The organism is Metasolibacillus sp. FSL H7-0170 (assembly GCF_038593115.1).
Taxonomy (GTDB): Bacteria; Bacillota; Bacilli; order Bacillales_A; family Planococcaceae; genus Metasolibacillus; species Metasolibacillus fluoroglycofenilyticus.
Map to the genome: position 1 here is coordinate 2,076,174 of NZ_CP151964.1, position 115,343 is coordinate 2,191,516.

General features: G+C 37.8%; 104 protein-coding genes, 1 other RNA gene, 1 pseudogene and 2 riboswitches (2 of these 108 cut by a window edge). Of the genes and pseudogenes, 34 read left to right on the top strand and 72 right to left on the bottom strand.

Annotated elements, in window-relative coordinates; all coding sequences use genetic code 11:
* The 3 genes in view from MHH70_RS09590 to MHH70_RS09600 are tightly spaced (at most 11 nt apart) and all read right to left on the bottom strand, a layout consistent with a single transcriptional unit that may run on beyond the window.
* Positions 1–1,527, bottom strand: the 5' portion of a protein-coding gene (locus MHH70_RS09590; protein WP_235615991.1) for a HAMP domain-containing sensor histidine kinase. The gene continues 801 nt to the left of window position 1, outside the view; 1,527 of the gene's 2,328 nt are visible here — the first part of the coding sequence; it begins with the start codon at positions 1,525–1,527; the stop codon falls past the left edge of the window.
* Between the two features lie 11 nt (positions 1,528–1,538).
* Positions 1,539–1,691, bottom strand: a complete 153-nt coding sequence (locus tag MHH70_RS09595) for a hypothetical protein (RefSeq protein ID WP_161485093.1) — start codon at positions 1,689–1,691, stop codon at positions 1,539–1,541.
* Positions 1,669–2,355, bottom strand: coding sequence for a response regulator transcription factor (locus MHH70_RS09600; protein ID WP_066167847.1), 687 nt, complete (start codon positions 2,353–2,355; stop codon positions 1,669–1,671). The genes MHH70_RS09595 and MHH70_RS09600 overlap by 23 nt, the downstream gene beginning before the upstream one ends.
* A 111-nt stretch (positions 2,356–2,466) precedes the next feature.
* On the opposite strand from MHH70_RS09600, the gene MHH70_RS09605 reads away from it, so the two are divergent.
* Complete coding sequence (locus tag MHH70_RS09605; protein WP_066167844.1) at positions 2,467–2,697, top strand: excisionase; 231 nt, start codon at positions 2,467–2,469, stop codon at positions 2,695–2,697.
* Positions 2,698–2,784: 87 nt separating this feature from the next.
* On the opposite strand, the gene MHH70_RS09610 is transcribed toward MHH70_RS09605, so the two are convergent.
* From MHH70_RS09610 to MHH70_RS09620, 3 genes are all read right to left on the bottom strand, one after another.
* Positions 2,785–3,771 carry a homoserine dehydrogenase gene (locus tag MHH70_RS09610; protein WP_107941942.1) on the bottom strand — a complete coding sequence of 329 codons (987 nt, stop codon included), beginning with the start codon at positions 3,769–3,771 and terminating at the stop codon, positions 2,785–2,787.
* A 333-nt stretch (positions 3,772–4,104) separates the two neighbouring features.
* Complete coding sequence (locus tag MHH70_RS09615) at positions 4,105–4,491, bottom strand: hypothetical protein (protein ID WP_342471375.1); 387 nt, start codon at positions 4,489–4,491, stop codon at positions 4,105–4,107.
* A gap of 347 nt (positions 4,492–4,838) precedes the next feature.
* Complete coding sequence (locus MHH70_RS09620) at positions 4,839–6,125, bottom strand: O-acetylhomoserine aminocarboxypropyltransferase/cysteine synthase family protein (RefSeq protein WP_107941941.1); 1,287 nt, start codon at positions 6,123–6,125, stop codon at positions 4,839–4,841.
* A 108-nt stretch (positions 6,126–6,233) separates the two neighbouring features.
* A riboswitch (SAM riboswitch) is annotated at positions 6,234–6,348 on the bottom strand.
* Between the two features lie 319 nt (positions 6,349–6,667).
* Here MHH70_RS09620 and nfsA point away from each other — a divergent pair.
* The gene (gene nfsA / locus MHH70_RS09625; protein WP_342471376.1) at positions 6,668–7,402 is read left to right on the top strand and encodes an oxygen-insensitive NADPH nitroreductase; all 735 of its coding nucleotides are present in this window, start codon (positions 6,668–6,670) and stop codon (positions 7,400–7,402) included.
* Positions 7,403–7,585: 183 nt separating this feature from the next.
* Positions 7,586–8,008, top strand: a complete 423-nt coding sequence (locus MHH70_RS09630) for a hypothetical protein (protein ID WP_107941939.1) — start codon at positions 7,586–7,588, stop codon at positions 8,006–8,008.
* A gap of 291 nt (positions 8,009–8,299) precedes the next feature.
* Here MHH70_RS09630 and lepB read toward each other — a convergent pair whose 3' ends face one another.
* Together lepB and MHH70_RS09640 are read right to left on the bottom strand one after the other, a co-directional pair.
* A complete protein-coding gene (gene lepB, locus MHH70_RS09635) occupies positions 8,300–8,857 on the bottom strand; it encodes a signal peptidase I (protein ID WP_342471377.1) in 558 nt (185 codons plus the stop codon).
* Positions 8,858–9,169: 312 nt separating this feature from the next.
* Entirely contained in the window at positions 9,170–10,894 is a 1,725-nt protein-coding gene (locus tag MHH70_RS09640; protein WP_342471378.1) for a hypothetical protein, read from the bottom strand.
* A 76-nt stretch (positions 10,895–10,970) separates the two neighbouring features.
* Between MHH70_RS09640 and MHH70_RS09645 the strand changes: the two genes are divergently transcribed.
* The 4 genes from MHH70_RS09645 to MHH70_RS09660 all read left to right on the top strand — a co-directional run bounded on the left by MHH70_RS09645 (position 10,971) and on the right by MHH70_RS09660 (position 15,355).
* Complete coding sequence (locus MHH70_RS09645) at positions 10,971–11,615, top strand: lysoplasmalogenase (RefSeq protein WP_342471379.1); 645 nt, start codon at positions 10,971–10,973, stop codon at positions 11,613–11,615.
* A 33-nt stretch (positions 11,616–11,648) separates the two neighbouring features.
* Positions 11,649–12,878, top strand: coding sequence for a peptidase T (gene pepT / locus MHH70_RS09650; RefSeq protein WP_107941932.1), 1,230 nt, complete (start codon positions 11,649–11,651; stop codon positions 12,876–12,878).
* A gap of 413 nt (positions 12,879–13,291) precedes the next feature.
* Positions 13,292–14,245 (top strand): multidrug resistance efflux transporter family protein, encoded by a 954-nt coding sequence (locus tag MHH70_RS09655; protein WP_066167810.1) that lies wholly within the window; start codon positions 13,292–13,294, stop codon positions 14,243–14,245.
* Between the two features lie 399 nt (positions 14,246–14,644).
* A complete protein-coding gene (locus MHH70_RS09660) occupies positions 14,645–15,355 on the top strand; it encodes a Fe-S oxidoreductase (RefSeq protein WP_066167807.1) in 711 nt (236 codons plus the stop codon).
* A gap of 96 nt (positions 15,356–15,451) precedes the next feature.
* Here the strand turns inward: MHH70_RS09660 and MHH70_RS09665 are convergent, their stop codons facing one another.
* The 6 genes from MHH70_RS09665 to MHH70_RS09690 all read right to left on the bottom strand — a co-directional run bounded on the left by MHH70_RS09665 (position 15,452) and on the right by MHH70_RS09690 (position 21,565).
* Positions 15,452–16,165 (bottom strand): GNAT family N-acetyltransferase, encoded by a 714-nt coding sequence (locus MHH70_RS09665; RefSeq protein WP_342471380.1) that lies wholly within the window; start codon positions 16,163–16,165, stop codon positions 15,452–15,454.
* 493 nt (positions 16,166–16,658) lie between these two features.
* Positions 16,659–16,799 (bottom strand): hypothetical protein, encoded by a 141-nt coding sequence (locus MHH70_RS09670; protein WP_342471381.1) that lies wholly within the window; start codon positions 16,797–16,799, stop codon positions 16,659–16,661.
* 367 nt (positions 16,800–17,166) lie between these two features.
* On the bottom strand, positions 17,167–19,188 hold the full coding sequence (locus MHH70_RS09675; RefSeq protein ID WP_342471382.1) for a TRAP transporter permease: 2,022 nt from the start codon (positions 19,186–19,188) through the stop codon (positions 17,167–17,169).
* Positions 19,172–19,687 carry a DUF1850 domain-containing protein gene (locus MHH70_RS09680; protein WP_342471383.1) on the bottom strand — a complete coding sequence of 172 codons (516 nt, stop codon included), beginning with the start codon at positions 19,685–19,687 and terminating at the stop codon, positions 19,172–19,174. Before MHH70_RS09680 ends, MHH70_RS09675 begins: the two co-directional genes overlap by 17 nt.
* Positions 19,688–19,749: 62 nt before the next feature.
* Positions 19,750–20,742 (bottom strand): TAXI family TRAP transporter solute-binding subunit, encoded by a 993-nt coding sequence (locus tag MHH70_RS09685; RefSeq protein WP_107941925.1) that lies wholly within the window; start codon positions 20,740–20,742, stop codon positions 19,750–19,752.
* Positions 20,743–21,016: 274 nt separating this feature from the next.
* Entirely contained in the window at positions 21,017–21,565 is a 549-nt protein-coding gene (locus tag MHH70_RS09690) for a superoxide dismutase family protein (RefSeq protein WP_342471384.1), read from the bottom strand.
* Positions 21,566–21,666: 101 nt separating this feature from the next.
* Here MHH70_RS09690 and MHH70_RS09695 point away from each other — a divergent pair, with 101 nt between their 5' ends.
* Entirely contained in the window at positions 21,667–21,843 is a 177-nt protein-coding gene (locus tag MHH70_RS09695) for a putative motility protein (RefSeq protein WP_066167792.1), read from the top strand.
* A 73-nt stretch (positions 21,844–21,916) separates the two neighbouring features.
* Here the strand turns inward: MHH70_RS09695 and MHH70_RS09700 are convergent, their stop codons facing one another.
* Together MHH70_RS09700 and MHH70_RS09705 are read right to left on the bottom strand one after the other, a co-directional pair.
* Complete coding sequence (locus MHH70_RS09700) at positions 21,917–22,633, bottom strand: LytTR family DNA-binding domain-containing protein (protein WP_342473188.1); 717 nt, start codon at positions 22,631–22,633, stop codon at positions 21,917–21,919.
* Entirely contained in the window at positions 22,596–22,835 is a 240-nt protein-coding gene (locus MHH70_RS09705; RefSeq protein WP_342471385.1) for an accessory gene regulator B family protein, read from the bottom strand. Before MHH70_RS09705 ends, MHH70_RS09700 begins: the two co-directional genes overlap by 38 nt.
* Positions 22,836–23,475: 640 nt before the next feature.
* On the opposite strand from MHH70_RS09705, the gene MHH70_RS09710 reads away from it, so the two are divergent.
* From MHH70_RS09710 to MHH70_RS09725, 4 genes are all read left to right on the top strand, one after another.
* Entirely contained in the window at positions 23,476–23,631 is a 156-nt protein-coding gene (locus MHH70_RS09710) for a hypothetical protein (RefSeq protein ID WP_342471386.1), read from the top strand.
* 133 nt (positions 23,632–23,764) lie between these two features.
* On the top strand, positions 23,765–24,118 hold the full coding sequence (locus MHH70_RS09715; RefSeq protein WP_342471387.1) for a hypothetical protein: 354 nt from the start codon (positions 23,765–23,767) through the stop codon (positions 24,116–24,118).
* Between the two features lie 504 nt (positions 24,119–24,622).
* On the top strand, positions 24,623–25,171 hold the full coding sequence (locus MHH70_RS09720; RefSeq protein ID WP_342471388.1) for a hypothetical protein: 549 nt from the start codon (positions 24,623–24,625) through the stop codon (positions 25,169–25,171).
* Between the two features lie 492 nt (positions 25,172–25,663).
* Positions 25,664–26,212 carry a hypothetical protein gene (locus MHH70_RS09725; protein WP_342471389.1) on the top strand — a complete coding sequence of 183 codons (549 nt, stop codon included), beginning with the start codon at positions 25,664–25,666 and terminating at the stop codon, positions 26,210–26,212.
* A gap of 135 nt (positions 26,213–26,347) precedes the next feature.
* Here the strand turns inward: MHH70_RS09725 and MHH70_RS09730 are convergent, their stop codons facing one another.
* From MHH70_RS09730 to MHH70_RS09770, 9 genes are all read right to left on the bottom strand, one after another.
* Positions 26,348–26,947, bottom strand: a complete 600-nt coding sequence (locus MHH70_RS09730) for a hypothetical protein (protein WP_342471390.1) — start codon at positions 26,945–26,947, stop codon at positions 26,348–26,350.
* A gap of 26 nt (positions 26,948–26,973) precedes the next feature.
* Entirely contained in the window at positions 26,974–27,768 is a 795-nt protein-coding gene (locus MHH70_RS09735; RefSeq protein WP_342471391.1) for an ABC transporter ATP-binding protein, read from the bottom strand.
* Positions 27,769–27,778: 10 nt separating this feature from the next.
* Entirely contained in the window at positions 27,779–28,813 is a 1,035-nt protein-coding gene (locus tag MHH70_RS09740) for an iron ABC transporter permease (RefSeq protein ID WP_342471392.1), read from the bottom strand.
* On the bottom strand, positions 28,810–29,814 hold the full coding sequence (locus tag MHH70_RS09745) for an iron ABC transporter permease (RefSeq protein ID WP_342471393.1): 1,005 nt from the start codon (positions 29,812–29,814) through the stop codon (positions 28,810–28,812). Before MHH70_RS09745 ends, MHH70_RS09740 begins: the two co-directional genes overlap by 4 nt.
* Positions 29,815–29,964: 150 nt before the next feature.
* The gene (locus tag MHH70_RS09750; protein WP_342471394.1) at positions 29,965–30,957 is read right to left on the bottom strand and encodes an iron-siderophore ABC transporter substrate-binding protein; all 993 of its coding nucleotides are present in this window, start codon (positions 30,955–30,957) and stop codon (positions 29,965–29,967) included.
* Between the two features lie 178 nt (positions 30,958–31,135).
* The gene (locus MHH70_RS09755; protein WP_066167779.1) at positions 31,136–31,858 is read right to left on the bottom strand and encodes an amino acid ABC transporter ATP-binding protein; all 723 of its coding nucleotides are present in this window, start codon (positions 31,856–31,858) and stop codon (positions 31,136–31,138) included.
* Positions 31,855–32,559: an amino acid ABC transporter permease gene (locus MHH70_RS09760; RefSeq protein WP_066167776.1), complete on the bottom strand. Its 705-nt coding sequence runs from the start codon at positions 32,557–32,559 to the stop codon at positions 31,855–31,857. Before MHH70_RS09760 ends, MHH70_RS09755 begins: the two co-directional genes overlap by 4 nt.
* A gap of 248 nt (positions 32,560–32,807) precedes the next feature.
* On the bottom strand, positions 32,808–33,602 hold the full coding sequence (locus MHH70_RS09765; protein WP_107941917.1) for a basic amino acid ABC transporter substrate-binding protein: 795 nt from the start codon (positions 33,600–33,602) through the stop codon (positions 32,808–32,810).
* A 330-nt stretch (positions 33,603–33,932) separates the two neighbouring features.
* Positions 33,933–34,370 (bottom strand): hypothetical protein, encoded by a 438-nt coding sequence (locus MHH70_RS09770; protein WP_107941915.1) that lies wholly within the window; start codon positions 34,368–34,370, stop codon positions 33,933–33,935.
* Between the two features lie 189 nt (positions 34,371–34,559).
* On the opposite strand from MHH70_RS09770, the gene MHH70_RS09775 reads away from it, so the two are divergent.
* The 6 genes from MHH70_RS09775 (at position 34,560) to MHH70_RS09800 (ending at position 40,321) form a co-directional block, all read left to right on the top strand.
* On the top strand, positions 34,560–35,198 hold the full coding sequence (locus MHH70_RS09775; protein ID WP_201261879.1) for a YfbR-like 5'-deoxynucleotidase: 639 nt from the start codon (positions 34,560–34,562) through the stop codon (positions 35,196–35,198).
* 126 nt (positions 35,199–35,324) lie between these two features.
* Positions 35,325–36,803 (top strand): methyl-accepting chemotaxis protein, encoded by a 1,479-nt coding sequence (locus MHH70_RS09780; RefSeq protein ID WP_342471395.1) that lies wholly within the window; start codon positions 35,325–35,327, stop codon positions 36,801–36,803.
* Positions 36,804–37,065: 262 nt separating this feature from the next.
* The gene (locus MHH70_RS09785) at positions 37,066–37,593 is read left to right on the top strand and encodes a DUF402 domain-containing protein (protein WP_161956358.1); all 528 of its coding nucleotides are present in this window, start codon (positions 37,066–37,068) and stop codon (positions 37,591–37,593) included.
* 77 nt (positions 37,594–37,670) lie between these two features.
* A non-coding RNA gene (gene ssrS / locus MHH70_RS09790) (6S RNA) lies at positions 37,671–37,860 on the top strand.
* Positions 37,861–38,463: 603 nt separating this feature from the next.
* Positions 38,464–38,991 (top strand): spermidine N1-acetyltransferase, encoded by a 528-nt coding sequence (speG, locus tag MHH70_RS09795; RefSeq protein ID WP_107941910.1) that lies wholly within the window; start codon positions 38,464–38,466, stop codon positions 38,989–38,991.
* Positions 38,992–39,154: 163 nt separating this feature from the next.
* A complete protein-coding gene (locus MHH70_RS09800) occupies positions 39,155–40,321 on the top strand; it encodes a YbfB/YjiJ family MFS transporter (RefSeq protein ID WP_342471396.1) in 1,167 nt (388 codons plus the stop codon).
* 126 nt (positions 40,322–40,447) lie between these two features.
* On the opposite strand, the gene MHH70_RS09805 is transcribed toward MHH70_RS09800, so the two are convergent.
* Entirely contained in the window at positions 40,448–41,074 is a 627-nt protein-coding gene (locus MHH70_RS09805; RefSeq protein WP_342471397.1) for a histidine phosphatase family protein, read from the bottom strand.
* Positions 41,075–41,213: 139 nt separating this feature from the next.
* Here MHH70_RS09805 and norA point away from each other — a divergent pair, with 139 nt between their 5' ends.
* Positions 41,214–42,380, top strand: a complete 1,167-nt coding sequence (gene norA / locus MHH70_RS09810; protein WP_342471398.1) for a multidrug efflux MFS transporter NorA — start codon at positions 41,214–41,216, stop codon at positions 42,378–42,380.
* A 54-nt stretch (positions 42,381–42,434) separates the two neighbouring features.
* On the opposite strand, the gene MHH70_RS09815 is transcribed toward norA, so the two are convergent.
* From MHH70_RS09815 to MHH70_RS09830, 4 genes are all read right to left on the bottom strand, one after another.
* Complete coding sequence (locus tag MHH70_RS09815; RefSeq protein ID WP_342471399.1) at positions 42,435–43,256, bottom strand: basic amino acid ABC transporter substrate-binding protein; 822 nt, start codon at positions 43,254–43,256, stop codon at positions 42,435–42,437.
* Positions 43,257–43,458: 202 nt separating this feature from the next.
* Entirely contained in the window at positions 43,459–44,181 is a 723-nt protein-coding gene (locus MHH70_RS09820; RefSeq protein ID WP_342471400.1) for an amino acid ABC transporter ATP-binding protein, read from the bottom strand.
* Positions 44,168–44,836: an amino acid ABC transporter permease gene (locus MHH70_RS09825; protein WP_107941899.1), complete on the bottom strand. Its 669-nt coding sequence runs from the start codon at positions 44,834–44,836 to the stop codon at positions 44,168–44,170. The genes MHH70_RS09820 and MHH70_RS09825 overlap by 14 nt, the downstream gene beginning before the upstream one ends.
* Before the next feature lie 76 nt (positions 44,837–44,912).
* Positions 44,913–46,517: a M20/M25/M40 family metallo-hydrolase gene (locus tag MHH70_RS09830; RefSeq protein ID WP_342473189.1), complete on the bottom strand. Its 1,605-nt coding sequence runs from the start codon at positions 46,515–46,517 to the stop codon at positions 44,913–44,915.
* Between the two features lie 331 nt (positions 46,518–46,848).
* Here MHH70_RS09830 and MHH70_RS09835 point away from each other — a divergent pair, with 331 nt between their 5' ends.
* On the top strand, positions 46,849–47,592 hold the full coding sequence (locus tag MHH70_RS09835) for an IclR family transcriptional regulator (protein ID WP_107941895.1): 744 nt from the start codon (positions 46,849–46,851) through the stop codon (positions 47,590–47,592).
* A gap of 472 nt (positions 47,593–48,064) precedes the next feature.
* Entirely contained in the window at positions 48,065–49,252 is a 1,188-nt protein-coding gene (locus MHH70_RS09840; RefSeq protein ID WP_342471401.1) for an ornithine--oxo-acid transaminase, read from the top strand.
* Positions 49,253–49,361: 109 nt separating this feature from the next.
* Here MHH70_RS09840 and MHH70_RS09845 read toward each other — a convergent pair whose 3' ends face one another.
* Positions 49,362–50,858: a hypothetical protein gene (locus MHH70_RS09845; protein WP_342471402.1), complete on the bottom strand. Its 1,497-nt coding sequence runs from the start codon at positions 50,856–50,858 to the stop codon at positions 49,362–49,364.
* A 105-nt stretch (positions 50,859–50,963) separates the two neighbouring features.
* On the opposite strand from MHH70_RS09845, the gene MHH70_RS09850 reads away from it, so the two are divergent.
* On the top strand, positions 50,964–52,130 hold the full coding sequence (locus tag MHH70_RS09850) for an MFS transporter (RefSeq protein ID WP_342471403.1): 1,167 nt from the start codon (positions 50,964–50,966) through the stop codon (positions 52,128–52,130).
* Positions 52,131–52,150: 20 nt separating this feature from the next.
* Here MHH70_RS09850 and MHH70_RS09855 read toward each other — a convergent pair whose 3' ends face one another.
* Complete coding sequence (locus MHH70_RS09855; RefSeq protein WP_342471404.1) at positions 52,151–53,053, bottom strand: DMT family transporter; 903 nt, start codon at positions 53,051–53,053, stop codon at positions 52,151–52,153.
* Positions 53,054–53,142: 89 nt separating this feature from the next.
* Here MHH70_RS09855 and MHH70_RS09860 point away from each other — a divergent pair, with 89 nt between their 5' ends.
* Both MHH70_RS09860 and MHH70_RS09865 read left to right on the top strand, forming a co-directional pair.
* Positions 53,143–53,700 carry a DUF1273 domain-containing protein gene (locus MHH70_RS09860; protein WP_342471405.1) on the top strand — a complete coding sequence of 186 codons (558 nt, stop codon included), beginning with the start codon at positions 53,143–53,145 and terminating at the stop codon, positions 53,698–53,700.
* Between the two features lie 72 nt (positions 53,701–53,772).
* Positions 53,773–54,084 (top strand): hypothetical protein, encoded by a 312-nt coding sequence (locus tag MHH70_RS09865; RefSeq protein WP_342471406.1) that lies wholly within the window; start codon positions 53,773–53,775, stop codon positions 54,082–54,084.
* A gap of 51 nt (positions 54,085–54,135) precedes the next feature.
* Here MHH70_RS09865 and MHH70_RS09870 read toward each other — a convergent pair whose 3' ends face one another.
* The 3 genes from MHH70_RS09870 to MHH70_RS09880 form a co-directional block, all read right to left on the bottom strand.
* Positions 54,136–55,404 (bottom strand): nucleobase:cation symporter-2 family protein, encoded by a 1,269-nt coding sequence (locus tag MHH70_RS09870; RefSeq protein WP_107941886.1) that lies wholly within the window; start codon positions 55,402–55,404, stop codon positions 54,136–54,138.
* 23 nt (positions 55,405–55,427) lie between these two features.
* Positions 55,428–56,000 carry a xanthine phosphoribosyltransferase gene (locus MHH70_RS09875; protein WP_066170411.1) on the bottom strand — a complete coding sequence of 191 codons (573 nt, stop codon included), beginning with the start codon at positions 55,998–56,000 and terminating at the stop codon, positions 55,428–55,430.
* 312 nt (positions 56,001–56,312) lie between these two features.
* Positions 56,313–56,414: riboswitch (purine riboswitch) on the bottom strand.
* 87 nt (positions 56,415–56,501) lie between these two features.
* Complete coding sequence (locus tag MHH70_RS09880) at positions 56,502–57,245, bottom strand: hypothetical protein (protein WP_107941884.1); 744 nt, start codon at positions 57,243–57,245, stop codon at positions 56,502–56,504.
* An 89-nt stretch (positions 57,246–57,334) separates the two neighbouring features.
* Here MHH70_RS09880 and MHH70_RS09885 point away from each other — a divergent pair, with 89 nt between their 5' ends.
* Complete coding sequence (locus MHH70_RS09885; protein ID WP_066170415.1) at positions 57,335–58,531, top strand: MFS transporter; 1,197 nt, start codon at positions 57,335–57,337, stop codon at positions 58,529–58,531.
* Between the two features lie 63 nt (positions 58,532–58,594).
* A complete protein-coding gene (locus MHH70_RS09890) occupies positions 58,595–59,149 on the top strand; it encodes a restriction endonuclease (RefSeq protein ID WP_066170418.1) in 555 nt (184 codons plus the stop codon).
* Between the two features lie 89 nt (positions 59,150–59,238).
* Here the strand turns inward: MHH70_RS09890 and MHH70_RS09895 are convergent, their stop codons facing one another.
* The gene (locus tag MHH70_RS09895; protein WP_107941882.1) at positions 59,239–59,955 is read right to left on the bottom strand and encodes a toast rack family protein; all 717 of its coding nucleotides are present in this window, start codon (positions 59,953–59,955) and stop codon (positions 59,239–59,241) included.
* A 375-nt stretch (positions 59,956–60,330) separates the two neighbouring features.
* Positions 60,331–61,377, bottom strand: a complete 1,047-nt coding sequence (locus MHH70_RS09900) for a nitric oxide synthase oxygenase (protein ID WP_107941880.1) — start codon at positions 61,375–61,377, stop codon at positions 60,331–60,333.
* Between the two features lie 178 nt (positions 61,378–61,555).
* Between MHH70_RS09900 and MHH70_RS09905 the strand changes: the two genes are divergently transcribed.
* Positions 61,556–61,705 carry a hypothetical protein gene (locus MHH70_RS09905; RefSeq protein WP_161956356.1) on the top strand — a complete coding sequence of 50 codons (150 nt, stop codon included), beginning with the start codon at positions 61,556–61,558 and terminating at the stop codon, positions 61,703–61,705.
* A 413-nt stretch (positions 61,706–62,118) separates the two neighbouring features.
* Here MHH70_RS09905 and MHH70_RS09910 read toward each other — a convergent pair whose 3' ends face one another.
* The 4 genes and pseudogenes from MHH70_RS09910 to MHH70_RS09925 all read right to left on the bottom strand — a co-directional run.
* On the bottom strand, positions 62,119–63,081 hold the full coding sequence (locus MHH70_RS09910; RefSeq protein ID WP_342471407.1) for an agmatinase family protein: 963 nt from the start codon (positions 63,079–63,081) through the stop codon (positions 62,119–62,121).
* Complete coding sequence (hutI, locus tag MHH70_RS09915) at positions 63,078–64,346, bottom strand: imidazolonepropionase (RefSeq protein WP_066170432.1); 1,269 nt, start codon at positions 64,344–64,346, stop codon at positions 63,078–63,080. Before hutI ends, MHH70_RS09910 begins: the two co-directional genes overlap by 4 nt.
* A gap of 4 nt (positions 64,347–64,350) precedes the next feature.
* Positions 64,351–66,012, bottom strand: a complete 1,662-nt coding sequence (gene hutU / locus MHH70_RS09920) for a urocanate hydratase (RefSeq protein ID WP_342471408.1) — start codon at positions 66,010–66,012, stop codon at positions 64,351–64,353.
* Positions 66,013–66,027: 15 nt separating this feature from the next.
* Positions 66,028–66,327: pseudogene (locus MHH70_RS09925) on the bottom strand (YjiH family protein); the annotation flags it as partial.
* Between the two features lie 226 nt (positions 66,328–66,553).
* On the opposite strand from MHH70_RS09925, the gene MHH70_RS09930 reads away from it, so the two are divergent.
* Positions 66,554–68,023 carry a helix-turn-helix domain-containing protein gene (locus MHH70_RS09930; RefSeq protein ID WP_342471409.1) on the top strand — a complete coding sequence of 490 codons (1,470 nt, stop codon included), beginning with the start codon at positions 66,554–66,556 and terminating at the stop codon, positions 68,021–68,023.
* Positions 68,024–68,268: 245 nt separating this feature from the next.
* Here the strand turns inward: MHH70_RS09930 and MHH70_RS09935 are convergent, their stop codons facing one another.
* Genes MHH70_RS09935 through MHH70_RS09945 form a run of 3 tightly spaced genes read right to left on the bottom strand, consistent with a single transcriptional unit; the run spans position 68,269 to position 71,131 of the window.
* Complete coding sequence (locus tag MHH70_RS09935) at positions 68,269–69,348, bottom strand: S26 family signal peptidase (RefSeq protein ID WP_107941868.1); 1,080 nt, start codon at positions 69,346–69,348, stop codon at positions 68,269–68,271.
* Positions 69,345–69,842: a sigma-70 family RNA polymerase sigma factor gene (locus MHH70_RS09940; RefSeq protein ID WP_107941866.1), complete on the bottom strand. Its 498-nt coding sequence runs from the start codon at positions 69,840–69,842 to the stop codon at positions 69,345–69,347. The genes MHH70_RS09935 and MHH70_RS09940 overlap by 4 nt, the downstream gene beginning before the upstream one ends.
* Before the next feature lie 20 nt (positions 69,843–69,862).
* Positions 69,863–71,131, bottom strand: coding sequence for a polysaccharide deacetylase family protein (locus MHH70_RS09945; RefSeq protein WP_342471410.1), 1,269 nt, complete (start codon positions 71,129–71,131; stop codon positions 69,863–69,865).
* Between the two features lie 691 nt (positions 71,132–71,822).
* Here MHH70_RS09945 and ahpC point away from each other — a divergent pair.
* Together ahpC and ahpF are read left to right on the top strand one after the other, a co-directional pair.
* Positions 71,823–72,386 (top strand): alkyl hydroperoxide reductase subunit C, encoded by a 564-nt coding sequence (gene ahpC, locus MHH70_RS09950; protein ID WP_107941862.1) that lies wholly within the window; start codon positions 71,823–71,825, stop codon positions 72,384–72,386.
* A gap of 152 nt (positions 72,387–72,538) precedes the next feature.
* Complete coding sequence (gene ahpF, locus MHH70_RS09955) at positions 72,539–74,068, top strand: alkyl hydroperoxide reductase subunit F (protein WP_342471411.1); 1,530 nt, start codon at positions 72,539–72,541, stop codon at positions 74,066–74,068.
* Positions 74,069–74,234: 166 nt separating this feature from the next.
* Here the strand turns inward: ahpF and MHH70_RS09960 are convergent, their stop codons facing one another.
* The 4 genes from MHH70_RS09960 to MHH70_RS09975 form a co-directional block, all read right to left on the bottom strand.
* Positions 74,235–75,146, bottom strand: a complete 912-nt coding sequence (locus MHH70_RS09960; RefSeq protein ID WP_342471412.1) for an ATP-binding cassette domain-containing protein — start codon at positions 75,144–75,146, stop codon at positions 74,235–74,237.
* A 13-nt stretch (positions 75,147–75,159) separates the two neighbouring features.
* Entirely contained in the window at positions 75,160–76,371 is a 1,212-nt protein-coding gene (locus tag MHH70_RS09965; protein WP_342471413.1) for an ABC transporter permease, read from the bottom strand.
* Between the two features lie 12 nt (positions 76,372–76,383).
* Positions 76,384–77,502, bottom strand: coding sequence for an ABC transporter (locus MHH70_RS09970; protein WP_342471414.1), 1,119 nt, complete (start codon positions 77,500–77,502; stop codon positions 76,384–76,386).
* Between the two features lie 151 nt (positions 77,503–77,653).
* The gene (locus MHH70_RS09975; RefSeq protein ID WP_066170475.1) at positions 77,654–79,501 is read right to left on the bottom strand and encodes an SLC13 family permease; all 1,848 of its coding nucleotides are present in this window, start codon (positions 79,499–79,501) and stop codon (positions 77,654–77,656) included.
* Between the two features lie 1,004 nt (positions 79,502–80,505).
* Here MHH70_RS09975 and MHH70_RS09980 point away from each other — a divergent pair.
* Complete coding sequence (locus MHH70_RS09980) at positions 80,506–81,990, top strand: catalase (protein ID WP_107941854.1); 1,485 nt, start codon at positions 80,506–80,508, stop codon at positions 81,988–81,990.
* Positions 81,991–82,319: 329 nt separating this feature from the next.
* Here the strand turns inward: MHH70_RS09980 and MHH70_RS09985 are convergent, their stop codons facing one another.
* Entirely contained in the window at positions 82,320–83,249 is a 930-nt protein-coding gene (locus MHH70_RS09985; protein WP_342471415.1) for an AEC family transporter, read from the bottom strand.
* Between the two features lie 94 nt (positions 83,250–83,343).
* Entirely contained in the window at positions 83,344–85,116 is a 1,773-nt protein-coding gene (locus tag MHH70_RS09990) for an S-layer homology domain-containing protein (RefSeq protein ID WP_342471416.1), read from the bottom strand.
* Positions 85,117–85,303: 187 nt separating this feature from the next.
* Here MHH70_RS09990 and MHH70_RS09995 point away from each other — a divergent pair, with 187 nt between their 5' ends.
* Entirely contained in the window at positions 85,304–86,335 is a 1,032-nt protein-coding gene (locus tag MHH70_RS09995; protein ID WP_342471417.1) for an S-layer homology domain-containing protein, read from the top strand.
* A gap of 111 nt (positions 86,336–86,446) precedes the next feature.
* On the opposite strand, the gene MHH70_RS10000 is transcribed toward MHH70_RS09995, so the two are convergent.
* From MHH70_RS10000 to MHH70_RS10055, 12 genes are all read right to left on the bottom strand, one after another.
* Positions 86,447–87,292 (bottom strand): CoA ester lyase, encoded by an 846-nt coding sequence (locus MHH70_RS10000; RefSeq protein WP_342473190.1) that lies wholly within the window; start codon positions 87,290–87,292, stop codon positions 86,447–86,449.
* The gene (locus MHH70_RS10005; protein WP_107941843.1) at positions 87,264–88,415 is read right to left on the bottom strand and encodes a CaiB/BaiF CoA-transferase family protein; all 1,152 of its coding nucleotides are present in this window, start codon (positions 88,413–88,415) and stop codon (positions 87,264–87,266) included. Before MHH70_RS10005 ends, MHH70_RS10000 begins: the two co-directional genes overlap by 29 nt.
* Positions 88,416–88,428: 13 nt before the next feature.
* Entirely contained in the window at positions 88,429–89,538 is a 1,110-nt protein-coding gene (locus tag MHH70_RS10010) for a zinc-binding dehydrogenase (RefSeq protein WP_342471418.1), read from the bottom strand.
* A 12-nt stretch (positions 89,539–89,550) separates the two neighbouring features.
* Positions 89,551–90,990, bottom strand: coding sequence for an aldehyde dehydrogenase (locus MHH70_RS10015; protein WP_066170499.1), 1,440 nt, complete (start codon positions 90,988–90,990; stop codon positions 89,551–89,553).
* A 14-nt stretch (positions 90,991–91,004) separates the two neighbouring features.
* Positions 91,005–92,195 (bottom strand): iron-containing alcohol dehydrogenase, encoded by a 1,191-nt coding sequence (locus MHH70_RS10020; protein WP_342471419.1) that lies wholly within the window; start codon positions 92,193–92,195, stop codon positions 91,005–91,007.
* Positions 92,196–92,219: 24 nt separating this feature from the next.
* Positions 92,220–93,497, bottom strand: coding sequence for a TRAP transporter large permease (locus tag MHH70_RS10025; RefSeq protein WP_342471420.1), 1,278 nt, complete (start codon positions 93,495–93,497; stop codon positions 92,220–92,222).
* Entirely contained in the window at positions 93,497–93,994 is a 498-nt protein-coding gene (locus tag MHH70_RS10030; RefSeq protein WP_342471421.1) for a TRAP transporter small permease, read from the bottom strand. The genes MHH70_RS10025 and MHH70_RS10030 overlap by 1 nt, the downstream gene beginning before the upstream one ends.
* Positions 93,995–94,036: 42 nt before the next feature.
* The gene (locus MHH70_RS10035) at positions 94,037–95,074 is read right to left on the bottom strand and encodes a TRAP transporter substrate-binding protein (protein ID WP_342471422.1); all 1,038 of its coding nucleotides are present in this window, start codon (positions 95,072–95,074) and stop codon (positions 94,037–94,039) included.
* An 18-nt stretch (positions 95,075–95,092) separates the two neighbouring features.
* The gene (locus MHH70_RS10040) at positions 95,093–96,505 is read right to left on the bottom strand and encodes an aldehyde dehydrogenase family protein (RefSeq protein ID WP_342471423.1); all 1,413 of its coding nucleotides are present in this window, start codon (positions 96,503–96,505) and stop codon (positions 95,093–95,095) included.
* A 4-nt stretch (positions 96,506–96,509) separates the two neighbouring features.
* Positions 96,510–97,175, bottom strand: a complete 666-nt coding sequence (locus MHH70_RS10045) for a GntR family transcriptional regulator (protein WP_066170514.1) — start codon at positions 97,173–97,175, stop codon at positions 96,510–96,512.
* A gap of 350 nt (positions 97,176–97,525) precedes the next feature.
* The gene (locus MHH70_RS10050) at positions 97,526–98,308 is read right to left on the bottom strand and encodes a hypothetical protein (protein WP_342471424.1); all 783 of its coding nucleotides are present in this window, start codon (positions 98,306–98,308) and stop codon (positions 97,526–97,528) included.
* Between the two features lie 190 nt (positions 98,309–98,498).
* Complete coding sequence (locus MHH70_RS10055; protein WP_342471425.1) at positions 98,499–102,896, bottom strand: S-layer homology domain-containing protein; 4,398 nt, start codon at positions 102,894–102,896, stop codon at positions 98,499–98,501.
* A gap of 572 nt (positions 102,897–103,468) precedes the next feature.
* Here MHH70_RS10055 and MHH70_RS10060 point away from each other — a divergent pair.
* The gene (locus MHH70_RS10060; RefSeq protein WP_066170520.1) at positions 103,469–104,398 is read left to right on the top strand and encodes a CAP-associated domain-containing protein; all 930 of its coding nucleotides are present in this window, start codon (positions 103,469–103,471) and stop codon (positions 104,396–104,398) included.
* Between the two features lie 106 nt (positions 104,399–104,504).
* Here MHH70_RS10060 and MHH70_RS10065 read toward each other — a convergent pair whose 3' ends face one another.
* Genes MHH70_RS10065 through MHH70_RS10075 form a run of 3 tightly spaced genes read right to left on the bottom strand, consistent with a single transcriptional unit; the run spans position 104,505 to position 107,078 of the window.
* The gene (locus MHH70_RS10065; RefSeq protein WP_342471426.1) at positions 104,505–105,710 is read right to left on the bottom strand and encodes an acetyl-CoA C-acyltransferase; all 1,206 of its coding nucleotides are present in this window, start codon (positions 105,708–105,710) and stop codon (positions 104,505–104,507) included.
* A 44-nt stretch (positions 105,711–105,754) separates the two neighbouring features.
* Positions 105,755–106,393: a 3-oxoacid CoA-transferase subunit B gene (locus MHH70_RS10070; protein WP_066170526.1), complete on the bottom strand. Its 639-nt coding sequence runs from the start codon at positions 106,391–106,393 to the stop codon at positions 105,755–105,757.
* Between the two features lies 1 nt (position 106,394).
* The gene (locus tag MHH70_RS10075; protein WP_107941829.1) at positions 106,395–107,078 is read right to left on the bottom strand and encodes a CoA transferase subunit A; all 684 of its coding nucleotides are present in this window, start codon (positions 107,076–107,078) and stop codon (positions 106,395–106,397) included.
* A 90-nt stretch (positions 107,079–107,168) separates the two neighbouring features.
* On the opposite strand from MHH70_RS10075, the gene MHH70_RS10080 reads away from it, so the two are divergent.
* The gene (locus MHH70_RS10080; protein WP_066170532.1) at positions 107,169–107,960 is read left to right on the top strand and encodes an IclR family transcriptional regulator C-terminal domain-containing protein; all 792 of its coding nucleotides are present in this window, start codon (positions 107,169–107,171) and stop codon (positions 107,958–107,960) included.
* Between the two features lie 195 nt (positions 107,961–108,155).
* Here MHH70_RS10080 and MHH70_RS10085 read toward each other — a convergent pair whose 3' ends face one another.
* From MHH70_RS10085 to MHH70_RS10115, 7 genes are all read right to left on the bottom strand, one after another.
* Positions 108,156–109,430: a TRAP transporter large permease gene (locus MHH70_RS10085; protein ID WP_066170535.1), complete on the bottom strand. Its 1,275-nt coding sequence runs from the start codon at positions 109,428–109,430 to the stop codon at positions 108,156–108,158.
* On the bottom strand, positions 109,431–109,925 hold the full coding sequence (locus MHH70_RS10090; RefSeq protein ID WP_066170538.1) for a TRAP transporter small permease: 495 nt from the start codon (positions 109,923–109,925) through the stop codon (positions 109,431–109,433).
* Positions 109,926–110,046: 121 nt separating this feature from the next.
* Positions 110,047–111,054 (bottom strand): TRAP transporter substrate-binding protein DctP, encoded by a 1,008-nt coding sequence (dctP, locus tag MHH70_RS10095; protein ID WP_107941828.1) that lies wholly within the window; start codon positions 111,052–111,054, stop codon positions 110,047–110,049.
* Between the two features lie 291 nt (positions 111,055–111,345).
* The gene (locus MHH70_RS10100) at positions 111,346–112,404 is read right to left on the bottom strand and encodes a tartrate dehydrogenase (protein ID WP_342471427.1); all 1,059 of its coding nucleotides are present in this window, start codon (positions 112,402–112,404) and stop codon (positions 111,346–111,348) included.
* A gap of 14 nt (positions 112,405–112,418) precedes the next feature.
* Positions 112,419–113,483 carry an NAD(P)-dependent alcohol dehydrogenase gene (locus MHH70_RS10105; protein WP_107941824.1) on the bottom strand — a complete coding sequence of 355 codons (1,065 nt, stop codon included), beginning with the start codon at positions 113,481–113,483 and terminating at the stop codon, positions 112,419–112,421.
* A gap of 6 nt (positions 113,484–113,489) precedes the next feature.
* Positions 113,490–114,539: an alcohol dehydrogenase catalytic domain-containing protein gene (locus MHH70_RS10110; RefSeq protein ID WP_342471428.1), complete on the bottom strand. Its 1,050-nt coding sequence runs from the start codon at positions 114,537–114,539 to the stop codon at positions 113,490–113,492.
* 13 nt (positions 114,540–114,552) lie between these two features.
* Positions 114,553–115,343, bottom strand: partial view of an NAD-dependent succinate-semialdehyde dehydrogenase gene (locus tag MHH70_RS10115; protein ID WP_342471429.1) — the 3' portion only. The gene runs 643 nt beyond the window's last position; 791 of the gene's 1,434 nt are visible here — the last part of the coding sequence; the start codon falls outside the window, past its right edge; it ends in the stop codon at positions 114,553–114,555.

Below are 115,343 nucleotides of genomic sequence, written 5' to 3' on the forward strand. Positions count from 1 at the left end.
ATCTTCAGCTTGTTTCATCACACGATTTAGGTAGCCCATGCGGCGAAGATATATATATAGTGTAGGCACGAATACGAATAAGAAGAGTGGTATATAAATAAGGAACAGCCCGTTATCAATTAAAGCGCCTGTGAATCCTACCCCTGCAAGGAAAAATACAATAAGCATTGCAAATGTTTGCATACCAACCGAACGATTTAAAAAGACGTCCTGACCCGCTTGCCAAATGCGAAGAGAAATCGATTCTTTCCAGCGTTCAATATCGCGACTATCATCAATTAACCATAATATACTGATTACTAATGCCATGAATAAAGCAACGGCAAGCCCAAATAAGAAAATAAGCTCTATTATATTTACTAACTGATACATTTCAGCACTGTAATAGGCAATATTGTAAATGGACCTCACTAGCCCATCAACGATGTCAATGAATAGCATCCCACCTAATAATGTCAAAGCAATTGCCGCATCAATTGGTAGCTTGTTAAATAACGGCTTCACTTTTAGTAATAATGCCTCGATTTCTGCTCTTTTAGGTCGCATAAAAAAGAATAGTACGAATAATGTTAAAAGACCGGTTCCCCATATGATATAAGAAAGAATTTTAAAAGCTTCAAAACCCTCATAATTTCTTTTTAGCTCCGAATCCTTTAAAGCCGTCTTTGGCAATGTAATCGTGCCTGTAAACTTTGGTAGCTCAATAGTTATCGGAATCGTGTGCGATAATAACGCAAAATCCTCTTCAATATACTCGCCTGTGTAAACTTCCATCACTACTTCACTTCGAACATTTTCAGCAACCGTATCCGATGTTACTTCAGAAACACCTTCCCAGATTCCTTCAGAAGTGCTTTCCAAAATTACTTCGCCTATGCTTCTATTTAAAGGTGGTACAAAATACTCGGAGTTTTCCTCTAAAAAATGCTCCTCGAATATCGCCGTTGCGGCAATATTATTATTTGTAAAACGTTGCTTTGTATTCACATCTACTAAATCGTAGCTAAACATTTTATAACTATTGGATGATAGGAACTCTCGTTTTTGACGCTCCTTGCTAGCAGCATAATTATCAATAATTTGCTCCTTTATTGCACGGATTTTCGCCTCAACATGTGCATCGTCCGAGAAATTTTTCTTCACCTCCTCGATTTTACGATCACGCTCCTGCTTTAGCACTTCTTTCACTTCAACTGATGCTGACGCAGAGTCTGTGTTATCTTCTAGGCGGTCTTGATATTGCCTAATAAGATTTTCAACCTGTTCCTCTAATGAACCATAGTAATTACGATAATAATTAATTTCATTTTGTGTTACTTTTATTTGCTTTTTTGCCTTCTCCGCATCAAAAGACATTAACACATTGTTATATAAATCTTCATAATATTGCTGCAACTGCCACTCGAATTCTTGGGAAGTAATAAATGATTTACCGATAATCGTATTCGCATTTCCCAAAAAGGAAAATAACGAAAATATGGTCCAAAAAATGAGCAGTAGCGTTAGGGCGCCTCTTCCCTTCTTCATTTCGTTTCCTCCTAAAAAAGCTTTCGTAATAACTGCAATGTATTGATTAAATCCGCTCTTGTCGCCCATAGAAACATCCCGATATAAATAAGACCAATTAGACTAGCAATTGCACTAATTAGCGTACATACCAGTGCAATATTACTTTTCCATTTTGTAGCCAAGTCCCCAAACAACCTTTAAATAATGTGGATTTTTCGGATCTGTTTCAATTTTTTCGCGGATTTTTCGGATGTGTACTGCGACAATATTTTCAGCATTATACGCCTCTTCGTTCCAAACCATTTCGTAAATTTCTTGAATGGAAAAAACACGACCAGCATTTTTTAACAATAGTTCTGTTATTTTATATTCAATGGGCGTCAGCTTTATAGGCTCTCCGTCCTTTAAAACTTGGCGACCTGCTATATCTAACTCTAGCCCTTCAATTTGCGCTGCGCTATTTTGAAATGTTCCTAGCTCGACATAACGACGTAGCTGCGACTTTACCCGAGCCATTAACTCTAAAGGATGGAAGGGCTTTGTAATATAATCATCCGCCCCAACAGACAAACCATGAATCTTATCCGTATCCTCAGCCTTCGCACTAAGCATAATAATTGGGATATTTCGTTCAGCTCGGATTTTAAATGTCGCCGTAATACCATCCATATTCGGCATCATTATATCTAAAACAATCAAATGTACCTCATGCTGTGACAGCATTTCTAACGCCTCTACACCATCGCCAGCCTTCAAAACTTGATAGCCATCATTTTTTAAATAAATTTCTATACCATCGCGGATATCTTGGTCATCATCCACGACTAGTATCGTTAACTTCGTCATATCATTCACCTCGCTGCAAACTCTTATAATGTTATAATAAAGGATAAAAATGAAGTATTGCTTAACGTAAATCTTAAGATTTTCTGAAGAAATGGAAAGGGAATGTCGTTTATGTATAAAACTGTAGCTCAAACAGCCTTAGACTTAAATATGCCAGAAGAACAAATTTTATATTATATTCACAATGGGCGCATTAAAGCCGTGCATGATGGTGAGCAATTTTTAATCAACAGTGGACAGTTCGAGGCATACCACGAGCAAATCGAGCGTATCAAAGAGGAAATTGATATTTGGCGTAATACCCCCATCCCCGAAGATATTGATGTGAAGGATGAAGACTAAAGGGTGCCCAACCCCCAGAATTAAAGTGAAGAATTTCTATACTAAAAGAAAGGCGGTGCTGCCTTTGTAGACAACACCGCCCCTTACTTAAATCGGGATAACTTGACTTACACTTTTTGTCATTATTTCTGCATAATCCTCTACCATCACACTTGCAGTTGGATACATTCCCGCTCCAGGTCCAACAAGTGTAATTGTCCCAATATAATTTGTATCAACAGCCACAGCGTTATTAACATCATCAATAGCGTATAACGGATGCTCTTTGTTCACTAATAACGGTATTACTTTACCAACGATTTTTCCGTCTGCAAAGCGTTCTATTTCCGCAACATGACGATAACGTAGCCCTTTCGCCTGTGCCTCCTGCACATCTGCTTGGGAAATTGCATCAACACCGATTACTTCTACCTCCGACCAATTAGGCTGTTCACCAAATGCCAAGCTAGATAAAATCATTAACTTTTTGAAGGCATCCTGCCCCGACACATCATTGTATGGATCGGCTTCTGCATAGCCAAGTCGCTGCGCCTCCTTTAAAGCTTCCTCAAAGGATACATTTTCTATACGCATTTTCGTTAAAATATAGTTCGTTGTTCCATTTAAAATACCTTGAATTCGTTCGGCATCATTTACTAACAGCACATTTTTTAATGTCTTAATAACAGGTACGCCACCAGCTACAGAGGCTTCATACCCTACATATACACCATGCTCCTTAGCAAGTTGCTCAAGCTCCTGCCCACGCTTTGCAAACATCACCTTATTCGCCGTAATAACGTGGCATCTATGCTCGACTGCGCGCTTTAAATAGGAAAACGCTGGCTCCTCATTTACAATCGCTTCGAAAACAACTTGTAATCCAGGCTCTGCCAATACGTCCTCTATACTTTCCGTCATCAAATGCATTGTGTTAGCTACACGTTCTTTACTCGCATCAGTAACTAATATTTTTACAACCTCGAGCTCCACCCCTAATTTCTGTTGGAGCTCCTGCTGCCTTTCCTTTAGTATATGATAAATTCCTTGCCCCACGGTTCCAAAACCGAGAATGGCTGCCTTCACTTTTGACACTATACCTTCGCCTCCAAATTTCCTTTCACAACTAATCAAGTGAATCTTAGGCTTTTTACAAAATCAAATTGTGTATTTTATATATTTTCTGCAAAAAACCACGACTTATTTGTTATATCGTTCTCGTTATATATAGTGATTCTAGCTCAATACTTATGATATTACAAGAAAATTCTACCCTAAACAGACATTTGTTTTTTTAGAGAGGTCACCAAACATTCAAATAATATAGAAATGGGGCTGCCAAGAAAGAAATGACTTTCAAGACAGCCCCGTAGGTTATATATCAATAAAAGAAATGGGGGAATTTCTTCTATTATAATAAGGAAGATTTCAACTAACTTCTGTTAATTGTTGACGGCGATAGTTTTCCAAAATGGATTGCATAATCTTTTCCTCTAATGCTGTAAATGCAGGCACTGCATATGTGCGGTGAACAAGCTGAAACTCCCCATAGCGTAAAAACCATTCTTTCGCTGGCAATTTAATGTGGTCATTTCCATGCTCGATATACGCATCATATACTTCCTTTACAATGTACCCATTTAATAAATCATATGTTGATTCTGAAAACGCACTATGCCCAAACACTTTCATCCACATCATTTCAACATTTGCTAATAATAATTGAATTGCTTGTGAATTGATGAAGGTGTATGTCTCATTTAATTCATACACAATATAAGATGCTATGTTTTGTGCACTATATGTACGTCCCATATTCAACACTCCTTTGATTTATCCTATTTTATCAATTACGCTTCGGTTTACTACCACCCAGATTTCTCCAATATTTTTGGTGGAAGTTTACTTAAAATCGCAACATCCTGTAACATCCGTTGGAGATTGAAAGAATTTCAATTCCCTGCAAGTAGATTGGTTTTATTATAATTGAGAAAAATCAAGAAGTCAATAATTCTTATAAAAATACTAGGTATTAAGTTTTTATATTTTAGTAGGGGGCTGCGACTGCGAAATGATGCAGTCTACAGCCTATTTTTAGCAACAATCTAACAAAACCATATAGATACTTTATACAAATGAGTATTCAAGCGTTTGTCTATAGGTTAAGCATTTTTTGCTGCTAATGCTAACGCTTGGTCCAAATCTGCCACTATATCTTCCACTGCTTCTAAGCCGATTGATAAGCGAATGAGCTCTTCTGATACACCAGCGATTTTAAGTTCTTCTGCTGATAATTGTTGATGTGTTGTAGATGCTGGGTGAATAATAAGCGAGCGTGCATCGCCCACATTTGCTACATGCGAGAAGAGTTTAACACTATCAATAACAGTTCGCCCAGCCTCTCTACCACCTTTAATACCGAAAGTGATGATAGAGCCAAAACCATTTTTCAAATACTTTTTCGCCAATGAATGCGATACAGTATCTTCAAAGCCGTTATAGTTTACATATTCCACGAATGGGTGGTTACGTAAATGAGCCGCTACTTTTGCGGCATTTTCATTATGTCTTACTACACGCAAATGAAGCGTTTCTAACCCTTGTAAAAAGTTAAATGCTGAATCTGCACTTAATGTTGGCCCGAAATCTCGCAGCAATTGCACGCGCAATTTTGTAGCGAATGCCGCAGTTGCCGTATCAACTCCATAGCGGATGCCGTGATATGTTGTATCAGGCTCTGTGAAGCCTGGGAATTTCCCCTGTGTCCAGTCAAATTTCCCTGCATCGACAACAATACCACCGATTGTTGTGCCATGCCCACCAATCCATTTTGTTGCCGAATGAATGACAACATCCGCCCCGAATTCGATTGGATTAGAGCCATATGGTGATGGGAATGTATTATCAAGGATTAGTGGGATACCATGCTCATGTGCGATTTTAGCAACCGCTTCAATATCTAGCACATTTAAGCTTGGATTACCGATTGTTTCTGCAAAAATTGCTTTTGTATTTTCGTTAATTGCCGCTCGGAAGTTTTCCGGGTCACTCTCGTCTACAAATGTTGTCGTAATACCGTAACGTGGCAAAGTTGTAGCAAATAAATTATAAGTACCGCCGTACAAAGAGCCTGCTGATACGATATGGTCTCCTGCACCAGCAATGTTTAAAATAGAAAATGAGATAGCTGCCATTCCTGAAGAAAGTGCTACTGCTGCTGTTCCTTTTTCCAATAAAGCAACACGCTCTTCAAATGCCCCAACAGTCGGGTTCATAATACGAGAATAAATATTTCCCGCTTCCTCTAATGCAAATAATCGCTGCGCATGAGCAGTATCGTTAAATGCATAAGCAGTTGTACGATAAATTGGTACGGCAATTGCCCCTGTTACTGGATCGGGTTTTTGCCCACCATGTAATAACAATGTTTCTGGTCGTAGTGTTGACATGATGTTCCTCCTAAAATGTATTCGATGGCTAATGGATTTTTGAGGAGGGTAGAAAAACAAAAAACCCTCTTCCTAAGAAGAGGGTTCGCAAATGAGCAAGTTTTCCTCCCCTTATCTTTCAGATTCCAATCCGAATCTGTAGGAATTAGCACCTTTGTAAGCTCGTCGCTTACCGGTTGCCGGGCATCATAGGGCCTAGTCCCTCCGCCACTCTTGATAAGAGTATTTGATTCATGTTCCATCGTTGTGTTTGAGTATAAAGCATTGTAAACCAAGAAGTCAACTATTATTTTTTAATTTTTTTCAATAGATGTCACAAATTTTGAATGAAGGCCTACCAAACGTAGCGCAGGTCGCGAATATTTAGATTAATTCACATCAGTTAGCTCGAAAAAAATCTAAATGAGAGTTAGCCAAGGCGTAATTGTTTTTTAATTAATTCATACAAATCGCTAAAATAATAGCATTTAGTCAACTTGATTGGTTATTTAATATAAGTAGTATAAAATAATATACGAATACAGGTCATTAGGAGGATGAAAATGGATACTAGAGAACTTTTACGCAATCACGCATCCGTGCGTAAATATACAGGGGAACAAATTCCGCGCGAAACGGTAATGGATTTAATCGAAACAGCACAAATGGCAGCAAGTTCACATTTTGTGCAAGCATATAGCGTTATTTGGGTTACGGATGAAAATAAAAAGCAAAAGCTCGGCGAATTATCAAAAAATGAATTTCAATTTCAAACAGCGGGTGCATCATTCTTATTTTGTGTTGACTTTAAGCGTCTTCAAGCCGCGGGTCAAAAACACGGTGTAGATATCGTTACAGATTCTGCAGAAAATTTACTTGTTGGTGTAGTCGATGTATCTTTATTTGCACAAAATTTTGTTGTTGCGGCAGAGGCGAAGGGCTACGGCATTTGCTATATTGGCGGAGCACGTAATAACCCTGCTGAAATTAGCGAACTTTTCAACTTACCTAAAAGTGTATTTCCGTTATTTGCACTGACGATTGGTACTCCGACAAAGCGCAATGAAACAAAACCACGCTTGCCTGTCCCTGCAGTACTTCATGAAAATGCCTATGACGAGGCTAAGTATGATGCATTATTAGAAGAATATGATGCAACGATGGAAGGTTATTATGCAAGTCGTTCTTCAAATCAAAAAACAGCTACATGGACAAAACAAATGGCAGATTATTTAATCGAGCAAAAGCGTCCATACATCAAAGAATTCCTTGCACAGCAAGGGTTTACATGGAAATAACAGTGACCCATGCTCTTGCATTTAGTCTTTTGCGATTTTACTGTAGAAGTGGAAGTTTTTTGTACTCTTCATCTTGCTGTCGGTATAAAAAAATGCTCCTGCGGTTACTTGTTGCAAGAAACATGTCCTAAATCATGATAAAATGGACCTACAATACATGAAAGTATTCAGAGGTGTTTGCCTATGCAAATGAATAGACATGTTGCGAAATCGTTAGAGCGACAACAATTAAAATCAATGCGACGCTTTTATTATGCAATAGCTGAAATCAATTTAATACTTGCTGATATTCATAAAAAAATACAATCAAATATTGATGAAGAAAAATATCAATATGCTACTGCTTATGTAAATAAATATATTTCTTATACATCTGTATGGAATATTAAATTTGCTTATAATTTAGAAAACCCTGAGGTCGCAATGCTTCAGCTCTTCCATTTACGATATATTTTCCAGCATGAGCCTACCATTGCATTTACTCAAGAACGCCAAATCGTTCAGCAGCAACAACATGCCTTTGACAAGCTACAGCTCTTCAGAGCAGAGCAACTCGCTGCACGTTACGAAACAATGCTGGCATATATTGCGGAGCACCAGGGCTAATTGAACCAAATATTGAATGCAGCGATTAAAAACAAAAGTCCTCTCTCTTTAGTCAGCATTTCACAGTCATGTGACGCTAGATATTTAGGGCTGCCCTAAAAGGCAGCTCCTTCTTTCAGTTTGAGTTTCGGTTATGCACTTTCATTCAGAAGAAAACCCCATGAACCTAGTGTTTCTACTATTTTCAAAAAATTCTCTTGCATTGTACCCAAGTGAATTTTTTGAAGTAACACCAACGAAAGCGTGCAAAATACCGTGCAGTTGCTGGCATTTTGCACGCCTCGCCCTTTTTTACTCCTTAACCATACGCGCGTTTGATAGTGGCCAAACAACAGCTGGCACTGTACCTAATATTTTCTCCTGTGCGACAAAGCCAACCGTTATATCTCGACTATCCAAGCTTCTACGGCGATTATCTCCAAGCACAAAATATTGACCCTCAGGTACAACTTCCACTCCTAAAGCGTCCACCAAAGTAAAGTTCCCTGTTAAATTTCCGCTGTCTACTAATGCTTCCCTATTGCTCTTTAAGTAAGGCTCTTCGAATTTTTCGTCATTAATAAATAGCTCATCATCCCGATATTCTATACGGTCCCCGGGTAAACCAATAATACGCTTAATAAAATTTTCACCCGTTGGTGCTTCAAAAACGATAACATCAAAACGCTTATAATCAGATAAGGTTGGTCCAATAATATTGACAATCACTTTTTCCTCATTTTCAAATGTAGGCATCATTGAAGCACCTTCTACATTCACAGGTGTAAATAAAAAAATACGAATCCCAGCAGCTAATACTACTGCAAACACGATTGTTTTAATCCAGCTAATAATCTCCTTTTTCTCCAAACTCGCTCGCCTCCTTAAAAATTAAAACGTCTTTTAGTAAGCAAAGTTGCATAGGCCCATTTAATTTCCGCAAGACATTAAAAGCTTTCCGTCTCTACTCTTTCACTTAGAAGGAACACCATTAAATTCAATGTTTTGGACAGTAGCGATGATATTTCGCAAAATGTTTATATATATAAACAGAGAACACCTCTTTTAAAAATGGGATGAATATTGGCTTTAGCAGCGTTATTCTTCACTAAAAGGGAAGCGATGAAAACATTGATTTCAATACAAACAAAATAGACTTTTCGGACAACTCCTCTATCTATTCTATGCACAAACGAAGGCGTTCAAAATGCCGGCTACTGCACGGCATTTTTGAACGCCCCTAATTGTTAGTTGCTTAATTGGCTGGAATTGTTCGCCTGTAGCATAGTATGTCATTGTCACTTCGTCCCCCTGCTCTAAATAAATAGCAAGTGGTACTGCTTCAGAGCTGACTATGAAATTTTGCCCTGTATCTGTTAGTAATGAAACGATTGTAAAGTCACCAACGCGCTCTTTATAGACACGTAGCACCTTTGCTGTAAGCTGTGCTTCCTCAGCGCTAGAAGAACCATCTACTGTACTACCACCACGACTAAGCGCCGCTTTATAAAGCTTTAATGCCTCATTTGGTGTGAAAGCATATGCTGAAATTTCTGGATTAGCAGCAGATACGATAAAGTAATTTTGCAGGAAGCCATTTGAATCTAAAACTGCGGATAGCCAGCTTGCTTCACCGTAGAAGTTATACAAAATCGGCATCTCGCCTTCCCACTCTTTTTCAATAAACTTTTTCTCGATAATTTCAAGCGCACCTTGAGAATCCATATATGATTCTTCCAAATTACCTGTATAATAAGTAGCCTTGCCTGTACGCGCATGTGTCAAAGAGTAACCAAGCATCGAGTCAACACCCTCTTTCGGGCTGGAAAAATCAGTGAAGTAATACATTTCGCCATCCTCCATAAAGACTGGACTCACATTTGCCTCTGTTCCTTCATCCGATGGAATTTTCACATCTTTTTTACCGAATACGCTATTCCAAAAACCATGCACATAATTACCGTAATAGCTGTTTTGTAAGCTAACAGCCTCTGGGGAAATCGCACCATCAATAAATTCAGGTACATCTGCTAAGGCAATTTTTTCAGACTGCCCCGTTTTCGCATCGACCTTAACAATACCTTTTACATCAAAGCCATTACGCGCAGAAATAAAATCACCATATGTGCGAATATAGTATGGTACACCCTCATCATCAATTTCTAGCTGCACATCGCCATAGAAAATAAGTGTTGGGTATTGTAGACGAATATGACGCTCTAAATTTTTATTAAAGTAAGCTGATGGAATATATGCCATTTCATGAGCCATAAATTTTGGATTATCACTTGAATCTGTAGCGCTCATTATGAAATAACCCGGTGTCGTTTTACCATTAAACCACTTAAATAGTCCTGAAAACTCCACTGGTGCAATATAAACAAATTCACCATTGACCTTTTGAATTTGCAGATGTCCTAGCTCATAGTAGCTCGTATTTGGTACTTGACCGAAGGCTTTTCTCATTTTATTTTTCGCAAACTTTGGAGGCACACTTGCAGGTGTTTTCGTTTCGTCAAACGGTTGAATTTCAACTTGCTCCTCCATTTCGGAAGATTGATATTTTTGCTCGGCATTAAAAATTGGGGCTGCTAACAAATAAGCAAGGGCTAAAATTGAAATTAACGTCAACACAGATTTTAGCTTTTGCTCAGCACCTGCCGCAAATAGTGCGCCAACTAATGCAGCTACTGGCGCTACGTATAAAAATACCGTCCAATGTAAATCAACTTTTGAAATATATACCGTTAAAAATGTTAAAATTAAACTACCTAAAAAAACAGAAGTTAAAAGTATACTAAACTGCTTGCCTGTTAATTCGCCCTTTGGTATTTTTTTTGTTAAGGGCACGATTAGAATCGTCACCACAATAGCAGTAATAAGTACCGTTATAAATAATTGTCCCACTATCATCACCTCTAATTTATTTTTACGTATGGGATTGGATGAAAGTTTCATAAAATTACAAAGGGGGGTTTTTTAAATGGAAAGAAAAATTATTTTAACATTATTCTTAATCTTCGGTCTTTATTATGTTTTTTTCTTTGATGCCATTCCAGTTTCATGGCAGATGGTTTTTAAGCTAATTCCAATGATTTTACTCATTATTTTAGCGCTACGTTCCCATGGAGAAAAAAGCTACAAATCAATTATTATTGGTGGTCTTATTTTTTGTGCCATTGGGGATTACACATTGCAATGGTTTATCGTTGGCTTATGTAGCTTTTTGATTGGTCATTTATTTTATATTACCGCTTTTAGTAAAACGAATAATCGTCAAACACCCGTTAGTGCCAAAGTTGTGCTAATTATTTACGGCTTGTCGATGATGCTATGGCTTGCCAGCACGATTTTGCGCACAGGTGATGCTGTACTAACTATTGCGGTTTGCGCATATATAATTGTCATTTTATTAATGGGGTGGACTTCTTTCCGAACAGCTAGTAGCTTTGCTATTATCGGTGCATTTTTATTTATTGCGTCAGATTCCGTTTTAGCCATTAATCGCTTTATTACGGATATTCCTTATGCTCATATTTTAATTATGGCAACCTATTATGGTGCACAATTATTTATTGCACTGAGCATCGTTCAATATGCCGCATTACGAAATAAAATGTTACAATAACCTAGAAGCATGATAACAAGGGGGATTATTTCCATGAAAGAACAATTAATCGAACGCTTAATTCGCTATGCGAAAATCGACACACAATCTGATTTCGCAAGTACTACAACACCTTCTACCATGAAGCAATTTGATTTATTAAATATTTTAAAAGATGAGTTAGCAGAAATTGGCTTAACGGATATTACATTAGATGAATACGGCTATTTATTCGCAACATTACCTGCTAACACTGATAAGGATAATGTGCCAACATTGGGCTTCCTTGCACATGTTGACTCAACACCTGATTTCTCAGGTACAAATGTTAATCCACAACGCATTGATAATTACGACGGTGGCGATATTCAGTTAAATGAGCAGCTAGTCATGTCAACAAGCTACTTCCCTAACTTAAAAAACTATATCGGGCAAACATTAATTACAACAGATGGCACAACACTTCTCGGTGCAGATGATAAAGCAGGTATTGCAGAAATCGTGACAGCAATGGAATATTTAGTGCAACACCCTGAAATTAAACATGGAAAAATTCGCGTTGCCTTCACACCAGATGAGGAAATCGGTCGCGGTCCACATAAATTCGATGTAAAAGCATTTGATGCGCAATACGCATATACTTTAGATGGCGGTCCACTTGGCGAGCTTCAATATGAAAGCTTTAATGCGGCAGGCGTTAAAGTTACAACACGTGGCACAAGTGTGCACCCTGGCTCTGCAAAAAATAAAATGGTAAATGCTACGACGATGGCAATCAAATTCCAAAATGAAATGCCTGTAGACGAAGTGCCAGAAAAGACAGAAGGCTACGAAGGCTTTATCCACTTAATGAGCTTTAACGGGCATATTGAGGAAGCTACATTAACATATATTATTCGCGACCACGACCGCGAAAAATTCGAAGCAAAAAAAGCACACTTTATCGAGTCGGCGAAAAAAATCAAGGCTGAGTTTGGTGAAGATGCTATTACAGTAGAAATTGAAGATCAGTACTACAATATGAAGGAAAAAATCGAACCTGTAATGGAAATCGTTGACATCGCTAAAGACGCTATGATAAAGCTTGGCATTACGCCAATTATCGAGCCAGTACGCGGTGGCACTGATGGTTCACAACTATCTTATATGGGCTTACCAACACCGAATATTTTTGCTGGTGGCGAAAACATGCACGGTAAATTTGAATATGTATCAGCAGAAACGATGGAAAAAGCAACAGAAGTTATTTTAGAAATTATTCAGGCATTTGAAGTGCGTGCTTAATTGTAACTGTTAGCTTACTAGGGTGACCTTTAATCTGAGCATAAGGAGCTATCAGAACAGGAATACCTTTTCTGATAGCCTCAGCTAACTTTCATCCAGATTTTTCGAGCTAATTGGTAGAAATTAACCTAAAATCGTCACATCCTGTGACATTCGCAGAAACACGATATTGGTCAATCAGTCACCTGTGCACGTGTTGCGATAATATTAGACTGAGTTCTTCTTTATCAGCGGACGTCTAGCTATCCGTAGAGGTAAGAGATTTCTGTATCTGTCGCTACGCTTTCGGTACAAAAAATATTGCTAAAAACGTTAAATATCCGCTAAGGCGTGTCCCAAAATATCTTTTCAGACACGCCCTTTTTCTAAATTTTATATTCTGAATATTCAGTTACAGGGAGGTGCCTAGATTAATGAAGGAAATATTAATAGGTATTATTGCAGCACTATTTTTTGCTTTTACTTTTATTTTGAATCACTCGATGGAACTAGATGGTGGTAGCTGGCTATGGAGTGCTTCCTTGCGCTATTTTTTTATGCTGCCATTTTTAATTGCTATCGTCCTCTATCGCAGAAATTATCGGCAACTACATAATGAAATGAAGGCACATCCTCGCCAGTGGTTACTGTGGAGCTTTGTAGGCTTCGTATTATTTTATGCGCCTTTAACATTTGCTGCTGCATACGGACCGGGCTGGCTTGTTTCTGGCACTTGGCAATTTACAATTGTAGCAGGTGTATTACTAGCGCCACTTTTTGTTACAGTTATCGCAAATCAAAAGGTACGTCAAAAAATTCCGATGACAGCACTGCTTATTTCATGCATTATACTAATTGGCATATTATTAATACAAATTCCACACGCTAAATCTGTCTCTACAAGCGCCCTTATGCTCGGGATTTTCCCTGTATTAATTGCCGCCTTTGCTTATCCACTTGGTAACCGCAAAATGATGGATGTATGTGGTGGTCGCATTGATACATTCCAGCGTGTACTAGGTATGACAATTGCATCCTTGCCTGCTTGGATTATAATGGCGATATACGCGCTTATAACTGTCGGTCTGCCGTCAGGTAATCAAATTTTTCAATCACTGCTTGTTGGAGTAAGCTCAGGTGTTATCGCCACTACATTATTCTTTATCGCCACTGACCGTGTGCGTGACAATCAAGGAAAACTTGCTGCTGTAGAGGCAACACAATCAACTGAGGTTGTCTTTGTTATTATTGGTGAAATGCTACTTTTAGGTATTCCCCTTCCAACACCAATTGCGCTGATGGGGCTAGCTATTATTATTATCGGTATGCTGCTACATAGCTATCATACAATGCTCGTTGCAAAGCGCACGGGCATATCTGTAGAGTGAGGTTTTGTTAATACACTCAATTCGACTAAAATGGGAAACGATATGGGTATAAAGTAGACTTTCAGTTCACGGGGAATAAGGAATTTTATACTTTCCTAGACAAAAAAAAGCCGATCCTATGGCTAGGGATCGGCTCAAATTGGCTCTCACAAGAGAAGCTTTGAAGAAAATATAAAGGGTAAAAAAATTTACGTTCTAAAATGAGGGGGGTAGAACGTATTTTGAACTAGCGAACTTCTGGAGAAAAGTAGCTAAAGTTCAAGCTCATAAGCACTGTATTGCATATGAGTAATGCTTACAATGATAATGATAATCGTTTTCATTTAACTTGTCAACATTATTTATTGATTTTTATTTTCGTTGTAGAAAATGTTATGATATATGAAAAAAGGTGAGTCTATGCCCGCATTATCCTATGATCAAATACGACAATTAAATTCCTATAGTATTTATACAGAAAATCCTGAACGCCCCTTATTTACGCTTGCTAATTTACAAAAGGATTTTTATTTAACAGATTTCCGCAATTTAATGATGGGAATAACACAGGCGGCAACTGAAACAGCCGCTATTTCTCATTTCACTCGCCGCTATGGCATGTTTGTAGCTATGCAATTTTATATGCTTGCAACCTATGACGAGGTTTGGGATGGAAAACTAGAAGATATTCGCTTTGCACTTGTACATGAGTACGGTATCAATACACTTGGTACATTTATTACAGCAAATGATTTTCGCTATGTGGAAGACAACGAGCGTGAAGCCGTTATCCAAAAAATCTTATACAAACAAACTTTTGAAATTATACAGCAGTTGCGTAAAACAACTTCTATTTCTCCCCTTGTGATGTGGGAAAATATTTTTGGCTATCTCATATGGCATTATCACACATTACTTGAAAACCCAGCACTGGCTGACCGAGCATATGAGGACTTAGAAATACTTGAAGGAACAAAAGTATGGAGTTATATTGCAGATAAATCTCTCTTTTTAAATTATACAGGCGGCAAGCACCCTTCTCAGTTGCTAAATGTCCCCGTGCGCAAAAGCTGCTGCCAATCAAAGGACATTCCCGGTTTAATGGCTTGTGGATTTTGTCCATTGAAATAAATAAGGCGCCAGAAAAGCAGTGCTATGCACGCTTTTCTGGCGTTTTCCACTGAAATCAGCCTTTTTGGATAATTCTTATGAGCGAATCTGGTTATTTTATGAGCGAATTTCTCTCCTTTGTGAGCGAACCGGCTCTTTTAACCTACTAAATTGAACAAACCATTCCTCCCCACTCTTTTCAATCGCTATACCTATATAGCCATCACGTAAAGCTTGCTGCTGTGCCTCCACATCGCCCATTGCAATAACAAGCTCCCCGCCTGTAAATGACTGTTCTTTATGTAAAGGCTTCGCCATCACGTAGCGCAGTTTTCCACCATATTTATATTTCAGTGCACGAATATATATTTTTTGCACAAGTTTATCCTTTAAGCTTGCAATATTATAAGGCTTCACCGTAGCGCAAACCCAATCATACTTCGCCATATCCACCTGTGTCATTACGATAATTGCTAATGTTTGCTGCAAACCATACCCACGAAAATTGGGATGTATAAAAGAAATTTCCTGATAAAGCACACGCGCTAAATTTTTCGCACCAACATCCAGCCCCAAATGCTCCTTTTCCTCTACATCTGGCTCCAATAAAGCACGAACTGCAATAAGCTGGCTGTCAGCAAATGCCCCAATCATTATGCCATTGCCATTTAAAATATATAATAACTCTTCCTTACTAAGAGGCTGTAAAATTGTCTTATCCTCAAGCGCATCACAAACCATCTGCTGTAGCATCTCGATTTCAGCTAGTTGCTCTGCCGCCAGACGCTCTACATAAAATTCATGTTTTCCTAATTGCCCTTTATAAAGCATTATGTCACCACACCGTTCTGTTTTTCTAAACTTCTTTATCCTGCATTAACAAGCTAGTAAGCACGATTCGTTCGGCTAACAACCAGTGGAAATCATGCGAAAGCTTCCACAGATTGAAGTTTCATTTTATTATAGCGTAAACAAAAAGGTGCTGTCCAAAAAGCCGTGCATAGCCGGCATTTTGGACAGTAGCGATGATGTTTCACAAAATGTTGATTCATATAAACAGAAAATACCTCTTTTGAAATGAGATGAATATTGGCTTTAGCAGTGTACTCCTTCAGTAAAAGGGAAGCGATGAAAACATTTATTTCAATGTGGTGTCAAAATAAAATGGACTTTTTGGGAAGTTACTGAAAAAGTGAATTGTCTCGAAAAATTCTGATGTAATTCTGACTTTCATGTAGATTAAGTCCAAAAAAATCAAAGTTATTCACAATTTTTTTTGAGAATTACTAGTTTTTCAGTGCCCTCCTTTCGGACAACGCCTTTTTTATAAGCCCGTAAAGAAACCCGCTGGATAGTGCTCATAAGTATCGCATTCTTTAAAAGCGTCCATTTCCTCATTACGTTCTAGCTCTAACTCTTCGTCTAATAAATATGTTTCAAGATTAGAGGATAAGATTTTTCCCATCCATAACACCCTTCCTTTTAAAGAATTTTCTGATTATTGATATAATACTATGCTGCTTTTTCATGTGCAAGTCATTAATTCATTATATGCATAAAAAGTATAAGAGGCTGTCCAAAAAGCCGTGCATAGCCGGCATTTTGGACAGTAGCGATGATGTTTCGCAAAATGTTAATTCATATAAGCAGAGAACACCTCTTTTAAAAATGGGATGAACATTGGCTTTAGCAGCGTTATCCTTCAGTAAAAGGGAAGCGATGAAAACATTGATTTCAATGCGGTGGCAAAACAAAATGGACTTTTCGGACAACTCCTTATGCTTTTATACCTAGGTTTGCTTAATCAATTACGCCGAGGTTGCAATTAAAGTCTAAGCTTTAACTTGTGCTACTCCTCCACCTTTATTTTTTGTCATGATTTGAATAGCAACCATAATACCAAATACAACTAATCCAGAAATATCCGAAATTGATTCTGGGTAAACCATTGCTAGCCCAGCAACAATAGCAATGATTCTTTCAATCCAATATAATTTTCTATACCAATAGCCAATAACACCTGCACCGATTGCAATCATACCCATTATAGCTGTAAATACTACCCAAACAATTTGTAAAATTGTTACATCAATCATTAATAGCGCTGGTGAGAACACAATCATATATGGAATAATGAATGCCGCTATCGCTAGCTTCGCAGAGTTAACACCAGTTTTGATAGGGTCTCCTCCCGAAATACCTGATGCTGCAAAGGCAGCAAGGGCTACAGGTGGTGTAATATCCGCTATAATACCAAAATAAAACACAAAGAAATGCGCTGATAATAATATAACTACTGGCACTAACTCTTGTGGTGTATTTGGCGCTAATAATGCGATAATTGCTGGTGCCGCAATCGTTGATGTAATAACATAGTTAGCTGTTGTTGGTGCACCCATTCCTAAAATAAGCGATGCAATCATAACAAATATTAATGTCAGTAAAATACTACCACCAGCTAATTTTACTAAACTGTTTGCTAATGATAAGCCTAACCCTGTTTTTACAACAACGCCTACAATAATTCCCGCACAAGCTGTCGCTGCCACAACACCAAGCGCTGTACGCGCCCCATCAACTAAAGCATCTAAAATATCAAGAGGACCTAAGCGTGTATCTTTATTAAACATGCCAACTAGAATACAAGCAAGCACTCCATACAATGCTGCATGCATAACTGGTACGCCTACTAGCATTAGGACAATAATTAAAACGATTGGCAATAATAAATAAATTTTCTTGAATACTTCTTTACGATTAGGCAATTCATCGTCCGTAAGACCTCTCAGCCCTAATCGCTTTGCCTCAAAATGTGTCATAATCCAAATACCTGTAAAGTAAAGCAATGCAGGGATAGCTGCTGCTTTCGCAATATCCCAATATGTTACACCTCGTCCGATAAACTCAACCATTAAAAACGCTGCGGCTCCCATAATCGGTGGCATAAGTTGACCGCCAGTTGAAGCAGATGCCTCTACAGCACCAGCAAACTCCTTTTTATAGCCAAGTTTTTTCATCATTGGGATTGTATAAGACCCCGATGTAACTACGTTCGCTACAGAAGAGCCTGAAATTGTCCCCTGCAATGCAGATGAGAAAATTGCGACTTTTGCCGGACCACCTGTTAGCTTCCCTGCCAGCGACACAGCTAAATCGTTAAAATATTGACCTACTCCTGTTTTCACAAGAAAGGCTCCGAATAATAGGAAAACGAAAATAAATGTTGCCGATACACTAATTGGTGTACCTAAAATTCCATCAGTCGAATAAAACATTAAATTGACAATACTTTCGATGCTTTGCCCTCTGTGCGCCATAAAATTCGGCATATACGGTCCAAAATAAGCATACAACAAAAAAAGTGAGGCAATAATTGTGATTGGCAATCCTACTGCACGTCTAGCAGCCTCTAAAACTAGCAAAATCGCTAAAAGACCAACAATAAAATCCGTTTGCTCTAATCGACCTAAGCTTTGTACTAAACGCTCGTAATTAATCGTCCAATAAGAGCCTACTAAAATCGCAATAATTGCTAAAATATAATCATAATACGGTATTATATCCTTACGTGATTTACGCCTAGCTGGAAACAATAAGAAAATAAATGTTAGACCAAAGCCTAAGTGTATCGTACGTTGAATTTGAGCCGGAAACAAACCAAATATAGCTGTATATAATTGAAATAAAGAAAATATTAATAATCCTGCATAAATAACATATTTAAACATACTGGAAATATTGCGCGTGTTTGATTCAATATCGTATTTCTCTAGTAGCGCTTGTTGGTCCTCTGCCGAGAGTTGCTCAAAACCTTCATTTTGAACAACAGGCTCTTTATTATTTTCTTTCTCCATACAATCGTACTCCTTTCATTTTTTCATATAGTGAAAGTTTTTTAACTTCAAATAAATAAGATTTCCCTCTTACTAACTGTTGCTTCAAATCTACATAATTAGATTGATAAATTAGTTGTAACGAAGCATCTATATTCGCCACAAATAAATTAAAGTTAGGTAGTTTCGCATTATCATAGGAAAGAATATAAACACCATTATCGTATGTTAATGTTTGCCCCTCTTCCGCGTATCCGGGCATACCGATAGCCACATCCTCATATTGCATTGATAAAAGACGCAATTCATTATTAGATAATACTTCATATGATTCAATAACATCTGTTTTATGAATAGAATGTGTAAATAAAATTTGAAACTCTCGCTCCTGATACAATGGTAAATAATACATTTTAACCTTATCTACTTTTGTTTCGGTAAATATTAAAGCACTTTCGAATGGTATAAAAAAAATAATGAGCAGTATACCACCAATAATAAATAAGTACCATTTTTTCATAATAGATACCTTTCAATAAGAAAAAGGCTCTGAAGCACTACGCAACAGAGCCTTCTTTCAGATTAGTTGTTTACTTCATCAAAATATTTTTGAGCACCTGGGTGCACTTCAATTCCAATACCGTCTAATCCACTTTCAGCTTTGATAAACGCACCTTTTGCATGACTAATTTTATCTGTATTATCATAAATTGCTTTTGTCATTGCATACACTAAATCTTCCGGTAAATCTTTTTTAACTGCAAGCATTGCTCCTACTGATACCGCAGGGATTTCTTCTTTTAAGCCATATGTGCCGGCTGGGATTGCATCCTTTGCGTAATATGGATATTTCGCAATTAATTCATCAGCCTTATCAGCTGTTACAGGAATAATATATACACCATTTGTTGCATTTAAAGATTCTACAGCACCTGTTGGATAACCGGCTGTAATAAATGCTGCATCAATTTGCCCTGATTGAATACCATCTGTTGATTCACCAAAGTCTAAATTTTGTGGCTTAATATCAGCCATTGTTAGACCATGTATTTCAAGTAATTGCTCAGCATTTGCATAAGTACCTGAACCAGGTGCCCCTACTGATACTTTTTTACCTTTTAAATCTTCATATGATTTAATACCAGAGTTAGCCAATGTTACAAGCTGCACCGTTTCAGGATATAAAGCCCCTAAAGCAGATACAGAATCAATCTTTTGACCTTCGAACATTAGCGTACCTTCTGTTGCATAATAGGCAATATCAGTTTGTACGAAAGCGATTTCACCTTCACCATTTTGCAGTGCTGTCATATTCGCAGCAGACGCTTGAGAAACCTCTGCTGTTGTTTTTACACCTGTTTCAGTCGTAATCAAATCAGCAAACGTTCCACCTAGTGGATAGTAGGTACCTTGCGTACCACCTGTTAAAATAGATACAAAATCTACATCAAATGATGGCTTTTCCCCATTATTTGTCCCCGTACTTTCTTTGTTGCCTTCTTTATCAATGCCACACGCAGCTAACATAAGTAAAGTAAAGCTTATAATTGTTAATAATATACTCTTTTTCCTCATTATTAACATAACCCCCCTCTTTTGTTAATCACTATACATTTTACAGAGCGCAATGGGAGTTGTCAAACTAGTCTGTTAATATGTAAATAGGGGGCGTCCGAAAAGCCGTGGATAGTCGGCATTTTGGACGCCAATGATGGTGTTTCAGCAAAATGTTAGCTCCTCTAAAATAGAAAGAGCTTTCTTTGAAAATGCTAGAAACACAGGATTTAGCGGTGTTTCTCCAAAATGAAAGAGAAGAAGCGAAAAATCCCCCTTTTTAGACAGCTCCGCTTTATTGAATCACGCCACAAGCAATACGTGCTCCAGAATTACCCGAAGGATCTGTTTTATAGTCATCTGCATTTTCATGAATAATAATCGAGCTACCGTCTTTATCGAATAAGGAATTTTCATGCCCCTTCATTAATGTGACAAGCTTCGTTGTAAATTCTAATTGTGCTGTACCATCTTCCTCTACTTCTAAATTCGGTAAATCTCCTGCATGTGGTCCTTGTGGATTCTCGATACCATGTTTCTTATGCTCAGGATTAAAATGTGCACCTGCTGATTCGAAGGTTGGGGCATCGCATTTTCCTACCTCATGAATATGACTAGCATGTGTGCCCGGTGGTAAACCGTGCAATTCAGCAAATAGCTCTACCCCTTCCGCCACTTCCTTTAATGTGACCTTTCCAACACTTTCGCCTTTGCTATTCATCATTTCAGCAATAGCTGTAGCAGAGCTCGGTGCATGAACAGGTACTTCCTCCTCTTTCTTTGTTTGAAAAAGTGAACAACCTGACAATAGCAAAATCGTGCTAAGTATGATTATTTTATACATAGTTATCCCTCCTGCTTTTATTGTTACCAAAATAGCTGGTTCTTTATTCAAACTAAAACATATAATGTTCAGTCCGATATAAAAACAAAGGAGGGGTTATAATGGAAATTAATTCAATTATGTCAAGCCAACTCGCACAGTTACAGCAAACATTGCAAATGTCTATTTTAGACAAAACTCTGAATGCTGGTGCTGGCGTTGTTGAAATGCTAGCAGAAATGCCCGCCCCTGTTGCTGAACATCCGTATAAAGGTCAACTATTTGACGCACAGGTGTAAAGGCTAAAATTTTAAAAAGCGTAAGAAACCCATTGCAAAATGGTGATTTCTTACGCTTTTTTTAGGGGTGTTATTAATTGGACGTTTGTCGACTTTCACTTTTCAACGTTTCTAACTTTTTGCGTAAAGTGCGCATTGCCCGAAATGACACTTTGCATATACTTTCATCAGCCATCGTCACCGTGCGTTCTTTTGCATTGATTTCCACAACATGCTGTAAATTGATAATATAGCTCGTATGACAGCGATAAAAACGTTCATCTATCTTTTCTAATTCCTGCATCGAACCATAAAATTCATAATAATGATTTTTGGCATAAAGTTCGATTTTATGTACTTGACTAGACGTTGTAAAAAAATAAATATCAGCATATGGAATATTGATAATGCGTTTGTCTACCTTTAATTGATAGACATTCGCCTGCTCCTGCTGCCCTAGCTTCTGATATTTTTCAAAAGCTGCACGAATGACCTTTTGCAATTGCATAGCCATTTTCTCTTGCGTGTCTTTGACAATATAATCAAGTGCCTCTAGCTGATACTTAAAAACCAACCGCCACTGCTCCGCATCTGTCGTTACAAAAACGATGCTCGCCAAAGGATTGTCTTTACGAATTTCATAAGCAACATCTATCCCAGTTAGTTCATGCGATAAATCAATATCTAAAAAGTAGCAATCCACTGGATGGGTAGTTACATAAGCCAGTACCTCATCAGGATTTGCCGTTTCCAATACAATTTCCACACTTGGATTATGAAACATTGCATAGTTTTGCAGTTCCGTATAAATTAAATGTTAGCGTCAAATAAAAAACCATATGGATAATGAATGTTGGTAATAAACAGTCTAATAAAAACGCTACGCTGTACAGTAGCAATAACTTATAGAATTCTTTCAAAATTATACGGACACCATATCGTATTTTCTCCTGCTCTAGTCTCGTATATATTCGTTGTTTAATTAATATATTTGTAATCTTCGCCTCTATCATTTAACAAAATTCTCCCTAATTTTATTATAAACTACATATATCCATTTTTTGTGTGCTATGTTTACGACAATAATTTTAACAGTTTTGAATGGTATTATGTTATGCCATATCAAAAACGTCATAATTATCATCGTAAATGTATTGCAAATATTGGTAAATAACATTTTAAATTGAAATCCATGCGGTTTTGACAATGTTCACCTACTTTTAAAAATAGTGTGCTAGAGTAAAATCAATTTAATGATTCTGACATAATAATTTATTGGATTAATAAATTATTATAAATTGCCGGCATAACATTATTAAGCTATAAAGTAAAATAAAGATAATAATTCGAGGAGATAGTTATGAAATATACAAAAGGATTAATTTTATCTATTGTTTTTGCTATGATTTTTTAGACATAAAATCTGAACAATTAGAGACAAATAACTTACTTACCACTGAAGAAAAGATTCAAATTATTGACTCTCTAAATGACTACGAAAGTATTTACATTGATTCCACACAAGTAGAAGCATATGCACTCCCACTTATTCCTGTACTTGTTGGACTCTTAGGACGATCTGGGCTAAACTTTATAATTAAGCAATTCGGTAAAAAGGCAATTCAAGATGCCGTAAAAGATACTAGTAAAAAAATGGCGAAAAAATCTCTTGGGAAAGGTTCTACTGGTAGACAAGTTCCAAATGATTTAGTCGAAGAGATTTTTATGAACCATGTTTTAGATAACCCTCTTTTGGAAGCAGATGAACTTCCTCTTAAATTAAATGATAACCGTTGGCATCACTCATAAGGTTGGATTAAAATGGAAAGGAAATTAAGGACAAATGAAGGCCGAGTTGTCGTCATTCACTTTGTATATAATAAGAAAACTAAGAAGTTTGATGATTTTAAGTTTAAATAAAAACGAAAAGAGTGGTTTCATAGTGAAAAACGAGATAATTGATGAGATTTTAAATGATTGGGTAAGAAAGTTAAACGAAGATGAATTTTATTTTACTCATGCTTTTGAAACTTTAATTGAATCATTTACCTCATATGAAGCTTTTGATTTTATTGAGCTAATGGTTCAAACAATACTAAAGCTAGATAACCCATTCTTAGTAAATCAATTTATATTTTTCACAGGTTGTTTGTACAGCAAGGCTAAAACTACTGAACTTCACCCTGTAATGGAAAAGAATCTACCAGCTATTGAAAAGCACATACTACAATTACAAAATTCAGGCGTACATCGGGAGTGGCAAGAATTAAAAAGAGATTTAAGACTTCCTAGCTAAGTAATCTACTATAATTAAATCTGTAGGCAAACTGAATTTATAGGGAAGGTCCTTTTCTAGGATGGACTGTAATGACTTCATTCTACTAAGAAGGGGGCTTCTTTTTTAGTAGGAGATTTTTCATTTACACAAAAAATAAATTACTATTACCTGAGGAACTTTTAGAACAAATATATAAACAAAACTTTGCGAATATTACTCATCCAAATGGAGGAGATAAATCTTTTATTACACTTCATCCTCATGATTTCAGTCTAAATCAAATTATATTCAGCATATCCCTTGAAAGAGATACCACCTATCATGGAGCTAAAATTTTCACCCTATCTCGTGAGGAATTTCTAAAGACATTATATGATGCGCTATTTGTTTATTATCAATAGACAAAATAGTCAGCGTTTCAACATCTATAAATGTTCATTTAAGGAATCGGCATATTAGGCTGGTATATTACTTTCACTGTACCCCCGTTGTAAAATAATTCAATATGGAGGAGTGATTTCCTTGTTTACTATCCAAACATGGGTGTCCGATCAATGGCATAGCGATCCTGTACCTATTAAGGAAATTGACCGGCATTATTGCCTATTTGATGACCCTAAAAATCATGATTTTATTTGGGATGTATTAGTTGAACGACAGGCGATTCTATTTGGCTTTGTGCAAATTCATTACAATGGACAGGAACTTATCGGACAAGAGATGTTTTCGCAAATTCTTATTACTTGGCATTACTATGAAGAAATTCTAAAGCAAATGCATAAACAAAATTTTGCGAGCGCTACGCAACCCGAGGGAGGAGATGAGCCTGTTATTACGGTTCGTCCACATAATACAGACTCCAATCAAATTATACTTGAAGTATTTCCTGAAAGAGAGATATCACACAAATACTACAAAAACTTTATTTTACCTCGTAAAGAATTTTTAAAGGCACTTTACGATGCATTGATTGCTTATCATCAAACTGACCTTCAATTCTATGTTGTAGATGAGCATAAACAGGCAGCAAAAAGACATATTCACTCTTTACTGAATCAACGCCTATATTAGCCAAAATCTAACTGCTTTCTGAGTAGTTGGATTTTAGTTAATCTATTCGAAGATTGGCATTTTACTAAAAATGCTGTAATTATCAAATACATTATCTTTACTAAAAGGGGGAAATCATGGGATTACCAACTATAATTTTAATTTTAGTATTAAGCAACTTAATTATTTACTTCTTTTTATTAAGAAGATTTATTAATTTCCAATTAATTGATAAAGGGAATTTAAAAGTCATTAGAACCAATCGAATTTTAACACTCCTTTTTATGATAGCTTTAATCATTCAATATATCTATTTCGAGGTATTTGCAGAAACGCTATTTTTCTTTTTAATTGTTAGTTCCATTGTAAATTTACTTTTTTCGATTAAAATTAATAAAGCATCCAAAGAGTATCTATTTTTTATAAACAACCTTATCTTTGGTATAGTTAGTCTAATAATATTATTCATTTATTAACCTTGTATCACCTTTTTAAAAGGAAGGAGTGATTTCCTTGTTTACTATCCAAACATGGGTGTCCGATCAATGGCATAGCGATCCTGTACCTATTAAGGAAATTGACCGGCATTATTGCCTATTTGATGACCCTAAAAATCATGATTTTATTTGGGATGTATTAGTTGAACGACAGGCGATTCTGTTTGGCTTTGTTCAAATTCATTACAATGGACAGGAACTTATCGGACAAGAGATGTTTTCCCAAATTTTTATTACTTGGCATTATTATGGGGAAATTTTAAAAGAAATGCATAAACAAAATTTTGCGAGTGTAACACAACCTGAGGGAGGGGATGAACTTGTCATTGCGGTTCGTCCACATGATACGGATTCTAGTCAGATTATACTTGAGATATTCCCCGAGAGAGGAATATCTCACAAAGACTACAAAATCTTTATTCTACCTCGTAAGGAATTTTTAAAGGCGCTCTACGATGCATGGATTGCTTATCATCAAACCGACTATCTGTTCTGTTTTACAGAAGACCATAAACTGTCGAAAAAAGAGCGTATTGATTCATTATTAGCTAAGAAACTATATTAAAAATAGATAGAGCCGGTTTACTTTATCGTTCAACAGCTTGTGGAGAAAAGAATATTAAGTAAACTATCATTTTTAGAATAAGGGAGATTCATCAAAAAATGTGCTAAAAGCCAACTATGGCCTTTAACACATTCTCTATTTTTTCAATGGGCACACTAAACAGTAAGGCATGCCCTCTTCTTTTTTCTCCAGCTGATAGTAGCGACAGCATGTTTTGCGAACAGCTTTATTTATATGAATATATTCTCGAATTGGATTTGTTAAACCAGCAATCGGGCGTGAAAGCTCTTCAGCAATTTCCTCTAGGCGCTCTTGCTCATAAGAGACACTCTTTTTTTCAAGTGCCGCATTTATTCGCACCGCAATATTTTCCCACAATATACGACGGTTAATTTTATAGTCCATAGCTAAAATATCTACAATATTTGCTAGATGCTCCTGTAGCAAATATTTTTTCCAGCAGTTCATTTGTGATAGCTTCTCTCCCTCACTTATTTGCAATGTAAAGGTAGCTGTATCAAAATATGCCGCATCTAACCAATTGCTTTTCCCCTGCTGTAGCTCGTAATAATCTACACAGGCAGCTGCAGTCAGTACCGCATAGCGTTTAATAAATAAGGACGCTGAAATTGCCATGGAATCAGTTTGTAAATAGTCTGCATACTGCTTCACAATTTGCTCAAGCACCGCCTGATTTTCTAGCTCCTTTATTGGTAAGCCCTGTGCTTGTTCCACGAAGGCAACTCCATAAGCCTGTAAATTCATTTAATATGCCGACCTTTTCCATTTGGAATACATAAAGGTGTACCGAAATAAGGATCTTTTTGTATGATGGATTTCAATTGAAATATTTCCTCCACCATTTGCGAGGTCACAATTTCCTCTGGGGCACCTTCGATTGCCACTTTTTTATTATGGATAGCAACTAAATGGTCTGCATAGCGGCATGCTAAGTTTAAATCATGCAATACCATGACAACTGTTCGCTTTGATTCACGATTTAGCTCAAATAAAAAGTCTAACAGCTCGATTTGGTGCGTCATATCTAAATAAGTTGTTGGCTCATCTAATAATATAATGGGTGTTTCCTGCGCTAAAGTCATCGCAATCCACGCACGCTGTCTTTGTCCACCTGACAAAGCATCTACGGGTCTGTCCTTTAGAGCTAATAATTGTGTAGCCACTAATGCCTGCTCCACTAACGTTTCATCCTTCTTTGACCATTGCTGAAACCAGCTTTGATGTGGATAACGCCCCTGTTTAACTAGCTGCTGCACTGTAATACCTTCAGGGGCAACTGGACCTTGAGGTAAAATGGCAAGCTGTTTCGCAATTTGCTTTGTCGACATTGAATGAAGCTTTTGTGCATCAAGTAAAATTTCTCCCGAAGCTGGATTTAACAATCTTGCTAATGAGCGTAACAGTGTCGATTTACCACTTCCGTTTGCCCCAACTAACACCGTAATTTTTCCAAGTGGTATATCAAAATCTAAGCTATCAATAATTGTTTGATTGCCATACTGTAATGTAAGACCTTTCGTCTGAAGTCCTTGCATTGTAAACCTCCTATCGATTGTGCTTTCTGAATAACAAAAAGATGAAAAACGGTGCGCCAATTGCAGCGGTAAAAACACCAGCAGGAATATCGAGTGGCAAAAACACTGTTCGAGCAATCAAATCTGCTATGAGTACAAGCAATGCACCAATAATTGCTGTAATCGATATTAGACCGAGGAATGAACGACCTACTAATCGACGGGCAATATGTGGAGCCATAAGCCCTACAAATTCTATTCCCCCAACAAAAGCTGCCGCACTACCTGCTAGAAATACAGCACATGCTAAAAATAAAAAACGTTGGCTTTGCAGACGGATACCTGTACTAATTGCTACATCGTCACCTAACTCCGTAACATTCATACTGCGCCCAAGTAGGAAGATTACTGGAATTGGGATTAAGAGCCAAAGAATAAGCGATTGCACGTCCCCCCATGTCTTAGCATATAGGCTACCTGTTAACCAAATATACGCCTTTGATGCAATATATGTATTACTGTAAACGAGCAAAAACGTAATACCTGACTTTAAAATGGCTGAAATACCGATACCGATTAGTACTAGACGAATAGGTGTGACACCTTTATTCCATGATAACAAATAAATAATAATAGCTGTTACAAGTCCACCGCCAATCGCAGCTAACGGCAAAAAGGAAATGCTAATAACACCAGTCGCTAACGTCAAAAATAACACTGCACCGAATGAAGCTCCACTAGTTATCCCAATAATATCAGGTGAAGCTAGTGGGTTACGAACAATACTTTGCAATATGAGCCCTGATACACCAAGTGCACTTCCTACTAAAATAGCTAGCAGTACGCGAGGCAATCGCAATGATTCAATGACAAATTTGAATTCATCTGTTTGATTAAAAAGTTGACTTAGCACATTCATTGGAGAAATCCAATTGCTTCCCGCTGAAAGGCTTAGCATAAAAATAATAAATAATAGCAACAAACCAATAATAAATGTAACAAGCCATTTTTTAGACAGTTGAAAGGATATCTTATTTTGAAACAAACGCAAATTCCAATACTTCATTGTTTCGACACCCCTTTTTTAGCTAAGTAAATGAAAAATGGTCCGCCAATAAATGCTGTCATGACACCAATAGGCACTTCCATAGGGCTAATTAAAAATCGAGCTAAAACATCTGCAGCAATTAATAATCCAGCTCCGACGCAGGCTCCATATGGTATCACCCAGCGATAATCATTGCCGACTAAACCTTTCGCAATATGCGGGACAATTAAACCAATAAAGCCGATTGAACCGACAATCGCTATCGAACCACCTGCTAATACAATGATTAAAATACCTATTAATAGCTTTAAAATCGCAACATTTTGCCCAAGACTTTTCGCCACATCATCACCTGAGCTAAAAATATTCAGTGCCTTGCCCATAAAGCCACTAACAATAATTGCAGGAATCAGCAATGGTAGTACATCAAACAGCATGCTCAAATCTCTACCGGCTATTGAACCTGATAACCAAAATAACACAGTTTGAATGGATTGTTCATCAAGAACAAGCATCCCTTGTGTAAATGAAATAAAAAAAGCAGATAATGCAGTACCAGCCAATATTACTTTCATCGGTGTAACGCCTTCATGCCCAATATTACTTAAAAGGAACACCCCAACTGCTGCCACTGCTGCACCTAAAAATCCAAACCACATATATTGTGTGAGTGATTGCATATTTAACCAAGTTAATGCAAACACAATAAAGAAAATAGCGCCTGCATTAATACCTAATAAGTCTGGGGCTGCTAATGGATTGCGCGTTAAGGATTGAATTAAAATACCTGCAATCGCTAATGAAGCTCCTACTGTTAATGCGATTGTTGCACGGGCAAGTCTACTTGTCGCAATAATTAAATGCGCTTCATTATTCGGATCATAATTTGTGATAACCTCTAATGCAAGTGAAAACGATATGGAGGTTTGCCCCATAGCAAGACTACAATAATAAAGAATTCCTACTAATCCAATTAATATCAGTAAGCCAACGGTTTTAAGTTGTGTGGAATATAACATAGCATACCCTCTTCAAATAATGAAAAAATGGCGCTGCCTGCAAAAGTAATACCTTTTCAGGCGACGCCTACTTCTACATTAAATATTTGCTAAAAAATAAATTGCCACTATCCTCGTCGCAAAATTACTTTTTAGACGGCTCCTTCTCTATTATTTTTCAAGATCAAAATGTGTATATAATTCATCTAACATTAAATTAGCTGCCTTTAAACCACCCGCAAGGTTCCAGATGATTTCATTTACTGTAAACACTTGATTATTTTTTACTGCATCTAAGTTTGCATAAAGAGGATGCTTTGTCCATTCCTCATGTGTACTCTTTACAGCTGCATCATCCTCCATGAATTGGAAAATAACATCTGCATCCATACTTGAGATGGACTCCTTATCTGTAAGCTTTACAATTTCTAGGTTTTGTCCAACTAAATTTTTCGGCTCAGTAAAACCAAGCTGTGTTAAAATCGAGCCGGCAAAGCCTTGTACATAAATACGAGCATGATCAGCGCGATAGTTTGTTACTGCTACGCTAAGCGGGAAATTCCCTTTTGCTGTGATTTTTTCTTTGAAATCAGCAATACGTGCATCCCAAGCTGTCATTAATTCTTTTGCCTTTTCCTCTTCATTTAAAGCTTTCCCAATAAGCTCTGTTGTTTCACGAATATCGTATAAAGTCGTATTCACAATAGTTGGTGCTATTTGAGAAAGTTGCTCATAAATTTCCTCATGACGTACTTGTGTAGCAATAATTAAATCCGGTTGTAAAGCAGCAATTTCCTCTAGATTTGGCTGTGTTTCTTGACCAACAATCTTTACATCTCCAACCTCCGCTTTAATGTACTCATATATCGGCGGCTCTGCCCACGATTCAACAGCACCAACGGGCTTCACACCAAATTGTGTAAGTGTATCCGTTGCACCTTGGTATAGCGTAATAATTTTTTGCGGCTTACCTTTAATTTCTGTTGTACCTAGTACATGCTCAATTACACGCACAGACTCTTCGGCTGTTTCCTTCTCTGCAGATGTACCTTCTTCCTTCTCCGTAGACGCAGCCTCTTCCTTATTTTCTGTATTGCCACATGCCGCTAAAACTAGCAATGTAGCAATTATAGTTATTAATAAAAAGCCTAGATTTTTTTTCATTTCTTCATCTCCTAAATGATATTGAAACTCATTACTATTAAATAATAATCTAATTGATTATCATTTTCAATGAGAAATATTAATATTACTAAAACTTTTTATCTATTCCTTTTAAAAGATTAAAAACAGACATGAAAAAACCGTCTAGAAAATTTTCAACTTCTAGACGGTCTTACTTTTATAATACTTTTCCCAAAAACGCCTTCGTTCTGTCGCTTTTAGGATTACCAAAAAGCTCGTCTGGTGTGCCTTCCTCAACGATAAAGCCACCATCCATAAAGACAACACGGTCGCCTACTTCGCGTGCAAAGCCCATTTCATGTGTTACGACAACCATTGTCATTCCTTCTGCTGCTAGATTTTTCATTACATCCAACACTTCCTTTACCATTTCTGGGTCAAGGGCAGAGGTTGGCTCGTCAAATAGCATCGCCTTTGGCTTCATCGCAAGCGCGCGCGCAATCGCCACACGCTGCTGCTGACCGCCAGAAAGCTGCTCTGGATAGTTATAGGCTTTGCTGTCTAGCCCTACTTTCTTCAATAGCTCATGAGCTAGTTTTTCTGCATCTGCACGGCTCAGATTGCGGATTTGCATCGGTGCCATAATGACATTTTCGAGTATATTCATATGCGGGAATAGATTGAATTGCTGGAATACCATCCCTACTTCCGCGCGTATTTCATTAATATTCGTTTTTGGGTCATTGACTTTGACGCCTTCAATATAGACTGCCCCGTCTGTTATTTCTTCAAGTAAATTAATACAGCGCAAAAACGTACTTTTACCTGAGCCTGATGGGCCGATTACACAAACTACTTGTTTCTCTTGTACTTCATAGTCAATCCCTTTTAATACTTCAAGCTCACCGAAGGATTTATGCAAGTTCTCAATTTTAATCATCGTGCTAACCTCCCCTTTGCTTTCCGAGGAATATAGCTATTGCTGTAGCGCTTCTCGATAAATGCAATTCCTTTTGTTGCAGTATATGTGAGTACTAAGTATAAAAATGCTGCAAAAAGATATGGCTCCCATGGTCTAAATGTAGCCCCAGCGATTACTTTGCTCGCATACAAAATATCTGGCGCAGCAATAACCGTTACTAAAGAAGAATCTTTTAACAACGCGATAAACTCATTTCCTAATGGTGGAATCATGCGTCTAAATGCCTGAGGTAAAATCACCTTACGCATCGCCTGCCCCTGTGTTAAGCCAAGCGAACGAGCTGCCTCCATTTGCCCTTTGGCAATACTTTGGATTCCTGCACGGAAAATTTCCGCATTGTAGGCAGCACAGTTTAAAACAAGTGCTGTAATACCAGATACCATATATCCTAATGACTGTCCAAAAAGCGTAGGAAATAACGCTAAGTGAATAATTAAAATTTGCACAAGCATTGGGGTACCACGCACTAAATCAACATAAATTTTACATGGCCAATATAACCATTTTTTCGTCGATACTTGTCCAAGTCCTAATAGCAATCCGAAAATAATCCCGCCACAATAGCCTGCTAAAGTTAAAAGAAGAGTTATGCCGACCCCGCGAATAAACATATCGCGGTAATTCCAAATAACATCCCATTGTAAGTTTAATAAATCCATACCCCTACCTACTTCCTAATAGAAATTACATTTACAAAAGTATTAACTATATAACTCTACTCTCAAAATGACTTGTAACCCTTTTTTATACAAGAACTTTTGTAAGTAAAATTATAGAAACCCCTTATACTTTTTTAACATGATATAAAGCTACCTGAAACAGTTACTAAAAGCTTCATTACCTTGACAAAGGAGCTGTCTTAAAATAGCTTTTCAGACAGCTCCTTTCCCAATAGCCTCATCTCACACTACTCGTTCCAAAATTCTGAACCTGTAATTTCTTTTAGTTTCCCATTATCTTTAATTTTTTGTAAGCCTTCATTTAACTTATCTAATAACTCTGTATTTCCTTTACGGACCATAAAGCCGTAATATTCTTTTTCAAAAGCATCGTCTTCAACAACTTTTAACTTTTTATCTGGGTTTGCTTTAATATACTCATAGACAACCGCATTATCACCAATTGCTGCATCCGCATTGCCATTTAGCATTTCTTGAATGGCAAATGGTTGGCTTTCAAATGCCAAAATGTTTTTGCTTGTTTCACCTTGAAGCTTTTTAGCAGCAACATGTCCTGTCGCATTAATTTGTACAGCAATTTTCTTATCTTTTAACTCTTCTAATGAGCTAATTGTTGAATCTTCACGTACTGCGATTAATAGCTTTGACTCATAGTATGGCTCTGTGAAATCAAAAGTTTTTTGGCGGTCCTCTGTAATTGTAATACCTGATGCACCAATGTCTGTTTCTTTATTATTAATCGTTGAGAAAACAGCATCCCAGCCGATGTTTTTCCATTCTACTTGAATGCCTACTTCATCAGCAATTGCCTGTAATACATCTACATCGATACCGACAATGTTGCCGTTTGTATCAATTGATTCGAATGGTGCAAATGTAGCCTCTGTACCCACTACATATACCTTATTATCATCACTTGAGCCTGAGTCACTACCAGACTTCGTGTCATTCTTTGTTCCACAGGCTGCTAATACAAGCATTACTGCAACAACCATTAATAGTATTGAAAATCTTTGTTTCATAAACAATCTCCCCCTAAACTAAATAAGTCCCTTTATCATCCTTATCTCCACTCCGGCTAACTCTCGTCTAGATTTCCTCAAGCTTACTTGAAAAAATCATCTTCAAAATCTGTAACACCCGCAAAACGAATGCCTCTGAAGCATGCATTTTGCCATCTGTAAAGATGGGCATTTTTGTATCTGTCGCTACGGTTGCATGTCACAAAAAAACATCGCTAAACCGAAATAAAATAATTCAGAAAAGTAAAACTTGTGTTTATTATAGTAATACTACTAGGAGAAAAGCAATCGTTTTCAGAAAAAACTATTAATATAGAAAATTTACTCTTTTTACCACAAACTAGGCTTTGCTACCATAAACCAAAGCATAATCAACATTAATACAACATATAACCATGTAGAGCGTCTTAATTTAGTAATAAATTTTGTGCGCTCGAATTGCACTGTGCCGAATGTTTTCATCGTCGGCTTGAACGCAGATGCTAAAAAATAGGTAGAGCCGATAAGCAAAACAAATGTCATGATAAGCCACGATGTATGCCAAGGCCAGCCACCTCGCCACATTAAGAGAGCTCCCGACAATACAAGCACATGCCCGCCATGCTTAACTGCTGTTATACCCGCCTGGAATGACTGTACATAACCGATTAACATCGCTTCTTCTGCCGTTTCCATACGTTTTAAAATGGAGAATAATGCAAACAATGGACCTATTGATACAACTGCACTTGCTATATGTACATATAATAAAATATTAAAAAGTAACAAACCTCAACACCTCTTTAAGTTGGTTTCTGCTTTCAGTATAGCATCGTTGCGCTGTAAAGTTGTTGTTAATAATATGTTAAATGTTTTATAAAACATGCTTTTTGGGTATAAATTAAAGTATGCTGTAAGTGAGAATGCTTGTTCATTCCTCCCTTATGACAAGCCTTCTCAACATTAACTAGAAACGGAGTGATTGTTATAGGTATTCATCGTTTTTTCACAAGCTTAAATGATTTGGAGCGCATTATCCGCTGCCCTGGACGCTTTAAGTTCGAGGAACACAATGTAGCTGCACACTCTTGGAAGGTATCACAGTATGCAATGTTTTTCGCTACTTTAGAGGAACGCGCTGGCAATGTAATCGATTGGAAAGCTTTATATGAAAAAACAATTAATCATGACTTTGCAGAAGTATTCATCGGTGATATTAAAACACCCGTTAAACACGCCTCTCCCGAACTAAAAGAAATGCTTGCACATGTTGAAGAAAAGATGATGGAGAAATTTATTCGGGAAGAAATCCCCCCCGATTTCCAAGATGTCTTTTTCGAACGCATGAAGGAAGGAAAGGATGCAACAATCGAAGGTCGTTTATTGGAATTTGCAGATAAGCTTGATCAGTTTTATGAGGCCTTTGCCGAATTAAAGCGTGGTAATACAGATACCGAGTTTGTCCATATGTATCAAAATGCATTAGCGAAGCTACTTTTAATTCCATTAAATGCAACAGTGCAATATTTCCGCACAGAAATTTTAAAGGATGCAATGCAGGAGGATACGCATATTGATGTCGCTACGCTCACACATGAAATTTTAAATAAGCTTTAAACTAAAGTTTTCCTAAAATCATGAGGAAGACTTTTTATTTTGTATATATTCTATATTTGATGTAATGACATAGGCTAATTCTTTTAGTATAATCGAATGAATCATCATTCATTTTGGAGGGGTTTTATGGAGCTTAAAATTCAATATGATACACAAAAAGTACATCGTGTAAATTTAGCCATTATTACAGCTTTAGCCATCCTTATTTGTGGACCTCTAATCATTTCAAGAGGGATTTTGTTTTTAGTAGTCGGCCTAATCGTTATTGCATTGGCAGCTATTAATTATTTTTTACCAATAAAGCCCTATGTTAAAGGCTTTATTTTCGGTATGATCCCTACTGCAATTGTCTTTACATTATTTTTAGTTGACCAATTTTCACTAAATAAACATTATATTTTAATATGTACAGTCGCGATTATTGCACTTTATTTTAAAAGCAGTCTAATTGTCGCTTTTGGTATAATTGTTAACATTGCTATTATCGTCATTTATATTTTAAAGCCTGAAAATTTATTAGGGTCATTTAATTCATTTATCATTTTTATAACATTATTTTCAATTTTGAATGGGGTCATTATCGCTTTTTACTTAATTACTAGATGGGGCAATGCATTAATAAATCATGCGAAGCAGCAACAACAGGAAGTGCAACATTCCTTCCAACAGCTCCAAAGTACATTTCAGGAAATTGAGTCAAGCACACAAGTTCTTGATGAGCATGTAACACAGTTCCAGCAAACAATGGAGCAAATTGCACATAGCAGCCAGTACATACTTTCTGCTTCTGAATCCATTTCAGCAAGCACGCAACAGGAGGCCGCAAGCTTACAATTTATTCGTAATGCAATGAACGATTCTATGCATTTTGTAGGGGATACGCTGGAAATCTCTAAAGATACTGTTGCCCAATCAACAAATATACAACAAGAGGTCGTTATAGGCTGGGGGAAAATGCAAGATTCAATGGGGCAAATATCCATCATGAGCAGTGCCATGCATGCTACTGCTGATACGGTTAATGAGCTTCAAAGTAGCTTACAAATAGTTAATCAGCTCTTATTAGGAATTCAGCATATCGCCGAACAAACAAATCTACTCGCACTTAACGCAGCAATCGAGGCTGCACGTGCTGGTGAACATGGAAAAGGCTTTGCCATTGTCGCAGATGAAGTACGCAAGCTGGCGGAAGAAAGTGCTTCGATTACGATTAATATTACACAAGTAACAGAAAGTCTTTTCGCTAAATCAACTGAGGCACAGCAGCGCTCACGGGAAGGAGAACAGGCTTTACAACATGGAGAACAATCCCTAAAAGAAGTTGGCGAGTTTTTAAATCGTTTAAAAGACTCCTTCTCACAAAGCAATGAAGATTTAACGCGCGGTATGGGGGAATTAACAAGCGCCGTCGCGCAATTTAATACCATTCAGCAGCAGGTGGAAAAGCTCAATGAAATGACTACCCAAAATGCTATCTCAACGAGCGCGATTGTCCAAGCTGTCGAGGACGAAAATCAAATGCTGCAAACGATGAGCGATATTACAAATCGTGTACAAGCCTTAAATAGTGCATTGAAATCGCTTGTTACGGTGCAGAAGGGATAATTTTTGGGACGTTCCAGAAGCAAGCAATGCACTGCTTTTGGGACGTTTTCAATGTTGTTTCATCAGAGGAATAACTAATTAAAATAGAAATGGTTTCTTTGAAATTGAAATGAACAGTGTGTTTAGTAGCTTTCTTTTGAATTTAAAATAAGCGAGAAGCTTATTTTTCACTGTGCTGAGGAGAAATTCAATTTTGGGAACAGCCCACCTCAACTCTATAATTCATCTTTATACTAATATATAGAAAATGAGTGATACAAGTATGGAAAAAATGAAAGTGAAAACTTTTAAATACAACCAACAACTGCATTATGAATGGGAAGCAACAGTCATTGATTCAAACGACAACTATATTGCATTATTTTCAACTCCCGGTAGAAAATTAATTCATCATTCAAGAAATAAAATCTTTGAGTTTGATACTTATTCTTTGGACTTTTTCCCTTTTGATTGTTGCTATACCGCCCATGTAGATATACATAAAAATGGTGAATTTGAATACTATTGCAATATTGGCGAAACCCCAATGATTATTAATAATGAAATTCATTTTATTGATTTAGATATTGATATTGTGAAAAAACCAAATAGCGAGTGGATGGTCGTCGATCAAGATGAATTTGAAGAAAATTCAATAAAATATCGTTACTCCGTAGAAATAAAAGAAAAAGCTTTAAGCACTACTAAGGAGCTCTTAAAAGTGATTAGCAATCAAGAATTCCCATTTGATGGTTTTTTGACGAATAAAATTGCTGAGCTGTTAAAGTATCATTCAGAACATTTGTATTAATTTCCATACGTTATCATTTGACAAATTTGTGTAAACACACTTACTTGCACTCATTTAATAGTTGCACTACAATAAGAATCAAGCTACGTTGTACGTATTAATATTAAGTTTTAACCTTTATACAGTAACAGGGAGTTTTATATCCGAGCTGGAATGGCGAGCCTTAGCTCCTTTGACCTAAGGATAAACAGGAATGCTCATGCGGACACCCACTTTGAGAAGTGTGGTTTAAAACTTTCTATATATTTACGGCAATGTGGCTTTTCTTTCAAAACGTTGATACATCAGCGTTTTGAAGTACATAGAAGTTTTGAAAAATAACGATTTAAACTGCTCCAAGAGGTATTGGGATAAAAATTTGTAATAAATAATGTGTTACCACAAGACTACTCAATAACGGTGGTCTTTTTTGACGTGAAAAATGAAATCCAAGCGATTTTAGGTTCTATCAGTAAGCAGCTCTCAAAAATCTGATTTCTCTGAGGTTTGTCCCGATTCATATTCGCTACTGAAAACTAGGAATTTCCTGCTTAATCATGATAAACTAGTTAAAAAAGAATCTAAGCGTGTTGATTATATAAATATTGTCTATTAATTAGCGAGTATTATTTAGAGGAACCGCCATTTATTAAGCATGCATTCGTTGATTGGAGCGCAGGGGGCGATTCCATCGTGATTAAAGGTAGGGAGGCTAAGGTCACCACATCCTGTGGCAACGCCTCCGTGACCAACCTCGTGTTAACCTCGAGCTGAAATCAACGAATCCCTGGGCTTTCTTTGTAAAATAAAGACTAATCAACACGCTTGAAAAGAATTTTCATTATTGCAGACATGCTAAATAATTATTAGTTTTCGGAGGCGTATTATTTGATGGACAATCGTATTAAATTAAGACCATTAGAACGAGAGGATTTAAAATATGTGCACAAGCTTAATAACGACTCTAGAATTATGTCGTATTGGTTTGAGGAGCCTTATGAGTCATTTGTAGAGTTACAGGATTTATTCGAGAAGCATATTCATAAGCAAAGTGAAAGACGCTTCATTATCCAAAAGGATGAAGAAATACTTGGCTTAGTTGAATTGGTCGAAATTGACTTAATTCACCGCAATGCAGAATTTCAAATTATTATTGACCCTAATTGCCAAGGCAAGGGTTATGCATATTCAGTTACTGTATTAGCGATGCGCTATGCTTTCAACATCCTTAATTTGCATAAGCTCTATTTAATCGTCGACAAACAAAACGAAAAGGCCATTCATATTTACCAAAAGGCGGGCTTTGAAATTGAAGGCGAGCTGAAGGAGGAGTTTTTTACTGCTGGCTCTTATCACGATGCGTACCGTATGTATATTTTTCAACGTGACTTCCATCGTAATAGCAAAAAATATTTATAATCAATGACTGAAAAACACCTTTCAATATCTGTGATTCCTCTGAAATGATGAAATCATGGATTTTTTTATTAAGAAAAATTTAAAAATCCTATCGCTATTTATTAATATAAATTTTATCGGTATAATAAATTTATTTATTATTCAGACATTGTGAGGGGATTTTATGACGAGGCAGCATATTGGAATTGTATTTGGCGGGATTTTACTTTTAGTTGTCGCAATGGGAATTAGTCGCTTTGCTTTTACACCTATTTTGCCATTTATGCGTGAGGATGAAGGCTTCTCGCTAAAGATTGGTGGTTGGCTTGCATCGAGCAATTATATAGGCTATTTCCTTGGCTCACTTGGGGCAGGCTTTATTTATAAACGTAAAAGAGCCTTTTTAATGACAAATATCGTTTTAAACGTGCTTTCCATTATTGCTATGGGACTGACACAATCTTTAATCCCCTGGCTAATTTTACGCTTTATTGCGGGTTTAACAGGCGGCTTTATTTTCGTCCTAACCTCCAGTATTGTCATGGATTACTTGGCTGCACATGTTTTAACTCGCTGGTCAGGCTTCATCTTTAGTGGAATTGGGCTTGGCATTGCTATTTCTGGACTTGTCGTGCCCTATTTAGAAAGTATTGTTGCATGGCAAGGTACATGGGTCGGACTCGGCATTATATCAGCGTTGCTTGTGATAACAACGACTGTCTTATGGCGTAATTTAACTGTACATAATAATGAAAAGACGGCTAAAACAAATGATACAAATATATGGCGAGGTTTTATGCCCTGGCTCATTATTGCTTACGGTTTAGAAGGCTTAGGCTATATTATTACCGGGACGTTTCTAGTCGATATTATTTACAATATTGATAGCTTGCGTGCATATGCAGGCTATAGCTGGGTTGTTGCAGGATTAGCTGCCGTCCCATCTGCACCGCTTTGGGTTTCATTGATGTCAAGGCTTTCGCCAGTAAAGGCTATGGCAATTGCTTACATTTTGCAAATTTTCGGCATCATCCTACCTGTTCTTTCGCAAACAGTATGGAGTGTGCTACTATCTGCCTTCTTATTTGGGATGACTTTCGTGGGACTCGTTTCCATGTCAACAGGCTATGCACGTCAGCTATTCCCCTCACAAAGTGGCACAGTTGTTTCGGTGCTTACGACGTTTTATGCATTTGGACAAATTATTGGACCTATTTTAGCAAGCAAATTTGAGGCGCACTATGCTAGTTATAAAGCGCCCTTACTCTTTGCTGGAGCTGTTGTCACATTAGCCTTGCTTATCTTGTTATTTGGTCGTTGGTATAATAGAAGGAAATCTACCGTTGTTTAGGAATATCGGGAAAGACGCCCTCTTTCCCGACTCTGCTCAAAACCTGTGACATCCGCTGGAGGACACGATGTCGGTCACTCAGTCGTTATCGCAGGTGGCGATGTTCTTGGACTGAGTTCCTATGATTCAACGTGTGTTTGAACACCCACTGAAAGACGTTAAATGTGCCTGTGAATTCAAACAACTAACATACTTCTTGCCATCTCGTAATTCAATCACGTGGAGCCCTGTATCACCCGTATCGAAAAAGCATTGCTGCTCGAGCGTTTTGCCTAACAATACATTCAATAAATGCTGTAATGTACCACCATGTGCAACAATTGCAATTTGCTGTAAATGCCCATAATTATGTAAAATCGACTGCCATACGTACTCCATGCGATATCGAAATTGTAATTGCGATTCTCCACCTTCAATTGCTATATGCATTGGTCGTCCACCCTCTGGCAATGGATATTTTATTAAGGCCTCCTTGCGCGACATTCCTGCTAATACGCCATTATTATATTCCATTAAATGCTCTACTGTGATTAACTCGCAAGGACAATATTCTCTAATAATATCTGCTGTTTGATACGCCCTTTGCAACGGGCTTGTGATAATCGCTTCTATCTTATAATGCGCTGCGATATGATTAGCTAGCTTCGTTGCTTGTTCTATGCCTAGCTCTGTCAATGGAAAATCTGCCCTTCCTTCGTGAACTTCTAATAGATCTGCTTGAGATTGCCCATGCCTTATAAGCAATAATTTCATCACCATCACCCTTTCGAGATTATGTAACTAAAACTATTTTAATGTAAACAATTATTAAAATAAAACAAAATCATTGACCCTATAGTTACTATAGGGTTTACTCTGTATATAGCATAATTTTATAGTAGGAGAAGTTTTTATGTTTGAGAAAAATTCAAAAGTCACCTTAAGTATTTTATTAGCAAATCTTTTTATCGCATTCCTAGGTATAGGCCTCGTCATTCCCGTTCTTCCAACGATTATGAATGAATTAAATATAAACGGCAAAGTTGTCGGCTATATGGTTGCTGCCTTCGCTATTACACAACTCGTTATCTCACCTATCGCAGGTAAATGGGTAGACCGATACGGTCGTAAAATTATGATTGTTATCGGTTTATTTATTTTCGGATTCTCTGAGTTTTTATTCGGTATTGGAACAACTGTCTCCGTTCTTTTTATATCTCGTATGCTCGGCGGCGTTAGTGCAGCCTTTATTATGCCGGCTGTAACAGCATTTATTGCGGATATTACCACAATGGCTACACGCGCGAAAGCTTTAGGTTATATGTCAGCAGCTATTAGCACAGGATTTATTATTGGACCGGGTATCGGTGGATTTTTAGCTGAAATCAGTACAAGGATGCCTTTCTATGCTGCAGGTGTTTTAGGCGTAGTTGCAGCGATTTGCTCGATGTTATTATTAATGGAACCTACGCGAGCTGAGGAAGTGCAGGCAGAGGAAGTAGAGGAACAAAAATCAGGTTTACGCCGCATTTTCGTACCAATGTATTTAATCGCCTTTCTAATTATTTTTATTTCTTCATTCGGCTTAGCTGCTTTCGAGTCATTATTTAGCCTTTTTGTTGACCATAAGTTTAGCTTTACACCAAAGGATATTGCTATCGTTATTACAGGTGGTGCAATCGTTGGTGCAGTTGCGCAAGTAGCATTATTCGATCGGTTGACAAAGCGTTTAGGTGAGATTGCAGTTATTCGCTATTCGCTAGTTTTCTCGACAATTCTTGTATTCGTCATGACGACAGTCAGCTCTTATATGGCCATTTTAATCACAACGTTTTTAGTGTTTGTTGGATTTGATTTAATTCGACCTGCTGTCACTGCCTATTTATCAAAAATTGCGGGTAATGAACAAGGCTTTGTAGGTGGGATGAATTCTATGTTTACGAGCCTTGCAAATATTTTTGGCCCAATTATTGGCGGCCGTTTGTTTGATATTGATTTAAACTATCCATATTATTTTGCGGTATTAGTTCTAGGCATCGGGGTTATCATTACGATTTTCTGGAAAAAACCTCAGCATTAAGGTGCCAGGCACGCAAACAATTCTGAATTGTTTGCGTGCCTGGCACTTATATTTTTATTGAACTTTAATTACTACATCCTCAGGCTTTGCTACGCCTTCAATAAGGCCGTTCTTTTCACCATTTAAGTACTCATCAAACAGCTTTTCGTATTCGCCATTTTCTTGTAATTTAGCTAATCCTGCATTGATTTTTTCGATTAGCTCTGTTTTCTTCTTATTAATTGCAATACCGTAGTATTCACCTGCTAAAATATCACCTACGATTTCCGCATCTGTTGTTTGTGTCGTAATATAGTTAATATTAGAAGGGTTGTCATATAAAACTGCATCAATTCCACCTGTATCTAATGCGCTATACGTCGTGCTAATATCTGAATATTGCTTAATATTGTTGTCTTCAATACCATTTGCAATTAAATAATTATAAGATGACGTACCCTTTTGGATACCTACTAATTTTCCTTTTAAATCATCAAAGCCTGTAATGCCTGAACTTGGTTTTGCTAAAATAGATAATCCCGATTTATAGTATGCATTAGAAAAAGCAACGCTCTCTAAACGTTTATCTGTAATTGTAATTGCACCAACTACTACATCGATTTGACCTGCAATTAATGCTGGTACAAGCCCATCAAATTGCATTGTAGAAAACTCTACTTCGAACCCTTCTTCCTCAGCGATTTTTTTGATTAAGCCAATATCAAAACCAACTAGCTCGCCATTCACATCACTTTCAAAAGGTGGATAAGTAGGACTTGTCCCTACTTGTACCACAAGTTTATCAGAGCTACCTGTCCCGCCCTCTGATTTCTCCCCACCACATGCTGCTAATACACCAACAATTAAAACTGATAATAATAATGCTATCTTTCTCATAAATATCCCCCTATTATTAATAAAATTTTGACTTGCACAAATGCTTAACAATGTTTCAATTTTTAAAACGGTAAATACATGATTATGTTTTGCTAGCTACTCTTTGCTACTTTAAATTATTTAAGTACACACCTCCTTTTATAATAGAAATCATATAGTTATTGGATTTAACGATTTCTTCAACTAAAAAACTTTACATCTGTCACAAAACTTTTGATAAAAAGTCTTGTGTACGTTTTTCTCTCGGATTATTAAAAATCTCACTAGGTGTGCCTTCTTCAACTAAATAACCACCGTCCATAAACAATACGCGGTCCCCTACTTCACGTGCAAAGCCCATTTCATGTGTGACAATAACCATTGTCATTCCTTCACGCGCTAAGTCACCCATTACTTTTAATACTTCACCAACCATTTCTGGGTCTAGCGCGGATGTAGGCTCGTCAAATAGCATTACTTTTGGCTGCATCGCTAAAGATCTGGCAATTGCAACACGTTGTTGTTGCCCTCCTGACAATTGGTGTGGATAATGTTTCTCCTTATCAGGTAAGCCTACTTTTTTTAGTAATTCTCGCGCATGGCTCTCTGCTTCTGCTTTCGTTTTCTTCAATACTTGAATCGGACCTATTGTTATATTTTCCAATATCGTTAAATGCTCAAATAGATTAAATTGTTGAAAACACATGCCTACATGCTGTCTTAACTGCTGAATATTTGTTTTCGGGTTCGTTAACTCCATTCCAACAATTTCTATCTTTCCTTTATTCGATTTTTCTAAGCCATTGAGACATCTTAAAAATGTGCTTTTTCCACTTCCAGAAGGGCCAATTACTACGACTACTTCTTGAGGTTGGATATGTGCATCAATACCTTTTAAAATCTCCAAATCACCATATGATTTATATAAATTCTCAACGCGTATCAAGTTTCATTCTCCTCTCAAGGTAACCCGCAAACTGGGATACACTAAATATCACTACAAAATAAATGATTCCTATCGCTACCCAAATGGCAAAAGGCTCAAATGTTGTCGAAATAATAATTTGCCCTCTATACACTAAATCGATAATTCCGATTGGTGCTAATAACGAAGTATCTTTAATCGCTTGAGCAGATTGATTCACTAAAGGTGGAATCATTCGTTTGAAAGCTTGTGGTAAGATGATAAAACGCATAATTTGAAATTCGCTCATCCCTATACTTTCCGATGCTTCCCTTTGCCCCTTATTAACACTTAAAATCCCTGCGCGAATAATTTCGGAAATATAAGCTCCTTGATGCAAAGCAAGTGTTAACGTTGCAGCTACAACTGGATACGACCTTTGTCCAAACCACTCGCTCATTGGCAAAATACCTGCTAAACCAAAAACAATAAAAAATAATTGTACTAATAATGGTGTAGAACGAAAAATTTCTACATAAACTGAGGCACTTGTTTTTAACACTTTAGATTTTGATAGTTTCATTACGGCAACAACTAATCCGATAATGACCGCTAAAATAATTGAAACTACCGAATAATAAATTGTGTACTTTAATCCTTCTAAAAGCTTAGGTAGATTATCTATTACTGCATTCATAGCTTCCCCTCCGACTTACATACCCATATTACAAAATCAAATGAAACCGCTTACTTATATTCCTAACTTTCACAAACTAAATGAGGCTTTTTACTAATGTTTCAATAATTACAGGCATTTCTTTAAATGCGCTGTCAACATGCAATCTTTCCGTTTTTTGATGAGCATCCTTACCAAATGGTCCTACATTTAATACAGGGCTTTGTAAAGTCGCCATCTCTTCAAACGGAATACTGTATGTTTCTCCCCAAACCGGCGTATTCTTTTCAAACGCTGTCCAGTCCCCAGATATATCAGAATAATTAACGTAACTTAAATCACATATGCCATTAAAATAATGGATTTGTTCAATTTCAATGTCGAAAGTTTTCGCCGTTTTCTTCACTAACTGAATTGCATCCTTTACAAGTGGATGGTCCGATGAATTAATTGCTGGATAATAAGGCGGTGCATATAAAATAACAGTTGCCGGTGCTAGCTCTTGACAACGAATCATTAATTGGTCGACAATGCGAATTGATTTCTCTCGGTCATCTAACTGGTCATTTTTAACAACTTGTGCTTTAATAGAAGCGATTTCAGCTTCACCTAATTTTTGAATTGCGTATTGTAACAATGTTTCATAACGAAGTACTTTCACAGCGCCTACCCCGTTCACTTGCTCACGTTTACAAATGTTTTCATAATGTGCGTTACAAGCTGCCATTGCCTCATTAGCTACTTGCTCAAATAAGTCCATAATTTCCGTCGCTGTACGCTTTAATAAAAACACATTATAAAGAGCGGCTGCACGGTACGGTGTTTGTGTTGAATATTCCATCTTTAAATCCTTCAATTGAAGCGAAACAGGTAAAGGTGTTTGTTCCCCTAAATCACTCTCACGGAAAATAGGATTCCATTCCATATGCTGTGTCATATAGGAGGCTATAAAGCTTGCTGTCATACCTTTCAAAGGTTCACCTGCATGTGTTTCCTTACCATAGAATAAAGCGGCTGGCATAATTTTCCCAATCGTTCCTGAATACATATACTCTTTAATATCTGTAGGATTTTGTGAGAAGGATGGCTCACTATTCAAAAATAATTTATATGTTAAACCATATTGTTTACGTAATCTCACTAATTCCACTACGGCTGCTCGCATCCCAGCAGAGTTTACTTCCTCATCCGGTACAGCCGTTAAAAGTAGATTGATCGGCCAATTTTCATTGCTTGCTTTTTCAATTAATTGCATATGCAAAGCTAAGCCCATTTTCATATCCATCGTGCCGCGACCGAATAAATAATTACCTGATTGTAAATCCGCTTTAACCACTTCTGGCAAATCATTAAAGTATTTTGGTTCCTTTAGCTTTTCTGTCAGCTCCTCAGGGAAAAAGGCAAGTGGTTCTAATTCACCGTATTCCTCTGTATGCACTGTATCGAAATGGCTAATTAGTACGATTGTTTCTGTCGCTGTCGGATGCTTATAGAATGCAGTAACCGCATTACGACCGAGACCGGCATCATGTAACTCAATATATTCAGAATGCTCTTGAAAATAGGGCAACATCTGTAACTTATCACGCAGCTTATATGCAAATTTGTTCTCGCCCTCTGTTAACGTTCGACTATCCCATCCAACAACTTCACATAATAATGCGCGTAATTTCTCTGGTGTATTCCAAAAATACTGACTCATCATTTTTCTCCCTTTCCACTGCTACCATTCATCATTTCTTTTTTACCCACATCTACAGACAGTAACTATAATTACATATTCTAATGATGTATACATTACTAAATCATTTCACCCCTTTTTCCGCTTGACGGAAATCATTTCTGCTAAACGGAAATAATATACTATGAAATATAATCGTTAACGATTATAATGTCAATATATTCTGATTCTTTTAGATACGCTAAACGAATATTTTTTTACTGAAAGCTCACCGCAAAGCTTGTGGCGCCTTCCTATTCGTTAATGTAAAATTAATAGCAATCTAGTAAAACGAAAAGGTGTTGTTAATATTATGCAATTATTAGAAAGATGTGTAAAAATAGCCAAAGCACTTATGTCCTCTGATACACATAACGGTTTATCCATTTCTGATTTAGCTCAAAAATGTGATTTGCCAATTAGTACCTTGCACAGAATTTTACAAGCAATGATTCAGCAAGGTATGGTGGAACAAAATAAACAAACAAAACACTATCATATCGGGACAATTTGGATGGAAATCGGTTTGCAAATATATGATTCCCAGGATTTTATTAATGTCATCCGACCTGAGCTACAGCGTCTATCAAAGGAAGTTGGAGAAAGTGTATACTTAAGCAAAATGTCAGGCACAGATACAATAATCATCGAACGAATTGACAATATTACTAACCCTATTCGCATCTATGATCCATTAGGTATTCGGATTCCAATGCATATTGGTTCAGGTAATAAAGCTTTACTCGCTGCAATGTCAGATGAAGAAGTAACAGAGATTTTAAGCCAGCTTGTCACACCGAAAGAGATAGAACAACTTAAAAAACAGCTTATGCAAATAAAGGCAAAGGGCTTTGCTGTCAGTCATGGAGAATTTACAAAAGGAACATCAGCTGTTTCCGCTGTTGTTTATAATGGATTTAATGAAATTGAAGGTGTTGTAACCATTGACTTTGTAAGCTTCAATGTCTCCGATGAACATATTCAAACATTAGCAAACAGTGTCATCGACACAGCTAAGCGAATTTCTTTGAAGCTTGGCTATAAGGGAGGTGTCTGAAAGCGCGCGTTCACAGTGCTTTCGGACACTTTTTTTAATGAATAAATAACTTAGAATAATGTCTAGGCTAAACGGGCACCCTTCGGTCATTTCAAATCTTCATTCAAAATGCTGGAGCGTTTACTTTTACACCCGCACCCTTCTATACCTCTTGGAGCTGAACGGCGGCTTTATCTCTATTCTCTTTTCTAAAGATGCTTCCGTATTTTTCTGCACTCCTGCATTCTAAAGAATAGCAATAATGCACAAAAGTATAATTTTATAAATTATAGAGCTATACTAGTTATTAAATTGCGAAAAAACTTGAGCTACTTCCCCATTCGCAGCTCAAGCTTTTTGTGATGAAAAAATATTTAAAAATAAAACTTGAAAAATGCAAGATATTTCTGCATTATAATAAGTATAAGGTGCAATAAGACGCAAATTTTCTTTGCGCTCTATTCTATTACATTTAATAAGGGGGATTTTTATTATGACGAAAACAGCTCAACTTATTACACAAACTGAAAATTTCGGTGCAAATAACTACCATCCACTGCCGATTGTGATTTCTGAAGCAGAAGGTGTATGGGTAAAGGACCCTGAAGGCAATAAATATATGGATATGTTATCTGCTTATTCTGCAGTTAACCAAGGTCACCGCCATCCTAAAATCATTGAGGCATTAAAAAAACAAGCTGACCGCGTGACATTAACATCTCGTGCATTCCACTCTGATCAACTAGGTCCTTGGTATGAAAAAGTAAGTAAATTAACGAATAAAGAAATGGTTCTACCAATGAACACAGGTGCTGAGGCAGTTGAAACAGCGATTAAAACGGCTCGTCGTTGGGCATACGAGAAAAAAGGGGTAGCAGAAAACCAAGCACATATTATTGGCTGTATCGGCAACTTCCACGGTCGTACGATGGCAGCGGTTTCTTTATCCTCTGAGGCAGAGTATCAGCGTGGCTTCGGTCCATTATTACCGGGCTTCAGCTTAGTACCATATGGCGATATTGATGCATTAAAAAATGCTATTACGCCAAATACAGCGGCATTTATTGTTGAGCCAATTCAAGGGGAAGCAGGTATCCTTATTCCACCAGCAGGCTTCTTAAAAGCGGCGAAGCAATTATGTGAAGAAAACAATGTATTATTTATCGCAGACGAAATTCAAAGTGGTCTTGCACGCTCTGGAAAAATGTTTGCTTATGAATGGGAAGGTATTACACCAGATATTTTAATCCTTGGTAAAGCGCTAGGTGGCGGAGTTTTCCCAATTTCATGTGTTGTAGCTAACCGTGATGTTTTAGGCGTATTTAACCCAGGTTCACACGGCTCTACATTCGGTGGAAATCCACTTGCATGTGCGGTATCTATTGCGGCACTTGAAGTAATTGAAGAGGAAGACTTAGCAGCACGCTCATTAGGCTTGGGCGACTACTTCCAGGAAGCCCTTCGCCAAATCAACCACCCTGCGATTAAAGAAGTACGCGGACGCGGTTTATTTATCGGCTTAGAATTACACGAATCTGCTCGACCATACTGTGAGAAATTAATGGAGCGCGGCTTATTATGTAAAGAAACACACGATACAGTAATCCGCTTTGCACCACCATTAGTTATCACAAAAGAAGAATTAGATTGGGCAATCGACCAAATTAAAGCTGTGTTTTAAGAAGACGTCCGAAAAGCGTGCTAACGCACTGCTTTTCGGATGTTTCAGTTTATATAAGTGCCAGGCACAGAAACAATTCTGAATTGTTTCTGTGCATGGCACTTAATCATTAACATCCAAACCAACATGTCGTTAAATTAGGATAACCATAAATATTTTCTACACTTCTTCTGAAATTAGAGGGATAATAGATTTCACGGAAGGATTTATACAGGACAGCAAACCACGTGTTATCATTAACATTTTCTAAAATAATAGACAATGGGTGCTCTTTATCATTTTCTAAAATAAATGGTGGGGCGAGGTACTCTCCTATTATTATTAAATCTACTTGTGTAAATAATTTATTTAAAGGCAAATCATCAATCGTAAGCTTTATTACCTCTGCTTGTATACCTTGCTCTTCACAAAAATTATGCAAAGCTACAATAAATTTCGTTTGATTGACGATATAGCCAATACGCAATGCCGGCATACTTACCCGTTGTAGGCTAGTTAATGTTTCTTGAACACAGGATGACTTTAGAGAATCCACCTGCCCTATTTGTTGCGCAAATCGCTTTAAAATCCATAGCATATATAGACGTACCTCGCGCTTCTGCAAGTTGTTTGAAAAAGGATTAAAGTAAGTTGATACGATTCCCCCTAGCTCCACACAGCTCTGATACTGCGCTTCGTTTTGTTGCATTGACCATTCCAGCCTTCTTTGCAGCGTTGAAGGTATCGTTACAAATTGAATCTTATTAATAAGTGCTTGTGTGAGGTGATATTGAGAGCATGCTGTTAATTGCACTGCTCCATTAGAATCTTGAGCTATTTTATACGCCCCTGTTCCAATGCGGTAGTTTAATGGATGATACAAGCTAAAATCCAATTGAGAAAGAAGTGTTAGTAACTCCTCCTCTCCCCCCATATATTTGATTTCAAAAATAGCATTCGTTCGTTTTTCTATACTAATCACTTTTCTAAAAAAATGACTATATTTGTTTAGCATAAAAGTCGTTTTAATTGATTCCATGATTTCTTCTATTTTTACGGTTTCTCCATTATGCCAATAAAGAAATGGGCGAACGTAAAAAATAAAGCATTGTCCAAATTGCTCCCAATGATGGATTAAATCTCCTTTAAACGTATTATTATTTTGAATTACGATACGGCTATAAATATGGGATAACACCCAGCCACTTTCGGTATCGCTATAATTATGTGGGTGAAGGTTTAGATTTTTACTATAAATAGGTATTGTCAGCATTGACGCTGCTTTTCGTTCATCTGACACGATATTTTCCGTCAATAATGCTGCGACATTTTGCTGGAACTTCTCTGAAAAGTAAGACATATTTATATCTGTTAGGGCTTTGAAATTTTTCTGTTTGAATTCACTATTTAATACAATAAGTAATTGTTTCTCGATATCCTGCAACCACTGAATGCTTGATATATGTCCCCTTCCTTTACCTGCACAATAACGTATCCAGCCCTCTGTCTCCCATTTCTTGATTTTGCGAGTCACTTGCTTTGTACTTAACTGCATCATCTCACTTATCTTATGAATGGATAGTTGTTCATTACGCAGTGACCATAATAATTGCAATGCTAACTCCATTATTTATCCTCCCCCACTTTAAAAAGTAGACATAAACTTCAGTAATTGTCCCTTTTTCTTTTTCTACGTCCACTTTATTATAGCATTTGAAGGGATGTGTTTAGATTGGTTCGTTTAGCAAAAGTAATTTGGTTACAAGGATTATTGGATTTTTCCTTATCTGCTTATTTTATTTTTACTACATGGAGTCTTTATGAGCAAACAGAGAATGTGGTGTATACAGGACTATTTGTAGGGCTAGGATTTTTACCAAGCTTATTATGCATACCTTTTATCGGGGTATTTGTAGATCGTTATAACAAAAAGCATTTATTAATTTTGGCACTAACATTAATACTTCTAACAATATGTACAGTTCTAATAAGTTTCAAAAATATATCGCCTGTTCTGCTAATTTCGTCCAATATGGTACTGCAATTATGCGGGTCACTTATACGTCCAACTATGCAAGCATATCTAGCTACCATCTTTATTAAAGAGCAGCTTATTATCACTTTTCAAAAATCGGCTTCTTACACGATTATTGGTGGTATTTTAGGTACTGCTATTAGTAGTTTCTTCATTGCTCAAGCATTGATTAACACGCTATCATTCATCATTTTGTTAACCTTAATCATCGCATTTTATTTACTTTGGCAATTACCAACAGAGCAAGCATCTACTGCTCTTACCCACCATTCAATACTCGAAGAAATGATAGCTGGCTTTATCTATTCCTTGTCTAGTCGTTTTTTTCTACAACTACTGGTCATCATGGCAATTGGGCAATTGATTTATCATACAACTATCGGATTTTTAGCAGCTTATACGTATGAAGTTTTAAAATCTTCTGCTACTGTTTATGGATTGCTTGAAATAACAGTTTCAAGCAGCGGTGTATTAGCTGGACTACTTGGCGCAAAATTCATAAAGCTATTCCAGCGATTTTCTTCACTAACTATTATGCTCATACTAATAGCTAGTCTTTTTTTGCTAACGTTTAACACAACGCTTGCATTCACTATGATAGGCTGTGCAGGCATTGGGTACTGTACAACATGGATACGAACAACATTTCAAGCCATTCAACAAATATCAACAGAACCTCAATACCACGGTCGTGCTGCTAGTGTTCGTATGTTTTTTAATCAAGGTATTGTCGTTTGTTTAACACCTATTTTTGGTATATTAGCTGAAAACTTCTCTATCCACCACGTATTTTTCATATTAGCTGCTCTTAGCTTTATTGGAATGCTTCTTTGTAGTACTAGCCAGGTACATAAACAATTCTGAATTGTTTGTGTGCCTGGCACTCATGCTTTTCGGCTTCGCACAAATGCCTCTACCGCTCCTGTTCCCGTCAGTACACCAACAATTATAAGCAAGCAGCCAAATATTTGATTCATACCTATCGGATCCTTTAGTAAAATGGCTGTGCCTAGCAAGCTGAATAACGTGTTAAAATTACCAAAAATCGCAGTTTCGGCTGCGCCTATTTTTGCGATGGCATAATTATAAATAACATGACCAAGAGCAGTTGCGAATATTGCAGATGCTAATAATAAAGCTATTGCTGACGGTGCAACCGTAGTAAAGTAGATAAACTGCGCCGGCTCTATCATTAACGCTAGTAATAGCAAAACTATCGAGCCACTTAGCATCATATAGCCTGTTAGTACGACCGGATTCAACGTTTTGGATGCCTTACTTATGATTAGAAAGCTAAATGCTTGTGCTAAAATAGATAGAAAAACGAGGATATCACCTATTGCTATTCCCGTCATTCCTTCTCCCCCACGTAAAACAGCCATTATCACTCCAAACGTGCCTACAACAAAGCCTAAAAAACGCTGCCAACTCATTTGTGTGAAGCCAAAAATGATAGCAAGTATTGCCGTTAATAATGGGCTAAAGCCTAAAATAATACTGCCCTTCGTAGCCATCGTATTTGCTAATCCAAATGCTAACAAGCTATGGTGTAGCACGACGCCTAATATACTTGCAGCCATTATAGAATATACCTCGGTACGAGTAGGTTTTTGTAGCTTTTTTAAAAGAGCTAAAATCCCTACAACAGTAATGCCAGCAATAAAAATACGCACAGCAGTCATCGTCAATGGACTAAAATAAGAAACTAATAGCTTTAAGGCAACAACATTTAATCCCCAAGCTAGCATTACAATTAGTAAAATGATATATATTTTAGCTTTTCCCATGCCATTCCCTTCTTTCTCCTCAAAAAATCTCGTACAATTAGAAACATCTTAACATACGAATCAATTAATTATCATAGGGAGTGATTTAGATGATTAAAACACTTTTTATTACAGGCTATAGGCCACATGAGTTAGGTATTTTTAATGAGCAGCATCCAGGCATTGCGATTATAAAAAAAGCAATAGAAAATAAGTTACTGGCATTATTAGATGATGGCTTAGAATGGGTGATTGTTAGTGGTCAGCTAGGTGTTGAACTATGGGCGACAGAGGTTGTTCGCGCATTAAAGGAGCAATATCCTATCTTAAAATATTCGGTTATTACACCATTTTTAGAGCAGGAGAAAAATTGGAATGAGCATAAGCAAGAGCTATATCAACGAATGATTTTACAGGCTGATTTTGTCACAAGTGTAACGAAGCGACCATATGAGGCGCCTTGGCAGTTTATTGAGAAGGATAAATTTATTATTAACAATACAGATGCGACGTTACTCATTTATGATGAGGAAAATGAAGCATCACCTAAATATGTATTAAATTTAGTAAAAAAATATATGGAGCAACACGATGAATACGAGCTTTTATCAATTAACGCTTATGATTTACAAGTCATTGCTGAAGAAATGCAGCAAGAAAATTGGTAATATACGCATCTTCTAATATTACAGAATTCTGATATAATACAGGCAAAGTAATATACTAAGGAGGTGCTCATTATGATTAAACTAGAAATGATAGTCGAACAACAGCCGATCCACATTTCGCACGACACGTATCGCAGAGAATGTCGTTATACGCGTGGCATTCATATTCCTGCTGATGAGTTCTCACAAATTATCAATCTTATGGAAGAAGATACAAAAATCTATTTTGAGTTTCATAATGTAGCTAAGAAAATTGAGCCTGGTATTTATTTGAACGGTCATTCGAGCCTTGCAAGACAAATTGATAACTACTATAAAAAAAAGAAAAACACTGAAATTATAGGCATTAATAACGGTAAAGATTTTTATGTCAAGCTAACGTAAAAAACGTGCCAGGCACACAAACAATTCTGAATTGTTTGTGTGCCTGGCACTTTATTTTTTGCCAATCATATTGAATACAATGTTAAGAACAATCGCTGTCACAGAACCACAGACGATTCCATTTGATGTTAAAATATTTAAGCCAAACTTAGAAGGTAATGATGCGAATAACTCTGGTACAACGGCTACGCCGATACCTAATCCTACCGCACAGGCAACAATCATGGCATTTTCTGTTGATTTCGCAATTTCCGGAGCTAGCATTTTAATTCCTTGTGTAATGACCATTCCGAACATCGCTAGCATCGCAGCACCTAGCACAGGCGTTGGAATAATTGTCGTTAAAGCAGCAAGCTTCGGTAAAAAACCTAGTGCAACTAACATCCCACCTGTAATGAAAATAACTTTGCGGTCACGCACGCCAGATACTTGAATTAAGCCGACATTTTGTGAAAACGTCGTGTATGGGAAAGCATTGAAAATACCACCGATAATAGAGGCTAACCCTTCCGCACGATATCCCTTCGCTAAATCCTTCGATGTTAAGGGCTTTTCACAAATATCACTTAATGCGTAGTAAACACCTGTTGATTCAACTAGGGATACCATCGCTACAAGTGTCATTATAATAATCGCAGATGCATCAAAGGTCGGTGTCGCTAAATAAAATGGCACTGCAATATGCATCCAAGAAGCGTCAATAACTGGTGTAAAGTCTACCTTCCCCATAAATGCTGCAACAATCGTCCCAATGACTAAGCCTAATAAAATAGCAATCGCACGGATAAACCCATTAGAAAAACGGTAAATTACTAAAATAATTAGTAGTGTAATAAATGCTAAACCAACATTAGAACCTGACGCAAAGTCATCTGCCCCTTGTCCACCGCCCATATTGTTAATTGCTACTGGAATTAAACTAACCCCAATAATTGTCACAACTGAGCCTGTTACAACAGGTGGGAAAAAGCGCACTAATAAGCCAAAAACACCTGAAATTAAAACAATAATGATACCGGAAGCGATAATCGCACCGTAAACTGCACCTAAGCCGCTAGAAGAACCGATTAAGATAATTGGGCTTACCGCTGTAAATGTACAGCCAAGTACAACAGGCAAACCAATACCGATATATTTGCCTTTCCATACTTGCAATAGTGTCGCAATACCACACATCATAATATCAATTGCGACTAAATATGTCATTTGTGCTGGCGTAAAATTGAGTGCGCCACCGATAATCAAAGGTACTAAAATTGCTCCTGCGTACATTGCGAGTAAATGCTGAATACCTAAAGTTGTTGCCTTAAAGCCATTCATAAAAAATGTGACCTCCTACAGTCCTAATCAAAAAATTCAACTTTGCCGTTTGCTAATGATTTAATATTTGCCAATGATTCAATGCGTAAACCTTGCTCTCGTAATTGTTGTCCGCCCTGCTGGAAGCCCTTTTCAATAACAATTCCCGCGCCAACAACATGCGCACCTGACTGTTGGACAATATCTAATAATCCTTTCAACGCCTCACCATTCGCTAGAAAATCATCGATAATAATTACGCGGTCATCTGCTGACAAAAAACTTTTAGAAACGGAAATTTCATTTACTTCGTTTTTCGTGAAAGAATGAACCTTTGAAGAATATAAATTATCTGTTAATGTTAAAGATTTACGCTTGCGAGCAAAAACAACAGGCGCACCAAGCACTAAGCCTAAAAATGTTGCTGGTGCGATACCCGACGATTCAATTGTTAACACCTTTGTAATGATTTCATCGCTATAGCGATTGGCAAACTCCTCCCCTACTTCCTGCATTAGCATAGGGTCGATTTGGTGATTTAAAAAAGAATCCACCTTTAATACAACATCTGATAATACTTTTCCTTCTTGCTGAATTTTATCCTTTAAAAGCTTCATGAAAGCTCCTCCTCTAAAATAATAAATCAATTACGCCTCGGCTTACTGTCGCCTAGGTTTTTTGAGCAAACTGATAGAAGTTAACCTAAAGCCGTTACGTCCTGTAACATTCTCCCCAAAATCTGGACACTTAGTAGTTATCAAAAATAGCAGTGTTCTTAGACTAAAAGTTCCTCTTTGTTAGGGAATATCCAAACATTTACTAAAAGAAGCTAAAAAACTCGAAAAGCTATCTCTATATAGAGAAGAGCCCTTCGAGTTTTCTACACCGAAAGAACGTATAACAATAAATTAACATGTAAATCTCACATGCATTTTGCTACTTCTTCTCATAGTCGATTTCTTTACGGGAAATCGGTAGAAACTTACGAGCCATATCCTCGTTATTATATGAGTAAAATATAATTTTGAATTAAGAATGCTCCAATTATAAGCACCAAAACGCTTTAATGCAATAGCTCCAAAATAATAAAATTTTTCACACTTTTCTGATTATGTATCTTATTGATACGGCTCGTATAAGCTCTTTATTTTGTCTTTAAATTGTTGAAATACTTTACCCTCTTTACCATAGTAACTCATGCTACGGCATGCTAAAACCTTAATAATATGACCATTTTTACAATGCAACTCTCCAAAAACACCATACTCCTCTAATTGTTGCACTTTGTTCACTTGACTATAGTAATCCGTTAGCTGTTCGGCAAAATTCATTCTAAATTGTTGCACTGCCTCTGTACCATGTAAGACAATAAATTCGGGCTGAAATTCCTCCACTACTTCTCGAAAGATTACTTGCCCTCTCTTATATAAATTCGGCGTTTCCTTGCGCGCTAGCTTTAGCTCCTGCACATCCTTCACCTGTAAAGTATTTATATATGTTGCAACTACCTGAGTATTAAGCGTTTGCCTGACCCATTCAATGAAATGCAACATCCCCAAATACTCTCGCGATTGCTGCTTCATCTCATGTCCGTATATTTCATCGAATAATTGACCATTTACTAGCGCATCGATATACACAGCTTCGCTCGTTGTATTACTTTCAATTTTAGGGGTCGCAACTGCACCGACTAATAACATTCTAGATTTATATGGATTCCCATCGACTTGAAACGGTCGAAAGGCCAATTGCGCATCATCATCCGTTACCCAAGCTTGTATCTTTTTATAAAACCCTGCCGATACTCCCATTCGCTTCACATCCTTCATAATAATGATTTCTTGCATTTTAGCATATTTCACTTACCTTTTCCTAGCGTATGTAAACAACCTTTTAGAAATCCGTATGCACTTGCTATATAATGAAATAATTATGTAGTAGGAGGATCGCAATGAATTCAGATTTATCAAGCCAAACAAATAAAAAACTAACAAAGCAAACTTTGCTCTTCGTTGTAGCCATTTTTCTTATTGCAACGATTTTACGAACACCACTGACTGTCGTAGGGCCCGCTATTCCATTTATTCGTGCTGATTTAGGAATTTCCAATACGCTGGCTGGATTTTTAACGACGATTCCTTTATTAGCCTTTGCGGTTATTTCACCCTTTGCGGCATCAATCGCACGTAAATTGGGGATGGAGAACACTTTATTTTATTCTGTTATATTTTTAGCAATAGGAATCATTTTACGTTCTACAGGTGTTGCGTTTTTACTTATAGCTGGAACAATATTAATTGGGATAGCTATTTCCTTTGCCAACGTACTTATTCCTAGTTATTTCAAGCTGAAATTTCCGCTACATATCGGACTTTTAATGGGGATTTATACCGTATCTATGAACCTCTCAGCTGGGCTAGCGGTCGGCATAAGTCATCCCATCGCCTCATCATCGTGGGGCTGGCAGGGGGCTCTAGGTTTCTCCATAATCCTTTGTCTGATAACATTGGCTGCTTGGCTTCCTTTATTACGTAGCAATAAAGTAGAAATGATTGGCCCTAGTGCAAAACAACCGCGCGCAAAGCTCTCTCGTTCAGGGCTTGCATGGACTGTCGCTTTAACAATGGGATTCCAATCGTTCTTCTTTTATTCTTTAGCGACATGGCTACCAGAAATACTAGTATCACAAGGCATAACTCCTGAAAAAGCGGGTTGGCTTACAATGCTTTCACAGTTTGCGCAAATCCCAATGACCTTTATCGTGCCAATTATCGCAAGTAGACTCTCTTCTCAACGTCCTATTGCAGTATTTTTTATTATTTGCTATTTCATTGGTTATGCTGGGCTTTTAATGGAATGGACAAGCCTAGTAATCATTTGGATGATTTTCCTTGGCTTCGCGGGAGGAGCCTCCTTCAGTCTGTGTATGATGCTTTTCACTTTGCGCACTAAAACAGCATATGAAGCTGCTGAGCTATCAGGATTTGCTCAATCTATTGGCTACTTGCTTGCAGCGGTTGGACCTATCGCGCTTGGCTATATTCATGATGCTACGGGCGACTGGTATGTTCCAAATGTCATGTTCATTATTATTACGGTCATACTTTTCATAACAAGTATGATTAGCTCACAAAACCGTACAATCTAATACGAACATTTGTACCTTTTTATGCTATAATAAAAAGTATCATTATAGTTAGGAGTACAAATTTTGAAAAAAAGAAAGAAAAAACATAAAAAAAGCTTATTCACTTCATTCCTTCAAATATTATTAGTAATCTCTGGTGTTATAGGCTGGTATTTCACAAAAACGTGGCAAGGTATTATCACTGCCATCGTCATTTATTTCGTTGTCATTATTTGCTGTACAGTTTGGTTTAAAACGAGACGACTTGCTCGTTTACGTAGAGCGGGAATTAAAGATGTAGATAATATGACTGGGGAAGAATTTGAACAATTTTTAGGCCAGTTATTCAAACGCCGCGGATATAAAGTATCCTATACTGCCGCTTCTGGTGATTATGGGGCAGACTTGATTTTAAAGGACCGCAAAGAAATAATTGCTGTGCAAGCTAAGCGTTATAGCGGCACAGTCGGCGTAAAAGCAGTGCAAGAAATTATCGGTGCAGTTAAAATGTATGATGCAACAGAGGCATGGGTTGTGACAAATAGCCATTTCACAAAGCAGGCTATCAAGCTCGCGGATATTAACGATGTTTATTTGATTGACCGTGAAGAATTAATCGACCTTATTCTAAAAAAATAAAATAGCTGTAAAAAAGTTATTTTTACTCTAAAATGGCTGTCTCGAAAGCAAGCAACACAGCGCTTTCAAGACAGCCATCTCTTCATCTATTATTTATCTAACTTTAATGTGACTTCGCCGATGCCCATTTCAATACTTACATTAATTGTTACTTCTGCCTCACCATATGCTTCATTGACATATACGCCATTTCCATTAGCAATAAAGCCATCGACATCAAGAGTACCGATACCTTTTTCCACTGTAATTTTCACACCTACGGCTGATGGTAAAATAACAGTTGTTTTGCCTACACCTGATTCAATTTTTGTGTCAAAGCCCTTTGACCAATCGCCGCCTAAATTAACGGATAAATCACCAACGCCTGTGTCAATATCTAGCTTTTGAAGCTGTAGACCCTGTAGGTCGAGCTTAGCAACGGCTGCACCCGTCTCTATAGATAAATCCATCGGCACATCTTCATTCAGCATAAGCGACCAATTGCTTTTTACTTCTGACAAACCAATGTTTCTCGAACCCTTTTGTTCAATTTTGACTTCGCCTGTCTGCCCCTTTGATTTATACCTCACTTGCGGAGCTAACTTCTTTTTATTATACTGCGCAGTGCCCTCTACCCATTGCTTTGCACCTTTAGCAATTGTTACCTCTCCGACCCCAAGGTCAATATCGACATTTAAGTTTTTAGCCTCATCCCTGGTAACCTCAATGGATTCCTCTCTTGTTTTGCCTGACATAAAAGGAAAGCAGCCTGTTAACACCATAACCGAAGCACCTATCATCACTCCAAGTATCATTACCTTTTTCATTTTTTATATCCTCCCTCTACATACTGTATATGTTATCTTTAGTATATAGAATTAATGTTTTTCCAAAAACATCCTCGCGGTGGAATTATTACTACGTCTCTAGACCGAGACGCTGAAGATTGTGCTTTGGCATTAGAATAGAGAGCTGTCTTTGAAAAGGTGATAAAGTGAAACTTCAATCAGTGGAGGTTTTTTCATCCTCCACTGATTATTAGTTGGACCAATCGGCTTTTACGGGCGGTCAATCTCTCACTTATCCTTAGCGTATCTTCACTTAAGTCTTGAAGTGGGCGTCCTACTAACACTGTATTTAGCAGTTCTTCCTTATATTAAAGTATATTGGTCTTTTGCTTTTTACTAGCTAGCACCCTCTTGCTATTTTGATGTAAAGGGCTTGCATACAGGATAAAAATAATTTGGCTTCTTTATCTCATTGGAAATAGGCTGATGATAAATATGTGTTGTTGCGGGCGAAAGCGGTGGAATTAACCACGTCCAATTGCCTGTTACTTCACGCGCCGCGTCCTTCTCTAGCTGCTGAAAAAGCTTAAATTGCTGTGCGGCAGTATGATGGTCAACAATGCTGACACCCGCCCTTTTAAAAGAGTGTAGTACCGCAATATTGAGCTCGACAAGTGCGCGGTCTTTCCATAAGGAGCTGTTTGATTCGCGTGTAATACCAATTGTATCTGCCACAGCAGGTAGCATATTATAACGCTCCACGTCAGCCAAATTACGCGCACCAATTTCAGTGCCCATATACCAGCCGTTGAATGGTGCAGCAGCAAATTCGAATCCACCACAACTAAAGCGCATACTCGAAATAATCGGCACGGCATACCATTTAAGTTGAAGCTGTGCAAAGCTATCATATTCCGGATGTGTCATATCAACTTCTAACACATACTTTCTCGGAATCTCAAACCATTTTGGCTTACGTTCATCCACTTGAATAACAAGTGGCAGTACGTCGAAATCCGTACCCTCTCCTTGCCACCCAAGCTCCATACATATTTTCGTAAAGTGCAATGAATCCGAATCCCCAACAATCCCATTATTCGTCTCGTATCCTGCATAACGAATCAACTGATGGTTCCAAATGCGCACACGATTAGGCGCAAAAACGGTTTGTGCAGGACGAATTTTCCCACCATTTGTCGCAAAACTAATATGGCGCAAAAGTGCCTCAAAGATTGCTTGTTCCTCTAGTAAATGACGCTCATCAAAAACATGCAATGACTGCCAAAACAAACGCCCAATACATTTATTACTGTTGCGCCACGCAACACGCGCACCAAATGTTAATTCTTCTGTCGTTAAAGAGAATGGCTCCTGCTTCAAACGCTCTGCTAACCATTCATCTGTTTTATTACATTCTATTTTATATAAATTAAAAAAGTCATACATCTCTTGCTTATTCATCGTCGCATCCTCCACTCGCTTTAATTGTAGAAGAAGCTTTAGTAGAAACCAATGCTTAGTGCACTTTCAAAAACATGTATTTTTCATATATGACTAAAAATAGTCAAAATAAGATGCATCTCTGGAAGTAGAAAATAACATATTTATCAATTATTATAAAGGAAAGGGGGGAATAATTATGGCAGTAGTATTGATTATTTTAAGTATAATAGTATTTTCAGTTGGATTTTTAACCCCCATTAGCGGACTATTCACTCTTGCTATTAGTATAGCCTTACTAATTCGGGGAATTTTCTTATTAATTAAAAAGCGAGAGATTAAACGCTGATATGAATTTTAGAAGATTAATAGGAATACTAATCCCAGCTTTTTTCATGATTTACTTCATACGTGAAATATTCGTGAGGGAGCACTGGTCGTTCAAAGTACCTGCCATTTTAATTGCCTTAGTTACTGCCGCAGTGCTAGTGCAAAATATAGCGGCTATAAAATACGGTGACGAAAAAAAGAATGACGGGCAAATATCTTTTAGCAAAACAATTGGATTGCTAGTTTTCGCTTTTCTTGCGCTGCTTTTCCCAAAATTACTATTTGTGGAAAGTCATTGGCTTTTTAAAATACCCGTATTTCTAATAATCATTTATGTGGCTTCAAATCTTTTACTTTATACGAAAAATAATCTTAACTAAAAAACCGTCTAAAAAGTGTGCAAACTATGCTACTTTCCAGACGGTTTTATTTTTATTTATCGCTTAAGCTTATATAACGAGAGCTCATTGCTGTTAAAAACGCATAGGTCACAGCTTTTATAGTTTGTAGCTCCTTCGAATCACGATGTGGGTCAATGCAAACAAAGTCCATTGCGCGCACCGCCTCATATTTGCCTACCTCAAACAATAAATCGAAGAGCTCGTCTGTACGCATGCCGCCCGGTGTGGAGGCTGGTACGCCTGGAGCATAGGCGATATCTAGTACATCTATATCGACGGTTACGTAAACAAAGTCAACCTTGTCCTGTAGCGCTGTCATGACCTCAGCAATTTGCTGCTGTGCCCCTTTGCGACGCATGTGCTTCAATGTAATCATATTGACACCGTAATGCCTTGCCGCCTCAATTAAGGACGGAGCATTATAAAAGCCGTGTAAGCCAATATTATATACATCCTCACCGCGCACGACACCCGCCTCCAGTAGCTGGCGAATCGGTGTACCGTTTGATGGGCCATCCGATAAATCACGTAAATCTAAATGGGTGTCAAATTGCAAAATGCCAACACGCTTTCCCTCACGCAATGCACGTATGAGCGGTGCTGTAATTGAATGGTCACCACCAATTGACACGTAAAAGCTTTGTGGATAGCGCTGCATCACTTCATCCATTGCCTGTTCAATATTGCGATGACATTGCAAAATATCGGTCGTATGCATTTTGACATCGCCAATATCGGCTACGCGCAAGTCACGAATATCGACTTGCTCATCAATATAATAGGTCGAGAATAGCTCCCAGCTTTTGCGGAAGGCATTTGGAAATTCCGATGCGGCAGATGCACTAATTGACGAGCGCGATAAAGGCACACCTAGTACAACGACTTGAGGCTCCTCTGTCATTTCCGCTACAGGACAAATCCAATCCTTCACTTTTATATCCTGCCCATCTTGACGCTGCCATTTAAAGCTTGGCTGTACAATGACTTCACTCATACGAGAACGCCATCCTTCACAACAACTTGCCCGCCTTTAATAACTGTATGTGTATGGTTCATGCCATAGAAATATTGCATTTGCTTGTAGTTTGGTACATTTAAAATGACGATGTCTGCTTTTTTACCAGCCTCTAATGAGCCGACTTCATCGCCGCGATTAATCGCATATGCCGCATTAATCGTTGTCGCTGTAATAACCTCTTCCATCGTCATGCCCATATTTAAGCAAGCTAAATTTTGAATAAATGGCAAGCTAATTGTAGGGGATGAGCCCGGGTTGAAGTCCGTTGAAATTGCAACAGGAACTCCTGAATCAACCATTAGGCGGCCTCGTGCAAATGGCGCACGTAGGAAAAAAGCTGTTCCGGGTAAAAGCACAGCAATTGTTCCAGCCTCTGCCATTTGGCGAATCCCTTCATCTGAAGCGACGAGTAAATGCTCCGCTGAAATTGCCCCGACTTCCGCTGCTAGCTCTGCCCCCTCATACGGCTCAATTTCATCCGCATGAATTTTCGGTGTTAAGCCTAAAGCTTTGCCTGCTAATAAAATGCGGCGCGATTGCTCCGGCGTAAAAACACCATGCTCGCAAAAGACATCATTAAATTCGGCTAGGCCTTGCTCCGCTACTTTTGGTAGCATTTCTTCAATGACGATATCGACGAATTTATCGCTGTTTTCCTTGTATTCCTTCGGTACAGCATGTGCGCCCATAAATGTTGAAACAACATCTACCGCATGCGTTTCTTGTAATTTTTTCGCAACCGTTAATTGCTTATACTCTGTTTCCCAATCAAGGCCGTAGCCAGATTTCGCCTCAACCGTTGTAATACCGTGCTTTAAAAATGTGTTTAAATGGGCATATGTTTTATCATACAGCTCATCAAAGCTCGCCTCACGCGTTTTTGTCGTCGTATAGTGAATGCCACCACCAGCATTCATAATTTCCATATATGTCGAACCATTTAAGCGCATATTAAACTCATTTTCACGTGTGCCACCGTGCACTAAATGGGTATGTGCATCAACGAAACCTGGTAAGACGATTTGACCTTTTGCGTCGATGATTTCTGCGCTTTCTACTAACTCCGTATGATTGTGCTTTAATTGCTCAAGGGGAGCAATCTCGACGATTTTCCCCTCAGCAACCAATACCGCTACATCTTGCAGTACATTGATTTCTGCCATTGCCTCTTTTATACGGGGCCCTTTTTTCTCACTCGCTAATGTTACAACTTCATTTGCATTAATAATTAATAACGCCATTTCCTCATTCCTTTAACATCGGCATTTGTACGCCTTTTTCTTTTGCTGTGCGAATTGCAATATCGTATCCTGCATCGGCATGGCGCACAACGCCCATACCTGGGTCTGCCACTAATACGCGCTGAATTTTTTCCGCTGCTAGCTCACTGCCATCCGCTACAAGCACCTGACCTGCGTGCTGTGAGAAGCCCATTCCTACACCACCACCGTGATGTAAGCTCACCCAGCTTGCACCGCTCGCCGTATTGACAAGCGCATTTAATAATGGCCAATCTGACACTGCATCCGTACCGTCGCGCATTCCCTCTGTTTCACGGTTTGGTGAAGCAACAGAGCCCGAGTCTAAGTGGTCTCGGCCAAAGACAATTGGCGCTTTTAACTCGCCACTCGCTACCATCTCATTGACACGTAATGCGAAGCGATGACGGTCACCATAGCCTAACCAACAAATACGTGCAGGTAGCCCTTGCCATTTCACCATTTTTTGTGCCATATCAATCCAGTTTACTAAGCCTTCATCACCCGCGAACATTTCCTTCGCTAATGCATCAGTTTTGTAAATATCTTCTGGGTCTCCAGATAACGCAGCCCAACGGAACGGTCCTTTACCCTCACAAAATAATGGACGAATATACGCTGGTACGAAACCTGGGAAATCGAAGGCATTTTCTACACCCATTTCCTGTGCATATGCGCGAATATTATTACCGTAGTCGAACACTTCTGCACCCGCTTGTTGGAATTCTAACATTGTACGTACATGCTCCGCCATTGTTTCCTTCGCTTTTTGCTCATAGGCTTTCGGGTCAGCTTTGCGTAGCGCAAACGCTTCCTCTAATGTCATGCCATTTGGTACATAGCCGTTAATTGGGTCATGTGCCGACGTTTGGTCTGTCACGAAATCCGGGATAATCCCACGATTTAATAGCTCGCGATTAACATCCGCGCAATTCCCTACAAGCCCGATTGATGCAGGCTCCTTTTTCTCGCGTAGCTCATTCACTAACGCAATCGCCTCGTCCACTGTTTCCACTAAATAATCACAGTATGCTTCTTTCATTTTACGCTCTATTTTTGCGCGGTCTACTTCCACAACTAAAATAACTGCCCCCGCCATTTTACCAGCAAGTGGCTGCGCACCGCTCATACCGCCCATGCCACCAGTTAAAATGAATTTCCCACGCAAATCTGCTGAGCCAAACACTTTTTTACCTGCCTCTACAAAGCTTAAATATGTTCCTTGTAAAATTCCTTGCGCACCGATATAAATCCAGCTACCTGCTGTCATTTGTCCATACATCATTAAATCGCGCTCTTCTAACTCATAAAACTTATCCCAATTCGCCCAACCAGGCACTAGGTTAGAGTTTGCAATTAATACACGCGGCGCATTTTCATGTGTGCGGAATACCGCAACAGGTTTCCCTGACTGCACAATTAATGTCTCATCATTTTCAAGCTTCTTTAATGATTCGATAATCTGCTCATAGCTTTCCCAGTTGCGCGCCGCTTTACCAATACCACCATAAACAACCAACTCATCTGGATTTTCAGCTACTTCCGGATCAAGATTGTTCATTAGCATGCGCATTGCCGCTTCTTGCGTCCATCCTTTGCATGTTAATTCACTGCCTCTTGGTGCTTTAATGTTTGTTTTAAAAGCCATTTTCAATCTCTCCCTTTAAAATAATAAAAATGCAATTGGTGTTACTAAAATTAATGTTAAGACAACCCGCTCAAACCATATAATAATCATTTGGCGAATGGATAACGGAATATCTGTTGATAAAATAACTGGAATAACGGCCGAGAAAAATAGGATTGCCAAGATAGATACAACTGCCACGATAAACTTAGTAACCATCGCAGCCTGTGTTACTAGCAGTGCTGGTAAAAGCATTTCTGCAATCGATAGCGATAAAGCTTTTGCAGTTAACATCGGATCTGGTATTTGTAATAAACACGTGAAAGGTACAAACAATCATTTTAATTGCCTGCTTTGGTCGAAACCCTATCAATGGTTGTTGACTATCAGTTTGTTGGTTGCTTACCATTCCATCCCCTTCCCTATCCTCACTTTAAATTTCTTTCAATTCTGAATAAATGGATTTACATTGCACAATATAGTAAAATTTAAAGAAATTAATTCATATTTACGATTAGAAATAGAAATAATATTGAAAAGGGTGATTTTAAGGGGTGATGATATGCGTATTTTATTGATTGATCGGGATATTGAGGAGGCACGAGGCATTAGTTGGTATATAAAAAACTATTTCCCTAGCCATGTGGAAGTAGAGCATGTGCAGGATACGGCACAATTGCAAAATTCTATTGAACGATTGCAACCAAATGTGGTGGTCATTGAAATTGAAATGCTAACACCCTCGATCGAAAAGCTATTGCTGCGCTACCAACCACATATCATCGCGTTAACCGCACAGCCCATTTTCCAGCATGCGGCAAAGGCTATTCAATTACAGGCAGCGCAACTGTTTGTCAAACCAATTCCGCTAGAGCAATTGAAGTCGACTTTACTCGCTTTAAATATTGACCGCGCCGCTCCTTTAGCTACCACACAGACTTCAGATGTGCAACTCTATGTTGATTTATATTTGAAAAAACCGACGCTTGTTGATGTTAGCCAAAAGCAATTTTTCATTATCGAGCCATCTCATTTCGAATCGAATTTACGCCTTTATGAATGGTTTATCGAGCTGCATTTATTCCAAGAAATGACCGCATTACCGCTACAAAATCGCATTATTTGCGTTGTGGAAAATACCTTACGTACTGAATTATTAAAGCAGCTTCGTTTACTTATACAGGAGTGGCATGTGGTTAGCGGCGAATATATGAATATTGCATTATACGATGGAGAGAATGCAACAATACGTGAAATGTATGATGAAGTGAAGAAGGTGCTTATTCAGCGCTTTTACAAAGGCTATGAACATATTTTCCTTAGCTCAGAGCAATTTTCAATCGTACGACTTGACCCACTACTAACGCCAGAGGAGCAACAGCTATGGATTCATAGCTTAGAGGAAAAAAATACGACAGCCATTAAAGCTTTCCTTTATCAATTAGCAAAGGCGAATACGTTTTACCATCATGATGATGTGCGCATTCATTTAACTAGTGTACTCGCTCAACTGCGTCGCTATATGATGAAATACCATTTGCAGCAGCAGGCAAGCATCGAGGCAGATTATCGTCAGCTTTTTCACCTTATATTAGAGGGGCCTATTTTATATTCAATTTTGCAAGAAATGATGCTGTTTACCCAAACATTAATGGATGCTGTTGAAAAATCACGGGAGCAGCTAAAGGTGGATTATAGTGAGCTAGCGGTTGAGCTGATTCAACGTGAATTTAGCGATAGCACTTTGAACTTGCACTCTGTTGCTAGTAAACTCGGCATTAGCGCTAATTATTTAAGCACCCTATTTTCAAAAAAGCAGGGCATTCCTTTTAAGCGCTATGTTCAGAATGTGCGTATTCAAGCAGCCTGCAACACTTTGCTTGAAACTGATTTAGCCATTACAGAAATCGCAAATTTAAACGGCTTTGAGGACGTTAACTATTTTATTAAAGTATTCAAGCAGCACCAAAACACAACACCATATCGTTACCGAGCAAATATTAAAGAACTAATGGAAAATGAAAGAAAGTGAAACTTCAATCAGTGGAAGTTTCACTCACCCCCCACTAATTGTTAGTTGAACCAATCGGGCATTTACGGGATAGAAAAATAGATTCACGTCCTTTCCTTTTTACCTAAAAGAAATATTGCTAAAGTCAGTGTTTCTAACATTTTCAAAGAAAGCTCTCGCTACTTTACTAAGCAAACCTTCTACCAAAACACACCCGCTAGCGCCCAAAATGCCGGCTACTGCACGGCACTTTGGGCGCCCATTTTTCATTCACTCACTATCCATCTACCTGTATCTGGCTGTTGCACCATATAAAACACATGCTCGTTAACGCCAGCTCTCCCGTATTGGTAGCGTATCTCCACCCGATTATTAGAAACAGAGGAAACATTGCGATAAGCTGATTCTAAAAATAGCTCACCTAAACGATTCATCTGTGTAAATACTGTTGAAGGGTCGATAAGTGACTGAGCTAAATTCCCTTCATCAAAAAGGCTATCATATAAAAATAAATCAAAGTATTGCTCAGCCGTATATATGCCTGATTGTCCACCTTCCAAATAAATTGACTCCGTATTTTCCTCTGTTGCTAGCCCTACAACCTCGCCATAAATTTTATGAACAGGTGTGATAGTCCCAGCTTGTAGCGTTTCACTAGCTGGAAAATGATTTAATAAAAAATATTCTCTTGCATTTAATAGTTGGTCATAGCCCCCTGCTATCTCAACCCCATTCTCCTTGTAGATATCTAATAACTCGGACTGTAGAGGCTTTCCATTTACTTTCAACTCCCCATTTTTCAGCACGATTCGATCACCAGGAACAGCAACGACCTCATAGTATGCATCTGCATATGTCGGCAAATGGCTCGTCGTATTTGTCATTGTACGTACAATATCTCCTACCTCATAAACAACACCATCATATAAATTAGATTTGCGCTCAATAACCGTATGAAAAGTATCCGAACTGTTTGCTAATGAAAATGCCTCACTATCTACATAATGCAGTCCATCGACCTGCTCAAAATGTGAAAGCTTTCCAAATTGCTCATAATCAATTGCTGATAGCTGCTTCTTTTTTTGTAGCGCCGAAATTTGCGCTAAATCATCTAGTGGGTCATACGGTGTTCCCGGTCCTTCATTTGATGAAAGCTGCTCTATCGGATTAAATGTGATAAAAAGGAATAGCGCTATTACAGCGATTCCCGCTGTTACAAAGGGTACTTGCCATGAAGGTTTTTTAACTGGCGCTCGTAAATTTTCGTGCACACGTTGCTTGATTCGTCTTTCCTGTGTTGATGTGTCGCCCATCATTTGATCAAGCTTGCGTTTAAAATCGCTCAATTGCTTTCGACCTCCTCTTCCTCAAAAAACTCCTTTAATTGCTGCTTTGCTCGCCTCAGCCTTGTTTTCACTGTATTTTCATTAAGTTGCAAATAGGCTGCAATTTCCGCAATAGACTGCTCATCATAATAAAATAATATTAAAGGCTCGCGGTATTTTAATGGTAGCTGGAACAGATTTTTTTCTAGTGAGGCTAATTGCTCCTGCTCTAGCAATACTTCCTCTGTGCCTTTTGTAGAAGTAAAAATTGTATCAAATAACACATCTTTTTTATACTTCCATGAACGTAAATAATCTTTTGCACGATTGGCCGTCATTTTAGTTAAATAAGTCTTTAATGATGCCTCATTGCGAAATTGATCGCTTTTTTGAAAATATGTCACGAAAACCTCTTGGACAATATCCTCAGCTGTTGACCAATTTTTCACGTATAAATACGCAATGCGTACTAAATAACGTGAGTGCTCATCAATAATCTGATCAATTTGATTCATTTACGAAATTTCACCCTTTTCTATGGCCACATCATCTCACCATTGACATAAGTAGTAAAGTGCTCAAATGACCTCTTTTCTGTCATTCCAAAACGATTGACCTCATAATTGGAGCTACTCATATTGGCATAGCCCTCCTTTGTTGTAAAGCCTATTAACAGCCCTACCTCCTTAGCAGCCGCTATAAATTGTTCATTATAATGCCCATATGGATAGGCTAGTGAAATGGCATTTGGTACTTGCTCTATATTGCGTTGTAAGTCCATTATAATCGCTTCCTTTGAATTTTCTAAAGCAATGCCCTGCCCATTATGAAGTGAATGCAAATCATACGTATGTGCCTCAAATTGAAAAACATCTGCCAGCTCGGCCAAATCTGTAGCTGTAAAAAACTGTAGTGGTCCTGTAGCATCAAAGTTTTGTAGTCCCTGCGCTTTATTTGTGCGCGAGGAAATAATATGCTGAAGCGCGGTAAACCCATATTGCTTTAAAATGGGATAGGCGTACTCTCGTGTAGACAATAGACCATCATCAAATGTAATTAACACCGCATGTATCGGTACAATAAGGCGTCCCTCTAAATAATCATAAAGCTGCTGCGTCGTTAATGTCTTAAATTGATTATCTGCTAAATAATTCATCTGCTGTTCAAAAGCCTCTAATGATATTGTACTATTTGTTGTTTCCATCAAGCTTTTCGGCAATATATGATGATATACAAGTACTGGTAACCCCTCATCTAAGGTAACTGACTGTTTATATATATATCCCGGTCGCTCTCCTATTTTTACAATATACCAATCTTTTTCTTCATGTACGATTGGATAACGATAGTCTGCCTCCAAATGCATTAATGCGGCACTTTGCAAATCAGCCTCAGTATAAACGACTGTTTTTTGTAAAGTTTTAATTGCTGCCAATCGTTCCGTATGTACAAATGCCGTCAGCTTCTTCCTGTCAACAATTGCTTGCTCCTTTCGAACAAAGGCTTTTATTTTACCCAATCGCAATTCATAATAAGCCTCATCCTGACCAATAATGACAACAGGCTGGTTTGCCTCTAACTCGCCAATTTTAATAAAGGAGTCACCCTTCATATAAATCGGCTGTCGCTGTTGTAGTGTTAGCACTTGCTCAAATTCTCTTTCCGTGACAAGTAACCCCTTTTGAACAGTTTGTGCAAATGCCTTGCTACTATCTCCCACAGACGAATTCCATTTCGCATTTATACCTATTATCAATATTATGAGGCCGACCAGTAGTAGCCCATTCATATAAATTTTCTTCATCACTTTACCTCCATCTATCATTTAAGCAACGTACAGACGGAGAATTCCTGAAATAGTTTCAAAAATTTTTAAGTTTATTTATGAAAATTATTTAATGGAGCTATTTCAGCTTACATAGCCGTCTCGCATCAACAAATCAGAGGAAAAATCAACTATTAGCTAGTCAAGTATCTTATCATTGATTTTTAATAGCTGGGGCTGCCCAAAAAGCCGTGCATAGCCGGCATTTTGGACAGTAGCGATGTTGCTTCATATAAATAGAGAACACCTCTTTTAAAAATGGGATAAACATTGGCTTTAGTAGCGTTATCCTTCAGTAAAAGGGAAGCGATGAAAATATTGATTTCAATGCGGTGTCAAAACAAAGTGGACTTTTCGGATAACTCCCTCTTTATGAACAAATTTCGAACTTTCCGTATAATGTACTTTTTTTGGGTTATCATAACCTTGACAGAGCAGTCGGTTTTCTACCATAATTTTAGTTGTAAGCAATAATTATTATAAAAAAGCAATAACTATTATTAATATGAATTGACTAGCACAGATAACTTAGTATTCCTTGGCATTATTAGGCTTCTCATATCTTGCCTTATTTATTATCTAAAATTTATAATGCCTTTCATTTCTCAATTGTTGTCTATTCGTGTAGAATAATTATTGCAGTCTTTTAAATTCAAGGAGGAAATTTATTATGTCATTAATCGGTAAAAAAGTAGAACCATTTACAGCACAGGCCTTCCAACAAGGTGAATTCATCGATGTATCATCAGAAAACTTCCAAGGTAAATGGAGTATTGTATGCTTCTACCCAGCGGACTTCACATTCGTATGTCCAACTGAATTAGAAGACTTACAAAATCAATATGCAACATTAAAAGAGCTAGGTGTTGAAGTATACTCTGTATCAACTGACACGCATTTTACACATAAAGCATGGCACGATTCTTCAGAAGCAATTGGGAAAATCGAGTACATCATGATTGGTGACCCATCTCATCAAATTTCTACAATCTTTGACGTTTTAGATGAAGAATCAGGTCTTGCAAATCGTGGTACATTTATTATTGACCCAGACGGCGTTGTACAAGCTGTAGAAATTAATGCTGACGGTATCGGTCGCGATGCAAGCACATTAGTAAACAAAATTAAAGCCGCTCAATACGTACGTAACAATCCAGGCGAAGTATGCCCAGCTAAATGGCAAGAGGGTTCTGCTACATTAAAACCAAGCCTTGAATTAGTAGGTAAAATCTAAGAAAAAGAAGGCTGTCTGAAAAGCATGCTTACGCAATAGCTTCTCAGACAGCTACTTGTTTTTTATTAAGGTATTGTTCATGCTAAAAACTTATTTGCTTGTAAAAGCCCGTTATTATTAAAACTTATCAAAATAAGGAGTCGTTTTCCCTCATGTTATTAGATGCAGATATTAAAGCACAATTAGCCCAATATTTAGAGTTACTAGAAGGCGATATTGTTCTAAAAGTTAGTGCTGGCTCAGATGACGTTTCACGCGATATGCTCGCATTAGTAGATGAACTAAAATCAATGTCATCACATATTACTGTAGAGCAAGCTACACTCCCACGCACGCCAAGCTTTAGCGTGAATCGCGCAAATGAAGATACAGGTATTGTTTTCGCAGGTGTACCACTTGGTCATGAATTCACGTCACTTGTTTTAGCTTTATTACAAGTAAGTGGACGTGCGCCAAAGGTAGAGCAAGCTGTCATTGAGCAAGTAAAAGCCATTCAGGGCGAGTACCGCTTTGAATCATATATTAGCTTAAGCTGTCATAATTGCCCTGATGTTGTACAGGCGCTAAATATTATGAGTGTATTAAATCCAAATATTTCACATACAATGGTTGACGGTGCAGCTTTCAAGGAAGAAGTTGAAAGCAAAGATATTATGGCTGTACCGACTGTATACTTAAATGGTGAACCTTTCGGTAGCGGACGTATGACGCTTGAAGAAATTTTAGGTAAGCTAGGTAGTGGCCCAGATGCTGCTGAATTCGACAATAAAGAGCCATTCGATGTGCTTGTTGTCGGTGGTGGACCTGCTGGCGCAAGCGCCGCAGTTTATGCAGCGCGCAAAGGAATCCGTACAGGTCTTGTTGCAGAGCGCTTTGGTGGTCAAGTAAATGATACGTTATCGATTGAAAATCTTATCGGAACGAAGCATACTGAAGGTCCACGAGTTGTGGCAAGCCTTGAGGAGCACGTAAAGGATTATCCGGTCGATATTATGAATTTACAGCGTGCAACACGTTTAGAGAAGAAAGATTTAATCGAAGTTGAGCTTGAAAACGGTGCAGTTTTAAAAAGTAAAACGGTTATTTTATCAACAGGTGCTCGCTGGCGCAATGTAGGTGTACCAGGTGAAGAAGAATTCAAAAATAAAGGTGTTGCCTATTGCCCACACTGTGATGGTCCATTTTTCGCTGGTAAAGATGTGGCCGTAATCGGTGGTGGTAACTCAGGTATCGAGGCTGCCATTGATTTAGCGGGTATCGTAAAGCATGTTACGGTAATTGAGTATAACGCAGAATTAAAGGCAGACGAGGTACTCCAAAAACGTCTGTATAGCTTACCGAACGTTACAGTTGTGACGCAAGCACAAACAAAAGAAATTACAGGTACAGATAAAGTGAACGGTCTTACTTACATAGACCTTAAATCTGGCGAAGAGCGCCATATCGATTTACAAGGTGTCTTTATTTTAATCGGTCTTGTACCAAATACAGAGTGGTTAGGCGAAGAACTGGAGCGTACGCGCTTCGGCGAGCTTATTGTAGATAAGCATGGGTCGACTAGCGTGCCTGGCATATTTGCGGCGGGCGACTGTACTGACAGTGCCTACAAGCAAATCATTATTTCAATGGGCTCAGGCGCAACAGCAGCTCTTGGCGCATTCGATTATTTAATTCGTAACTAATAAAAAACAGCGTCCCGAAAGTAGTGCATTCGGAACGCTGTTTTGATTTATCAGCGACTTGCCACGTTCTATTGGCGGTTTCCTTAATTCTATTGGCAGTTCTTCTTGTTCTATTGGCGAATTTCGGGATTCTATTGGCGATTCGCCATCCTACATGGGCGATTTGTTATGATTCTTCCCCATAATACATCGCATATAAATCATTCAAGGTTACTTTGCCAAATGTAAAATCATTTACCTGTAGCTCAGCCAAATAGGCAGTCATGCTTCCCAATGTTTCCGCATCTTTTTTATCCAATGTTAGTAAGGTCGTATCATTAACTAATGTTTGCAGGGCAATCGTTGGATAACGTGTTTGGAATGCCACCTTCACATCACTAGACATATTTTTCACGCGCACTGTTGTCATTGTTGGCTCACTAAAACCTTCAACAATATCATCAACATCCATTAGTTTCCCATCTTTGAATAAAAATAGACGATCCGCGTATTTCTCTAAATTATCGAGTAAATGTGAGGCAATAATAATCATTTTACCCTCCGCCTTTTTTTCCATAAGAACGTTTGAAATAATTTCTACATTAATAGGGTCAAGTCCGTTCATTACTTCGTCCATCAGCATAATTTCCGTATTAGCAACAATTTGCATTGCAAAACATAGGCGCTGACGCATCCCTAATGAATAAGTGCCTGCTTTTTTATTGACATAATGGCCCATGTTTAATGCTGCAATCGTTGTGTCGATAAGCTTCGAGTCAGATTTCCACATCGTACAATAGATTTTCAAATGGTCACGACCGCTCAAATGGTTATATAAATCGCTTTGGTCAGGCATCATTGAAATTAGCTGATGAATTTTCACCTCATTTGCTTTACTTGAATAGGTTAAACCATTTTCAAATATCACTTTTCCACTATTAGGTGCAACATAATTCATCATGACATTCATTAAAGTAGATTTTCCCGTTCCATTCGGTGCAACAAGCCCAATGACCTCACCTTGATGAAAGGTTTCGCTAATATCATTTAACACTGTCTTGCTACTAAAGCTAAGCTTTATATTTTGCAGTTCAATCAATTCAATTCCCCTCCTACTTCACCAATTTAAAGCGTTTATTTAATGAGATACATAATGTAATAGCTAGCATCACAATGATAGAAACCGTCAGTAGCTTCGTCCCTAATAATACCGACATATTGTCATCGTTATAATAGAAATTGCGTATTTTTGAGGCAATTTGTCCAACTTGAATATAAGATGTCGGATAATTTTCGATATCCCACAAAAATCCAATACCGCGACTAAAGTAAAAATACTCTGCAAAAATAATAACGAAGCCAATGCCTAAATTAATCACTTCATTACGCAACACCACACTGCACAGCAATACAACTGTAATAATTGCGATAAACCATAGCAATAATAGCTGTAAGCATTGTACTAAAAACATGCCGAGAGACATCATTTTAAACAAGCCCTCCTGCTGCTCCTTATAATCTGGGATATATTGTGGCACTGGGATATCAAAATGCCCGAAGCCAAATTGTAGCCCAATCACGAGGAAGCCAGCTATTAACGGCACAAATAAAGCGAGGCTACCAATAAACGTAACAAAGCCTTTTACCAACAGCTTTTTCCAATCAGCAATTGGAAAACCTTTCAGTACAGATGGATGCAGACGGTCCTTTGTCACAATATCTACTGCCAATAACAAGACGCAAACAATAAGCACAATTGGTAAAGCACCTTTCATTAAACGCTCCACTGTTTGCCATGCTGTCCGTTGCTCAAATAATGGAATTGATAAAGCATAATCTGCTTTCGCAAACTCCTCAAAGCGTTTGCCGGTTTCTAAATAGGCATAAAATGCGTCCTCATGCGCATATTGATTGCCATATGTATAATAGCGAGGGTTGTAGAAAAAGGAATCGCTACGATACGTAAAACTGTTCGTAATATAGTACCATTGACTAGTTGCCGCTGCATATTTTTGCAAATCGCCACTTTCTAGCGCTTCAAGCCTTTCTTGATCATATGGATTTACCATATGAAAGACGTCTAGCGCAAAGCGCACAGCGGGATGTGCAAAGCGTAAATTTCTATCTGCCATCTCCTGAATAAATGTTTCTCTCGTTAAATAACGGGCCTCAATTTCATCTACATCCACCTTTTCAATCGGGTCATAGGCAGGTGCAATTTTAATTGCATAGAACAGTGCAGCGAATAGCAGCAGCACATAAATCGCAATATTTTTCTTATTCTTAAAAAATTGTACAAGCTCAAATTTAAAGTATGCCCACATTGTAGTCCCCTCCTATGCTCTCGCTATTTTCCCTGTAGAAAAGAATGTTTTAATAATTAGCATCATAAGTGTGATGCTAATCAGTAGGACAAGTAGCCCAACATTCATCGTTAAACTTACAGGCTGAGCAAGTTCCAAAGGATAACCACTCAAAATTTTATTAAAATTCAAAAAATTGAATGGATTATACGGTAAGAAGCTAATCATCGACGGAAACACCTCTGGCAAGAAGAACAATATACTTTGCACAAACAGTGTCAAATACATATTTTTCAATACTACATTCAAAATAATAGACAACAACATTGCGAAAATCGCCCCGACAATCATATAGCCAATGCTTAGAGCGATATAATGAAGTGTCGAATAAATTGCTGGCTCCCCAACATAAACAGCAATCGGATAGCTCGCGTCACCCAGCCCATTCATAAATATTAAAGGCAATGTGCAGACAAAGACGACCGCAATAAAGGCCAATATGTATAGAAAATGCGTTACACATTTCGTAAATATGTATTGGTCAAAACGTATCGGATAACCTTTAATTAAGCTTGAATGCTCGAAATCCTCTAGCAAAATAGAGCTCGTATAAAAACTAATAAAAATATACCAACCTGCCCCAACAATGCTAAAGAACAGTAATAAAAACGGAAAATATTGTAGCGGATTTTGTGCTACCGGCTTGTCTGTTTTTAACAAATAGGAAAAATACATATGGTTCAATGTATTTTTTATACGCGATGGCATTAAGGAGGCTACCTTTTCATATCCCTCTAACTCAAAAGCCTCCGCGCGTAGCTCAGCAATTTCAATAGAAGTTTCGTAATAAACTCTATCATTTTTCATCTTTAATACAGCAATTTGTAGAGCAACAGCAATTTTTTGCTTATTCAAATTTTTATATAAATCACTGCCATCTCCATCATCTGAGGCATCAACTACTTGGAACTTCGTTAGCGCCGCCTGCGAAGAGTAATAATCCCCCGTCTTTTCAATAATTTGATTACCCGTAGATTGCGATTCGATATAAAACATCATTCCTATCGTAATAAGCGCAACAATGAACAACAAAAACAAGTTTTTTCGATTCGTTAACTCAATCTTGAGTCCCACTTTTAATGCACGTATCATTTTATCCCTCCCGCAAGCTATTATACAGTAAAATTGGATGCAATTGGTACGGATTTTTACAATACCTCGCATATATTAAATGACCATTATTTTAATGAAGCATAAATGAAGCGTCCGAAAAGCAGTGCTTTAGCACGCTTTTCGGGCCCCTTTAAAACGGAAACAATAATGGGATAGCAATCATCATGACGATAAACATAATAATTTGTAACGGCACACCTACTCTAACGAAATCCATAAATTTGTAGCCACCAGCTGTTAATACTAACGAGTTCGTCGGTGAGGCAATTGGTGTCGCAAAAGCCATACCAGCTGCTGCTGCAACTGCAATCATAAATGTGTATGGATTGGCATCCATCGAGATGGCTGCCGTCATTGCAATTGGTGCAAATAATACGGCTGTTGCTGTATTGCTGACAAATTGACCAAAAACAACTGTCACTATATAAATACCGAGCAATACGCCATACGGTCCGTAGTCCCCAAGCACTCGAATGATGGCATCAGAAATAATCACCATTCCCCCTGTTTTTTGCAGTGCTGTTGCCATTGGAAGCATTGCCGCCACGAGCACAATACTCTCAAAATTCATTTTATTGTAGGCATCGTCCATATTGCGTAAGCAGCCTGTGACAATCATTAAAATAGCGCCGATTAAAACTGAAATAACAGCATCGAACACTTCAAACACCATCAAACCAACCATTAATGCCATAATAGCCCCAGCAATTGGCGCTTTCCCTGTTGCTGCGGCCACACCCGCGTGCTCACGCGGCTGCCCTACAACGACAACATCCTGTGTTTCACGTGACAGCAAATCAATTTCATCCCATGTTCCTTGCACTAATATAGCATCCCCAAAACGCAGCCTTTGCTCCGCCATATTTTGCAGTATATAGTCCCCTTTGCGGTTAATGCCTATAATGTTTAAATTGTATTTTTTACGGAAGCCCATTTTGCTTACCGTTTCACCAATTAAGCTTGATTGCGGTGTTAGTAATACCTCTGCCACACCGATTTTTTTCGAAATCAACTCCTCAACATGTTCATCTGTCATATAATCAATCGCTAAGTGGTAGTCTGTGGCAAAACGTTCAACATCCTCCTGTGTTCCTTGAATATAAAGAGCGTCATTTGGTCGAATTACACTCGTTGGGCCCGCCATCTCCTGATATGTCATTGGCAGCAAATTAATTCCCTCTGTAGCACGACGCTGAATTTTCATAATAAAAATATGATAATTTGCTGGTAGCTTTAGCTCAGCTAGCCCTTGCCCCACGATGCTTGAGCCCTCCGACACATTGACGCAAAAAAGCTTATCATGCAAATCATATTCTTGCACAATTTTTTTAGGCGATAACTTATAGCCTGCATTCGTTTGCAGACGCTCTTTATCATTCGGCAGCAGCTTGTTACGAATTATAACTAAATAAATAATCGCTGTAATTGTCGCAATAATACCAATTGGTGTAATCGTAAAGAAGCCTAGCTTGTCAAAACCATTATCAACTAAAGTCTGCGAAACAATTAAATTGGGAGGCGAGGCGATTAATGTCATCAAGCCTGACATGCTTGCAATATAAGACAGTGGCATTAAAAACTTGGACGGACTAGCTTGTATGCTCATCGCAACACTTACAACGATTGGTAGCATTAGTGCAACGGTTCCCGTATTACTCATAAATGCCCCAACTGTTGCAACGATGACGAGCAGTAAAATAAATAGTTTGAGCTCACTATCCCCAGACCATTTCAAAAGCAGATTTCCTGCCATGCCCGCTAGCCCTGTGCGTAAAATACCCGCACCAACTACAAATAATCCAGCAATCATAATCACAACTGAATTCGAAAAACCTACAAGTGCCTCGGCAGGCGTCAAAATACCGCACACGACAAAGGCTATTAGCGCAAGCAGCGCTACTAAATCCGCACGAAAACGATTCGTTACAAATAAAGTAATTGTCGCGATTAAAATAATAAATGTTAATGTTAATTGCATAAATTGCGACTCCTTCTCGCTATAGTCACCCTCTATTGTATAAGAAACAAATGAAAAGGTCGCCTATAGTCTTAAAATTCCTATAAAACGTCATATATAGAGACTGTTGTATCTGTCACCTTGCTATATGTATAAAAGAATGTGCTCCTGCGGTTACTCGTCGCAAAAATATGTGCTCCTGCGGTTACTCGTCGCAAAAATATGTGCTCCTGCGGTTACTCGTCGCAAAAATATTGCTAATAGAAGTTAAGCTGTGCTATCTAGCTTAGTACATTATCATCTATTACTACAAAATATCCCCTTCTTTTTTCAATTAGTATAGCTCGTTTTCAATAACCATATAATCATAAAAGCATTATAAGCAATTACTGATAATTTATTTTCAGTTGACTACACATAGGCTAACTTTTTTACACAATCTGCTGCTTCAATATTTATCATATTATATATACATGATGTTTTTAAGCTGAACCGAGCTACAATCCTTTTACTTTTGATACCTATTTTCAAACAAAAAATGCATATATCAACGTCACATTTTTGCAACATAAAATGCGTGCTGTCTAAAGTAAAATGGTGATTTAACTTCTTTCAATAGAGGCTCCCCACCTCTATAAATGGCGAAATAAATGCATTTCATAGACTCCTTTCAGCAGATGTCCAAATCACTCACAAAAAAGAAGAGCTCAGTCTAAAAACATTGCAGCATGGGCGTAACGACTAAGTGACTAACAGCATGTTGGTGTCAGCCTTAGCCGATGTCATAGATTTTCCATGCACGCTCGAGAAAATCTGGACAAGTGTCAAGGAAGGCGTAATTAATTAGCATTTCCCCTACTTAAATCTCAAGCCTATTTACTTTTCCCCTCAAACTACAAAATTTTCTGAACAAAAAACAAATTCCTTAAATAGAATTATTATAATTTAGTAGAAATTATGATGTAGTTTTGCTATAATTATAGATGTAGAGTTTTTCAAAATACTTTTTAGGGGGAACATTCATTATGACAATGGATAAACAACGCCGATTCACAACAGCCGGTGGAGCACCTGTAGTAAGCAATCATGACTCAATGTCTGCTGGTTCACGCGGTCCACTATTACTACAAGATGTTTGGTTAATCGAAAAGTTAGCAAACTTTAACCGTGAATTAATTCCTGAGCGCCGTATGCACGCAAAAGGCTCCGGTGCATTTGGAACATTTACTGTTACTCATGATATTACAAAATATACAAAAGCAAAAATTTTCTCTGAAGTTGGGAAGAAAACAGAAATGTTTGCACGTTTCTCAACAGTAGCTGGTGAGCGTGGTGCAGCAGATGCTGAGCGCGATATTCGCGGCTTTGCTTTAAAATTCTATACAGAGGAAGGTAACTGGGACTTAGTTGGGAACAACACGCCTGTATTCTTCTTCCGTGACCCATTACACTTTACAGACTTAAATCACGTTGTTAAACGTGACCCGCGCACGAATATGCATAACGCTAATTCAAACTGGGATTTCTGGACTTCATTACCTGAAGCACTACACCAAGTAACAATTGTTATGTCTGACCGTGGTATTCCAAAAGGCTATCGAAATATGCACGGTTTTGGCTCACACACATATTCAATGATTAACGCTAACAACGAGCGTGTATGGGTAAAATTCCACTTCCGTACAGAGCAAGGTATTGATAATTTAACAGGCGCTCAAGCTTCTGAAATTATCGGTAGCGACCGTGAATCTTCACAACGCGATTTATACGAAGCAATCGAGCGTGGCGATTTCCCGAAATGGAAAATGTACATCCAAGTTATGACTGAAGAAGAAGCACGTAATTTACCATACAACCCATTCGATTTAACAAAAGTTTGGTATAAAGGTGACTTCCCATTAATTCCTGTTGGTGAATTCGAATTAAACCGCAACCCTGATAACTATTTTGCAGAGGTAGAACAGGCGGCATTCGCACCATCAAATATTATTCCTGGTATTAGCTTCTCACCAGATAAAATGCTACAAGGACGTATTTTTGCTTATGCGGATGCACAGCGTTACCGCCTAGGTGTAAACCACTATATGCTTCCTGTAAACGCGCCAAAATGTCCATTCCGTACATTCCACCGCGATGGTGCAATGCGCTTTGATGGCAATTTAGGCTCAACACTAAGCTATGAGCCAAATAGCTACGGCGAATGGGAGCACAATACAGAGCTAGCTGAACCACTATTACGCATTGATGGTGACGCGGGTATTCACGACTTCCGTGCAGATGATAACAACTACTTTGAGCAACCAGGTAAGCTCTTCCGCTTAATGTCACCTGAAGAGCAGCAACGTCTATTTGAAACGACAGCAGCTGAAATGGGTACTGTAGAAGAATTTATTAAACGCCGCCATATTTTACACTGCTACTTAGCTGACCCTGCTTACGGTGAAGGTGTGGCAAAAGCAATGGGCTTAACACTAGACGGTATGGATTTAACAAACCCATACACTAGATAATAGCAACACTTAATTCAACAATCGTTTTATCCCACATTAACGGGTAGTAAGACGCCCACTTTGAGACCTAAGTGAAAATATGCTAAAGGCTAAGTAGGGATGAGGAAAACCCCTACTGATTGAAGTTTCATTTTATACCGACTAAAGAGGAAGCTATCCGAAAAGGTAGCTTCCTTTTTACAATGTAATGAAAATTCCATTTTCACTTATTCGCTTTCATTCGAAGGAAAATCTGCTAAACCCAGTGTTTCTTCCGTCTTCAAAAACGCTCTTGCTATTTTAACAAGTGAAAACTTTGAAGAAGCACCATCGACAGCCCCTCCCTATTTTTAACCAAATAATATCTCCGACATATAAATGACAACTGTGACAGTAAGACAGCTAACAATTGTAGAAAACAATACTGTTTGCGCTGCTGTGTCCGACTCCACGTCATATTCTAGCGCTAAGCTAGAGCTATTGCGTGATGTCGGAAAAGCACTGGCAATAAACAGCGATTGTGCCACAACCCCATCAAGCTGAAGTGCAATAATAACGACTAAAGCACTAGCAGGTCCTACGATAAGACGTGTAAAGCAGCTAATAAAAACTACCTTATTAAACATTGCCCGCATTTCAATTTGGGAAATTTGCGCCCCTAGTGTAATAAGAGCAACCGCAACAAAGCCATCCGCCACATAACGCATTGGAATATAAATTGGCTGGGGGAGTGTAATGTGCAGGACATTTAATGAAATCCCCACTATCAACGCATAAATAATAGGCATTTTTAAAAAATCTTTAATAATTTCCTTGCCCGATTTCGATGTGGAAATCAAGTTGTACAAACCATATGTATAGGTCGTTATATTTTGAAAAATAACCATAATGACTTGAATAGCTACACCAATTGGCTGTGTCGCAAAAATCATTTGTGCTACAGGTATTCCGTAATTTCCAGAATTAATTAAAACAACACTATTTTTAAATACTGCTGCCTCCTGCCTTGGAAGATGAAGTAATTTTGCAATAAAGTGGCCGAGTAGCATTTGTGCGCCGATAAAAAAGAGAATAAATAATAAAACTTGAGCAATCAAGCTGGGCTGAATAGCTGTTTCATATAGGTTTAACAACACAGCGGCTGGCATAAAGCAATACGTAATCAACTGCGACATCGCCTTTAAGTTAAAGGAAAACTTCTTTTGCAATAAGCCCCCGATAAGTAGCAATAATAAAATCGGTGCTACAATATTGAAAAAGATTATCGATAAATATTGCATGCAGCTTTCCTCCTTTATTCGTGATAAAAGCGTAAAAAACCAACATTACAAAGTTGATTTCTCACGCTTTTTTCAGACTCAATCCGATTTCTACTTAAAGTAAGTTTGCTAGTTCCATTGTGATATACAGTATTCTTGCCATTTCAGAGCGTGTTAAAGTAGCATTCGGTCTAAATTCGCCATTTTTACTAGGTGTAAAAATATCTAATGTATCCATTAACGCAATACTTTTTTGCTCTGCTTCCGTCAGCATATATACATCTGTATATTTTAAGTTTCCAGCTCTTGAAATTTGATAAACATCTACGCCTAAATGCTCCAAATAGCGGTCTAAAATAACGGCTGCCTGCTGGCGCGTTATTTGTCCATTCGCATTATAATAGACTCTTCCTGAGCCGGGCATAATCCCCGCTTCATGTAACGCCTGAACTTCCTTCACATAAGCTTTACCGCGCACATCATTAAAGGGTGTAGCACTAGAAGATGATAAGTTCGCAGCTCGTGCTAGCATTACTGCGAATTCTGCGCGCGTTACTACTTTCTTCGGTAAATAGCTACTGCCTGTCGCATTCGTCAACATGCCCCTTCTTCCTAATTCATTTATATAGTAGGCGTTCGGGTCCCCTTCTATATCAGAATAAATAGAAGCAGACTGATTAACTATTGCTTCAAAAATACCAGACGTTTTCGCTTTCACAATGAAAGCATCCTTCTCCACTTTTAACGGGACTCGCGTTCGTTTTAATTTCCCCTCTATTTTGTAGACAATCGCATTTCTTGAAACTTTAAATTCCTGTGCAGGGAGAGTAATTTCTACATATTCCCTAAAGCTAATATCATTGCCTCGCGCTTTTGTAGAAAAGTAAAATTTATCGTTCTCAACCGTTAATGTTACTGCAACTGTACCACTAACACCTTTTAAATCTTGAATTGGTAGCTTCACCTCAACACCATTTGACGAGGTAATCGTAATTGGCTGCTGCTGGTAATAAATAATATCTGCTGGAACATAGGCAAATAGCTCATCACCACTTCTGACAAATTGCAAATCCGCGCTACTATCCGGCACAATTGTTCCATACTCGTTATCAGGAATATAACTTAATGATGCCGGTCTACTGTCATCTTTCACTTCGACAATGCCCGTTAAATCCTCTTGCTTTGTATTTGGGTGTGTAGGCTGCTTCGGTGGTCCCGATGGATTTTTCCCGTATGCCTCTTCTAGTCTTTCTAATTTTGATATTGTCGTCACATATTGCTTTGCCTCGTAGGAAAGGCGATTGTAATATGAGCGCGCATTAGCTAACATCGTTCCCGAAGATTGTCTTGTCACATTCGCCATATATCTATCAAACGCTGCTGCGCTTGCTTTTGCGGCTGCAATAATCGCTTCTTGCTTTGCAATTTCCTGTAGTAGCTTTGTTAAATATAAATAACTTTGGCTTGTTACACGACCTTTTGCCAGTGCAGACAATTCATCATATGCGGCCTTTACTGCATAAACCTCCTCTTTTGAGGAACTATATGTAAGGCGATAAATCATTAGCTCGATTGCTTCTGCATCCGCCTTCGCTTTTTTTTCTGCAGCTTCTTGCGCATTTTTTAAACGTTCCTCTGCAGCGACAAGTCGAGCTATTACATTACTTTGAATAAGTGCCCTTGCTTCGGCAGAAAGGGCATTATAAGCAAAGCGCGCTGCATATACTTGCTCTGCTGTTGAATTATTTGTTAATGCGTTTATTTTTTTCGTTACCTCTTCCGCTTGCTTTTCCGCATCTGATGCTTCAGCAGCATAGCTTATAGGCGCTGCAACAAAAGCTACAGAAGCAGACAACAGCAGCGCTGTAGCCATTTGATTCTTTTTCATCGGCTCTTTCCCTCCAAGCATTTACTTTTCGTCAATATACCTTAATTACAATTATAAACATAAATACTAAAAAGACATAGTATTAATATGCACTGCCATTTAGGACGATTTGCTCCTTGAATTTTACCTCGCAGTCAGTCACACTAGAAGTAACAGCTACTGTAGGAATTTGAAGGGGGGAGCTTTTGTGTTTAGAACGATTTTCAATACAGTTGTCATTGCTGCCTGTTTTTTTATACTAACCGCCTTACACGCAGAAGCAGCGGGATTTAAAGATGTACCGAAGGAGCATTTTGCCTATGATGCTGTACTATGGGCACAAAAATATGAAATTATTAATGGCTATAGTGACGGTACATTCAAACCAAATGAAATGATTACAGAACAGCAATTCGCTAAACTATTAGCTAATTATTTCGAGCTAGAGATAGTAGAGGATGAACTAAAAAAGCAAACGACAACAGAACTATGGTCTGACGAATTTTATAATTCATTGGCAAGCTACGGTGTTCCGCTAAACGGCTATTTACATAATTCCATTCGTTCCCAACCTGTTAAGCGCGGTGTTGTGGCACAAGCCATTGCTCACTTAGCAGATGCACAACAAAACTTAAATAGCTCTATCGAATTTTTATTGGAGCACTCCATATCAACAGGACAAAATCCAAAATACGAAAACCGCGACTTACAAAAGTTTTTCGGCTCAACAAACAATATGACCCGCGCGCAAGTTGTGACGCTACTATATCGCATGGACTCCATGGATTTCTACTATATTTCTGAGGATGCAGAAGCCATACACAAAAATGAGGATAACAATTCCTTAAACGAACGAGCTATAGAAGCAAAGAAACAGCTAGATGCTTCCCTTCAGCAAAACCCATCAAGCAGCAATCTGTGGAATGGCAACTACCGCTATGTCTACCAGTGGGGCAAAGGACAATATGAGCGTAATGCACGCTATGTAACAATTTCAAGTGCAAATAGCAAGGATTTTTATGTCAGACTCTCCGCCTATGATGGTAAATATGAAGGTACAACAGAAGGCTACGCTGTTATCACATCTGCTAAAAAAGCAATTATGCAAGAATCAATCAAAGGGAACCGTTGCATTATCGAATTTGAGCACTTAAATAATGCAATTAAAGTGACAGAAATTGACTGTAGTGCCGAACGCACAAATGGCACAAACTTTTCAGGGACATTGCGGAAGCAATAACCCTAGAAAACTACGTTTACTTATGTACCTAGTAAAAAGCAAAAAGGTGTCTGAAAGCAGAGCATTTGCACGCTTTTCAGACTCCTTTTCTTTAAGCTGTTCACCAAAAATCTATTCACTCTCTTCAAGTATTTTCTTCATTCTTAAGTAAACAGGTGTATCAATCATAATATTTTTATAGGATATCGTTTTATAGTTATTGTGTTCATAAATTTCTACAACTTCATTTGCTAATTTAATTTCTTCTTCTGAATAGGAGAAAACATTGGCAATGGTTTCTAGTTGTTTTGGATGGATTGCTAGCTTTCCATAATAACCAATTTTTTTAGCAAACTCACTTTCTTGTTGCAATACAGACAATCTATCAATAAAGATACATGGAGCATCTAGAGGAGCTTGCTTATTGAATCGTTTCGACAATAGCGCCATTGTAATGCGCATTTCGTTCAATAAAGGATTATCTATCAAATTATCCCCTGCTATATCGAATTCATTTGCCATATCTATTGCACCGAATGCAATCCGCTCAACCGAACCTTCCTTTAATATCTCCTGTAAATTATAGTAGCCATTCACCGTCTCAATCAACGGAATAATACAAGGTGTAACCGATTGTGTTGTTAATAAATCTTCAATTATTTTTACTTGGGTGGCATTTTCACATTTAGAAAGAATAACACCTTTGAATAGCTTCATATTAATGTTTTTCAAATCATCCTCATATAAGTTACTATCAATCGAATTGATTCTTAAATAAACTTTTTTAGAGGTCGGATTATTTGTCATAAAATCTTGAACATTTTTCCTCGTGACGGATTTTTCAGCAATGGGAACGGCATCCTCTAAATCAATAATAAAATAATCAGCCTCTAGCTGTGCGTGAATTTTATTTAATGCTCTTGTATTGTTGCCCGGGATAAATAACCAACTAGTAATTGTCAGGCACCTCCGTTCGATAACGCTCTATAATTTCTGCTGTATGCTGCCCTAAGCTAGGAATATCCCCCCAAGCAGTGGCGATATTATTAAAGTTCATCGGGGATTTCAACATTGAAATTTCCCCTACATCTGAAGCAACAGGGGCCCATTTATTATAAAAAGCAAGCTGCGGATGATTAATTAATCCATTCACATTGTTAAAATTAGCATTTGCAATTCGGTAGTCTTCCAATAATCTTTCTAAATCCTCTTTTTTGTAGTCACAAGTAATTTTCTCAATAATCTTCTTTAATTCTTCCTTATTCATTACACGATTTGAATTTGTTACGAATTTTGGATGATTGATTAAGCTTTTATCTTTTAAAACCTCTTCGCAAAAGATTTTCCATTCATCATTATTTTGAATGGCAATAAATAATCTTTCCCCATTTTGCACTGTAAAAGGACCATATGGATAAATGGTAGCGTGGTCAACACCGCTTCGTTTTGGCTCTTCTCCACCATAAGTATAATAAATCGGAAAGCTCATCCATTCCGCAATAGCCTCAAGCATCGAAATTTCAATAATTGTCCCTTTACCAGTGTTCATACGATGAATGATCGCCGCTAAAATTGAAGTAAAAGCATACATGCCACTCGCAATATCCACAATGGCAATACCTGTTTTTGCTGGTAAATCTGGTGTACCCGTTATACTTAATACGCCTGCTTCTGATTGAACGAGAAGGTCGTATGCTTTTTTATGACTGTATGGACCTTCCTTTCCATAGCCCGAAATACTGCAAATGATTAAGTGAGGATATTTTTCATGTAATGTCTGCACATTTAACCCTAAACGGTCTAACACACCGGGTCCTAAATTATTTAGTAATACATCCGAATCCTTTAAAATAGCGTGTAACAATAGGATGTTTTTTTTATCCTTCAAATCTAACTCAACAGATTTCTTCCCTCTATTTAACCACACAAAATTACTAGACATCCCATTTGCAGTTTGGTCATAATGTCGTGCGAAATCTCCTGTAACAGGCTTTTCAATTTTAATAATTTCCGCACCTAAATCAGCTAATTGTCTACTCGCAAATGGGGCTGCTACTGCGTGCTCCAATGAAACAACTTTTATATTTTGTAAAGGCATCATTAACAAACCCTCCTTAATCTAATATAACGAGTGGCTTAATCTCTTTAAATGCTTTCATATTTTTTAAGGCTTCATTAATATCCTTCAGTTGGTACTCATTTGTAATAAGCTTATCAAATGGTACTTCATGCTGATACTTTTCAATAAAGCACAGTGCTTGATGATAGTGGCTAATATCTCCAGAGTATGAGCCAATTAATGTTAAATTTTTTGCTGTAATCATTGAAGGCATAATTTCCACTTTGCCCGACCCAAGCTGTCCTACGATTACATATTTCCCATTTTTCCTTATATATTGAAGCCCCTCTTCCACAGCCCCAGGAAACCCTGAGTACTCCATTACAATATCCGCACCTAGCTGATTTGTTATTTCATTAATTTTAGCCTGACGTTGCTGGATTGTTTGTATTTCTGCAATATCGATAATATAGTCAGCACCGATGTCCTTAGCTAGCTCTAAACGTTCTTTCGGTCCACCAATGGCAATGACATTTTTTGCTCCGGCCTTTTTAGCAACACAAATCGCTAATAAACCTAGAGGACCTGTCCCCTGAATTATTATATTGTCCTCTGAATTGATTTTTCCTAATTGATTGAAGCTGTTCATGACAGAACGAAATGCACAGCTACATAAGCTAGCTAGCTTTGAACTTACGCCGGCTGGCACTTTTACTCGCCCCGAACTAGGTAAGATATAACCATATTCACTGAATCCACCCATTAAATACGGATATTTTTCCATTGTTTCATACATATATTGTCTCCGATGTGTACAAAGCGTAGGCTTTTTTTCAACTGTACAGTAATAACAATTGCCACAATCTCCATGCGCCCAAATTACTCTATCTCCAACCTTCAATTCAGTTCCAAGTGAATCTACCTCGACGCCAGCACCTAACTTAATAATTTCTCCGACCATTTCATGACCAAGAATGACTGGTAAATCCACCTTTAAATTTAATTCACCTTGCCATAAATGAACGTCTGTCCCACAAATTGAGGAAATTTTATTTTTTACTAATATTGCATTTTCTTCGATTTCCTCTGGAATTTGCACATCCTCTATTTGAAGGTCTTCTCCAAATTTTCTTAATACCGCCGCCTTTGAATATTTAGGAATCATTGTAGCACCGCCCTATTCTGTTATATCTACCATTATTGTTTTTATTTCAATATATTCGTTGATTGCTTCTGTACCGTTTTCGCGTCCAATTCCACTCATTTTGTAGCCACCATAAGGTACGCTCCAATGAATTTTTCTATAATTATTTATCCAAACGGTTCCACTTTGTAATTGCCCTGCGATGCGATGTGCCTTCGAAATATTTGTAGACCATAGCCCTGCCGTTAACCCATATTTCGTTTCATTCGCCATTTCTACCACTTGCTCTTCTGTTTCAAATGGCAAAACGGCTAAAATAGGACCAAACACTTCTTCCTGACATAAATAAGAGTCGTTATTTATATTCGTTACAATCGTTGGGGAAAAATAATAACCTTCCTCGTGACCATCAATTTTTAATTGCTCGCCACCATAGGCTATTTGTCCACCATCTTGCTTTGTTTTCTCGATAAAATCATGTAACTTTTCGAGCTGTAATTTATTTGCAATAGGGCCCATTTTGGCATTTTCATCAAATGGATTTCCAACTGTTAGCTGCTTTGTTTTTTCGACAATTTTCTTGAGGCACTCTTCATAAATTGAGGCTTCAATAAACACTCGAGAGCCGGCTGCACACGTCTGCCCAGCATTAATAAAAATACCTCGTACAGCAGCATTAGTAGCCTTTTCAATATCTGCATCCGCAAAAATAATATGTGGTGCTTTTCCACCCAATTCAAAAGTAACCTTTTTTAATGTATCGCTTGCTTGTTTAGAAATGTGAACTGCTGTGTTTGTTGAACCAGTAAATGCAATTTTATCAATTTCTCTATGTGAAGAAAGCGTCTTTGCAACGTCAAGGTCCCCAGTTACTATATTTATAACTCCCGGTGGGAACCCCGCCTCTACAATTAAATTAGCAAATAATAAAGCAGATGCCGATGTATCAATTGCTGGTTTTAAAACAACGGTATTGCGTGCCGCTAATGCAGGTCCAATTTTCCATGCCAACATTAATAATGGAGAATTCCATGGCACGATGGCTCCGATTACCCCTATCGGCTCTTTCTTTATATAACTAAAAACGTTTTTGCTAACTTCAACATATTCGCCACGCAATTGCCCTGTAATTCCCGAATAATAATAGAGCCATTCAGCTACCATAGGAATTTCATTATTCACTAGCTCGCTATATAGCTTTCCATTACCCATACATTCAATTTTAGATAGCTCTTCCTTATTTTCTAAAACAAGGTCTCCTAGCTTTCTTAGCAGCCTACTCACTTCTACTAATTCAGTATCCTTCCACTTTTCAAATGCAGTTCGTGCAGCTTTAATTGCTAGCTCTGTTTCTTGTTCAGAAGCATATGGAACCTCTGCCCATTCTTGACCATTCATCGGACTAATAATTCTTTTGTAATTTTCCGTTTCTACAAATTCATTGTTAATAAAAATACCAGCATATTTTTTCATAATATCCTCCTAAATTAGTCAAATGCCATTTCAAAAACAGCTAATAAATCCTTCTCATCCATTTGTCTAGGATTAATATTCATCAATCTTGTAATTCCCATTGTTTCTTTCGCCATTGCAGGTAGGTCATCTCGCAATACGCCTATTTCCTGCAATTTCGTAGGTAAATTTATTTTCTTTAATAGGTCTATAAAATAATTAAATATCTCGACATTTTTATCTAAGCCCTTTGATTCTTTAATACAAATTCTGTGTAGTTCTATGAATTTACTCAGATTTGATGAAAAATTATATTTGATTGCATACGGCATCATCAGCCCCGTTATTTCTCCATGCGGTGAAGGTGCACGACCAGCAACTGCATAGGCTGCTGCATGAGCCATTGATGTTCCAGCGTTTGAAAAGGCTAGACCAGCCAATAAGCTGCCTAGAAGCATATCATGACGCGCTTTGTAATTTTGACCGTTTTTCACTGCTTCTTCTAAACTACCTGTAATTAATTGAATTGCTTTTTCTGCAAATAAATCAGACATCATCGTAGCTCCTCTAAAATCAGCTACATAGTCCTCAGCGAAATTGGAATAATCCTTAGCAGTGAATGCCTCTATCGCATGGACTAATGCATCAATACCAGAGCAAGCAGTTACCCTTGGTGGCATACCTAATGTTAGTAGAGGGTCTAAAATAGCAAATTGAGGTTTAATTTTTTCACTCGAGATACCTACTTTTAGATGCTTATCTAAATCATTTACTACTGCAACACCGGTAACTTCTGAACCTGTACCTGCCGTTGTTGGAATAGCAATAATAGGTGTAACCTCAAAATCAATTGTGTGGTGATAAAAAGTATCAAGAGGCTGATCGGTGTTCAGCATAAATGCAACCATTTTCGCTAAATCAATACAGCTCCCCCCGCCCAAACCAATTACTACATAAATATCTTTATTAGAATAGCTTTTCAGCACCTCTTCAACATCTAAATTAGTTGGCTCTGGCTTCGCCTCATCGTAAATTTCATAAGGTATCGCATAGGAAATAAGTTTATCTTCTAATTTTTGAAGAATTCCCGACGCTTTGATACCTTGGTCAGTTATGATAAGTGTCTTCTTTTGAGCATATTTTTTATAAATATGCTCTAATTCATTTAGTGCTTCCTTTCCAAAGAAAATATTGCCTGAAAATTTATATTGCCAATAAGATTTCATCTTTTGCACCTTCTCTATCTATTTTTATAAGAACCACGTTGTTAAAAACGGCACATATGCCACAATAAATAAAACAACTACTGAAATTAAAAGGAATTTCCATGTGTTAGGAATCATCTCCATAACAGAGCAATTATTCACTTTCGCAGAAACGAAAACATTGGCTGCTAAAGGAGGGGTTAATAAGCCAATTTCAATTGTCGTTACTAAAATAATTCCAAAATGAATTGGATTAATATCAAATGTTATTGCTGCAGGTGCTAATAGAACGGCCATTAATAATACCGCTGCATTCGTTTCCATAAACATACCTACAATGAACAAAATAACAATCATAATGAAAATAAATACATATTTATTATCTGTAATATCAATAGCTAGCTCTGTAATCATTTGCGGAATTTGCTCTAAAGTAATCATGTAATTGAATAAATTACTGAAAGCTATAATTCCTAAAATAGCCGCTGAAGAAATCGCTGCTAATTTAAAAGGCTGGAATACTTTTTTAATTGGTAGTTTTTTAGTTACAATAGCTAAAACTAATCCGTATAAACAAGCTACTGCTGCCGCTTCTGTCGGTGTAAAAATACCGCTATAAATACCACCTAGTACGATAAATGGCATAAATAAAGCAGGAATTGATTTTACAAATGTTTTTCCTAAAGAATCGGTAGCTTCTGGTTTTACAGCCTCAGAAGTTGGAATACTATTTGTCGGATGATAAACTCTTTTCAATAAGACTTTATGAAGTATTAAATAAGCTATAACAAAACATATACCCGGCACAATTGATGCAATAAATAAATCAGCAATTGATACGCCTACCGTAGCGCCGTATAAAATTAGTGGTATGGAGGGTGGAATAAAAACACCTAATAGTCCAGCAGCTGCAATGAGTGAGGCTGTATATCCTCTGTCATAGCCCCTTTCCACCATTTTTTGACCGATTGAACTACCAATTGCCGACACTGTAGCAACTGACGAGCCTGTAATCGCTCCTAAAAAAGCACTTGCTAGAACAGTTACATAGCCTAAGCTTCCGTACACTTTCTTCAATAGTTTTTCCGATAAATCAATTAATTGCGAGATAATGCTACCTTGTGACATGATTTGACCAGCTAAAATAAAGAGCGGTATTGCTAGTAATGCGAATGATGAAACAGCTTGATTTGATAGCGATGCAAAGGATGCAGATGGAATATTAAATATTTCTCCACCTATAAGTGCACTTAAGGCAAAAGTTAGCCCAATCGGCACACCAATCATTAGTAACAGCAATAATATTATGACAATTAATACCACTAGACTTGCCTCCCTTTATTGAGCGCTCTTAACTCTTTTATATCTTTAACTACATTGCTTGCACTATGGACTAACATGAGAAGGATGCCAAGAACAATTAGCCCGTACGGTACAGCTAATGGTATTCCTACCTCTAAAGTTTTTTCCTTACTTGCTACTACAAATCCAAAGAATGCCCAAGAAATATTAATAAATAGTATTGCGAAAACAATAATGATGATGTCCACAATTAATTTAAAGATTAATTGTACTTTCTTACTTTTAATTATTTGATTCAATTCAATAGCAATATAGTCCCTTGTATAGGTGATAGCGCTCGCACCGATAAATGTAATAACCGTCATACCAATCGCGGCATATTCAGGCATCCCCAATGAATGCCAGCCTGCTAACCTCCCGATAATTTGTAAAACAACAGCAAGCATAATAACAAGAAGGGCTAGCGCAATAAATGTTTCTTGCACTTTATATAATCTATTTTCAATCTTATTCCACATTTCGTACCTCCCGATATGGAATGGGGCAAGACGCCCCATTATTTATTGAATGCTTTGCACTTCATCCTTCAATTGTTGAATGCGCTCAGCGCCATAAATCGAAGTGTAATTGTCCCATTGCTCAAGTCCAAACTCTTGGAAAGCCTTGATTTGATCCGCTGTTAATTCAGTGACCTCCACACCCGCTTCCTCAAGCATTTTCACATATTCTTGTGAAGCTTTACGGTTGTTTTCGATTTGCCATTGCTGAACTTCTTGACCTACCTTTTCAAAAATTGCTTTTTGCTCATCTGTTAAGCTGTCAAATTTACTTGAATTAATAACGATAGAGCCTGAAGCATACACGTGATTCAATAAAGTATAGTATTGGTTTACTTCTTGGAATTTGCTATCTCCTGTTAATAACAAACCATTATCCTGACCGTCAACAGTCCCTTGTTGCAACGCTAAATACAATTCGTTAAAGGGCATAACTAACGCTTGTACACCCGCTTCTTCAAAAAATCCTTTAATTGCCTTTGAACCAGGTACACGTAATTTTAAACTTTTCAAATCCTCTACTTTTTCAATTCGATGAACAGAATTCGAAACACCACGGAACTCATTTTCGAAAAATCCTAAAGTCGTCATATTATGTTTCGCTAAAGTTTCCTTCATTAATGTCGGTATGATACCGTCACCATAATACAGCTTGTCTGCTTCTTCATTACTCGTTACGATGTAAGGTAAATAATGAAAATCTAATAACTGGTCTAATCCAGAAAGAGAGCCTTGATTAATAAATGACATATCAAGAGTTCCTCGCGAAATATCCTGTGCCATTACTTCATCTCCTCCAAGCTGAGAAGCGGGAAATACTTTAATTTCAATGGCGCCATTTGTTTCTTCTTTAATCTTTTCCGCAAACATTTTAGCAGCTTGGTCCTTCACGCTATCCACTGGGAAAATATGCCCCAATCTCAATTGAGTTGTATCCCCACTGCTTGCACTTTTTCCACTATCTCCAGAATTCCCACATGCCCCTAAAATCAACATACTAACAACAAATAAAAGTGAAATAAATTTCCATTTTTTCAACATTACATTATCCCCTTTTCATTAATAATCTAAAACGATTAATTTTTCTTCTGACATTTCTTGTATTGCGTATGCCGGTCCCTCTTTCCCAACACCGCTATTTTTTACTCCCCCATACGGCATTAAATCCTCTCTATATGTAGAGACATTGTTAATTATCACTCCTCCAAATTGTAACTTTTTCGTGGAATACATAATATTCCGAATATTGGATGTGAACACCCCTACTTGTAAACCCATAGTTGTGTTATTTGCGCGTTCAATTGCTTCACTGAATGAAGCATATTTTTGAATGGAAATCACTGGTCCAAACACCTCTTCGCAGACAACTTTCATCGTATCGTCGACATCAATTAAAAGTGTTGGCTCAACAAAATTCCCTCTGCGACTTCCACCAATTGCAACTTTTGCTCCTTGGGTTTTGGCTTCATCAATCCAACTTTCTATTCGCATCGCTTCTCTTTCACTAATGACTGGACCTATATCCGCATCTGCATTTTCAGCTGAACAAAGCTGTAATTGCTGAACTTGTTGGACTGCCAATTCCACAAAGCGCTCATAAATATTTTCATGTACATAAATTCTTTGGACTGAAATACATGCTTGACCTGCATTTGAGAAACCTCTTGTCACACATAAATTCACAGCCTTCTCGATATCCGCAACATCCTCATGCACAATATTTGGAGAATTATTACCTAATTCAAGCGTTACTTTGCGAATGCCAGATTTACTTTTAATATACTGACCTACTTTTGGGCTTCCTGTAAACGTATACATTCCAACGTTTGGGTTTTCCAGTAAATAGTCACCAACGATTGAACCGCGACCATTCACCAAATTAAGGAACCCATCTGGTAAACCTGCCTCCTTAAATATCTCAGCCAATTTGCAGGCAATGATTGGTGTTACTTCGGCTGGCTTCAACACAACTGCATTACCAGCAGCAAGTGCAGGCCCTATTTTATGAACAGTCAAATTAAAAGGAAAATTAAATGGCGTAATCGCTACGATAACCCCGACTGGAACTCTAACCGTAAAAGCCATTTTCGAATGTTCATTAGGAAGTGCTACACCATGCCCCGCTAGTTTTTTGGCTTCCTCCCCAGAAGCAATTAATGTTTGAATACCACGTTCAATCTCCATAAGTGCATCTTTTTTAGACTTCCCAGCTTCAATAACTAATATATTGGCTAATTCACTTTTTCGTTGCTCAATAATTTTCGAAGCATTCATAATGATTTCATAGCGTTCGGTTGCTGTAAGCTCCACTCTTTCAATTGTTTTCTTCGCCACCTCAATTGCTTTAGCAACTGTTTCCCCGTTTGCCTCATGAATCATTGCATAATTTTCATTTGTGTATTTATTTATGACTGGAATCACTTCACCCGATAATATCCATTGCCCATTAATAAAATGCCCATATGTTTGCATATCATCACTCCCCTTCCTTTTGTAAAAGCCTCAAATATCCTTGTGAAATATGCTTTTTTATATGAGTAGTAGCCATTTCGACATCCCTATTTCTTAAACTTTCAATTAGCCAATCATGCTCAGTCGTCGCTTCATCTTGGTCAACTGCTCCTCTTTGATAATAAAATCTCGCAATATGCAGATGGCAGTATAACCTTTCGTAGCTCTCGATTAAATATGAATTTTCAGAGGCGTACATAATTTCAAGATGAAATTGATTGTCATAATTATTAAATGCCAAAATATTAGTATAGTTATTAGTTAAATCAATAGACTTAGCAGCCGCATTCAATGTTTCTAATTTATCAATAAAGCCTAAATTATTATTTCTTATTACGATTTTTAATGCTTCTAATTCAAGCATTAGCCTAAACTCCGCCATTTTTTTCATCGATACTTCATCGATGATATTACTTACTTGATAGCCTTTATTCGGTACTAGCAAAACCAATTTAGAATCCTGCAATCTTGAAAGCGCTTCCCTAATAGGGATTGTACTAACATTCATTTCTTTAGCCATTTGGCTTAAGTTTAACTTTTGTCCCGGCTTTAGCTCCCAGCTAAAAATTTGCTCTTTAATTAAGTTGTAAATTTGTTCCGATGTTTCACCATGCTCTTTCTCAAATGCCACTTTACCACCCCTAAATAATATATTATTTTATATTTTTATTTATAATAATATACAATTCATTGTTTTACAAGTACGAATTTTCTGTTTTTTACTTAATTTCTTCTCTTTTAGGCTCTAATTCGTATATTATCTCATTCTAAATAATATATTATTTATTTTTTAACAGCTTTTATCCTATAACGAATTAACTCATCATCATTTACTCTTTCTCCGATAAATCTTTGACACTAACCCTAGATTTTAATTTAACTACTTAGGTGCTTAGCATCCATAAAAAAAGCATTCATCTCTTTCCTGTATAAGGAGAGATGAATGCTCATAAAAAACTAACTATATAATTTTAGAGTATCTTATATTTCTGGGTCTAGCCCTATTGCATCCGTTAACGTTTTGTATTTTTTGCTTGTATCGCTTGGGTCTACTGCCCACACGATATTACCATAACGGTCCACAGTGAAAATAAAGAAGTTATTACCTACTGTAAATACAGGGTTAGATAATCCAGGACGGCTAATAGCTCTTATATTTAGCGTAAATTGTCTGTCTTCTGGAGAATCTTCTGGTAAAAAATCACTTCCATATACAAGAATAGGACCACTAGATGTGCTTTGATTATTTACTAAATTAATTACCATTTGTGGATCGATTGTTGTAGCACTATTTGTAACAGCATAATAATAGCGTTGTTTGTATGCCGGCTCCGCTTCAATATATACAATCGTTCTCATTGTTTTTGATGCTTCTACACCCGGTAGACCGATATTAGCTCCTGTTACCGCTGCACCCATAATTGTATTTTCAATAACTCCCGGATATATATACTGACCAAAGTCTTCAAGGTCAAACGCATTTTGCCCCGCATAGTCATACGCAGCAGGCATATCTTTCATCTTAATTGTAATCGTCTTGTCCATCGTACCGCTTGCAGTTGGTTTAATAACAAGTTTACTTGCCTGTGTTGAATTTGTCCCTACTGTGTAGCTATCAAATTCATATTCGGACGTAATTGGATTTCCCGCCTCATTTGTTATATCTAAAATCGTAGATAAGTCAAATGTGCCCGAAGCTGGGATAGACGAGCGGTTCAAGTCTGCTTTTAGAACGCCTGAAGTACCTGTAGGCTTTTGACGCATAATCGCTTCGCTAAATGTAATCGTGAATGCTGCGTACTTTTTATATCTTGATTTTTTTGGCTAGCTAAATACTTAGTATAGAAACTACTATATTATAAGATATTTAATAAATACAAAGGGCACCTACAGTAACGAATTCACATTCGTACTGGAGGTGCTTAAATTTTTTATTCGCTTTAATCAAAAATTTTTAAGGTCCTACTATAATGATATCATAATCTAAGCCGTTTTTAGTAGCTTGAACAATATTTCCATATTTGTCCACAGTTAAGAAGTATACTTTTTGACCTTGCATAAATACTGAGGTATTTCCAGTTGCACTATTAGATTTTGCTGTAACCGTTCTTTCAAAAGATATTCCTGACAAATCATCTGGAGAAATTAAACCTTTGCCATATTGGATAATCCCCTGTTTTGCACTAATACCTGTATCAGCAGATTTAATAATATCTTCTGCAGTAATTGATACTGGAGAATTTGCGGCAACGACAGCATAGTAGAACCATTGTTCATAATTGATGTCTGTGCCAATTTCCGCACTTATCTTCATATGAGGAGAAGTTTTTACATCTACACCACCAAGATTACCACCACTTGGCGGTACTAGATACGCTTCTACTATTGTATTATTAACATTTGTCGCATATTTATATTCTGCTTTAGATTTCTCAGTAACAAATGATAATTTCCCTAGGTCTGTAATTTCCTTCAGATTTGTTTCATTCATATCGATTACAATATCTGCAGTTACTGGTGCTGATAGAGTAAATAATAATTTTCTACTCTCGTTTGTCTTAACATTCGTTAAATCTTGCCAATCGATTTGTGCAACTGTTGCACCAGTAATTCTTTGAATTTCAGTTCTTAACTGTGCTAGTGCCGCATCTTGAGCTGCTTGGTTTAAAGGCTTTTTATCATCACTTGATAACCCTATTGCTTCAGAAAATGTTATCTCAAATGTCTGATTTTCTACAAAGCCTACAGTTGGAGTACCAGCAACTATTGTTAAAGGCGTTTTATCGTAATCTGCTTTTGTTAGTTTGCGTATTATAGGGTTTATTTTCGGCTTTGTTCCATCTGAATAAAATTCCTTCCACATAACTGAACCATTTGGTTGGTTTAAGTCCCATGTTGGGTTGGCATCATTCATACTATAAACAGTGAAGTTGCCATGTCGATCTCTTACTCCCATATAAAGAACGTATTCTTGATGTGGCGTCAAGTTCTTGATTATGATACTATTATCACCATTTGCCATTTGCTCATTGCCTACGCCGCCTATTGCTCTAAATGCTGCTTCACGCTCAGCACTTGTGCGATTTGAGCTTGTTGTGCCATCAATTGGCTTTAAGTTGCCACTTGTATCATAGATAAGTGGATTTAGCTTCATCGTACCTGCTAGCTCGTCGTCTACGACCCATTTTTCAATTGCTTTGTAATAAACAGTCCCCGCCTCTAAAGAGTGGAAAGTAAGAGTTGCCTCTCGGTCACGGCGACTAGCAGCTACCTCGTCTCCACCTATAGGTGTTACTTTAATACTATTTGGGTCTACTAATGGTGGTTTAGTATCAGCAATAATTTCTTTACGCTCTATTTTTGATAGCTTTCCTGAGCGGTCTCGCAGCACCATGAATATATCGTATGTTGTGAATGGGTCAAGCTCTAAAGTCGTTAAGTCTAAATAGAACTTTTGCGTCCCTACCTCTGTCGTAACGGGTTCTTTTAAATTACCGATATAAATTTTACCGCTATCAGTTGTCGTCGTATCAAACTTACCTGATTGTCTGTCGCCAAACTCATTGTAGAAATCCTGTTCATTGATATCTAGCTGATCTAAGTCTGTTGTATTTGGCATAATTAAGTAGTATGTTAATCCCGCTTTATTAGCAGTGAATTCAACTTCTGCTAACTCACTACCAGCATTTTTTGTAATATTAATTTTTGTAATTTCTGGTGGCACCGTATCTGTATGCGTATATGTTGCATAGTTTCGAGGTGGCACATCCGAGTTAGTTGGTAACGTTCTTATATTTTCAAATTCTAAGCCTGCTAAATCTTTGACTCCAGGTAATACTGTCACCTTTAACGTATCTCCATTAACAAAACCTGTTTGCGAAGGGATTGTTAATAGTACACGTGGTCTATTCCCATTTTCTTGATATTCAACAGCAGCTGGCTTAATTGTCTGCTGCCCATCAATATTGATGATGACAGAGCCTGATAAATCATAGTTTTCAATATTATTAGCTGTTTCAGGGTCTAATCGTTCGCTAAAATATAAATAAAATTGATTATCATTATAGCGTATTAATTCTGGTGGACTCGCCACATACGGATGCACATTATCAATATCTGATGTCGTCACAGTTGTGCTTTCAACACGCTCTGAAACATTGCCCGACCTATCCTTCATGACTACATAGATTTGATAGTCTGTGTTAGCTTCTAAGCCGCTTATAATATGCTCGACTCTATCTCTAGAATTCGCCTGACCACTACCTGAAGGACTTGTTAAAATGTCTTCCACTGTTGGCGCTTCTGCTGATGTTGAACGGCGAATAATGTAGTAGTACTCCCCTGGCTCAGATGGCGTGAAGAAGAATTTCGCTCGTTGTCCTCCATGCATCGGCTCTGCCCCTAAACCATTCACGCGCGGCGGCGTACCATCTGTAGTTGAAAATGCTTTCTCCGCCTTTTCAGACACATTCTCAGAATTATCTACAACAACTAAATATAAAACATAATCTGTTTCTTCCTCTAAATCATTGATTGTGAATGTAACAGGACGGTCTGCAGTTGCTGTGCCTCGTTGCTCGGCATTTTCACGTAAAATATCACGAATTGTTGGTGGACGCTCAGACTCCTTACGCACTGCCCAGTAATACGTGCCATTCTCATTCGATGTGAATGTTGCAGTAGCGGATGAACCCTCACCAATAACATCTAAATCTACAATGATCGGACGTGTTTCATCAGGGATATCCTTATCCTCATCCTCACGGTCAACTGGCTTGCCGTCTGGGTCAGTAATATTGCCAATTTTGTCATTATCATTTTCAAAGTCATCGAAAATTTGGTTTGGCTTTTTGTCCTTTGGTAAAATAACACGGTCAATATAAACATGCTCACCTAAATCAATCCAGCCAGAGCTATTATCGACATAGAGGAAGTCAATAAAGCTGTCCGTATTGAAATAGACGCTCTTATAGTTATTTTTATAAACCGTTTCAATATTGTGCACACCATAAAGTACTAAATTGCGCTCTGTTTCGATATACATTGTTGTCATATCCGCATAAATTTCTGCCTGCTCAACATCGCGTGCAATCGTGACACGGCTCAATGTATCGTCCGCTGATACAAATGTATAATTGCGTTCGATAAATAAATTCGATACATATGTATCCTCGAAGTCTACATAGCCCTCTACCTTACCCATACGTGCTGAGTAGCGCGTATTTGGCTTAGCATTTTTATCTGGCACAGGCTTTAACACTTCATTGTCTTTCGGGTTTAAATATTCGCTATCATCTGGCACATTCGGCTGTGACCAATCAATAAAGCCAACACCTGAAATGCTTGCAATATTTAAGCCTTGAATGCGCTCTGTATAGTTAGCTAAAGACTTGCGTGGTGTTTCAGCAATTGTTGTGCGACCGTATAGCTGCATATTTTTCACACGCAAATACGTGCCGTTAATTATTAATTCTCCATTAAAGTTAGCACCACCGCCATCTAATGCTACTAGGCGGTTTGCTGTACCAGAAGCATTTAGCGTTAGCTGGCGAATGCCCGTTAATGTTTTGCCGCTAAATGTCCCTTCAATAACAGCACCTTTTAAAGCAGCCGCATTGCCCTCATTAATAAACGATTTCAGCGAAGAACCAATTGTATATTGCACGCCGTTAATATAAATAATATCACCGCGTATATCCCCAACATTATAAGATGGGTCCCCTTTATCCGCCTGCTCCGCACGCCAAATAAATGTCGCTAACTGCGCTCTTGTTACTGTGCCAAATGGCTCAAAGGTAGTTGCTGTCGTTCCCTTTGCAATGTCTAAATTATATAATGTTTGAATAAACGCCGCATTGGCATTTTGGCTGGATACATCGGTAAAATTGTGATTAATTTTCGTTGCCACTTCAAGCTGGAAGCCAAGCGTTAACGCTTTAGCAATTTGACCGCGGGTAATTAATTCATTTGGCTTAAATGTTTTATCATTGAAGCCGTCAATAATTCCCTCATTGGCGATTGCCGCAATATATGAATAATACGGATGTGATTGTGATACATCTGTAAAGCCAGGATTTTTTTGCCTTGCCACGTTTAAGCCCATCGCTAAAGCGAGGATTTTTGCTGCTTCGCCACGCGTTACCGCCTCACTCGGTCTAAATGTGCCGTCACTATAACCACTTACAACGCCACGATTCACTAAATCTAGTACTGGTTTATAATAATCCGCATTGGGATTTAAGTCTTTAAATACATATGCATTTGCTACAGGTGGCAGCGCAACAAGAATACCGCTTGAAGCTAAAACTGTCGCTACAGCCGCCTTACTTAATTTTTTATAATTATTTTTCATAAGCTCCTCCTTCAATTCATTTCTCAACTGCGGGACTGGTGCTATCTAAAAAATGATATGTCATCCACCAAATAGCCCTCTCCATAAAAATGAAGTATATATTACTATTATCGGCTATAAAGGGAGTACATTCATAGAAGAAAATAAAAAAGTACAGTATGATTTATGTATTGCCAAGTACAGCCCAGCAATTCGAATTGTCAGATTATTTATAGTAAAATTAACTCAATAATAAAGGACTTAATACCCATCACTCTTTTTACTTTATAATCCATATATTTCAATTATAAATCTTTTTATTCATTGCATGTATTATTAACGCCTATTTTCACACCTTTTCCACTATAGTCCCGAAAAACAATTCATAGTAGTATTATTATTAAATAATGTGCTTATTATATTATGTAATTGTGTTATCTTGATTGTTACTAACCTACTTTTTTATATCAAGATTGCCCCTGTCCCTAAAATTTTTTAAACAAGGAATTACAAAATACACTTTCATTTTAAATTAGCATATTTAATGAAGTTTTTCTCATTTGTAAGTTATTTAAAGAAAGGGGTTACTAATTATGTTTAAAAAATGGTTAGCTGCATTTGTCGTTGCTTGCTCCATCTTTACTATATCATCTACCTTTACTCACGTAGATGCAAACACAACTTCTACACAGGTTACCACTTCAAAAACAAAGGCAACAGCTACTCAACAAAAGCCTTATAAAAAGTTTTTCTCAGAGTATGATATGATGTGGGAATTAGAGAAAAAGGATTATAAGAACTTTTATTTAGTGGGTCGTAAAAACGATGAGGTAATTGGTGGCTATGACACACGTAAAGGACAATCCTTATTCGGTATCAAAATTGGGGATTCAAGCAGCACTGTTACAAAAAAATATGGTAAACCAGTGGATAGCATCGTTAAAGGTAACACAGCATACAAGCAAAATTATGTGGATGGCAATGGTAAAACAACATCTGGCACGTATTTAATTGATGGCAAATATGTGACGTTTTTCTATGATATTCATGCTAAAAATACGATACGCTCTGTTTTATGGATAACAGAGAAAGCGGAACTGTCAAAGCAAGGCTTCTTTAGCCCATCGTCAAATGATTTACGCAATAGCTTCGAAGAATTATCGTTTCATTTAATGAATCAAGCACGTGTAGCAAATGGCGTTCCAGCCTTAACATATGAATCTCAATATAATTTTATCGGTCGTCAGCATAGCCGAGATATGATTTACTACAATTACTTCGACCATGTAAGCAAGGATGGTAAGCAGCCTTGGGACCGTATGCAAGCAGGGGGCATCAAATTTACTGCGAGCGGTGAAAACTTGGCTTACGGACAATACAGTGCTATTCATGCACATGAAGCATTAATGAATTCATTAGGTCACCGAGAAAATATTTTACAAGCAAAATTTGCCCATTCCTTCGTCGGTGTGCAATTCTCTAACAAAAACATTCCGTACTTCACAATCGGATTTTACAAGTAATTTAGAAGGCTTCCCAAAACAGTGCATTGCCTGCTTATGGGAAGCCTTCGTTGATGTTTCATCAAAGGTTTTCAATTGTTAAATTCAATAGGTACAGTGTTTATTTTCACTCCAAATTCTCAACAGCTAATGATATTCCTTGTCCCACGCCTATACACATAGAAGCTAAGCCTCGCTTAACATTTCTTCTCTTCATTTCGTAAATAAGTGTTGTTAAAATTCGTGCTCCGCTTGCCCCCAATGGGTGACCAAGTGCAATTGCTCCCCCATTGACATTCACCTTAGATTCATCAATTTTTAGCATATCAATGCACGCAATTGCTTGGGAGGCAAACGCCTCATTTAGCTCGATTAAATCAAAATCAGCAATTGTTAAATCGCATTTTTCCAACAATTTACGTGTTGAATATATTGGTCCGAGTCCCATAATTGATGGCTCCAAGCCTGCTGTTGCTGTGAAAGTATATTTTACTAACGGCTTTAGCCCCAAGCTTTCTGCTTTTTCTTTACTCATTAATATTAATGCTGCCGCTCCGTCATTTACGCCCGAGGCATTGCCAGCAGTTACTGTTCCATTGTCAAATATCGGCTTCAATGCGGCTAGCTTTTCCAGTGTTACATTCGGACGGATATGCTCATCTCGAACAAATTGCGTGATATTCCCTTTTTTATCCTTCACTTCTACAGCTACAATCTCATCCTTAAACTTATCGAGTTCCATCGCAGTAGCTGCTTTTTTCTGGCTATTATAGGAAAATAAATCTTGGCGCTCACGTGAAATATTAAATCGCTGCGCTACATTTTCAGCTGTCTTCGGCATTACTTCTGTACCATACATTTTATCGAGTACTGGGTTAATAAAGCGCCAACCAATCGTTGTATCGTAGACAGTCATATCACCTCTCGGGAAATCATTTTCCGGCTTCGCCATCACAAAAGGGGCCCTTGTCATGCTTTCAACCCCACCTGTAATGACAATATCCGCCTCACCAGCAAGTATTGACCTAGCACCGTGAGCTACGGCATCTAAGCCTGAGCCACATAGGCGATTAACGGTCGTTGCGCTAATTTCTTTTGGCAATCCAGCAAGTAAAGTAGCCATGCGTGCAACATTCCGATTATCCTCACCAGCCCCATTTGCATTACCAAAAATAATATCATCAATATCATCAAAAGGGACTGTAGGATTTCTATCAATTAATGCACGAATAACACATGCCGCCAAGTCATCAGGGCGAATTTCCTTTAATCCTCCTCTATACTTTCCAATCGGTGTACGCACAGCGTCAATAATATACACTTCTTTTCCCATTGGTATGCTCCTCTCTTCTCGCCACTGTCAAAGGTTTGACTGAATTACAATAAGTTTGGTGAAATAATGTAATTTGCTTCTGTTCTTTGCTGCACTTCCTCTAATGTCGCTGTCCCGACTAAATCTACCAATTCATATATAGTATCTCTCCACTTGAAAACTGCTAAATCTGTTACAATTGTGTCTACGATTCTTTTAGATGTTATTGGATACGTACATTTTTTCACAAATTTTGCATCACCATTTGCAGAAGTATGTGTAGTCGTTGCAATAATCGTTTTTGCACCTTCTAATAAATCCATTGCTCCCCCTACACCTAAAATATCCTTCCCGGGAATCGCCCAATTAGCCATTACCCCCGTCTCATCAATTTGCAAGGCACCTAATACAGCAATATCAACATGACCACCGCGTATCATAGCAAAGGAATCTGCGCTACTAAAATAAGCTGCTCCAGCCGCTTCCCCAACAGGTATTTTTCCAGCATTGACAATTTCAAGGTCTATTTGTTGATTGTTCACTTTCGTTACACCAAGTAATCCATTTTCTGTATGCAACACATAATCTCTCTCATCAATTATATCTGCGATAAGTGTAGGTATTCCAATCCCTAAATTAATAACTGAATGTTTAGGTAATTCAAGAGCTGCTCTTTGTGCAATTAGTTGTTTAACATCCTTCATACTATTTCTCCTCCAGATCATAAATCGTGATTTCACTCTTTACGAGAGCATCAATATAAAGGTGCGGTGTAATAATCTCATCCGGTTGGATGTCTCCAATTTCAACAATTTCATCTACTTCAGCAATGACAAACTTTGCTGCTGTAGCCATATTTGGATTAAAGTTGCGAGCCGTTTTGTAGTAAAGTAAATTTCCAGCTCGATCTGCTTTCCAAGCTCGTATTATTGCTATATCTGCTTGTAAGGATTTTTGAAATAAATATTCTTTCCCATCTATTATTTCTATTTTTTTATTCTCTGCTATTTTTGTCCCTACACCTGTTTTAGTATAAAAACCGCCTAGTCCTGCGCCACCTGCTCGAATTGCTTCAACAAAAGTTCCTTGTGGTAAAAGCTCGACCTCTAGCTTTTTTTCATTATATAGCCTTACAACATCACGATTGCTCGTAAAATAGGAGCCTATCGCTTTTTTTATTTTGCCTTGCTGCAATAATTTCCCTAAGCCTTTTCCACTTTCACCAATATTGTTACTTAAAATCGTTAGCTCTGTTACATCCCTTTCGATAAGTGCTTGTATTAAAGTTAGGGGGCTCCCAACTAATCCAAATCCACCGACCATTACTGACATCCCTGTCTGTACATATTGCATCGCTTCTTGCGGACTTAGTATTTCTACCTCTTTCATTTGTCAAAACCACCTTTTGTACGAATATCGTATAGATTTACTCATTGCGTACATGATATAATAACTCTATATAATCATAGGGGGTATATTATGTCAATCAAAAAAGATACGATTAAAGAAAGTGACTTTGTCAAATCACTGGAAAAGGGTTTACTCGTTATTAGTGCATTTACAAAAGAGTGTCCGGCTTTGACAATGAGTGAGGCAGCTAAATTAACAGGGTTATCCCGCCCCGCCACTCGCAGAATTTTATTGACATTGACACATCTCGGATACTTATATCAAAGTGATAAAAATGTCTTCTCGTTAACACCTAAAATACTGTCGTTAGGTCATGCTTATTTCGCATCTAATTCCATCTGGTCGGGCGTGACACCTCATTTAGAGGAGCTATCAAATATCGTGCAGGAATCAACCTCTATTTCAGTTTTAGATGGTCAAGAGATTGTCTATGTTGCCAGAGTAGCTACTCAAAGAATTATGAGTATTACATTAAATGTCGGTTCTAGATTGCCAGCATATGCTACGTCTATGGGACAAACATTACTTGCATATATGGAGCCAGAAAAATTTGTTCAGTATGCTGAAAACATTGAGTTTAAAAAATTTACAGCTAACACGCCGTCTTCTCTCAGCGAACTAACAGCAAAATGTGAGCTTATTCGAGAACGAGGCTACAATATCGCACAGCAGGAGCTAGAAAATGATTTAACATCGATTGCAGCTCCTCTATTTAATAGAAACAATACAGTTGTAGCTGCCATCAATATTTCGATGCATAGCTCGAAGTTCCTCGATATAAATAAAATTGAGGCACATTATATTCAACCACTTTTGAAAATCGCAGCGGAAATCTCAACAATGATAGAGCATCATCAATAAATTTATCACTTACGCCTCAACGATAAAGAATGTGAGAAGCAAAGAAAGAGGTACTTCCATCTGTGGGCTTTTGAACACTAACGATGCTAATTTGGAAAAAATCAGCTTTTTGAAATAGGGAAAGCGTCCAAAATGTTGGCTAACTGCACGACTTTTTGGACGCCCCGATTCTTGCTACTATAATTAACTACGCTTCTATTTAATTAAAGATGGTAGCCATGTAGATAAAGCTGGCACGAACGTAATTATTAACACGTCAACGATTAAAATAAGTATTAACGGTATTGCAAATCTTGCAATTCTCATAATGCTGACATTGGTCAGTTTTGCAACAACGAATAAATCTATGCCGACTGGTGGCGTCACTAATCCGATTGCTAAGTTACATACCATAATCATACCGAAGTGAACTGGATCAATTCCTAAATTTAAAGCTGTCCCTAATAGTAGCGGTACTAGAATTAGAATCGCTGCACCACCTTCTAAAAACATACCTGCAATAAATAAAATAACGTTTACCATGAGAAGGAATACATATTTGTTCGTTACAAATGCTGAAATTGACTCATAAATCATATCAGGCACACTATTAATGCCGATAAAGAAGCCAAATACACCCGCGACCCCAATTACCAACATAATTACTGAGCTATTCACAGCACTTTCTTTAAACACTTCACCTAATTTAGCAATTGATAAATCACGGTAAATAAACATACCGACGAAGATAGAGTATACAACTGCTACTACCGAGGCTTCAGTTGGTGTAAATACACCTGAATAAATACCTCCTAATACAATCAAAGGCATTAAAATTGCCAATATAGCTTCTTTAAATGCTTTGAAAACTTGAGGGAAGTCTTTCTTTTCCTCACCAACATAACCATTCTTTTTAGCAATAATTAAAGCGCTTACTAATAAAGAAAATGTGATTAATAGACCCGGCAAAATACCTGCAATGAACAAGTCACCGATAGATACTTCTGCAGCAACACCGTATAAAATCATCGCAATACTCGGAGGTATGATGATACCAAGAGCACCTGCTACAGCTTGGTTTGCCGCAGCATATTCAATTTTATAACCTTTGGCAATCATTGCGGGAATTAAAATAGAACCAATAGCAGCAGTAGTAGCAGCACCTGACCCTGAAATTGCAGCAAAGAACATCGATGTTACAATTGCTACCATTGCCAGTCCGCCTGTGAAATGCCCCACCAAGGATGTAGCAAAATTCACAAGTCGTTTAGACATACTTCCAGCCCCCATAATGTTCCCCGCTAAAATAAAGAATGGAATCGCCATTAAAGGAAAAGAATTTAAAGATACAAAAATCCTTTGTGGTATTATTTCTAATGGTAAGGTGTCATGCATTAAAACTCCAATGACTGTTGATAGACCGAGGGAGAATGCAATGGGTACACTTAAAAACATAAAAACAAAGAGTGATACGAAAAAAGCTATTAACATTTACTTCTCTCCCTTCCCTATAAACTGCTCAATTGTGCATGCAACAGAATTAATCAACATTAGTACGCCGCCCAAAGGCAATGATAGATAGATTACTTGCATAGAAACTCCTAATGAAGGGGCTTTTTGATTACTAAAACTTTCTGCCATCGCATAGCCATATTTTATTAGAATAATAAAGAAAATAATTGAAAGAAGCTGAATAATGACAACTAAAATTTTCTTTGCTGTTCCAGTCAATCTTTCAAAGAGCAGCTCAACAGAAATCAGCTCATTTCCTCTAAGCGCTATCGATGCACCAATAAAAATCATAAATATCATTAAAAATCTCGATAATTCTTCCGACCAAGCTAAAGATGACCCCACAACAAATCGAGAAAACACTTGCCAAAAGATAATAGCAGTCATTACTGCTAACATGACCATTAATACGTAGCCCATTGCTTTATTAATGATATCTACGATACGTATATACCCTCGCAGTATAGATTTCAATATGTTTCACCTCTCGTAATAGAGCTTGCTCTTTAATTCTTTATTTGAAAAATACAGCACTTTGTACTCTCACATTCGTTACAAAGTGCTGTATCCACAATAAGAATGCAACTAGCAATACTTAATAAGTTGTATTTTGGATTTTTTCAATTAATGCTTCCCCTAGCTTAGGAGCCCATTTTTCATAGACAGGTCCCACAGTTGCTTTAAATGATTCCTTGTCTGGTTCTGTAATTTGATTACCTTGCTCTAATAGGAATGCACGCGCCTCATCAATTTTATCTTGGTTAGCTTGACGTCCGAATTCAGCGGCTATTTTACCAGCCTCTACTACTGCTTCTTGCTGTTCTGATGTTAAGCCATTAAATGTTTTTGTACTAATAGAAATCGTTGCAGCACTGAAGCGATCCCCTAGCTCAGCAACATAATCTTGCACCTCAAAAATCTTTGAAGATTTTACTGTTGCTAAGGAGTTCGAATGTCCATCAATAACCCCTTGCTGTAAGCCTGTGAATACTTCTGTCCAAGCCATTGGTGTTGGCTCTGCGCCAAATGCCTTCCAAGTATCAATTTGAATTTCATTTTCCTGAACGCGAATTTTCATTTTCTTAACATCTTCAACAGTATTAATCGCATTGTTAGATGTTGTCGAAACGAAGCCATTTTCCAACCAGCCTAATGTTTTAACGTTTGCCTCTGCCTCAAACTTTTCACTTAACTCTTGTCCAATTTCACCATCTAGTACACTATATACATGCTCGCGGTTGTCAAAAAGAAACGGTAAATCTAGTACGTTAAATTCTTTTACCCAGTTTCCTACAGGACCTACTGATTGGATTGCCATATCAGCTGAACCCATTCCCATTAACTCAAATACTTCACGCTCTCCACCTAAAGAATTATTTGCATGAATCTTTACTGTCACTTGATTATCTGTTAATTTCTCAACTTCTTCTTTAAATTTTTGTGCAGTTAAACCAAATTTCGCATCTTCTGGTTCTGGAATACTTAAATCAAGTACAACCTGCTTTCCTGAATCTCCTGTACTGTTGGCACCTTTATCAGAGCCACAGGCAGCTAGAATAACCATTAATAGAGCCGACATCATAACCATTGCTATTTTCTTCATACGATAACCCCTTTATCTACTGTTTTTTTACATCGATTGAATACATTTCTAACTTTTTGCTTCAATATAAATATAGTTGCTCCAAACACTTTAGTACGTATATCGTACAACTTATTTTATATCGTACAATCATTATTTCTAATATTCTTTCTTTTGTCAATATTTTTTCTTGTATTAATTACGCCTCGGTCAACTCTCGTCCAGATTTTTCAAGCTTTTTGGTGGAAGTTAACCTAAAACCGCTACGCCCTGTGACATATGCCGCAGACTTCTATTGAAAGAAGCTAAAAATTAAGATTCCCCTAAGTAAGCAATTAGAGCATCTGTTACCTCTTTTGTTGTGGCAGAGCCCTTTAAATCCTTCGTTTTAATATTTGACTTCAATGTATATTCGATAGCTGATAGGAGTTTTTCACCTAGCTCCTCGTAGCCAAGAAAATCTAACATCAATTTACCTGTCCAAATTTGCCCTAATGGGTTGGCTACACCTAAACCAGCGATATCAGGTGCAGAACCATGCACAGGCTCAAACATGGATGGATACTCCCTTTCAACATTCAAGTTTGCGGCAGGGGCAATACCGATGCTCCCCATAATTGCTCCACCAATATCAGTTAAAATATCACCAAATAAATTCGAAGCTACAACAACGTCATACTCTGATGGCTTCATAATCATATAGGCAGCCATTGCATCGATATGTGCGCTACTATGTTGTAAATCATCATACTTCGCTACTACATCATGAAAAACATCATCCCAAAATGGCATGCTATGCGATAAACCATTTGATTTTGTAACACTCGTTATTTTCTGTGAGCGCTTTGTCGCTAATTCACAAGCATAAGTAATCGCTCGCTCCGTGCCTTTACGTGTAAATACTGCATTTTGAATGGCAATTTCATCGCTTCCTGAATGCATGCGACCACCGCTATCTGAATATTCACCCTCAGAATTTTCACGAACAACTACAATATCAAAATTTCCTGGGTTTTTTAGTGGCGATTCTAAGCCCTCTAATAATTTTGCTGGACGAATATTAATTTGCTGCTTCAAGCCTCTTCGAATTTTAATTAACAAGCCCCATAATGAAATATGGTCTGGCACTAATTCTGGTAAGCCTACAGCTCCTAAGAAAATTTGATCATATTTTTTTAATATTTCTAATCCATTTTCAGGCATCATCTCGCCGTGCTTTAAGTAATAATCACATCCCCAAGGAAAAATATCCCATTCAAATTTGAAACTACCATCTTGCGCAGCTAATGTATCTAATACACGCATCGCTTCTGGTACAACCTCTTTTCCTATACCATCACCGGGTATTGTTGCAATTCGGTAAACCTTCATTAATTCATAACCTCCTATTCAGTATTTTGCTTCTTCCCACTTTTATTCGGATAAACAATGACTTTTATAGAGTCTAGGTGTGTTTCCGTTGCCTTCTTCATTGCTTCATCAATATGCTCCAATTCAAAAGTAGATGTAATGACCGTCCCGACAACCTCTTTTAATTCCTTCAATATGCTAATTGCTAATGGGAACGTATTTGCATATCGATAAACTGTAATTAAATCCAACTCTCGCTGTAGCATCATTGTTAAATCAATTGGCACTTCAGCATCTTTAGGAAAGCCTATGCTTACCAGTTTTCCGCCTTTTTTCAATGCACGAATACCACTTTGAAGAGCAGGCCTTGCTCCGGATGTTTCGATGACAATATCAAAATAATCTTCCGGAATTGTTTCCAACGGAATTTCAATCGTGCTTGTTGCGCCTAGTTCCGTAGCAACTTGTAGCTTATGCTTAACCATATCCGTCACAACGATTTCACTAGCATTATAAAAGCTTGCTGCACAAACACACATTAAGCCGACTGGTCCCATTCCAGTAATTAAAATGCGCATTCCCGGTCGTAAATTGGCTCTTTTCAAAGCATGGATGGCCACTGATAAAGGCTCAGCTAATGTAGCCTCTTCAAATGTTAGCTCATCAGGAATTGGGAAGACAAAATCTTCGGGATGACTAATGTATTGACGCAATGCCCCTTTATGTGGTGGCGTGGATAAAAACACCACTTGGTCACATAGATTGTATTTTCCGCTTCTACACTTTTCACACATGCGGCACGGAACGCCAGGTTCGACTGTTACTCGATCACCAACTGCAAAATTTGTCACTTGTTCACCAACCTCAACGACTGTTCCAGCAAATTCATGTCCTTGAATATGGGGGTATTGCACTTTTCTAGCCCCTATATGACCGTGCTGATAATAATGAATATCAGAACCACAAATTCCAACAGCCTCTACTTTAACTAACACTTCATTTGGTAGCACATCCGGTATTGTGTCATAATCTACAACTACCTGTGAAAGTCCAACTAAACTTGCAACCTGCATCTTTTGACTTCGGTCCACTATGCTCACAATTTATCACTCCAAATTTGTCGATTCATCATATTGAATAAGTACCTTGCCGCATTGTTTTTCCTCACATAATTGGAATGCTTTTTGCCAATCATTTAAGTTCATCACATGCGTAATAATAGGCTTTAGGTTAATTTGATTTTGATCATAAATTTTCATTACTCTATCCCAAGTTGTTATTGAGTGTGCTAATGACCCATATACTTGTAATTGTTTGTATAAAATAATATCAAAATCCAGGTTAAACGCTTTCCCAACAATCCCTACTTGAATATGCTGTCCACGCTTTTTCACTTGCTCTAAACAGCTACTAATCGCCATTGGAGCTCCCGTACAATCAATCGTAATATCGACACCTTGATTGTTCGTTTCCTCAGCCACAATATTCGCTAAATTTTCTTGCTGTACATTAATGACACGTGCAGCACCAAGCTCTTTAGCAATTTCTAAACGCTGCGCATCAACATCTGTACCGCTTACTAACACTTTACATCCTTTGATGGCTAATAACGATAGGCAAATTAATCCAATGGGTCCTGGTCCTGATAGAAGAACAACATCTCCACTTTTAATATCAGTTAATTCTTCTATAGCTTGCACTGCACAAGCTAATGGCTCTGCTAAAGCGCCTTCTTGTAGTGATACATGCTGGGGCAATTTATAAACTGCTTCTTCCTTGATGCTAAGATATTTTGTAAAGCTACCATTTACACCATGCCCCATTCCTCGACGCGTTTCACAAAACATATAAAAACCTGTTTTACAGTGAATACATTTGCCACAAGTACGCTCTGTTGAACCAAGAACTGTTACACGGTCGCCAGCCTTTAAGTTTTGAACATCCTTCCCTGCTTCAACGACTATCCCTGAACATTCATGCCCAAGTATAACGGGTGGGTAGCTTTTAAATGTATCATGGTAAATATGCAAATCCGTTCCGCAAATACCTGTATAAGCAATTTCAATTTTTACTTCATTATCGTTGCAAGTAGGTTCTTCTACTGTCCCGACCTCGATATTGCCTACGCCGCCTTTCATTTTTAAAAGTGCCTGCATTCACAAATCCCCCTTATTCAATGCCTACAGAAATATATTTAACTTCTAAAAACTCCTCAATACCCCATAGCCCGCCTTCTCTGCCTAAACCACTTTCTTTAAATCCACCAAACGGTGCTTGCGCTACAGATGGCAGCCCATCATTTAAGCCGACGATACCGTATTCCAAACCCTCTGAAATGCGTACTGCTTCTGAAATTTTTTCAGAAAATACGTATGCTGCAAGACCAAACGGTGTATTATTTGCTCTTTGTAACACTTCTTCGACTGTTTCAAATGTTGTAATAGGTGCTAATGGACCAAATGTTTCCTCATACATACATTCCATTTCATCTGAAACATTGGAAATAACAGTTGGCTCTAGGAAATACCCTGGGCTATCTGCTACTTCTTCACCACCAGTTAATATTACTGCACCTTTATCAACAGCATCTTTTAGTTGTGCCTTTACTTTACTTACAGCATGCTGGTCAATTAATGGGCCAATAACTACCCCTTCTTCAAGACCATTTCCTATTTTTAACTTCTTCACTTCTTCTACAAAGATGCTTGCAAATTCTTGCTCAACATCTTTATGTACATAAATACGATTTGCACATACACATGTTTGCCCAGCATTGCGGAATTTAGATTTAATTAAATGCTCAGCCGCTAATTTTAAATTAGCATTTTTAGTAATAATAAATGGTGCGTGTCCACCAAGCTCCAATGAAATCTTTTTCACTGTTTTAGCAGCCTGTGCCATTAATTCTTTTCCGATTTCAGTAGAGCCAGTAAATGTTATTTTACGAATACGGCTATCAT

Coding starts and splice junctions, on each gene's coding strand:
- MHH70_RS09840 (WP_342471401.1), top strand. CDS start 48,065: ATGACGAAAACAGCTCAACTTATTACACAAACTGAAAATTTCGGTGCA.
- MHH70_RS09830 (WP_342473189.1), bottom strand. CDS start 46,517: ATGAGTCAGTATTTTTGGAATACACCAGAGAAATTACGCGCATTATTA.
- norA (WP_342471398.1), top strand. CDS start 41,214: ATGTTTGAGAAAAATTCAAAAGTCACCTTAAGTATTTTATTAGCAAAT.
- hutI (WP_066170432.1), bottom strand. CDS start 64,346: ATGGCGTTATTAATTATTAATGCAAATGAAGTTGTAACATTAGCGAGT.
- MHH70_RS09705 (WP_342471385.1), bottom strand. CDS start 22,835: ATGATAGAGGCGAAGATTACAAATATATTAATTAAACAACGAATATAT.
- MHH70_RS10030 (WP_342471421.1), bottom strand. CDS start 93,994: ATGTGGAATAAGATTGAAAATAGATTATATAAAGTGCAAGAAACATTT.
- speG (WP_107941910.1), top strand. CDS start 38,464: ATGGACAATCGTATTAAATTAAGACCATTAGAACGAGAGGATTTAAAA.
- MHH70_RS09690 (WP_342471384.1), bottom strand. CDS start 21,565: ATGTATAAAATAATCATACTTAGCACGATTTTGCTATTGTCAGGTTGT.
- hutU (WP_342471408.1), bottom strand. CDS start 66,012: ATGGCTTTTAAAACAAACATTAAAGCACCAAGAGGCAGTGAATTAACA.
- nfsA (WP_342471376.1), top strand. CDS start 6,668: ATGGATACTAGAGAACTTTTACGCAATCACGCATCCGTGCGTAAATAT.
- MHH70_RS09735 (WP_342471391.1), bottom strand. CDS start 27,768: ATGCAAGGACTTCAGACGAAAGGTCTTACATTACAGTATGGCAATCAA.
- MHH70_RS09815 (WP_342471399.1), bottom strand. CDS start 43,256: ATGAGAAAGATAGCATTATTATTATCAGTTTTAATTGTTGGTGTATTA.
- MHH70_RS10100 (WP_342471427.1), bottom strand. CDS start 112,404: ATGAAGGTTTACCGAATTGCAACAATACCCGGTGATGGTATAGGAAAA.
- MHH70_RS09975 (WP_066170475.1), bottom strand. CDS start 79,501: ATGCAATTAACATTAACATTTATTATTTTAATCGCGACAATTACTTTA.
- MHH70_RS09900 (WP_107941880.1), bottom strand. CDS start 61,377: ATGAATAAGCAAGAGATGTATGACTTTTTTAATTTATATAAAATAGAA.
- MHH70_RS09945 (WP_342471410.1), bottom strand. CDS start 71,131: ATGAAGAAAATTTATATGAATGGGCTACTACTGGTCGGCCTCATAATA.
- MHH70_RS10055 (WP_342471425.1), bottom strand. CDS start 102,896: ATGAAAAATAATTATAAAAAATTAAGTAAGGCGGCTGTAGCGACAGTT.
- MHH70_RS09655 (WP_066167810.1), top strand. CDS start 13,292: ATGAAGGAAATATTAATAGGTATTATTGCAGCACTATTTTTTGCTTTT.
- MHH70_RS09660 (WP_066167807.1), top strand. CDS start 14,645: ATGCCCGCATTATCCTATGATCAAATACGACAATTAAATTCCTATAGT.
- MHH70_RS09910 (WP_342471407.1), bottom strand. CDS start 63,081: ATGAGTGAAGTCATTGTACAGCCAAGCTTTAAATGGCAGCGTCAAGAT.
- pepT (WP_107941932.1), top strand. CDS start 11,649: ATGAAAGAACAATTAATCGAACGCTTAATTCGCTATGCGAAAATCGAC.
- MHH70_RS10065 (WP_342471426.1), bottom strand. CDS start 105,710: ATGGGAAAAGAAGTGTATATTATTGACGCTGTGCGTACACCGATTGGA.
- MHH70_RS10015 (WP_066170499.1), bottom strand. CDS start 90,990: ATGAAAAAATATGCTGGTATTTTTATTAACAATGAATTTGTAGAAACG.
- MHH70_RS10010 (WP_342471418.1), bottom strand. CDS start 89,538: ATGATTCCTAAATATTCAAAGGCGGCGGTATTAAGAAAATTTGGAGAA.
- MHH70_RS09780 (WP_342471395.1), top strand. CDS start 35,325: ATGGAGCTTAAAATTCAATATGATACACAAAAAGTACATCGTGTAAAT.
- dctP (WP_107941828.1), bottom strand. CDS start 111,054: ATGAAGAAAATAGCAATGGTTATGATGTCGGCTCTATTAATGGTTATT.
- MHH70_RS09620 (WP_107941941.1), bottom strand. CDS start 6,125: ATGTCAACACTACGACCAGAAACATTGTTATTACATGGTGGGCAAAAA.
- MHH70_RS09665 (WP_342471380.1), bottom strand. CDS start 16,165: ATGCTTTATAAAGGGCAATTAGGAAAACATGAATTTTATGTAGAGCGT.
- MHH70_RS09965 (WP_342471413.1), bottom strand. CDS start 76,371: ATGTGGGCATACTTTAAATTTGAGCTTGTACAATTTTTTAAGAATAAG.
- MHH70_RS09905 (WP_161956356.1), top strand. CDS start 61,556: ATGGCAGTAGTATTGATTATTTTAAGTATAATAGTATTTTCAGTTGGA.
- MHH70_RS09865 (WP_342471406.1), top strand. CDS start 53,773: ATGATTAAACTAGAAATGATAGTCGAACAACAGCCGATCCACATTTCG.
- MHH70_RS09600 (WP_066167847.1), bottom strand. CDS start 2,355: ATGACGAAGTTAACGATACTAGTCGTGGATGATGACCAAGATATCCGC.
- MHH70_RS09990 (WP_342471416.1), bottom strand. CDS start 85,116: ATGAAAAAGAATCAAATGGCTACAGCGCTGCTGTTGTCTGCTTCTGTA.
- MHH70_RS10020 (WP_342471419.1), bottom strand. CDS start 92,195: ATGAAATCTTATTGGCAATATAAATTTTCAGGCAATATTTTCTTTGGA.
- MHH70_RS09855 (WP_342471404.1), bottom strand. CDS start 53,053: ATGGGAAAAGCTAAAATATATATCATTTTACTAATTGTAATGCTAGCT.
- MHH70_RS10005 (WP_107941843.1), bottom strand. CDS start 88,415: ATGATGCCTTTACAAAATATAAAAGTTGTTTCATTGGAGCACGCAGTA.
- MHH70_RS09760 (WP_066167776.1), bottom strand. CDS start 32,559: ATGGATTTATTAAACTTACAATGGGATGTTATTTGGAATTACCGCGAT.
- MHH70_RS10075 (WP_107941829.1), bottom strand. CDS start 107,078: ATGAAAGAGGTAGAAATACTAAGTCCGCAAGAAGCGATGCAATATGTA.
- MHH70_RS09670 (WP_342471381.1), bottom strand. CDS start 16,799: ATGGGAAAAATCTTATCCTCTAATCTTGAAACATATTTATTAGACGAA.
- MHH70_RS09740 (WP_342471392.1), bottom strand. CDS start 28,813: ATGAAGTATTGGAATTTGCGTTTGTTTCAAAATAAGATATCCTTTCAA.
- MHH70_RS10035 (WP_342471422.1), bottom strand. CDS start 95,074: ATGTTGAAAAAATGGAAATTTATTTCACTTTTATTTGTTGTTAGTATG.
- MHH70_RS09750 (WP_342471394.1), bottom strand. CDS start 30,957: ATGAAAAAAAATCTAGGCTTTTTATTAATAACTATAATTGCTACATTG.
- MHH70_RS09675 (WP_342471382.1), bottom strand. CDS start 19,188: ATGGAGAAAGAAAATAATAAAGAGCCTGTTGTTCAAAATGAAGGTTTT.
- ahpF (WP_342471411.1), top strand. CDS start 72,539: ATGTTATTAGATGCAGATATTAAAGCACAATTAGCCCAATATTTAGAG.
- MHH70_RS10085 (WP_066170535.1), bottom strand. CDS start 109,430: ATGTTAATAGCTTTTTTCGTATCACTCTTTGTTTTTATGTTTTTAAGT.
- MHH70_RS09895 (WP_107941882.1), bottom strand. CDS start 59,955: ATGAAAAAGGTAATGATACTTGGAGTGATGATAGGTGCTTCGGTTATG.
- ahpC (WP_107941862.1), top strand. CDS start 71,823: ATGTCATTAATCGGTAAAAAAGTAGAACCATTTACAGCACAGGCCTTC.
- MHH70_RS09825 (WP_107941899.1), bottom strand. CDS start 44,836: ATGAATGCAGTAATAGATAATCTACCTAAGCTTTTAGAAGGATTAAAG.
- MHH70_RS09940 (WP_107941866.1), bottom strand. CDS start 69,842: ATGAATCAAATTGATCAGATTATTGATGAGCACTCACGTTATTTAGTA.
- MHH70_RS09765 (WP_107941917.1), bottom strand. CDS start 33,602: ATGAAACAAAGATTTTCAATACTATTAATGGTTGTTGCAGTAATGCTT.
- MHH70_RS09755 (WP_066167779.1), bottom strand. CDS start 31,858: ATGATTAAAATTGAGAACTTGCATAAATCCTTCGGTGAGCTTGAAGTA.
- MHH70_RS10040 (WP_342471423.1), bottom strand. CDS start 96,505: ATGCAAACATATGGGCATTTTATTAATGGGCAATGGATATTATCGGGT.
- MHH70_RS09685 (WP_107941925.1), bottom strand. CDS start 20,742: ATGAGGAAAAAGAGTATATTATTAACAATTATAAGCTTTACTTTACTT.
- MHH70_RS09615 (WP_342471375.1), bottom strand. CDS start 4,491: ATGGGACGTACATATAGTGCACAAAACATAGCATCTTATATTGTGTAT.
- MHH70_RS10060 (WP_066170520.1), top strand. CDS start 103,469: ATGTTTAAAAAATGGTTAGCTGCATTTGTCGTTGCTTGCTCCATCTTT.
- MHH70_RS09970 (WP_342471414.1), bottom strand. CDS start 77,502: ATGATACGTGCATTAAAAGTGGGACTCAAGATTGAGTTAACGAATCGA.
- MHH70_RS09745 (WP_342471393.1), bottom strand. CDS start 29,814: ATGTTATATTCCACACAACTTAAAACCGTTGGCTTACTGATATTAATT.
- MHH70_RS09800 (WP_342471396.1), top strand. CDS start 39,155: ATGACGAGGCAGCATATTGGAATTGTATTTGGCGGGATTTTACTTTTA.
- MHH70_RS09860 (WP_342471405.1), top strand. CDS start 53,143: ATGATTAAAACACTTTTTATTACAGGCTATAGGCCACATGAGTTAGGT.
- MHH70_RS09885 (WP_066170415.1), top strand. CDS start 57,335: ATGAATTCAGATTTATCAAGCCAAACAAATAAAAAACTAACAAAGCAA.
- MHH70_RS09630 (WP_107941939.1), top strand. CDS start 7,586: ATGCAAATGAATAGACATGTTGCGAAATCGTTAGAGCGACAACAATTA.
- MHH70_RS10110 (WP_342471428.1), bottom strand. CDS start 114,539: ATGCAGGCACTTTTAAAAATGAAAGGCGGCGTAGGCAATATCGAGGTC.
- MHH70_RS09870 (WP_107941886.1), bottom strand. CDS start 55,404: ATGAATGGCTTTAAGGCAACAACTTTAGGTATTCAGCATTTACTCGCA.
- MHH70_RS09930 (WP_342471409.1), top strand. CDS start 66,554: ATGCGTATTTTATTGATTGATCGGGATATTGAGGAGGCACGAGGCATT.
- MHH70_RS10050 (WP_342471424.1), bottom strand. CDS start 98,308: ATGCGTCAAAAGCCTACAGGTACTTCAGGCGTTCTAAAAGCAGACTTG.
- MHH70_RS09695 (WP_066167792.1), top strand. CDS start 21,667: ATGGAAATTAATTCAATTATGTCAAGCCAACTCGCACAGTTACAGCAA.
- MHH70_RS09835 (WP_107941895.1), top strand. CDS start 46,849: ATGCAATTATTAGAAAGATGTGTAAAAATAGCCAAAGCACTTATGTCC.
- MHH70_RS10070 (WP_066170526.1), bottom strand. CDS start 106,393: ATGAAGGATGTTAAACAACTAATTGCACAAAGAGCAGCTCTTGAATTA.
- MHH70_RS09875 (WP_066170411.1), bottom strand. CDS start 56,000: ATGAAGCTTTTAAAGGATAAAATTCAGCAAGAAGGAAAAGTATTATCA.
- MHH70_RS09985 (WP_342471415.1), bottom strand. CDS start 83,249: ATGCAATATTTATCGATAATCTTTTTCAATATTGTAGCACCGATTTTA.
- MHH70_RS09680 (WP_342471383.1), bottom strand. CDS start 19,687: ATGAAAAAATGGTACTTATTTATTATTGGTGGTATACTGCTCATTATT.
- MHH70_RS09785 (WP_161956358.1), top strand. CDS start 37,066: ATGGAAAAAATGAAAGTGAAAACTTTTAAATACAACCAACAACTGCAT.
- MHH70_RS09845 (WP_342471402.1), bottom strand. CDS start 50,858: ATGGAGTTAGCATTGCAATTATTATGGTCACTGCGTAATGAACAACTA.
- MHH70_RS09980 (WP_107941854.1), top strand. CDS start 80,506: ATGACAATGGATAAACAACGCCGATTCACAACAGCCGGTGGAGCACCT.
- MHH70_RS09605 (WP_066167844.1), top strand. CDS start 2,467: ATGTATAAAACTGTAGCTCAAACAGCCTTAGACTTAAATATGCCAGAA.
- MHH70_RS09805 (WP_342471397.1), bottom strand. CDS start 41,074: ATGAAATTATTGCTTATAAGGCATGGGCAATCTCAAGCAGATCTATTA.
- MHH70_RS10080 (WP_066170532.1), top strand. CDS start 107,169: ATGTCAATCAAAAAAGATACGATTAAAGAAAGTGACTTTGTCAAATCA.
- MHH70_RS09710 (WP_342471386.1), top strand. CDS start 23,476: ATGGCGAAAAAATCTCTTGGGAAAGGTTCTACTGGTAGACAAGTTCCA.
- MHH70_RS09645 (WP_342471379.1), top strand. CDS start 10,971: ATGGAAAGAAAAATTATTTTAACATTATTCTTAATCTTCGGTCTTTAT.